This is a genomic window from Allobosea sp. BH3 (assembly GCF_025499465.1).
Classification (GTDB): Bacteria; Pseudomonadota; Alphaproteobacteria; order Rhizobiales; family Beijerinckiaceae; genus Allobosea.
The window spans coordinates 514,350-626,168 of the sequence record NZ_JAIMCA010000003.1 but is presented as its reverse complement, the minus strand read 5'-3'; the positions used below and the strand labels follow the sequence as shown (position 1 = coordinate 626,168).

The following is a 111,819-nucleotide window of genomic DNA, read 5'->3' as shown; positions in this document are numbered from 1 at the left end:
GGTGCCGGACATGCGGGTCGCGGCTGCGCACTGCCTCGGCGTCGACGGCCGCCTCGATGCGCCGGCCGAGCGCTTCCTGGATTTGGTGACGACAGCGCCGCTGAGTTTCGAGAAGCCCGATCTCGAGCGCTTTCCCGCGCTCGGCCTCGCCATCGCTGCGCTCAACCAGGGCGGCGCCATGCCGGCGATCCTCAATGCCGCCAACGAGGTCGCGGTTGCCGCCTTCCTGTCGGGCAGGCTGCGCTTCTCAGGCATCGCCGCGCTGGTCGAAGCGGTCTGCGCCGGGGTGCCGGGCGGTGCCGAGGCGCCGCGCGACCTCGCGGGAGCACTCGCCATTGACCACGATTCGAGACGTCGGGCTGCCTCGCTCTTGTCGCAAGCACGGTTCACTGTCACCTAAAGCGCTCTGCCGCGCGCCCGGTTGTCGGGACGTGCCGTGTGGCAGGAGGCCGGAGCGTCGCTTCGGCTAGAAGGAACTGGAGAGTTCGATGGAATTCGTAGCCTCGCTCTGGAATACCGGTCTGGGCTATCTGCTGCCGTTCCTGTTCGTCCTCACCATCGTCGTCTTCGTCCACGAACTCGGCCATTTCCTCGTCGGCCGCTGGTGTGGTGTCGACGTCAAGACCTTCTCGATCGGGTTCGGTCGCGAGATCTTCGGCTTCACGGACAAGCATGGAACACGCTGGCGCTTCGCGCTGATCCCGCTCGGAGGCTACGTCAAGTTCTCTGGCGATGCCGATGCCGCGAGTTCTCCGGACGATGCGGCCGTGGACCGGATGACGCCGCAGGAGCGCGCCCGTTCCTTCCCGGCGCAGTCGATCGGCGAGCGAGCAGCGATCGTCGCCGCCGGCCCGATCGCGAACTTCCTGCTCGCCATCGTGATCTTCGCCGGAATGGCGTTCTTCTTCGGCAAGCAGGTCCTCATGCCGCGCGTCGATGCGGTCGTGGCCGGCAGCGCCGCCGAGCGCGGCGGGCTCAAGGCCGGCGACGTCGTCATTTCCATCGACGGGCAGCCAATCGAATCCTTCGCCGACATGCAGCGCATTGTCTCGATCAGGCCGGAGGAGAACCTCGCGGTCACGGTCGATCGCAGCGGCAGCCAGGTGACGCTGGCCGTGGTGCCCGCGCTATCCGAGATGAAGACGCCCGTGGGCGTGCAGCGCATCGGGGTGATCGGCGTCAAGGCCTCGCCCCGGCCGGAGGACTGGAAGACCCAGCGTTTCGGCCTCGTCGATTCCATGAAGTCCGGCTTGAATGAGACCTGGTTCGTCGTCACCCGGACCTACGACTACGTCGCCAAGCTGGTGAAGGGCCGCGAATCCGTCGATCAGCTCTCCGGCCCGATTCGGATCGCCCAGGTCTCCGGCATCGTCGCCTCGAGCGGAGGGCTGCTGGGGCTGATCAACCTTGCCGCCATCCTGTCTGTCTCGATCGGCCTGATGAACCTCCTGCCCGTGCCGATGCTCGATGGCGGCCACCTCATGTTCTATCTCTACGAGGCGCTGAGGGGCCGCCCCTTGAGCCCGCGCGCGCAGGAAATCGGTTTCCGCCTGGGCCTGGGCCTCGTGCTCATGCTCATGCTGTTCGTAACCTGGAACGACATCGTTCACGTCCGCGGGCTGCTCTGAAGCCCGCTTCGCGCACATACGCCCGATCGGGCTCTTGCCTGCGCCCGCCGAGAGGGCGCGTGGCCTCTCCGCAACGACCGCCGCTAAAAATACTTTATTAACGATGATGGCGGTTTGCACCCTGCGGGAAACTTTGTAGAAGCGATTTAACTGCAATGTCGCCGTGCTGCCGTCTCAAGACGGGGGTCCCCGTTCGGGGTGGTGACCAGAGAGATGGAATAGGCGACCCGATGACGTCGACCCAAAAGAGCCCGATCAAGACGCGGCTCTCTCGATCGATCGGACTTTCGGCTTTGATTCTGGCCGTGAGTGGTGGTGTGGCTTTCGCGCAGGCTGTGGTCGTCCACGGCAACCGACGCGTCGATGCGGAGACGATCCGCTCCTATGCGGTCGGGCGGGAGAATCCGCAGGAGATTCGCGAGAGCCTGCTCTCCACGGGCCTGTTCAGCAGCGTCCAGGTCAGCCGCCGCGGCCCGCAGATCGTCGTTTCGGTCCAGGAGCAGAACAGCACGGTCAATCGCGTCGCCTTCGAGGGTAACCGCCGCGTCAAGAGCGAGCAGCTCTCCTCGATCGTGCAGTCCAAGGCCGGCGGCCCGCTGAGCCAAGAGCTCATCAACGCCGACGTCGAGCGTCTGCGCGAGGCCTATCGCCGCGCCGGCTACGGGCTGTCCTCCGTCAGTGGCCGCATCGCGCCGCTGCCGAACGGTCGCCAGGATATCGTCTTCACCATCAACGAGAGCGGCAAGACCGGCATCAAGTCGATCAACTTCAGCGGCAACGAGGTCTATTCGGCCGGCCGGCTGCGCGGGCTGATGACCTCGACCGAGTCGAATTTCCTGAGCTGGATCAAGACCTCGGATGTCTATGATCCGGATCGCATCAATTCCGACCTCGATCTGATCCGGCGCTTCTATCTGAAGAACGGCTATGCCGACTTCCAGATCGTCAACAACGCCGCGCGCTTCGACGAGACTGCCGGCGGCTGGGTCATCGACGTCCAGGTCGAGGAAGGTCCGCAGTACAAGGTCGGCAATGTCGCGGTCGATTCCGCCCTGCGCGATGTCGACGGGGCCGGGCTGCAGCGCTACGTCGCAACCTCGGCGGGCGATACCTACAATGCCGAGGCTGTCGAAAAGTCGCTCGTCGCGCTGACGACCGAGGTGGCCCGCCGCGGCCATGCCTTCGCCCAGGTCCGCCCCCGTGGCGATCGCGATGCCTCGGGCCGCCTGATCGGCATCACCTATGTCGTCGACGAGGGGCCGCGGGTCTATGTCGAGCGCATCAACGTGCGCGGCAACACCCGCACCCGGGACTTCGTCGTCCGCCGCGAGCTCGATCTCGGTGAGGGCGATGCCTACAACAAGGTCATGATCGACCGCGCCGAGCGGCGCCTCAACAACCTCGGCTTCTTCCAGAAGGTCCGTATCACCAACGAGCCCGGCTCGGCGCCGGATCGCGTGGTGGTCAACATCGACGTCGAGGACAAGGCGACCGGCTCCTTCTCGATCGCGGGCGGCTATTCGACGTCGGACGGCATCATCGGCGAGGTCTCGCTGTCGGAGGCGAACTTCCTTGGCCGCGGCCAGTTCGTTCGCATCGCGGGCACACTCGGCCAGCGCACGCAGGGTGTCGATTTCTCCTTCACCGAGCCCTATTTCCTGGGCTACCGCGTGGCGGCCGGCATCGACCTGTTCTCGAAGTTCAACGACAACTACAACACGGGTCGTTTCGAGAGCCGTGTCACCGGCGGGCAGGTTCGCTTCACCTTCCCGATCACGGAAGAGTTCTCCATCACGCCGCGCTACTCGCTCTACGTGACCGAGATCGACATTCCGAACGAGTACAGCCGGCCCTATAACGATTGTACCCTTCCGCTCCCGGGCATCACTCCGGGCACGGATGGCGCTCTCGCCCCGACCGCGATCTATAACTGCGTGACGAACGGCGAGGCGACGCTGGCGGTCAAGGAGGCGCAGGGCTCGACCCTGACCTCGCTCGTCGGCCTGAACTTCAACTACAACTCGCTCGACAGCGTGCAAAATCCGCGCAACGGCTTCATCGCCGAGCTCAAGCCGGAATTCGCAGGTGTGGGCGGTGACTCGAAGTTCCTGCGTGTCGCCGCGGATGCGCGCTACTATCGCGAGATCTTCGACGACGTCGTCGGCTTCCTCCGCGTCCAGGGCGGTCACGTCCAGGCGACCAGCGGCAACCTGCGCATGGTCGATCATTACTTCCTCGGACCGACACTGGTGCGCGGCTTCGCGCCGTCAGGCATCGGCCCGCGCGACGTCCTGAACGACCCGACGGCGAACGCGGTTGGCGGCACGACCTATTTCGGCGGTACCGTCGAAGTGCAGTTCCCGATCTGGGGTCTCCCGCGCGATCTCGGCCTGCGCGGCGCGGTCTTCGCAGACGCCGGTACGCTGTTCAACTACGACGGTGGGCAGGGCTCGGCCTATACCGGTTGCCCGACCGGCTCCGAGGCGCGTCAGTACAACGTGGCGACGGGCGGCGGACAGTATGGCCAGTCCAATGTCGGCTGTATCCGGGACAAGAACATCCTTCGTTCTTCGGTCGGCGTCAGCTTGTTGTGGCAGTCGCCGCTCGGCCCGATCCGGTTCGACTACGCCTACGCCCTCACCAAGGACGAGGGGCAGTGGGGCACCAACCCGACCACCGGCATCACCGGCAAGTACGGCGGCGACCGTCTGCAGGCCTTCCGCTTCTCGGGCGGCACTCGCTTCTGACGCGGCGGGGCTTAGATCGCCGCGCGTCCGAACGGACGCGATAACGGCGATCTAATCATTTGTTATCGCATCGGATTATCCCGAAAAGTGGGTTCCACTTTTCGGTCCGGCGCAATAGGCCCCGCTTCGGACCCAGCCATGGCAGAACCTGTTTTCTTTCCGTTGGCGACCTCGCTGGACTATGGCGAGGTCGCAAGCATTTCCGGGGCGACGTTGCCCGAGGGCGTCGAGCCGACGCTGCGGGTCGCTGGCGCAGCCGCGCTCGAAACGGCGGGGCCGGCCGACCTCGCCTATATGGACAACCCGAAATATACCGACGCGCTCGCCGCGACGAAGGCGGGGCTGTGCCTGGTATCGCCTCGCTTCGCCGATCGCGTGCCGGCCGGAACGGTGGCGCTGGTCTCTTCGGCGCCCTACCACGCCTTCGCAAAGGTGCTGGCGCGCTTCTTCCCTACGGCGCTCAAGCCTGAATCGGTCTTCGGATCGCAGGGCGTGGCGCCCGGCGCCATCGTCCACGCCACGGCCGTGCTGGAGCCGGGCGTGACGGTCGATCCCGGCGCGGTCATCGGCCCGGGCGCGGAAATCGGCGCCGGCACCGTGGTGGCGGCCCATGCCGTGATCGGCCCTCAGGTCCGGATCGGGCGCAACTGCTCGATCGGTGCGGGCAGCACCATCCAGTCGACGCTGATCGGCAACCGCGTCATTGTCCATCCCGGCGCGCGCATCGGGCAGGATGGCTTCGGCTTCGCGATGAGCCCCAAGGGGCACATGAAGGTGCCGCAGATCGGCCGCGTCATCATCCAGGACGATGTCGAGATCGGCGCCAACACCTGCATCGACCGGGGTGCCAGCCGCGATACCGTGATCGGCGAGGGCACCAAGATCGATAACCTCGTCCAGATCGGGCATAACGTCGTCATCGGGCGCCATTGCGTCATCGTCTCGCAGGTCGGCATCGCCGGTTCCTCGACGCTCGAGGATTTCGTCGTGCTGGGCGGGCAGGTCGGCCTCGCCGGGCATCTCACGATCGGCGCCGGCGCCCAGATCGCAGCGCAGAGCGGCGTCGCCGGCGATGTGCCGCGCGGCGCCCGCTATGGCGGCTATCCGGCACAGCCGGCGCTCAGCTGGGCACGCGAGGCGGCGCTGCTGAAGTCACTGGTGGCCAAGCGAGGCCGCAAGCCGGAAGCCGGTCAGGATTGAGCGGAGGCTTCTGGCTTCCTCTGCACGGGGCCTGCTCCAGAGCCTGCCACGCTTTCACGGAAGTGCGGTCCATGCCTGAACCTTCCTGGGCAGCGCTCCGGCATGCGTCCCCGGGCGAGCCCGCGGTGGCGGCGCAGTTCCGTGCGGAATAAGAACGCTCCGGACGCGAGCGAGAGATTTGTCTTGCCCGGACTGCCCTGTTTCGGGCAAACGGCGCGGAAGGATTTGGAGCTACTGCCGGTCGCCGAATGATTTCCGGACGGTGGTCGACGATACAAGAGCGGTGCGCGGCCCAGGAACGGCGCGCGGGAGAAGACAGACAATGAGCGAGGCGACGACGGCACTGGGTGTGATCGACATCCAGAAGATCATGGCCAGCATTCCCCACCGCTATCCGTTCCTGCTGGTCGACCGCGTGGTCGAGATCAACGGCGACGACTACGGCGTCGGCATCAAGAACGTCACCGTCAACGAGCCGCAGTTCACGGGCCATTTCCCGGAACGGCCCGTCTTCCCGGGCGTGCTGATGATCGAGGCGATGGCGCAGACCGCCGGCGTGCTCGTGGTCAATGCACGCGGAGCGGATGAGGCGAAGGTCGAGACCGTCCTCTTCACCACGATCGACAAGGCGAAGTTCCGCAAGCCCGTCATTCCGGGCGATACGCTGCGCTTCCACATGACCAAGGTCGCGCGCAAGCGCAACATCTGGTTCTACCGTGGCGAAGCCCGCGTAGAGGGGACTTTGGTGGCGGAGGCCGAGATCTCGGCCATGGTCATCTGAGCGGGGCCGCGACGTTGCAAGGCCAGGATACTCCGGCGATGAGCCCTTCCATCCATCCCATGTCGATCGTCGACCCCAAGGCGCAGCTCGCCGCCGGGGTGAAGATCGGGCCCTTCTGCACCGTCGGTCCCGACGTGGTGCTGGGGGAAGGCGTCGAGCTCGTCAGCCATGTCGCCCTCGCGGGCCGCACCACGATCGGCCCGCGCACGCGGATCTATCCCTTCGCCTCGATCGGCCATCCGCCGCAGGACGTGAAGTATCGGGGGGAGCCCTCGACGCTGACGATCGGCGCCGATTGCCAGATCCGCGAAGGTGTTACCATGAACCCCGGCACCGAAGGCGGGGGCATGATCACGAGCGTCGGCGATCGCTGCTTCTTCCTCGCCAATTCCCATGTCGGCCATGACAGCAGGCTCGGAAGCAACGTCATCTTTTCGAACAATGTGATGTGCGCCGGGCATGTCACGGTCGGCAATTTCGTGATCGTCGGCGGCGGGACCGGCCTGCAGCAGTTCATTCGCATCGGTGACCATGCCTTCATCGGCGGCGGCGCCGGCGTGCTCAACGATGTCATTCCCTTCGGCACCGTGCGGGACAACCCGGCGCATCTCGTTGGCCTGAACCTGATCGGCCTCAAGCGCCGGGGCTTTACGCGCGAGCAGATCCATGAGCTGCGCCGCGCCTACCGGCTGCTGTTCGCCAATGAAGGAACGCTGGCCGAGCGTGTCGAGGACGTCGCGGCGGAGTTCGCGGAGCATCCGCTGATTCACGAGATCCTCGATTTCATCAGGGAAGGCGGCGACAAGGCGATCTGCATGCCGCAGGACGCCTCCGCCGTCGAAAGGTGAGCCCGGCGGGCGCCGCGCGCGGCCCGCTCGTCCTGATCGCGGGCGGTGGCGACTATCCGGTCCAGCTTGCGCGCGCCCTGGCGGCCCATGGCGAGCGCCCCTATGTCGCCGCTCTCGACGGTGCGGCCGACCCGGCAGCCTTTGGCGATGCCGATGTCCAGAGCTATCGGCTGGGCCAGCTCGGCAGATTGCTCGAAGAGCTGCGCCGGCGCGGCATCGCCGATATCGTCATGCTGGGAGGCCTGCCCCGGCCGAGCTTCGGCGCGCTGCGGCCCGAGGCGTCGACGCTGAAATACCTTCCGCATTTCGCCAAGGCCTTCCGGGGTGGCGACGACCACCTCTTGCGCGGTGTGGTTCTCTTCTTTGAGCAGCAGGGCTTTCGTGTGCATGGGCCAGCGGAGCTCGCGCCGGAGCTGGCTGCCCCGGAAGGTCCGCTCGGCCGCCGTCAAGCGACCGCCGAACAGCGGGAGCTGCTGCAGCGTGGCTTTGCGCTGCTCGACGCCCTGTCGCCCTTCGATGTCGGGCAGGCGGCGATCCTGGCCGATCACCGCGTCGTCGCGATTGAAGCCGCCGAAGGCACCGATGCCATGATCGGGCGCGTCGCCGACCTCGTCGCGCGCGGGCGGCTGAAGATCGGCAAGGGCGACGGCGTCCTCGTGAAGCTGCCCAAGACCGGCCAGGACCTGCGGATGGACATGCCGGCCATCGGCCCGGACACGCTGCGAAACGTTGCGCAGGCCGGCCTTTCGGGCATCGGCATCAGGGCCGGGCGGGTGCTGGTCGGAGACCGGGCGGCGCTCGGGCGCCTCGCCGACCAGCTCGGTCTCTTCGTCGAAGGCTTCACCTGATGCGTCCCTTCAAGCTCGCCGTCATCGCGGGCGAGGCCTCGGGCGATGCTCTGGCGCTGCGGTTTCTGGCCGCGCTGCGCGAGAGATTGGGTGACCGCCCGCTGGAGCTGTGCGGCGTCGGGGATCACGGCCTGCCGGAGGCTGGACTCAAATCCCTGTTTCCGCAGGCCGACATCGCGGTGATGGGTTTCGGCCCGGTGATCCGGCGCCTGCCGCTGCTGCTGCGGCGGATGGAGGATGCAGCGCGCGGCATCGCGGCCTTCGAGCCCGACCTGCTGCTGACCATCGACAGCCCCGATTTCTGCCTGCGCGTGGCCAAGAAGGTCCGCGCCCGGGCACCCTCGATCCCGATCGTGCACTGGGTCTGCCCCAGCGTCTGGGCCTGGCGGTCCGGCCGGGCGCGGGCGATGGCGCCGCATGTCGACCGCATCCTGGCCCTGCTGCCCTTCGAGCCGGCTGCGCTGACGCGGCTTCACGGCCCGGAGACTGTCTATGTCGGCCACCCTCTCATGGAGCGGCTCGCCGAGATGCGGCCGGACGTGGCCGAGCAGCGCGCGCGCGACGATGCGCAGCGCCCGCAGGTTCTGGTCCTGCCCGGCAGCCGCAGCTCCGAGATCCGCCATCTGATGCCGGTCTTTGGCGAGGCTGTCGCGCGGGTCGCCGCAGCGGTCCCCGAGGCGCGTTTCATCCTGCCTGCTGTACCCCGCCTCCAATCGATGATCGCGGAGGCTGCGGCCCGCTGGCCGGTCGTTCCCGAGATCGTCGCAGGTGAGGTCGCGAAGCTCGCGGCCTTCCGGCAGGCGCGGGCCGCGCTTGCGGCTTCGGGCACGGTGACGCTGGAACTCGCGCTCTCTGCCGTCCCAACCGTCGCGGCCTATCGCGGAGCGGGGTGGGAGGCTGTCCTGGCGCGGCGCCTCATCAAGCTGCCGAGCGTGATCCTGCCCAACCTCATCCTGGGTCGGAGCGTCGTGCCGGAATTCATCCAGGAGGAGGCGACGGCCGAGGCGCTGAGCCGGCATCTGCTGGAGGCGCTGGTCGAAGGTCCGAAGCGGCAGGAACAGCTCGCCGGCTTCGCCGAAGTCGAGACGATCATGCGCTCGGCCGGGCCGAGCCCGGCGGCCAACGCCGTCGAGGCGGCGCTGGCGCTAGCGAGCTGATTTTGCACGGAGCCACCCCTCATTCCGGGGCAAGCGCGTAGCGCTTGAGCCCGGAATGACGCCGCGGTTCATCGGATTGATCCGATGCCATGGTCGCCTCGCGGATGCGCCGCGAGGCGTGAGGCGAGAGGTCCGGCCTACTCGACGACTGCGCCGGACGCCTTTGCGATCGGCGCCCATTTGGCCAGCTCGACCTTGACGTGCTCGCCGAGCTGCTCCGGCGTCGAGCCGACGATATCGGCGCTGACGTCGTTCAGCCTCTTCTTGACGGTCTCATCCTTGAGCGCCTGGTTGGCAGCCTGGTTGATCTTCTCGACGATGGCGCGGGGCATGTTCGCCGGGCCGAACAGGGCGTTCCAGGTATAGGTTTCGTAGCCGGCGAGGCCGCCTTCCGCGATCGTCGGAACGTCCGGGAAGGACGAGACGCGATCCTTGGTCGTAACGCCGATCGCCCGCAGCTGGCCGTTGCGGATAAAGCCGGCGGAGGAGGGCAGGTTGTCGAACATGATCGGCACCGCGCCGGACACGACGTCGTTCAGCGCCGGGCCGGCTCCGCGATAAGGCACATGATTCATGTCGACCTTGCCGAGCGACTTGAACAGCTCGCCCGAGAGATGCAGCGGGGTGCCGACGCCCGAAGAGGCATAGGAGTACTTGCCGGGATTGGCCTTGAGGACCTCCAGCACTTCCTGAACCGTCTTCGCCGGGAACGAAGGATTCACGACCATCACATTGGGGACGATCGCGAGCAGCGAGATCGGGGTGAAGTCCTTCACCGCGTCGAAGGTGACCGTCTTCAGGATGGCGGGGTTCAGGGCGTGGGTCGAGATGGTGCCCAGCAGCAGGGTGTAGCCGTCCGGCGCCGCGCGGGCGACGGCGGTCGAGCCGACATTGCCGCCGGCCCCGGCGCGGTTCTCGATCACGACGTTCTGGCCGAGGATCTCGCTCATCTTCTGCCCGACCAGGCGCGCGACGATGTCGGTCGAACCGCCGGCGGCGAACGGAACGACCAGCGTGATCGGGCGCGTCGGGAAGGCGGCCTGGGCCTGCGCCTGCGTGCCCGCGAGCCCGAGCGCGCCGGTCGCGAGCAAGAAGGAACGGCGGTCGAGAAAGAGCTTGTCTGTCATGGGAGTATCTCCGTTGGATGAAGCAACTTTATCTGGCTTCGCCGGGGGATCATGCCCGCCGCATGCATCAATCATCTGCAACAAAAGAAGGGCGCGGTGGAGACCACCGCGCCCTTCCATATCCAGACCCTGGCCTGTGCTCAGCGACGGCCGATCGGCGTGTAATCGCGCTGCGGCGCGCCGGTGTAGAGCTGGCGCGGACGGCCGATCCTCTGGGACGGGTCCTCGATCATCTCCTTCCACTGCGCGATCCAGCCGACCGTGCGGGCCAGCGTGAACAGCACGGTGAACATCGAGGTCGGGAAGCCCATCGCCTTCAGGGTGATGCCCGAATAGAAGTCGATGTTCGGGTACAGCTTCTTCTCAATGAAGTACTCGTCCGAGAGCGCGATCCGCTCCAGCTCGACCGCGACGTCCAGCAGCGGGTCGTCCTTGATGCCGAGCTCGTTGAGCACCTCATGCGTGGTCTTCTGCATGATCTTGGCGCGCGGATCGTAGTTCTTGTAGACGCGATGGCCGAAGCCCATCAGGCGGAACGGATCGTTCTTGTCCTTCGCCTTGGCGATGTACTTCGGGATGTTGTCGACCGAGCCGATCTCCTCGAGCATCTTGAGCGCCGCCTCGTTGGCGCCGCCATGGGCAGGCCCCCAGAGGCAGGCCGTGCCGGCCGCGATGCAGGCGAAGGGGTTCGCGCCTGAGGAGCCCGCGAGGCGCACCGTCGAGGTCGAGGCGTTCTGCTCGTGGTCGGCGTGCAGGATGAAGATGCGGTCGAGCGCGCGCGAGAGCACGGGGTTGACCTTGTACTCCTCGGCCGGGACCGCGAAGCACATGCGCAGGAAGTTCGAGGTGTAGTCCAGCGAGTTGAGCGGATACACGAAGGGCTGGCCGACCGTGTACTTGTAGGCCATCGCCGCCAGCGTCGGCACCTTCGCGATCATGCGCATCGACGCGATCATGCGCTGATGCGGATCCGAGATGTCGGTCGAGTCGTGGTAGAAGGCCGAGAGCGCGCCGATCGAGGCGACCATGATCGCCATCGGGTGGGCATCGCGGCGGAAGCCATGGAAGAAGCGGGCCATCTGCTCATGCACCATGGTGTGGCGCGTGACGCGGTAGTCGAAATCGGCCTTCTGCGCCGCCGTCGGCAGCTCGCCCTCGAGCAGCAGGTAGCAGGTCTCGAGAAAGTCGCCGTGCTCGGCGAGCTGCTCGATCGGATAGCCGCGATAGAGCAGGATGCCGGCGTCGCCGTCGATATAGGTGATCTGCGACTCGCAGCTCGCCGTCGAGGTGAAGCCGGGATCGTAGGTGAACATGCCCGTTTGGGCGTAGAGCTTGGCGATGTCGATGACGGAGGGACCGACCGATCCCGACTTGATCGCCATATCGACGGTCTTGCCGTCGACCTGGAGCTGGCTGGTGTTTCCGCTCATCGGTACCGATCCTTTCAAGGCTCGCTGCTTCCCAGTCCCTGTCTCGCCTCTCCGCGCTTGCGCGAAGCTTTTCTCATCCGAAGGCCGCGATGTGACGGGAACATGTCGGTGGGAAAGAGAAGGCAATCCATGTAGCTGATTTACAAGCAATATTCGTGCCCGTCCGCCGATGGCGAAACGAGCACTTGCGCGTCACTAGACCATTTGCCCAGCGCATTCAACCGAGCCAAAAGGCGGTCTGAATCGCGCCGGGCGCAAACGTCACGCCTGATCGGCGAGGCGGGCCAGGGTTTCCTCCCGGCCCAGCACCGCCATCACGTCGAAAAGCCCCGGCGACATCGCCCGGCCGGTCAGCGCGGCGCGCAGCGGCTGGGCCGCCTGGCCGAGCTTGAGGCCGTTCTCCTCGACATAGGCGCGCACCGCCGCCTCGAGCGGGGCGGGTGTCCAGTCGGCGACGGCGGCGAGCTTCTCGGCGATCTGCGGCAGCCGCGCGCGGGCCGCCTCATCGAGCAGGCCCTTTGCCTTCTCGTCGAGCTGAAGGGGGCGCTGCGCATAGAGATAGAAGGCGCTGTCGAGCAGCTCGACCAGCGTCTTGGCGCGTTCCTTAAGGCCGGGCATGGCGGCGAGGAGCTTCGTCTCCAGCTCCGGCGAGAGCGAAGCGTCGATCCCGCGCGCCGGCCCGATCTCCGGCAGGATCACCTTCAGCGCCGCCAGCAGATCGGCGTCGCTGGACTGGCGCATATAGAGCCCGTTCAGGTTCTCGAGCTTGGCGTAGTCGAAGCGTGCCGGGGAACGGCCGATCGAGGAGAGGTTGAACAGCGCGATCATCTCCTCGGTCGAGAAGATCTCCTGGTCGCCATGGCTCCAGCCAAGCCGCAGCAGGTAGTTTCGCAGCGCCACCGGCAGGTAGCCCATCGAACGATAGGCATCGACGCCGAGCGCGCCATGGCGCTTCGAGAGCTTGGCGCCATCCGCACCATGGATCAGCGGGATATGGGACATGCTCGGCACGGACCAGCCCAGCGCGTCGTAGATCTGGGTCTGGCGGGCGGCATTGGTCAGGTGATCGTCGCCGCGGATGACATGGGTGACGCCCATGTCGTGGTCGTCGACGACGACCGCGAGCATATAGGTCGGCGTGCCGTCCGAGCGCAGCAGCACGAGATCGTCGAGATTCTCGTTCTGCCAGACGACGCGGCCCTGCACCTCGTCCTCGACCACGGTCTCGCCGGTCTGCGGCGCCTTGAGCCGGATTACCGGCTTGAGGCCGGCCGGCGCGGTCGCTGGATCGCGGTCCCGCCAGCGCCCGTCATAACGCAGCGGCTTGCCCTCGGCGCGAGCCTTCTCGCGCATCTCATCGAGCTCGGCCGGCGTCGCATAGCAATAATAGGCCTTGCCGGCGGCGAGCATCTGCTCGGCGACCTCGCGGTGGCGGCCGGCGCGCGAGAACTGGTAGACCGTGTCGCCGTCCCAATCGAGACCGAGCCAGGAGAGCCCGTCGAGGATCGCGGCGATGGCCGCGTCGGTCGAGCGCTCGCGGTCCGTGTCCTCGATGCGCAGCAGCATCTTGCCGCCATGCCGGCGGGCATAGAGCCAGTTGAACAGCGCCGTGCGGCCGCCGCCGATATGGAGGAAGCCGGTGGGCGAGGGCGCAAAGCGCGTGACGACGGCATTGCTCATCGAGGCAACTCCGACCGGGCAGCTCAGGGCCGTCCGGCGCAAGACAGGGAAAATGGCAAGCTGTGCATGACGACGTTGCGACATGACAACCGGCGCGCGCCCTGTAACATGGCTTGGCCGGAAAGGGTAAGCGGTCAAATCGCACCTCCGGGGGGATGGGGAGCGGGCGATGCAGCCGGCACCGCCAGTGCAGGGGGAGCGGCCGAACGCGCCGCTGGCGAAGCCGCGCGGCGCCCGCGCGGTCGCCCTGCCGGCGCGCCTCTGGAACGCAGCTCCTGCGGGCTCCGATCTCGCCGCGTGGCTCCGGGACGGCAGGGCGCATTTCGCTGCAGCGCTGGCGCTGGAAGAGGAGCGCCGCCGGCCCTTCCTCTGGCTGCCCGTGGCGATGGGCATCGGCATTCTGCTCTATTTCGCCGCCGACCGTGAGCCGGCGCTCTGGGCGCCGCTCCTCGGCCTCGGCTCGAGCGTGGTGCTGGCGTTTGCGCTGCGCACGCGCCGCTTCGCCGCGATGGCTTGCTTCGCTTTCGCTGCGGCCTTTGCCGGCTTTGCGGCGGGCGTCTGGCGCACGGCCGACATTGCCGCTCCCATGCTGGAGCGACCGCGCATTGGCAAGCTCTCAGGGTTCGTCGAGAGCGTCGAGACGCGGGATACCGGCGCCCGGCTCGTGCTGCTGGTTACCGACATCACCGGGCTGCCGGAGGCGCAGCGCCCAAGGCGGGTGCGCGTCAATATCCGCGCCGGCTCCGTCGCGCCGGGGGACCATGTCGCCGCCACCGCCCGGCTGCTGCCTCCGCCGGGACCGGCGCGGGCCGGGGGCTATGATTTCGGGCGCGACGCCTTCTTCCGCGGTATCGGCGCGGTCGGCAGCGTTTCGGGCAAGATCGCGCTGGCGCCGCCGCCGCATCCGCCGCCGCTGCGGCTCACGCTCGACGCCGGCATCGACCGGGCCCGCAACGCGCTGACGCAGCGGATCGCCGAGGCCGCCGGAGGGCAGGGCGGGGCCGTCGCCGCAGCTCTCGTCACCGGCAAGCGAGGCCTCATCACGGAAGCGACCAACAACGACCTGCGCGCCGCCGGCATCTACCACATCGTCTCGATCTCCGGCCTGCATATGGTGCTGGCCGCCGGCACGATCTTCTGGCTGATGCGGGCGCTGCTGGCGCTCTCGCAGACCGTCGCGCTGAACTGGCCGGTCAAGAAGATCGCCGCCATTGCCGCCATGCTGGGTGCGATCGCCTATTGCGTCTTCTCGGGAGGGGAGGTCGCGACGGAGCGATCGCTGATCATGACACTGGTGATGCTGGGCGCGATCCTGTTCGACCGGGCGGCTCTCAGCATGCGCAACCTCGCGCTCGCGGCGATGATCGTGCTGCTGCGCGAGCCGGAGGCGCTGCTTGGCCCGAGCTTCCAGATGTCCTTCGGCGCGGTGGCGGCGCTGATCGCCTTCGCCGAGCGCTGGCAGGGCCGCAATCGCGCCAACCCGCCGCCGAGCCTTCCCTGGCCGCTCGGCACTCTTTGGACCGCCGCGCTTGGCATCGTCGTGACGACCCTGCTCGCGACCGCTGCGACGGCCCCCTTCGGCGCCTATCACTTCCAGACCTTCAACCCCTTCGGCCTGCTCGGCAATGCGATGGCGCTGCCCTTCGTCTCGCTCTTCGTCATGCCGGCGGCCGTTTTCGGCGTGCTGGCCTTTCCCTTCGGGCTGGATTGGCCGGCGTGGGCGCTCATGGGGCTTGCTTCCGATGTCGTGATCAAGGTCGCGCATTGGGTCGCGACGATCGACCATTCGACGGTGATGATCGCGGCTTTCGGCCCCGCCGTTCTGATCTGCTTCGTGCTGTCGCTGCTCTGGCTGGCGCTCTGGACCACCGCCTGGCGTTGGCTCGCGGCGCTGCCGCTGATGATCGGCGTTGCGACGGCGGGCAAGCCCGAGAAGCCGGAAATCCTGATCGAGCGCGACGGCTCGGGCCTCGCCGCGCGTGGCGCCGACGGGCGCCTCGCGGTCGCGGGCAAGCCGAGCCGCTTCGTCCTGCAGCAGTGGCTGGCCGCCGATGGCGACAGCCGCTCGCCGGACGATCCCAGTTTACGTGCCGGCATCGCCTGCGACACGCTCGCCTGCGTCGTCCGCACGGCCGAGGGGCGCAGCGTCTCCTACGCGCTCAATCGGCTCGCCATCATCGAGGACTGCCAGCGCGCCGACCTCGTCGTCACCGCCATTCCCTGGAGCGCTGCCTGCAAGGCGAAGCTGATCGATCGCACGGCGCTGATGCGAGACGGCGCAACGTCGCTCTACCGCACGCGCGGCGGCTGGAGCAGCCGAATCTCGGAGCAGCAGGGCAGCGACCGTCCATGGGATCGCCGCCGGGAAGAGCGCCGCACAACGCCCGGCGCAGGTGCAAACCCGTCACCCGCCCCCACAGCCGGTCCGCTCATCGCTTCACCGGACAGCGAGGCGGAAACCGAGCGGCTTCAGTAGCGCCGCATCAGGTTGACGAGGCGGCCCTGGATCTTGACCCGGTCGGGGCCAAGCACGCGTGTCTCATAGGCCGGATTGGCCGCCTCCAGCGCGATGGAAGAGCCGCGCCGGCGCAGCCGCTTCAGCGTCGCCTCCTCGTCGTCGATCAGCGCGACGATGATGTCGCCCGTGTTAGCCGTGTCCTGCTTGCGGATGATGACGGTGTCGCCGTCGAGAATGCCGGCCTCCACCATCGAATCGCCGCGCACTTCCAGAGCGTAGTGCTCGCCCGAGCCGAGCATGTCCGGCGGCAGCGAGACGGTGTGGCTGCGGCTCTGGATCGCGGAAATGGGCGTGCCTGCGGCGATCCGGCCCATCACCGGGATCGCGACGGAATGACGGCCATCCTCGTCGTCGGAATTGCTCGCCGGCCGGGGCTTGGGAAGCGTCGGCTGCGTGCCGAGCCCGCCCTGCACCACAGCCGGGTTGAACCGCCCGCGCGGCGTGGGGGCGCCAAGCCCGTCCGGCATCTTGATGACTTCGAGCGCGCGCGCCCGGTTGGGCAGGCGGCGGATGAAGCCGCGCTCCTCCAGCGCCATGATCAGCCGGTGGATGCCCGATTTCGAGCGCAGGTCGAGCGCATCCTTCATCTCGTCGAAGGAGGGCGGTACGCCGCTCTCGCGCAAGCGTTCCTGGATGAAGCGCAGGAGTTCGTGTTGCTTGCGTGTCAGCATGATCCCCGCCGCGGCTCAGCGCGCAGATTCGAAACAAAGCACGAACACCATACCCGTTCGCCTTGTGTTCCGCAAGCGGCTCACCTCAGGAGCATAATCCGGCAGGGATCGCCCTGCTTGGCCGGCTCGGCGAAGGCGGGCCGGATCGTCAGCGCCTGCGCGCGGGCGAGCGTACCGAGCATCGAGGAATCCTGCCGCCCGAAGGGCGTCGCCACCCAGCCCTCCGGCGTCATGACGAGTTCCGAGCGCAGATAGTCCTCGCGCTCGTCATTGGCCGGCATGTCCCGGCCGAGGATGGCGGGGATGCTGCGATCCCGGTCGGCATCCGCCATGCCGAGCAGCGCCTCGATCAGCGGCAGCACGAAGAGGTGCCCGCAAACGATTGAGGAAACGGGGTTTCCCGGCAGGCCGACCACCACCATGCGCCCCAGCCGTCCGGTCATCATCGGCTTGCCGGGGCGCATCGCGATCTTCCAGAAGCCGAGCGACATGCCGGCCCGCGTCAGCGCTTCCTGCACGAGATCGTGGGCGCCGACCGAGGCGCCGCCGAGCGTCACCAGCACATCGGCGTCCATGACCCGCGCCCGCGCGATCTTGTCCGCGAGATCGGCGTGATCGTCGCGGGCGATGCCGAGATCGATGGCCGAGCCGCCCGCCTTCTCGACCAGCGCGGCGATTGCAAAGGAGTTGGAGGCGACGATCTGGTCGCGGCCCACCGGCTCGCCGGGCGAAACGAGCTCGTCGCCGGTGGCGAGGATCGCGACCCGAGGTTTGCGCCGGACAGGCAGGACGGGATGCCCGCCCGCCGCCAGGAGCCCCAGCGCCGCGCTGTCGAGCACGCGCCCGGCCGGCAGCAGCATGTCGCCTTCGTGGAAATCCAGCCCGGCCGCGCGCAGGAACTTGCCCTTGGCGGGCGGGACGCGCACGCGGATGCGCGGGCTGCCGACGCCCTCGGCATCTTCCTGCATCAGGACGGTGTCGGCGCCCGCCGGCATCGGCGCGCCGGTGAAGATCCGCACGGCCTCGCCCGGACCGACCGCACCCTCGAAGCCGCGGCCGGCTGCAGATTCGCCGATCACAGCGAGTTCGACACCCTCGGCCATGTCGTCGCCGCGAACGGCATAGCCATCCATGGCCGAGTTGGCGAAGGGCGGCTGGGTCCTGAGTGCCTTCACATCGGCGGCGAGCACCCGCCAGGCGCATTCGGAAAGAGGTAGGGTCTCAAACGCGGTCGGCCCCGGAATGCTGTCGAGCAGGGCCTTCCGAGCGACGGGGACCGGGGTGAGAGCCATCAGCGAGATCCGGCGTTATAGTCGCCGGACTGGCCGCCGGATTTGTGCAGCAGCCGGATCTCCTCGATCCGCATCGCCCGGTCGACGGCCTTGACCATGTCGTAGACGGTCAGGCACGCGACCGAGACCGCGGTCAGCGCCTCCATCTCGACGCCGGTTTGGCCCTTCATCCGGACCTCGGCGCGCACGCGCACCCCCGGCAGCGCCTCGTCGATCTCAAGATCGACGGCGATCTTGCTGATGAGCAGCGGGTGACAGAGCGGGATCAGCTCATGGGTGCGCTTGGCCGCCATGATGCCGGCGAGGCGGGCGGTGCCGAGCACGTCGCCCTTCTTGGCATTACCGTCGCGGACGATCGCGATCGTCTCCGGCGCCATCACGACGCGGCCTTCGGCGATGGCCATGCGGGTCGTTTCGGCCTTGTCGCCGACATCGACCATATGCGCCTGACCCTGCGCGTCGAGATGGCTGAGCCTGCTCACGCGGCGCTCTCTTGCGCCCTGCCGGTCAGCAGCGTCTGCGTCGCGGCGGTGACATCGGCCTGCCGCATCAGGCTCTCCCCGACGAGGAAGCTGTTGACGCCGATCTTGTTCAGCCGCGCGATGTCGTCATGCGTGAAGATGCCGCTCTCGCTGATGACGATGCGGCCGGCCGGAATGCGCGGCGCCAGCCGCTCGGTCACCGCAAGGTCGACGTTGAAGCTGCGCAGGTCGCGGTTGTTGATGCCGACGAGCCGGCTGTCGAGCTGGAGAGCCCGGTCGAGCTCGGCGTCGTCATGGACCTCGACGAGCACGTCCATGCCGAGCTCGCCGGCCGTGTCGCTGAGCGCCTTCGCCGTTGCGTCGTCGACGCCGGCCATGATGATCAGGATGCAGTCCGCCCCCCAGGCGCGCGCCTCGAACACCTGATAGGGCTCGTAGAGGAAGTCCTTGCGCAGCGCCGGCAGGCCGGCGGCCTCGCGCGCGGCGGTCAGGAACTCTGGCTTGCCCTGGAAGGAGGGCGCGTCGGTGAGGACCGAGAGGCAGGCCGCCCCGCCGGCCGCATAGGCGCGGGCGAGCGAGGGCGGGTCGAAATCGGCCCGGATCAGGCCCTTGGACGGGCTCGCTTTCTTGATCTCGGCGATCAGGGCGGGTGTTCCGGCCGCAAGCTTGCCGGCGAGCGCATCGCCGAAGCCGCGCGGCTTGCCCGCGGTCCGTGCCAGCCGCTCGATCTCGGCCGGCGGCACCGCCAGCTTGGCCGCTGCGATTTCCTGCCGCTTATAGGCTTCGATCTTCGCGAGAATGTCGGTCATGCCGGCCTCAAGCGTTCGAGGCTTGGATCAGGGACGCCAGCGTGGCCTTGGCCTTGCCGGAGTCGAGCGCGGCCGTCGCCTGTGCGAAGCCGTCCTTCAGATCCTTCGCCTTGCCGGCGACCAGCAGGGCTGCGGCCGCGTTGAAGGCCGCAATGTCGCGGAAGGCCGTCTTCTCGCCGGCGAGCACCGCGTTCAGCGCCGCGGCGTTCTGCTCGGGCTCACCGCCGCGCAGATCCTCCGGCTTGGCCGGGGCGAGGCCGATATCGGCAGGGCTGATCGTGAAGCTCTCGATCTTGCCGTTCTCCAGCGAGACGACGCGGGTCGGGCCGGTGGTGGTGATCTCGTCGAGCCCGTCGGAGCCGTGCACGGCCCAGACGCGGCTCGAGCCAAGCGAGGCCAGCACCTTCACCATCGGCTCCAGCCAGGTCTCCGAGAAGGCGCCGATGAGCTGGCGCTTGACGCCGGCCGGGTTCGACAGCGGGCCGAGCAGGTTGAAGATGGTGCGAGTGCCAAGCTCGGTGCGGACGGGCGCGACATGGCGCATCGAGGCATGGTGCGTCGGCGCGAACATGAAGCCGACCCCGGCCTTGGCGATGCAGCGCTCCGTGCCGGCGGGATCGAGCCCGACCTTGACGCCGAGCGCGGTCAGCACGTCCGCCGCGCCCGAGCGCGAGGAGGCGGCGCGGTTGCCGTGCTTGGCGACCGGCACGCCGCAGGCTGCGGTGATGATCGAGGCTAGCGTCGAGACGTTGTAGGAGCCGGAGGAATCGCCGCCGGTGCCGACGATGTCGATCGCGTCGGCCGGCGCCTTAACCGGCAGCATCTTGCCGCGCATGGCGCCGACGGCGCCGGCGATCTCCTCGATCGTCTCGCCGCGCACGCGCAGCGCCATCAGGAAGGCGGCGGATTGCGCGTTCGTCACTTCGCCAGAAAGGATTGTGTTGAAGGCGTCGCGCGCCTCCTCGCGGGAGAGCGTCGCTCCGGTCGCGACCTTGGCGATGAAGGGCTTGAAATCGTCCATGGAAACTCTGTGAACCTGCGATTTCTTCGGGAAATCAGGCGGATGGGGCAAGGGCGGCGGCATCGTGCTCGCTGCGCCATCGCTGGGCGAGATCGAGGAAGTTCCGCAGGATCGTCTCGCCATGCTCGGAGGCGATGCTCTCCGGGTGAAACTGGACGCCATGGACCGGCAGCTCGCGATGCGAGAGCGCCATGATCAGGCCGTCATCGGTCTCGGCCTCGATATCGAAGACATCCGGGCAGGTGGCGCGGTCGACCACGAGGGAGTGGTAGCGCGTCGCCTGCAACGGGCCGTTGATGCCGCGGAAGAGCCCGCGCGACTTGTGCCGGATCGGCGAGATCTTGCCGTGCATCGGGATGGGCGCGCGCACGACGTCGCCGCCAAACGCCTGCCCCATCGCCTGCAGGCCGAGGCAGACGCCGAAGATTGGCTTCTGTCCCGCACCCTGCCGGATCACGTCGAGGCAGATCCCGGCCTCGTTCGGCGTGCAGGGGCCGGGCGAAAGCACGATCGCATCATGCCCGCCGCTCAGCGCGTCCTCGACCGAGATCGCGTCGTTACGCCAGACGTCGACCTCCGCCCCCAGACCGCCGATGAGGTGGACGAGGTTCCAGGTGAAGCTGTCGTAGTTGTCGATCAGCAGAACGCGCATGGCCGGACCCGTGAATGCGGCTTGAGGTCATGCACGTTCGGGGGGCGGGCGGTCAAGTTTTGAGCGGAGCCGAGCCGTCCTCCGCCGTCATTCTCGGGCGAAGCCCTCGGGTCCGATCTTCGAGCGGCCCAAGGATAAACTCCGCGCAGACCCGAGAATCTCTGGCAGGAAAAGGCGCTGGTTTCCGAGATGCTCGGGTCAAGCCCGAGCATGATATGCTCTTCAGCCCCGCGCGCCGCGCGGCATCCCCGCCGTGCGCGGCTGCGCCAGGCCCGGCGCGGTCTCGACGCCGAGCGTCGGCAGGGCCAGCGTGCGCTGGCCACGGAAGTCGACATGGACGACGATCAGCCCGCGCTCCTCGATATAGGTGAGGAGGCGGCGCGCCCGGCTGGGCGAATGGCTGCCATAGACCTGCGCGAGCTCGGCATCGCTGGGGCAGGGCGCGCCCTCGATGGCGGTGCGGGCGATGAAGAGGAAGAATCCCTGCAGATCCTCGGGCAGCGCGGCGGACGCCGCAACGGCGGCCTGCCAGCCGTCGCTCTCCGCGATGCTGTCGCTGACCCCGGCGCGGGCGACGGCGAGCCTGCGGCGGAATTCCTCCAGGCTCAGATTCGTCCGGCCGAGACGGCGCATCCGGCAGCGCACGGTGAAGTCCTGATAGAGCACCGCGACCTGCCGCGAGCGCGCCTCGGGGTCGGCCATCAGCTCGCGCAGAATCTCGACCATCAGCGCCTCGCGCTCGGCCGGCTCCATCTCGATCTCGGGTTCCGGATCTGGCTGCGGGGCAGGGCGGTAGTTCTCGATCTGGCGCAGCACTTCGGTTGCGGCCGGGCGCGGGCGCGGTGCGGGCCGCACCATACGCGCCATCGGCAGCGGCTCGTCCTCGCCGCGCGTGAAGATCAGCTTGCCGGCTTCCTCCGGCGCCTGCTCGGGCAGCGGCATCAGGCCCGGCGCACTGCCGCGATCGACGGAGCTGACGGTGCCGATCCTGATCGGCAGCGGCCGCTTCGACAGGGCGGGACCGAGCGCAACGAACTGCCCGCGTTCGAGGTCGCGGAACATCTCGGCCTGGCGCCGGTCCATGCCGAGCAGATCGGCGGCGCGCTGCATGTCGATGTCGAGGAAGGTCCGGCCCATCAGGAAGTTCGAGGCTTCCGCGGCGACGTTCTTGGCGAGCTTGGCGAGGCGCTGCGTGGCGATGACACCGGCGAGCCCGCGCTTGCGGCCGCGGCACATCAGGTTGGTCATGGCGCCGAGCGAGAGGCGGCGTGCTTCGTCCGAGGCTTCGCCCGCCATCACGGGCGCGAAAAGCTGCGCCTCGTCCACCACGATCAGCATTGGGAACCAGAGCGAGCGGTCGACATCGAAGAGCCCGCCCAGAAAGGCGGCCGTGGCGCGCAACTGCTCGTCGGCCTCGAGGTTCTCGAGGTTGAGCACCACCGAGACGCGATGCTGGCGCACCCGCAGCGCCACGCGCTGCAATTCGGCCTCGCCGCATTCGGCATCGACCACGACATGGCCGAACTGCTCGGCCAGCGAGACGAAATCGCCTTCGGGATCGATGATGGCCTGCTGCACGAGCGGCGCGCTCTGTTCCAGCAGGCGGCGCAGCAGATGCGATTTCCCCGAGCCGGAATTGCCCTGCACGAGCAGGCGCGTCGCCAGCAGTTCGGCGAGATCGATCACACCGGGCTCGCCGGTTCGTGTCGTTCCCATCTCGATCGCTGTCGTCATGCCGGTCGTGAATCGCCTTGGTAGGTCGTGCGCGGAGGGCACGGCCGGCGCTTCTAGCACGGAGTTTCCCGCGCTGGGCGCAGGGCCGGGCTGCATTCCACAGGCAATCGCACTGCAGCGAGCGGTGACTTGAAGCCGTCGCAATCGCCGGCTTCGCTGGAGCAGGCAAGAACGGGCGGGGGCAATGCGGTTCGGCTATTGCGAAAGACTGGACGGGGGCTTCTGGGCCGAGCCCGTCAACGCGGTGACCAATGCCGCCTTCCTCGTCGCGGCGCTCACGGCCCTGTTGCTCTGGCGACGGCGGGGCGGAGGCGACCGGACCGTGCTCGTCCTGATCCTGCTGGTCTTCGCCATCGGGATCGGCTCCTTCCTGTTCCACACCATGCCGAACGGCCGGACGGTCCTGGCCGATGTCGTGCCGATCCAGCTCTTCGCCTTCGGCTATTTCGCCTTCGCGCTGCGGCGCTATCTTAGCGCCTCCGGCCTCGTGACGGCGGCCGGGACGCTCGCCTTCTTCGGCCTCGGTCTGGCGTTGTCATGGGCCGGGCGCGCGCTCCTGCCGATGCCGGCGTCCGGCTCTGCGGGCTATGCCGCTTTTCTCCTCGGCCTCTTCGGCATCGCGGCTGCCTTGCCGGCCGCGCTCAGCCGCCAGCGCAGGCTTCTCGGGCTCGCCGGGGTCGCCTTCGCCGTTTCCCTGACGATGCGCAGCATCGATTTCGCGGTCTGCGCCGGGCTACCGCTCGGCACGCACTGGCTCTGGCACCTGCTCAATGCGCTGGTGCTCTACTGGCTGCTGCGCGCGGCGGTGCTTTCCGGCGAAGATCGCCGTCAGGCTTCCGGAAGCTGACGCCTGACGACGGCGATCTCCGCGGCGGAGCACACCTCGATGTCCACCACGGCGATGTCGGGCCGGTCGATCGCGGGATAGGTCCGTTCCGGCTCGCGCTGCACGAATACGAGGCTCGCCAGAGCCGGGTGACCGGCAAGGCGGGAATGAGCCAAAGCGGGCTCCATCGCGCCCGGCAGCACCAGATGGACGCTGCGCCCACCCTCCATGCAGGCCTGCAGGTCGCCGAGGCTGAACAGGCCGAGCGGCAGAAGCTCGACGCCGGTCAGCAGCGCCATGCCGGGCCCGCTCGCCAGCGCCGCGAGGTCCCCGCCGATCAGCGCCGTGACGATGCGCGAGGATGTCGTCGGCTTCAGCGCCCGCGAGATTTCGAGTGCCTTGCCGAGCACCGCGCGCTCCGACACCCGCGCCGGAGCATCGAAGGCGTTGGCGTCTATGACCTGAAGCTCCGGCCGCTCCAGCCTGTCGGGCAACGGGTGCAGCTCCGCGCTCCCCATGAGCGTATCGAGCGGCGCGACGCCGTCCGGCACGTCGGGGCCGAAGCCGCCGACGAAGCGCGTGCTGAAGGCGCGCATGGCGAGGTTGCGCAGCGTGAGCAAGGGCCGCTCCGGTCCGAAGCGGCTGACGCCGAGCGCCATCACCGCGCCGGAGGCTTCGATCAGCTTGAGCAGTTCCAGCTCGTTGGCGTGCAGCGGCAGCATCAACGGGGACAGGCCCGCCCTGAGGCTCGCCAGGATCGCGACGACCGCTTCCGGCCCGAGCGGCGCCAGGATCGCGACGCTGGCGCCGGGCTGGCCCTTGTTGATAGAAAGTAGCCGCGCCAACCGGTCGATGCGCTGCTCCAGTTGGAGGAAATTGACCGAGGCCGGCTGGATGTCGCTCCAGCCGCGCCGCCCCGGCGGGTCGCGCAACGCTGCGTCGTAACCGCGTCCTCGCGTCAGCGCGCCGAGCAGCGTATCGAGATCGAGCCCGTCGAGCAGGGCGGAAGCTTCGTCCTGTTCGGCCCGCATCGACTACCTCAGTTCGCCGGTGCCGGCGCGGCCGGGAGGCGCGCCAGCGTTTCGTTGGATAGGAAATAGGCCGGCTGGCGCCCCGCCATCACCACGCCGCGCGACAATGCGAGCCAGGTGTCGGGCAGGTAGTAGAGCGGCACGACGTAGAAGCCGGAGATCAGCAGCCGGTCGAGGGTGCGCGCGGCGGCGACGAAATCCTCACGCGCCCGCGCCGCCAAAAGCGCCTGCAGCGCCGCGTCGACCGCGGGCGACTTCACGCCGGCATAGTTGAGCGAGCCCTTGCGCTCGGCGTTGGCCGCGCCCCAGCGGCCGATCTGTTCGTTGCCGGGCGAGGCCGATGCCGGCCAGGTCCACTGGATCATGTCGAAATCGAAGGCGGAGAGCCGCCGCCAGTACTGCACGTCGTCGATCAACCGGACATTGGCCGTGATGCCGAGCCGGGAGAGCGATTGCGCGAAGTTCAGCGCCAGCCGCTCCTGTGGCCGGCTGGTCACGGTGATCTCGAAGGCGAAGGGCTCGCCCCCGGCACTCTTCAGCACCCCGTCCTGCAGCGCATAGCCCGCGGCCTTCAGCAGTTCGAGCGCCCTGCGCGCCTGCTCGCGGTCGCGGCCCGAGCCGTCGCTCTCCGCCGGCTTCCAGGCGCCGCTCAGAATGTCCTCGCGCACGCTGCCCGGAAACGGTGCCAGCAGCGCCTTCTCGCGCGCATCGGCCGGCACACCCAGCGCCGAAAGGCCGGAATCCGAGAAGAAGCTGCCGGCGCGGCGATAGACCCCGTAGAACAGGTTGCGGTTGACCCATTCGAAATCGAACAGCAGCCCCAGCGCCTCGCGGACGCGGATATCGGCGAAGATCGGCCGGCGCGTGTTGAAGACCAGCCCGGTCATGCCCTTCGGCGTGTCGAAATGCAGCGTATGCCGCGCGATCCGCCCGTCATGGACCGCAGGGATGTCGTAACCGCTCATCCAGCGCGTCGGGTCGCCTTCGAGCCGGACATCGTAGAGTCCGGCCTTGAACGCCTCGAACAGCGCGTTCGAGTCCCGGTAGAAGTCGTAGCGGATCTCCTCGGCATTGAAGAGGCCGCGCATCAGCGGCAGATCCTCGGCCCAGAAGTCCTTGCGCCGCTTCAGCGTCAGCGCTTCACCGGGCCGGACCTCGCTGACCAGATAGGGGCCGGAGCCGAGGGCGGGCTTGAAGCTGGTGTCGCCAAAGGTCTCGGCATTGGTGGCGTGTTTGGCGAAGATCGGCAGTGAGCCGATCACCAGCGGCAATTCGCGGTTCGATCCATCGCCGAGCTCGAACTCGACGCGCCTCGGCGAGGGGGCCGAGGCCTTGGTGATCCGCGCGAGGCTGGAGCGGTGGAAAGGCTTGCCCTTGGTCTTCAGCATCTCGACGGTGAAGAGAACGTCCTCCGCCGTCACTGGCGCGCCGTCCGAGAAGGTGGCGCGCGGGTCGATCTCGAAGGCCAGTCGCGTGCGGTCTGCGTTGAGCTCTACCTTGGAAGCAAGCAGTCCATAGGCGGTGAAGGGCTCGTCGGCCGAGCGGAAGAGCAGGCTCTGCTGCACGTATTTCGGCACGGCATCGGGCGCGACGCCGAGCACGACCAGCGGGTTCAGGCTGTCGAAAGTGCCCTGGATGCCGAAGGTGATGCGTCCGCCCCTCGGCGCGGCGGGGTCGGCATAGGGCAGATGCGCGAAGCCCGGAGGCAGCGCGGGCTCGCCATGCATGGCGATGGCATGCGTGGCCGGCGCCGAATCGGCCAGCACCGAACGGCCCGCCGGAACGGCGAGCAGCGTCATGACGAGCATGAGGCCGGCCCTGCGACGCGTCGTCGCCAAGGCCTTTCGAAGCAAATCCATCGCGCAACCTGATTCCCTGACTGAGAATAGCATGGGCTCAGCAGGGTCACGCAGCCATTCCGGCAGGAAAGCGGCGGACGGAGTCATTTCGGTTCTGTCTCCGCCCAGGGCCAAAACCGGGTTCCACTTTTCGGGCCGATGCTCTAAAGGCGGGGCAGGGTGTCATTCAAACGCCTCAATCACATCGAATGTGCGCAGGCTTGCGGTGGCCGGCGCCGGGATGCGATTGGGCCGCCGGCGGTGACGCGCGCGGCTTTGCGAAGTCGTGATCCCCCGAGATTCGACTGATAAGGAAAGACCCAGGAATGTCCGCTTCGTTTCGCCTGTCATCCTGCGCCCTGGGGCTCGTCCTCAGCGCGGCCGTCGGCCTCTCCCCCATCGCCGCCTTCGCCCAGGCGCCGGCCCAGCGCCCGGCCACTCCGGCGCGTCCGGCCACCCCTCCCGCGCAGCAGCCCGCCGCCCCGGCGCAGGGCCAGGCCGCAGCCCCCGCCGGCCCCACCGTCGTTCAGGTGAAGCCGGAGCCGTCCCAGACGAGCTGGACCAAGGTCTGCGGCAAGGACCAGGGCGCCAACAAGGAAATCTGCTACACCACCCGCGACTTCGTCTCGGACCAGGGGCAGCCGGTGCTCGCCGTCGCGGTCTATGACGTGAAGGGCGACCCGAACAAGATCGTGCGCTTCCTGATGCCGCTCGGCCTGCTGCTGCAGCCCGGCATCCGCTTCGGCGTCGACACCGCCCAGCCGACCGGCGGCCGCTATGCGATCTGCTTCCCGAACGGCTGCTTCGCCGAGGCGCAGGTCAAGGACGACATGATCAACGCCATGAAGAAGGGCACGAACATGAACGTCAGCGTCCAGAACCAGGGCGGGCGTGAGGTGTCGTTCTCCATCCCGCTGGCCGATTTCGCCAAGGGCTTCGACGGCGCGCCGATCGACCCGAAGGTTCTGGAAGAGCAGCAGAAGCAGCTCCAGGACGAGCTCGCCAAGCGCCAGGAAGAACTGCGCCAGCGTCTCGGTGCCGGCGGTGCCAACGCCGCTCCGGGCGGCGCGGCGCCTGCGCCGGGGGCTGCTCCCGCTCCCGCTCCGAAGCCCTGATCGGGCTCAACGGAACTCGGAATATAGAAAGGGCCGGTCCGCGAGGACCGGCCCTTTTCGTTTGATCTGTGGGGGAGCGCAACGCGCCGTCATGCTCGGGCCTGCCCCGAGCATCTCCTGCCGGATGGAGCTCCCGCGCCTTCTGGTCCGGAGATTCCCGATCAAGCCTGCGACTGACGCGCGCGGTCAGGTCCGGCTCAGTTCAGCTCGCCGCGGTCGATCAGATAATGGCCCTTGCGGTCGCGCCGGAAGAATTCCTTCGCGCGCGGATGCCGGACAGGCGTTCCGGACTCGTCGCTGACGAGGTTCTGCTCGGAGACATAGGCCACATATTCCGTCTCCTCGTTCTCGGCGAAGAGATGGTAGAACGGCTGGTCCTTCGACGGACGCATGTTCTCCGGGATCGCCATCCACCATTCCTCGGTGTTCGAGAAGACCGGGTCCACATCAAAGATCACCCCCCGGAAGGGGTAGATCCGGTGCTTGACCACCTGGCCGATCCTGAATTTGGCGGAACGCGACTGCATCTTTCTGTTGTGCCCGTACTCGAACGACGCCGACGCGGCGCCTGCACCTTTATTACGCTGCTGCGATTGCGTGAGGATTGCGTCGCAAATGCGTCGAGATCAATTGGGTATTTGGAGCGATCCATCACAATCCGTATCGCTGGGCGAGATCGGGGTCGCGCGCGGCGACCTGCGTGGCGAGGTCGACGATGACCTTGGCCTGCTTCCAGGTGGCGTCGTCCTGCATCTTGCCGTCGATCATCACGGCGCCCGAACCGTCAGGCATCGCCTCGATGATGCGCTGGGCGAAGGCGACCTCGGCCGGGTCCGGGCTGAACACGCGCTTGGCGATGTCGATCTGGGAGGGGTGCAGCGTCCAGGCGCCCGCGCAGCCGAGCAGGAAGGCGTTGCGGAACTGCGCCTCGCAGGCGGCCGCATCGGCGAAATCCCCGAACGGGCCGTAGAATGGCTTGATGCCGGCAGCGGCGCAGGCATCGACCATCTTGGCGAGGGTGTAGTGCCAGAGATCCTGCTGTGCGACGGCCCGCGCGCCGCCATCGGGGGAGGGGTCTGCGATCACCTTGTAGTCCGGGTGGCCGCCGCCGACGCGTGTCGTCTTCATCGCGCGCGAGGCAGCGAGATCCGCGGGGCCGAGGCTCATGCCGTGCATGCGGGGCGAGGCGGTGGCGATCGCCTCGACATTCTTCACGCCCTCGGCCGTCTCCAGGATGGCGTGGATCATGATCGGCTTCGGCAGGGTATGGCGCGCCTCGAACTGGGCGAGCAGTTGGTCGACATAGTGAATGTCCCACGGCCCCTCGACCTTGGGCACCATCACCACGTCGAGCTTGCCGCCGATCTCGGCCATGATCGCGGTGATGTCGTCGAGGAACCAGGGCGAGTTCAGCGCATTGACGCGGGTCCACAGGCCCGTCTTGCCGAAATCCACGGCCTTGCCCATCGTAATGAAGCCCTCGCGGGCCGCCTGCTTGGCGTCGACCGGGATTGCATCCTCGAGATTGCCGAGCACGATGTCGACCTGCGGTGCGAGCTCGCCCACCTTGACGCGCACCTTCTCCAGATGCGGCGGCACGAAATGGATCATGCGCTCGAGCCTGAGCGGCAGCTCGCGGAAGGGCTCCGGCGCGCCGATGGCGAGCGGGCGGAAGAACTGGCGCGGCGTCCTGGTCGTCATCGGGCGGGTCCTGTTGCAGCGCAACGAGTGTGAATCAGCCCGCCCGGCGCGTCCATGGTTCTTTCGCAGGCGGCGATGGGATGTGATGCCTAGGCTTAAATTCGCAATTATATACGTGACAAAGCAGAAAAAATGCCTAATGATTCCGGGCGACAGGCCGGCATAGAGCTACGTGAGATAGAGATCACGCCCGAGATGATCGAGGCGGGGGCCGGCGTCATCGTAGATTGCTGCGATGCGGCCCCCGGCATTGCTGAGGAGATAGCCCGCGAGGTCTTTTTGGTTATGGGAGCTCTGGAAGGTCGCAGATCCGATTTTCAACGTCCCGAACCTGATCCTCAAACGAGGAAAAGTGTTTCCTGATCTCATGTATCTGGGCAGAGACGTATGCGTATTTCACGTCGCCGCTGGTGGGACGTTTCCCCGATGCAAATAGTCCAGGTTGAAGGTAGTGACCAAGCCACCTGTTATTGTCGTCATCTCGGGGGTAAACCCTACCATGAGCAATTTCATTCCGGCGGGCGCTGAATCTAGCGGCATCCTTGAGAATTTTGTTTAGGTGGGTCTTCAATTGTGGCTCGTTCCGATTATGGAAGAAGCCTTCCCCGGCCGCCGATACCATGTCTGACCTGCCCTTGAAGCTGACTACGGAGCCGTAGGCCCGAATAGCAGGGTGAGGCGACGGCCATTCTTGAAAGCCGCCTACGAAGGCTACGAAGATGTCGGCAAAAGCCTGCTCAACGCCCTCCCAGGCATCTAGCGCCATGCCAACGGCGAGATGAATGTCTTTCCGCTCCATATCCCCAGTTGGTAGGATCGGCGGAACGTCCCAAGGGTTAGTGATGGTCATGGCTAGCAAGCCTCAATCAGAAGACGAGAAGCGCCGCGACGAGGTGTTGAAGCGGATGCTAGCGACGCCGCCGAAGCCGCATGACGATTCGAAACGGCCTCAAAAGCCCGTCAAGGAAACAAAGAAGGAATCCAACACAAAGACCGATTGACGCTCTCGACCGCAGTTTGCGAAGTTATAAGTGGCGACCGCGGCTGGACTCGAACCAGCACCTGAGGGATACGAAACCACACGCTCTTTCCAGTTGAGCTACGCGGCCACCACAGCGAGGGCCGGGTGTCGCAAGCACCCGGCCTTTTGATTCCCGCCATCGATGATGGGAACACGTGCGGAACAAAAAGCCGAGTCCGCCCCCGCGAGGCATCCACATGATTCACCGCGTTGACTGACGCTTACGTAGCAAGCGCTTCGCTTTCTGCTTAAGCGAGCGCGGCGCCACCAATCCGCCGATAGGTCAGGCGCTTGCCGTCGATGCCCTTCAAGGCATTGTCGCGGCGCTCAACGTCGCTGACGCCAAGCTTGGTGCGGTTGTTGTAGCGGAAGTCGAACTCCGCGAGGTAGCGGAACAGATGCTTCTCAGCGCAGTGCTGATAGACGCCCTTCATGCCGCGCTTGAAGACGGAGAAGAAGCCTTCGACGGTGTTGGTGTGAACCACGCCGCGGACGTATTCGTTGGCCGTGTGCTTCACCGTCTCATGGGCAGCGAACTCGGTTCCGGTCTTCGTGTAGAGCTTGCTTTCGTCGGTATGGAGGGAAGACGAGCGGCGAACGTTGGTGACGACGATCTCGCGGACGGTCGTAGCGTCCGCGCTGTTGACGTGGAAGGAACGGACGGAGCCGCCGCGTTCGACCAGGGCGACAACGGCGCGTTTGCTGCCCAAGCCAGCCTTGCCGCGCTTCGTGCGCTTGGTGACGGTTTCCTTGTCACCGAAATAGGTTTCGTCGGCTTCGATGATCTGGCCTTCGCCGCCCATCGGTTCCGGGTTCTCGTCGCGCATGGCCTCGCGGATGCGGTGAGCCATGAACCAAGCGGTCTTGTAGGTGACGCTAAGCATGCGGTGGAGCTGGTGAGCGCTCATGCCCTTCTTGCTGGCGCACATGAGGTGAACGGCCAGCATCCACTTGTTGAGCGGGATCTTGGAGCGCTCGAAGACGGTGCCGACAGTCACGGTGAACTGCTCGCGGCATTCGGCGCACTGATAGAGGCCGACGCGATGAGCCTTGCCCTTCAGCGCCGCGATGCGGGAAGGATCGGCATTGCCGCAATGCGGGCAGGTCGCGCCGTTCGGCCAGCGCTGGGCTTCCAGATGCTCGCGGGCCTTGTCGGCATCGGTGAAAATCGGGTTGTCGAGTGCGCCAGCCATTGCCTTGCTCCTATGGCTTAGGATCATAGGCCTATGATCTGCTTTGTCAAGTATATAAATGTGCTTAAATTCCTTGGACCGCGCATGGGATTTCATGCCTAGGTATAATCTCCGCCCCTGCATGCTGGGGAGGGGCGCCCGGCGGCAATGGCCTTGCTCGGAGGGTGCGAGGCGCTAGATGCTGGAGGCCAGACTGTCCGGCCCGCCGCGGTCGCCGGAACTGAAGCGTCAGGATCGATCGCAGCCCCTATGGCCGACCTCGTCAATATCTTCAATCTGGTTGCGCCGTTCTTCGGGTTGATCCTGCTTGGCTTCGCCATTGGACGCTACAAGCAACTGCCGGAGTCGGGGCTCGCCTGGCTGCAGTTCTTCCTGATCTATGTCGCGCTGCCGCCGCTGTTCTACCGGCTGATCGCCGACAAGCCACTGAGCGAGCTGGCGAACTGGCGCTTCATCGCCGGCACGACGCTCGCCACCTTCTGCGCCTTCTGCCTGTCATTCGTGCTCGGCTATCGGTTCACGAAGGGCGACATGCCCCAGTCGGTGATGCAGGGGATGGCCGGCTCCTACTCGAATATCGGCTATATGGGGCCGCCGCTGATCCTGGCCGCGCTCGGGCCGGACGCCAGCGCGGCCGTGGTGCTGGTCTTCGTCTTCGACAGCATCCTGCTGTTCTCGCTGGTGCCCTTCCTGATGGCGCTGGGTGGCGTCGAGAAGAAGAGCGTGCTCGCCACCGCCCGCGAGGTGGTCTGGCGGGTGCTGACCCACCCTTTCAACGTCGCGACGCTGCTCGGCGTGCTGGCGAGCTTCATGAAGTTCCAGCTGCCGGAGGTGGCCGACAAGATGACGCTCTGGCTGCAGCAGGCGGCTGCGCCCTGCGCGCTTTTCCTGCTCGGCGTCACCGTGGCGCTGCGCCCGCTGAAGAGCGTGCCCGCCGAGGTGCCGGCGCTGGTCGCGATCAAGCTGTTGCTGCATCCGCTGCTGGTCTGGGTGCTGCTCTCGGCCATCGGCGGCGTTCCGGCGCAATGGGTCTACACCGCGATCATCATGGCGGCGCTGCCGCCTGCGCTGAACATCTTCGTCGTCTCGACGCAGTATCGCGTCGGCGTCGAGCGCGCCTCGGCCTGCCTGCTGATCGGCACGATCGTCTCGATGATCACGCTGCCGGGCTTCCTGTGGCTGGTGAAGACGGGCAGGATCACGGCCGATCTCTTTCACTAGGGCCGGATACGCCATCCGCCTCCGAGAGCCTGAGGTGCCGATGCTGCCGCTGGACGATCTTCTGGTCCTGGATTTTTCGACGCTGCTGCCGGGGCCGCTCGCGAGCCTGTTCCTGGCCGAGGCGGGTGCCCGTATCGTCAAATTCGAGCGGCCGGGCGGGGAGGACATGCGCGGCTTCCCGCCGCGCTTCGGCGAGACCTCCGCCCCCTTCGCCGTGCTCAACCGCGGCAAGGAGAGCGTCGAGCTCGACCTCAAGGCCTCCGACGCGCTGGCGCGGCTCAAGCCCCTGATCGAGAAGGCCGACATCCTGATCGAGCAGTTCCGGCCGGGCGTGATGGAGCGGCTCGGCTTCGGCTATGAGGCGCTGAAGGCGCTCAATCCGCGCCTGATCTACTGCTCGATCAGCGGCTACGGCCAGCATGGCCCGAGGGCGCAGGAGGCCGGCCACGACATCAACTATCAGGCGCTCGGCGGGCTGCTCGGGCAATCGCTGAAGCGCGACGGCGCCGCGCCGCTGCCGCCGCCGCTCGTCGCCGACATTGCCGGCGGCACCATGCCGGCGGTCATCAACATCCTGCTGGCGCTGCGCCAGCGCGAGCGCAGCGGGCAGGGCTGCCATCTCGACATCGCCATGGCGGACGCCATGCCGACCTTCGCCTGGTACGGGCTGGCACAGGGACAGGCCACGGGCTCCTTCCCCGATGGCGGCGAGGGGCTGCTGACGGGCGCAAGCCCGCGCTACGGCCTCTATGCCACGGCCGATGGCTGGTTCCTCGCCGTCGGCGCGTTGGAGCCGAAGTTCTGGCAGGGCTTCTGCGCGGGCATCGACCTCGAGGAGCGGCTGCGCGACGACAGGCGCGATCCCGAAGCGACCCGCGCCGGGATCGCCCGGATCATTGCAGGAGAGAGCGCCGAGCACTGGCGCACCGTCATTGAGCCGCTCGACTGCTGCTGCACGGTGGTGCGCACGCTGGAGGAGGCCGTGAACGACCCCCATGTCACGGCGCGCGGCCTTCTCGATGCCCAGGTCGAGGAGCCGGGCGGCCGGCGCCTCGTCTCGACGCCACTACCGCTCGCGCCCGTCTTCAGGCAGGAGGCGGCGGACCTGCGCCGTGTCACGGCGAGCGGCGCCGATACGGGGAAGGTATTGGGAGAGAGCTGACGAACGGCTGTCATTCCGGGGCTTCGCGAAGCGAAGAACCCGGAACCCACGACCGGGTGCGGCCTGCAATGAGGTGTCGGCCGTCTCACCGGTCGTGGGTTCCGGGTTCGCGCCTGCGGCGCGCTCCGGAATGACAGGTGGTTCCGCCTCAGCCCGCCGCGCCGCCGGCCAGCCCCTGCCGCATCACCAGCCGCCGCAGCGGCCCGATCCGCGAAAGCGCCAGAAGCCCCGCCCCACGCAGCAGGTCGGCCGGCAGCAGGTCGGTGAGCAGGGTGCGGTTGAGCATGTCGACGGCTCCCGTGCGCAGCCGTACATCGGCCTGCCGCGCGCGGTCGTAATCGGCGATCACGCCTTCGCTGCCGGGATCGGAGGCGCCGGCGATGGCTTCGCTCAGCGTCGCGACATCGCGCAGGCCGAGATTGAGCCCCTGCGCGCCGATCGGCGGGAAGACATGCGCGGCTTCGCCGACGAGCGCCATGCGACCGGCGCCGAAGCGCTCCACCGAGAGGCCGCCCATCGGGATCTTGCCACGCGGCCCCGTCACCGTCAGGGCTCCGAGCAGCGACTGCACCTGAGTCTCGACCCGGCGCGCAAAGGTGGCGTCGTCGAGGCCAGCCACCGCTTCCGCCTGCTCGGGCTCGAGCAGCCAGACCAGCGAGGAGCGCCGGCCCGGCAGCGGCACGATGGTGCAGGGGCCCTGGCGCGTATGGAACTCTGTCGAGGTCTCCCGATGGTCGCGTGTGTGCTCGAAGATCGCGGTCAGCGCCACCTGCGGATAGCGCCACTCGCGCGCCTCGATGCCGGCGGCGGCCCGCACCTGCGAATTGCGCCCGTCGGCGCCCACAACGAGCCGGGCGATCAGCGGCGTGAAGCCATCGCCGGCGAGGCGAATTCCAGCGGCTTCCGGCTCGATGGAGCGGACGAAGCCCGGAATCATCCTGACGCCCGGCAGCTCAGCCGCCTTTTCGGCGAGTATCGCGGTCAGGTCGGCGTTCTCGATGTTCCAGCCGAAGGCCTCCAGCCCGATCTCGGAGGCGCGGAACTCGACAGGCGGCTGGCGGAACAGGCTGCCGCTGTCGTCGACGAGGCGCATCACCGCGAGCGGTGCGGATTTCTCGGTCAGCGCGCCCTGCAGGCCGAGCTCTTCGAGGAAGCGCCACGAGCCGTCGAGCAGGGCGACCGTGCGGCCATCGCGCGGCGTCGCGACCGGACCGAGCAGGGCGACGCTGTGTCCCTCCCGGCCGAGTGCGAGCGCGGCTGCCAGGCCCACGGCGCCCGCGCCGACGATGGCGATGTCGATCGGTTCGGCGATTGTTCCGCTCATGCTCTCTGGCTATCCGATGCGGGCTGCGTTCGCCAAGTGGTCAGGCTATGGGGCGCAAAGTCGCAAGCGCGTGTTGCGCGGGCGAGGATGCTGTGTTCGGTGGTCTTGGGTTAGGTTCGGCTATCAAGACTTAGGGAGACATTTCATGGTCAAAGCCATTCGCGCTCACAAGACGGGCGGACCGGAAGTCCTTCAGTTCGAGGACGTCACGCTGCCGCAGCCCGGTCCGGGCGAGATCCTGATGCGCAACCGCGCCATCGGTCTCAACTTCATCGACACCTATTTCCGCTCGGGCCTCTACCCGGCGCCGCAGATGCCCTTCGTGCTCGGCAACGAGAGTGCGGGCGATGTGCTCGCCGTCGGACCCAATGTCACCGCCTTCAAGCCGGGAGACCGCATCGCGGTGGTGTCCGCGCTCGGCGCATATGCCGAGGAACGCATCGTGCCGGCTACGACCGCCGTCGCGCTGCCTGATGCGATTTCCTACGAGGCCGCCGCCAGCATGATGCTGAAAGGCCTGACCGCCGAATACCTGCTGCACCGGACCTATAAGGTGAAGCCGGGCGACACCATCCTCGTCCATGCCGCCGCCGGCGCGACCGGGCTCATCCTCTGCCAATGGGGCAAGGCGCTGGGCGCGACTGTCATCGGCACCGTGGGCTCCAAGGAGAAGGGCGAACTGGCGAAGGCCAATGGCGCCGACCACGTCATCAACTATCGCGAGGAGGATTTCGCTGCCCGCGTGAAGGAGATCACCGGCGGCAAGCTCTGCGACGTGGTCTATGACGGCGTCGGCAAGGACACCTTCATGAAGTCGCTCGACACGCTCAAGCCCTTCGGCCTGATGGCGAGCTTCGGCAACGCTTCCGGCGCGGTCGAGGCCTTCAACCTCGGCATCCTGGCTGCCAAGGGCTCGCTCTACGTGACGCGCCCGACGCTCAACACCCACACCGCCAGCCACGACACCATGATCGCCATGGCGAAGAACCTGTTCGAGACGGTGGCGAGCGGCAAGGTCAAGGTTTCGATGAACGCCACCTTCCCGCTGAAGGACGCCGCCGAGGCGCACCGCCTGCTGGAATCGCGCGGCACGACTGGCTCGACGCTGCTGATCCCGTGATCGTCCAACCGCGTCATGCTCGGGCTTGACCCGAGCATCTCGGAAACTAGCGCTCTCTGGTCCTGAGCTTCTCGGGTCAAGCTAGAGAATGACGCCAAGACACCACATGCGCCCGGAACTCCGGGCGCATTTTTATTCCGGACAATGAACCCGGACGCCGCATGCCGCGACGAATGGCGGTCAGCAGGTTGCTGACGCACCATCCGAGGACGCCGTCGTGGCCAACAAATTCAGGATCGCAGGACTTCTCGCCGTCACGCTGGTTCTCACCGGCGTGGCACTGGCCCAGCAGGGCAACGGGCACTCCGCCGTCGCCGGTCGCGGCGCGGGCGTCGAGGCCCGGCTGGCGAAGCAGGAGCAACTGCGGGTTCCGCGCCCCGTCCGCACCCAGTTCGCCTCCGTCGGCAGCGAGTGCCGCGCCGACATCTGTAACGCACCGCCGAAGCCCGCCGCGACCGAGATCGTTCCGGTCGGCGAATCCTGCAGCAGCCTCGGCACGGCGCGCGACCGCAACGGCCGCCCGATCCGCCGCCTCTGCGCCTTCAACTGACGGAGCCGGGTCGGGAAGGCCACTCGAACCTCAGCCCTCATCCTGAGGAGGCCCGCAGGGCCGTCTCGAAGGATGATCCAGCTGGTTCCGGAGCCTCCTGAACCATCCTTCGAGACGCCATTTCTAACGAAATGGCTCCTCAGGATGAGGGCTCAGGCAACCGCCTCGCTCAGACCGCCGTTCCGTGCAGATCGTAGGCGTCGGCGCGCTCGATCTTCACGGTGACGATGTCGCCCGGCCGCAGCGGCCGCCGGCTCGCCACATAGACATTGCCGTCGATCTCCGGCGCGTCCCATTTCGAGCGGCCCTTGGCCACGGTCGGCCCGGCCTCGTCGATGATGACCGGGATGCGCTTGCCGACTCTGGCCCGGACGATGCGCGCCGAAATCTCGGCTTGCGCCTTCATGAACCGGTGCCAGCGAGATTCCTTCTCCTCCTCAGGAACGAGGGGCAGGCCGAGGTCGTTGGCGGGTGCGCCCTTGACCGGCTCGTATTTGAAGCAGCCGACGCGCTCCAGCTTCGCTTCCTTCAGCCAGTCGAGCAGGAACTGGACGTCCTCTTCGGTCTCGCCGGGGAAGCCGACGATGAAGGTCGAGCGGATGGCGAGATCCGGGCAGATATCGCGCCATTTGCGGATGCGGTCGAGCGTGCGGTCCTGATGCGCCGGGCGCTTCATCGCCTTCAGCACGTTCGGGGAGGCGTGCTGGAACGGGATGTCGAGATAGGGCAGCACCAGCCCTTCCTGCATCAGCGGGATGACCTCGTCGACATGCGGGTAGGGGTAGACGTAGTGGAGGCGCACCCACATGCCCATCTGTCCGAGCTCTTTGGCGAGCTCGAAGAAGCGGGTGCGGACCTCGCGGTCCTTCCACATCGAGGGGGCATATTTGATGTCGAGGCCGTAGGCGCTGGTGTCCTGCGAGATCACCAGCAGCTCCTTGACGCCGGCCTTGGCCAGCTTCTCGGCTTCGCGCAGCACATCGCCGATCGGCCGCGAGACGAGGTCTCCGCGCAGCTTGGGGATGATGCAGAAGGTGCAGCGATTGTTGCAGCCCTCTGAAATCTTGAGATAGGCGTAGTGGCGCGGCGTCAGCTTGACGCCCTGGTCCGGCACGAGATCGACGAAGGGGTCGTGCCTGGGCGGCACCGCCTGATGCACCGCCGAAACGACGCTCTCATAGGCCTGCGGACCGGTGATCGCGAGCACGTTCGGAAAAGCGTCGCGGATCTGCTCCGGCTCGGCGCCCATGCAGCCGGTGACGATGACCTTGCCGTTCTCGGCCATGGCCGAGCCGATCGCTTCCAGCGATTCCGCCTTGGCCGAGTCCAGGAAGCCGCAGGTGTTGACGATGACGAGGTCCGCACCGGCATGGCTCTTCGAAAGCTCGTAGCCCTCGGAGCGCAGCGAGGTGATGATCCGTTCTGAATCGACAAGCGCCTTGGGGCAGCCCAGCGAAACGAAGGAAATTTTCGGCGCGACGGCGTTCATCGGCTGATGGCTCGGTTCATGATGTCAGGAGGCGCCGGCAGCGCGATGTGCCAACGGCGCTTCCTTTGAACCTTTTCAGCCTGTTTGGCAATTCCATCGTCATTGCGAGCGCCGCGAAGCAATCCAGGAGGACTTGGAATTTGGCGGCCCCTGGATTGCTTCGTCGCTGTCGCTCCTCGCAATGACGTTGATACGTCAGGCCGCCTCGACGGTCGCGACGGGCCGCGCCGGATCCTGCGTCCAGTCGGTCATCGAGCCGTCGTAGAGCGCGACCTCGTCGCGGCCGAGAACCTCCGACAGCACGAACCAGTTCGAGGATGCCGTATGGCCGGTGTTGCAGTAGGAGACCACCGGTCCCTCGGGCACGGCGGCGTAAAGCTTCAGCAGTTCGGCGGGGGGCCTGAGCTTGCCACTGCCGGGCTCGAAGGCGCCGCTATAGTCCCGCGAGATCGCGCCGGGGATATGGCCGGCCCGCATCGCCTCTGCGGCCTTCTCGCGCCCCTCGAAATAGCTGGCGGCGCGCGCATCGACGAGGCTCGCCTGCTTGCTGCGCGAGGCGACGAGGGTGGCGTCCGCGGTGCTACGCAACTGCTGCTTGGCGACGACGGGGTAGGGGGCCGCGCTGTTCGGCTTCGACGGCCCGCTCTCGACCGCTCGGCCGGGATCGGCCGTCCAGCCCTTGAAGCCGCCGTCGAGCACCGCCTGCTGGCCGTGGCCGATGAACTTCAGCGTCCAATAGACCCGCGCCGCGGCGGCGAAGTCGTTCGGGGCGCTGCCGGCCGAGACGATGACCACATCGCTCTCGGGCAGGATGCCGAGCCGGCCCGCCAGCGCGGCAAGATGGGGAAGCGGCGGCAGCATGCCCGGCGCATTGCCGACCTTGGCGCGCCAGCCATCGGCGGCGTAGTCGGAATGCACGGAGCCGGGAACATGTCCGGCCTCGAACGCGTCCCGGCCGCCATCGGCGGTGGTCCGGATGTCGACGATGACGAGCTTCGGATCGCCAAGCCGTGCGGCCAGCGCCTGTGGCGTGATGAGTCCCGAGAATTCGTTTTCGCTCATGCAGCGGCCTCCTTCTGCAGTTCGTCGATCACTTCGAGGCTGTAGTCCATCTCGGCCGTCGCCCCGAGCATGATCGAAGCCGAGCAGTACTTTTCCTTCGACAATGTGACGGCGCGTTCGGCCTTCGCCTGCGACAGCCCCTTGCCGGTAATGCGGTAGGAGAGGTGGATCTTGGTGAACACCTTGGGATCGGTCGTGGCGCGCTCCGCCTCGACTTCGACCTCGCAGCCGGTGACGTTCTCGCGGCCCTTCTTGAGCATGCTGACGACGTCGAAGCCTGTGCAGCCGGCAAGCCCGATCAGCAGCATCTCCATCGGCCGGATGCCGAGATTGCGCCCGCCATATTCCGGCGCGCCGTCCATGATCATGGCGTGCCCGCTGCCGGACTCGCCCATGAAGGCCATGCCATCAACCCATTTCGCGCGTGCTTTCATCGCGATCTCCAACAGAAGCGCCGCCGGCCGGAGAGCGTCCGCCGGATTCGGCCGCGAGCCTATAGGGATCAGGCGGCCGCGAACAGGTTGCCATGGGTGATGCGCAGCCGCACCCGCTCGCCGATCGCCGGCGCGACCTGGCTCGCGAGGTCGACATCGAGCCGCCGCTTCAGCCCTTCGACCGCGATCTCGGCCCGGCGCAGAGGCCCGTTCCGTCGCAGGTGCTCGACCGTGCCGGGCAGCGCCAGCGGCGTCTCGTCGACGATGCGCAGATGCTGCGGGCGGACATAGAGCGAGGCCGGTCCGCCCTGGTTCTGGGTGATGCCGCCCAGTACCGGCCGGTCGCCGAAGAAGGCCTGCCCGCCGACGACCTTGACCGGCAGCTTGTTGGCTTCGCCGAGGAACTCGCAGACGAACGGCGTTGCGGGATGATCGTAGACGTCGTCGGCCGAGCCGACCTGCTCGATCCTGCCGTCATTGAGGATGGCGACACGGTCGGCAAGCTCCAGCGCCTCCTCCTGGTCGTGGGTGACGAAGACCGTGGTGTGGCCGGTGCGGCCGTGCAGGTCCCGCAGCCAGGCGCGCAGATCCTTGCGGACCTTCGCGTCGAGCGCGCCGAAGGGCTCGTCGAGCAGCAGCACGCGGGGCTCGATCGCGAGCGCGCGCGCCAGCGCGACACGCTGCCTTTGGCCGCCGGAGAGCTGGCTCGGATAGCGCTTTTCCAGCCCCGGCAATTGAACAAGCTCCAGCAGATCGCTGATTCGCTTGTTGATTTCCGATTCGCTCGGGCGCTCCTGGCGCGGCCTCGAGCGCAGGCCGAAGCCGATGTTCTCGGCAACGTTCATGGTCTTGAACAGCGCATAATGCTGGAAGACGAAGCCGATGCGGCGATCGCGCAAGGAAAGCTCCTGCGTGTCGGCCTCGCCGAAGAGCACCCGCCCGCGATCCGCCTGCTCCAGCCCGGCGATCAGCCGCAGCAGCGTCGTCTTGCCCGAGCCCGAGGGGCCGAGCAGGGCGACGAGTTCGCCCGGCTGGATGTCCAGGGAGACGCCGCGCAGCGCCGTGAAGCTGTCGAAGCGCTTCTCGATGGTTTCGATGGTGACGGCGACCGACATAGCGGGGTCCTTCGTCCGTGTTCGGGTTCAGTGCCGGCGGCTTGCGGCGATCTCGTCGCCGAAGCGCCATTCGAGGAAGGTCTTGAGAGCCAGCGTGATCAGAGCCAGCCCGGCCAGCAGCGAGGCCACGGCGAAGGCCGCCGCGCCCATATACTCGTTGTAGAGGATCTCGATGTGCAGAGGCATGGTGTTGGTGAGCCCCCGGATCTTGCCGGAGACCACCGCCACCGCCCCGAATTCGCCCATGGCGCGGGCGTTGCAGAGCAGCACGCCGTAGAACAGGCTCCATTTCACATTCGGCAGCGTGACGCGGAAGAAGACGCGCCAGGGCGAGGCGCCGAGCGTCAGCGCCGCCTCCTCGTCGGCTGTGCCGAGCGACTGCATGTGCGGGATCAGCTCCCGCGCCACGAAGGGGAAGGTGACGAAGACCGTCGCGAGGATCAGCCCCGGCAGGGCGAAGACGATCTTGATGTCGTGCGCCTGCAGCCAGGGCCCGAAATAGCCTTGCGCGCCGAAGAGCAGCACGAAGACGAGGCCGGAAATCACCGGCGAGACCGAGAAGGGCAGGTCGATCAGACTGATCAGCAGGTTTTTGCCTCGGAATTCGAACTTGGCGACGGCCCAGGCCGCCGCGATGCCGACGACGATGTTGAAGGGCACGGCGATCGCCGCCACGAGCAGCGTCAGCCGGATCGCCGCCAGCGCGTCGGGTTCGGTGATCGCGGCGCGATAGGCTTCCCAGCCCTTGGAACCTGCCTCGACGAAGACGGCGGCGAGCGGCAGCAGCAGGAACAGCAGCAGGAAGAGAAGCGAGACGGCGATCAGAGCGATCCGCACGCCGAGGCTTTCGCCGCGCGCACTGCTGCGGCGGGCGGGCGCGGCGGCTGCGAGGGGCAGGGCAGCGTCAGACATCGCCGAACCTCCGCCGGGCATGGGCCTGGATCAGGTTGACGGAGAGGATCAGCGCGAAGGCGATGATCAGCATCATGGTCGCGACCACGGCGGCGCCGGCATAGTCGAACTGCTCGAGCCGGATCACGATCAGCAACGGCGCGATCTCGGAGACCATCGGCACATTGCCGGCAATGAAGATCACCGAGCCATATTCCCCGACTGCGCGGGCGAAAGCGAGCACGAAGCCGGTGAGCAGGGCTGGCAGGACAGGCGGCAGCACGACCTTGAAGATCGTCCGCGCCCGGCTGGCACCGAGCAGGGCGGCGGCTTCCTCGACATCGCTCTGCAGCTCTTCCAGCACGGGCTGGACAGTCCGCACCACGAAGGGCAGGCCGATGAAGATCAAAGCCACCATCACGCCGAGCGGGGTGTAGGCGATCTGGATGTCGAAGGGCGCGAAGAGCGAGCCGACGATGCCGTTCGGTGCATAGATCGCGGCGAGCGAAATGCCGGCGACCGCCGTCGGCAGGGCGAAGGGCAGGTCCACGGCCGCATCGATCAGCCGTCGGCCCGGAAACTCGTAGCGCACCAGCACCCAGGCGAGGATCAGGCCGAAGACAGCGTTGACCAGCGCCGCGAAGAGCGCGCCGAGGAAGGAGAGCTTCAGCGCCGCGAGCGTGCGCGGCGAGGTCGCAACGGCCCAGATATCGGCCGGCCCGGCACTGGCGGCCTTGATGAAGAGCGCCGCCAGCGGGATCAGCACGATCAGCGAGAGCGCCGTCAGCGTGATGCCCAGCGCCATCCCGAAGCCGGGAAGGATGCTGGGCTCGCGCCAGCGCAAGGGCGTCGCCGCCGCCATGGCTCAGCGCGCCGGCTTGTAGAGCTGGTCGAAAGTGCCGCCATCGCCGAAATGAGTGGGCTGCGCCTTCTTCCAGCCGCCAAAGACGTCATCGATGGTGATGAGCTCGACCTTGGGGAAATTGGCGAGGTCCTTCGGGTCGGCCGCCTCGGGGTTGCGCGGGCGATAGAAATTCCTGGCGATGATCGCCTGCGCCTTCGGGGTGTAGAGGAAGTCGAGATAGGCCTGAGCCTGCTCTCGGCTCTTCTTGGCGTCGACATTGCCGTCGACGAGCGCCACCGGCGGCTCCGCCAGGATCGAGAGGCTCGGCACCACGATCTCGAACTTGTCGGCACCGAACTCCTTCAGCGCGAGGAAGGCCTCGTTCTCCCAGGACAGGAAGACGTCGCCGATGCCGCGCTGGGTGAAGGTCGTGGTCGCGCCGCGCGCGCCGGTGTCGAGCACCGGGACATTGGCGAGGAGCTTGGCGATATAGTCTCGCACCTTCGCCTCGTCCTTGCCGAAGGCCTTCTCGGCATATGCCCAGGCGGCGAGATAGTTCCAGCGTGCCCCGCCCGAGGTCTTCGGGTTCGGGGTGATGACCCGGATTCCGGGCTTCACCAGGTCGCCCCAGTCCTGGATCGCCTTCGGATTGCCCTTGCGGACGAGGAAGACGATCGTCGAGGTATAGGGCGAGGAATTGTGCGGCAGGCGGTTCTGCCAGTCGAGAGGCAGCTTCTTCGAGCGTTCGGCGACGGCGTCGATGTCGCCGGCCAGCGCCAGCGTCACCACATCGGCGGCGAGGCCGTCGATGACGGTGCGCGCCTGCGCTCCTGACCCCCCATGCGACTGGCGGATCGTGCTGATCGTCTTTGCGGGGTTCCTCGCGTTCCACTCGGCGATGAAGGCGGCGTTGATCTCGCGGTAGAGTTCGCGCGTCGGATCATAGGAGACGTTGAGAAGCTCAGTCTGGGCCTGGGCTCCCGCGGTCACGCCGAGGCCAAGGGTAAAGGCTCCCAGAACCAGTCCGGCCCGAAGGAAGCGGCGAAACAGAGGTCGCGTCATGTCAGGGCTCCGTTGCGTTCGCGGAGGCGATGAGGTCTAGCCTCGATAGCTGTGGGCAACACACAAAACGTACTGAATTTTGTTTTCTGTCTCAACGCGTTAGGGGGAATTCCCCTTTCAAACTTCGGCCTCGCAAGAGAAAACGCATCTCCGGCACCGGCGTTCCAGGATGCCGGCGACCGGCCCCGGCGGGCAGGGTGCTCGGGGGCACATCCCCCGGCGCTAACCTCAGGCCCGGCGGCGATCGGCGGCCGGGATTTCGTCGGACAGGGCCGGCCCGAAGGCATGCCCCAGCAGGACCAGGACCGGGCCGCTCGCCGGCATCTCGGCAAGCCGTTCCGGTAGTTCGGCGATCGTCGCAGCGACCCGCATCTCGTCGGGGCGCGTGGCCGCGATCACCGCGACGGCCGGTGTGCGGGGGTCGAGGCCGGCGGCCAGCGCGGATTCGCGGAAGCCGGGCAGGGTGGCCCGCGCCATGTAGATGACCGTCGACGCGGCAGGGTCGGCCATGGCGCGCCAGTCGAGATCGTCGGGCAGGGCGCCGCTGCGGCCATGGCCGGTGACGAACTGCAGGCGCCGTGCGTGGTCGCGATGGGTCAGCGACAGGCCGAGCGAGGCGGCCGCACCCTGCGCGGCGGAGATGCCGGGCACGAGCGAAACCGGGATGCCGGCGGCGCGGCAGGCCTCAATCTCCTCGCCCGCGCGGCCGAAGATGCCGGGATCGCCCCCCTTCAGCCGCACCACATGCTTGCCCTGTGCGGCAAGCGAGACGATCAGGGTATTGATCTCGCCCTGCTTTACGGAGGGGCCATAGCCGGTCTTGCCGACCAGCATGCGCCGGGCCTCGCGCCGGGCCAGCTCCAGCACGCCCGGGGAGACGAGGTCGTCATAGAGAATGATGTCGGCGCTCTGCAGCGCGCGGATGGCCTTGACCGTCAGCAGGTCGGGATCGCCCGGACCGGCTCCGACCAGTGTGACGCGGCCCTTGCCGTCGTGCTGGGTCTCGGCCTGCGCAAGCCTGGCGAACAGCTCCGCCTCGTCCTCCGGGCCGGGCTCCCGGCCTGGTTCCGCCAGCGCCTTCGCGGCGAACAGCTCCCAGAAGGCCCGCCGCAGCGCGAAGGGCAGGTTGCGGGCTTGCACGGCCGGCCGCCAGTCGGCCGCCGCCTGCGCCCAGCTCTTCAGGCCCGGCGGCAGCAGGGCCTCGATCTTGGTGCGGATCGCCTGCCCGAAGACCGGGGCCGCGCCATCGGTGGAGATCGCCACCACCAGCGGCGAGCGATTGACCAGCGCGCCGAAGGCGAAATCGCAATGCTCCGGCTTGTCGACGATGTTGACCGGCGCGCCTGCCCGCCGCGCCGCCGCGACGAAGGCGTGAATCTCCGCCTCTTCGTCGAGATCGCCGATGGCGAGCGCTGCACCCTCCAGATCCTGCGGCTCCCAGCCGCGAGCGTGGACATGCACGCGCTCATGGCCCGCAAGGCCTTCGAACCGCGCCGCCTCCGCTCCCGCGAAGACATGCAATTCGGCGCCCGCAGCGGCCAAAAGCTCGGCCTTCCAGAGCGCGCCCTCGGTCGCGCCGGCCAGCACCGCCTTGCGCTCTTCCAGCTTATGGAAGAGCGGCAGTGTTGCCAGCGGTTCGATCCGCCGCGCCGTGATCTGGGGCCGTCTCTGGTTCATCGCATCTTTTGCTGCAGCCGCTCCGCCCGCCGCATCGGGGGCCACGACGGGATGATAGGAGGAAAGCACGGAGCGGGCCAGCGCCCTCCGGCCTCCGCAGCGGTCCGCGATGTCACACCGCCTTCAGGACGGCCTCGACGATCTCCTGCACATCGAGTGCTTCCTGCAGCGTCGCCAGATGGTGTGGCTCGCCGCGCGTCAGCTTCGCCACGCCTTCGAGCTGGCGCTTCAGCGCGAGCGGGCGCGCCTGGTCCTGAGGCAGGGCATTCGGATCGCGCTCCCAGCGGCCGTCGGGCAGGCGCCGTTCGGCATGGGACCAGTCGCAGAGCCTGACCGCGCCCTTGTCGCCCTCGATCGTCCAGATGTTGTGGTCGTCCTTCGACGTCGTGCCGACGCTGCCGGTGATCGTGACGGGCAGGTGGCCCGCCGTGAGCTTCGCCTCGATGCGGCGCTCGCTCTTGCCGGCTTCCGAATAGTCCGCCTTGGCGGCGAGGCCTGCGAAAGACCCGCCGAGGCACCGCGACAGGAACAGGAAATGCGAGACGACCTCGCGTGTGAAGCCACCCTGCGCCGTCCCGTCGAGCCAGCCTGCCGCATCGGCCTGCCAGGAACGCGGCCAGTTCGCGAAGGCGACCTCGATCGATATGCGCGACGCCGTGCCGATCGCCCCGGCCGCGATCCATTCCTGCAACTTGGCGACGGCGGGCGAAGAGGCGAAGGGGAAGTTTACCGCGCCGCGCTCCTTCGCTTCCGCCACGAAGGCGCGGGCATCGGCGAGGTCGACAGCGAGAGGCTTCTCGCAGAACACGGCCTTGCCGGCAGCGAGCGCCGCGCGCGCATGCGCCAGATGCGAGGAAGGCGGCGAGGCGATGTAGATGCAGTCGCTGGCCGCGATCAGCGAAGCCGCGTCGGCCTTGCGCGGGACCTCCGGAAGAGTGTCTGCGATCCTCTCCATCGCCGCCGCGGACGGGTCCCAGATGCCGGAAACGACGAGCGCTTCGGCCGGCTGCGCGAGCGCCGCCCTCAGCATGCGCTCGCCCATGATGCCGGCGCCGATCAGGCCGAAGGAGATGGGATTGGCGGTCATGGGAATCTTTCATCAGGCAGTGGGCAGGCCGCTCGCGACATCGCAGGGCGCGGCTCGGGAGGCAAGTGCCCGGGTGTGAAAGACCTGCGCCCGCGCCGGCGGATCAGACGTGCTTCGCCCGCACACGGCCGGCGAGGTGGAGCCCGACGACGCCGAGCGCGAACAGCAACCAGAGCGGGTCCGCGCGGTTGAGGATGAAGGATTCCAGCATCCCGATATAGGTCATGAAGATCACGATCGTGGCGAACAGATCCGCCAGATGGCCATTTCCGGGGATGCGCCAGCTCGCGACATAGCTCAGGAGCGGCCGGACCATCAGCTGATAGGTCACGATCACGGCGCCGGGGATGCCGAACGCCAGCGCGGCATCGAGATAGCTCTGGTGGCCGGAACCGATGGCACGCACGTCCCACACCGCTTCCAGATTCTGCTCCAGGCTCGTCGGATTGGCAGTTCCCCAGAAGCCGACGAAGCCGTATCCGGCCCAGGGCCGCTCGGCGATGCGCTGAAACGAGAATTTCCAGATATCGTCGCGCCCGGTGAAGGTCGGGTCCGAGATCAGCGCCGAGGTGATGGCATAAAGCCGCGGAGAGGCTGCCGCGCCCAGGGTCAGCGCCGCGACGGCCGCGACCAGCCCGAAATGGATCAGCACGCTCAGGCCGGGGCGCCCTGTCCAGCGTGCGAACATGACGAGGCCGACGGATAGCGGCAGGAAGCCCATCGTCGTCTTCGAGCCGCTGTTGACGACAAAGACGATGCAAAGCGCGATGACGATGGCTCCGCGCCATTTCAGCCCGCCCCGCCAGGCATAGATGCCGAGCATGGCCACGATCGAGAAGACCGGCGCCGCGACGTTCTTGTGCGAGAGATGACCGAGCCAATCGCCGGCGTGGACACCCTCGGACCCTTCCGAGCTGTGCACGGCGAGATGCGGGGCGAAGATCAGTGCGCCATAGACCAGGGCCAGCACCGCCAGGCTGGCATTGACGGCGCCTTCCGCGAAGCTCGGTTCGTCGCGCGGCAGGATGAGGGCGCCGACCACGATGATCATGGCGACGGCTGTCAGCATCAGGCCGCGGATCGAGCCCGCCATGTCGAGGGCCTGCACGGTCGAGATCGCCGCGACCCCGAACACGACGGCCCAGCCGCCCAGCCCGATTTCGGCCAGGACGGAAGGCGGCGTCAGCCGCAGCAGCGCCGCTCCGAAGAGCAGGCCGAGCGCGAGATAGCCGATCTGGTTGATCAGATTGCTGGTCGAGCCGTCCGGCCCGGCCGCATCGGGCACGCCCGCAAACGGCTGCAGCGACAGGATCAGGATGAACAGGGCAAAGCCGGCGAGCACCGTGCCGAGCGAGGCGCTGGCCTCGCCAGTGCGAAGGCTGGCCCCGACTCCGGCGATCTGACCCTGCGCTGTCTGGCTCATGCGGCTGGTTCGGAAGAGCCCTGCCTCACGGCCGGGCGGTGGCTTGCACGGACGAAGGACGCTCCAGATAGGCCTGGGCCGCGCGCTTCGACATCCGGATGAACGGACGTTCGACCAGCATATGGAGCATGGAGGCGAAGGCAATCACCGCTGCGACCATCACGGCCGTATAGAGCGTTCCCCAGACAGGGCCTTGCAGCCCGAAGCCGTAGAACTTCTCCCCCTGCAGGGTGAAATCGCCGACTATCGGCAGGTTGGCGAGCTTTCCGGCGATCGTCCCGAGATTGATCATGCGGCTCTGCACGAAGATGTGGACCATGTAGACCGCATAGGAGAGCGTCCCCAGCCAGAGGAGCGGGCGCAGCCGCAGAAGCCGGCTGACCGCGCCGCCCTCCCGCGAGAAGACCAGGACGGCTGCGGCGAAGATCCAAGGCGCGGCGAGGCCGACGGCGGTCTTCCCCGCCAGCGCCACGAAGGCCAGGATGACGGCGAGCGTCCCGATTTCCAGCCCGGTCCAGAAGGCCGGGCTCGCCTTCGCCGGTCGCTCCGCCGGAAACACGATGCCGGCGGCGAGATAGGCCAGCGCGCCCAGCGAGAAGCCGTAGAGGCAGCGGATGAAGCCGAATTGCACGGTCGTGTCCATGTAGTCGGGCGACCAGGCCAGCAGCGCGAACGGCCCCAGGATGACGGCCGGGAGCAACACGAGCCAGTAGCGGGCCAGCAGAGTCACGACGGCGAGGCCGAACAGGACATAGGTCCAGAACTCGGAGGAGATGCTCCAGCTCGGGCTGTTCCAGCGCAAAGAAGGCTCGAAGCCGAGGCCGTTGAGCAGGAGCAGGGCGTTGGCCAGGCCGTCGACGCTGTAGGGGCCGGTGAAGGGCGCCGGCCCCGCGCCGCGCAGCAGCGGCACCAGCAGCCGCAGCAGCTCCCAGCCGACGAAGATCGCCAGCACCACGGCGTGCAGCGGGTAGATGCGGCCGAAGCGGCTGATCAGGAAGGCGCCGAAGGCGCGCCCGTTGCCGAGCCTGTTCCTGTAGCCATGGCTGATCACGAAACCGGAGAGCACGAAGAAATAATCGACGAACAGGAAGGCGTGCCGCACCAGCGGGCTTTCCGCGATCGGCCCGGCAGCCGGAAAATGCATCAGCGCGACCATCAGCGCGCAGATGCCCCGCCAGGAATCCAGCGCCTCGAACCGGGCAGGGGCCCGCGCGGCCGTTGCGCGCATGGCTGGATCGAACTGGGACATCGAACTTCCCGCCTGTTCCGCTCTGGAACGTCTGCGGGCCCTTGTTGCAGATAAGGGCTAAGCCTTCGCAAATGCCGTGCGAGGAAGCTCGGGCCCGGCCTGCCACGTTTTGAACAGTCTCCCGGATGTTTCGAAGGTTCCGTACCGTCGGCATTAAGGCTCTTGCGTAGAACCTTCGGCAAATTTTAGCGGACGATGCTAGCTTCGCGGCCTTGAAAACTGTGAAATGACCAAAAGGCGGAAGGCTATCATGGCTGCGATATCCGAGCTGGCGCGGGTGGCGACGGCGCTCGCCGTGCCCAACGGCATCCTGAAGCGCGGTGCGGCGCTGCGCGGCACGGCCTTCTTCGCGAAGGCTGCCATCCGGGCCCGCCTCGGCTCCGGCCGGCCCTTCCAGATGGTCAATGTCGGCGCCTGCGACGGCGTGCTCTTCGACGACGCCACGCCCTGGCTGAACCGCATCGCCGGCTCGCGCGCCGTCCTGGTCGAGCCGATCCCCTATAATCAGGAGCGCCTGCGCGCCAACTACCCGGACACCGAGCGCTTCGTCATCGAGAAGCTCGCCGTGACGCGCGAGCCCGGCACCATCACCGTCAAGACCTTCGACCCCGCCGCGCTCGAAAGCGGCAAGCTGCCGCCCGAATTCATCGGCTGCTCCTCGATCACCGACACGAACCTGATGTCGGGCGTCGACGTCTGGGGCGAGGCGGACGGCAACTTCGAGAAGTTCAAGGCCTTCATCAAGACGATCGAGGTGCCCTCCGACACGCTCCAGGCCGTGCTCGACCGCAACGGCATCGACCATATCGACGCCTTCCTCGTCGATTGCGAGGGCGCCGACTGGGAGGTCTTCTCCCAGCTCGACCTCGCGCGCTACCGGCCGGGCCTGATCAAGATCGAGATCGGCGCGCTGCCCGCCGCCGAGATCGGGCAGGTGATGGTGAAGCTCAAGACCGCCGGCTACGATGTCGGCCTCTATGCCGAGGACGTCTGGGCGTTTGCCTGAGGCGGGGAGGGCGCTCGCCCTTCGCCTCGTTTCGGCCCTTACGTCATGGTCGGGCTTGTCCCGACCATCCACGTCTTCTCTCATCGAACGCAGTGTTCAAGACGTGGATGCTCGCCACAAGGGCGAGCATGACGGGCAGGGCGTTGGAACCGCGGGGAACCCCGCTCCCGGGTAGGAGAGGGGCAGGGGTGAGGGACCGCCCTTGATCGCGTGAGCACCACGGGCCCGCCCCTTATTGCAATGGCAGGCCCTCATCCGGCGCTCCGCGCCACCTTCTCCCATCTGGGAGAAGGAAGAGGCGCCGTGGTTCCCGCGCCCTTCAACGCCCCCCTCACGCCCCCAACTGCCCCGTCTCGCCCTGCATCTGCGCGATCTGCCGCTCCAACGCCGCGATATCGGCGTCGCTGGGGTTCGGGTTCAACAGCGCGAAGCGGAGCACCATGCGGTCCTCCTCCGACGAAGACCGCATGCAGGCGATGAAGCAGGCGCCGTCGCTGCGGCGGCAGCTGCGCGCCCGCTTGCAGGCGGCGTCGCGGCAGCCGCGCCAGACCTCCAACGCATCGCCCAGCGCCTGCAGCATCTCGCGGCGCTGCGCCTGGGAGCGGTTGAAGTCGGCGATCTGTTCGGCGGAGAAGGGCGATATGTCGCGCGCGGCCATGATAGCTCCTGTGGGTTGGCGCGCGGCCGCCCCCGAGCGACAGGCGCGCAAAGATTCCGCCCGCGCCGGAGCGCGGCGGCTGCTGGATAGGGGCTGGCGGAGCGCCGCGAGGCGCGAGAGTGATCCGCAACCATTGAGCCAGGCTGCGGCGCGGCGGGATTGAGCCACCCGTCGCACGCCCCGTGGCGCTCCGCCTCCGGCGATTTCGGACTCCGGGCCGCGCTTATACGGCTTGGTGGCTCAGGACCTGCGGGCTTGGACGCCAGTTTCCCTCATCGGGTCGTCGCGTCGTCGCCATGCGGGTCCGTCACCGGCCGAGCCTTCCAGCGAGCTCCTCGCACAGGGATCGTAATGTCCCCAGGGCGGTGCCCCGAAGCCTCCCGAGCCTGGCTTGTGAGACCAGCCGCAGGCGCCGACCCTCCACCCAGCCATTGGCACACCTCCGGATGGCCGCCCCGTTTGGGTGATGGGCGAAGGGAGGATAAGGCGGGTGAGAAGGGGCGGGGATAAGTGTCTGGTCGGAGTCAGACGTGGAGCATGTCCGCTTTTCGCCTTTCGTCGAATTCCTCCCTTCATCTACAAAAAGGTACTGTGGAAACATGCGAATGGTGGTGACGAGGGCGCTAAGACCCGCTTAGGCTGAAAAAAACTCGAATCGCGGGGCTCTGGGGGGCATGCTAAGACCGCTTGTCAGCGAGAAAATGGCTCGCATTGCCGAGTATAAGAAGCGAAAGTCGCGCTACGATCTTCAAAGCGTTGTCGCTTCTAAGGCAGATGAATTGATCGCCGATGGTTGGGAACGAGCCCCAGGTCGGGGTCAGAAGATTCGTCTTAAACGCTCCAAAAGCTTCGATGAACTTCTGGAGAACGACTTTTGGACGGTGCTTTATCTTTTCGGCTATCCGAACTTAAACGCGGGTCGGAAGTTCACTGTCGAATTGTCACAGCACGGCGGCAAGCCGATCACCAAGCAAATCGACGTCTTGGCCTTTGATGACGAAACAGTCGTTGTTGCCGAATGCAAGGCCTGTGAGACGCGAAGCAAGCGCTCGCTCCGCAAGGACATTTCAGAATTCGAGGCCAACAAGAAAGCCATCGCGAACGCACTCAAGCATTACCTTGGTAAGGATGGTGGTCAGAAGTTTCTCTGGCTCTTCGTTACGCGAAATATCGAGTGGAGTACAACGGATAGAGGGCTCGCGGAACAACATAACATCCGCATTGTGAGTGAAAGGGATCTTCGATATTTTTCAGAGATTGCAAAGCGGCTCGGCCCCGCTGGACGATTTCAGTTTCATGCCACTTACCTTGCCGCTACCAAAGTCGATGCGCTACGAGATGTAAAGGTTCCAGCCATCCGCACAAAGGTTGGCGGCTGCCAAGCATATTTCTTCGTTGCGCCTGCCAGAAAACTTCTACCAATTTCCTATGTTAACCATCGCGATCTGCGTGATCCTGAGGCTGCCCCAAGCTATCAGCGACTAATCACACGAAATCGCCTTCAGGCTGTCGCCAATTTCATTCACGATGGGGGGTATTTCGCAAACGCAATCATTGTGAATTTCAAGAATACTGTTCGATTTGATCAAGCTGCTCCACAGACGGAAGATGGAACCACGATGGGGATGTTAACTCTCCCATCTGATTATAAGTCAGTTTGGGTGATTGACGGACAACATCGCCTTTATGGGTATGCTGAGTTGGCGGAGAGCCACCCGACGCATCGGGTGCCTGTCATTGCTTTTGAAAAGCTTGCGAGCGAAGAGGAGGGGCGCCTCTTCAAGACGATCAATAGTCAGCAGAAAATGGTTTCACCGGGTCTGCTTGATGAGTTGCGAGGTGAACAGGACCTCCACTCGGAAGATCGGCAGCGGCAAAGCCGGGCAATTGCCGCTCGCATTATTGAGCAGCTTCGTTCCGATGTCGGCGGACCTTTCGAGGACCGCTTCAAAAGTGCTGATCTACCGGACGGGCCAGAGCGCACGCTGACGATCACCTCTATCATCAACGCGATCACATCGTCTGGGTTGATCGGTCGAATGAGGTCGAAGCCGACCCGTTTTATACAAGGCCCTCTCAGTGGAGATACCCCAACGCAGACGATTAATTCTGCTGCCTCAACCCTGTCCGACTATTTCGACCTTGTTAGGCAGGCAAACATCGTTCGATGGGACGCTGGCAAGGCCGGCATGCTCTGCACGAACGTAGCAGTTGAGGCTTATATCCGGCTTCTGGGCGAGCTTTGCCCGTTCATCCATAGGGAAACCGGAAACGACCCCAGAAACCTAACGGAGACCGAGCTGCTGGGAGAGGTTGGGCGTTACTTGGAGCCGATATTGGAAGTGATAAAGACCGCCACAGACCATGCCTTTTCGCAGCGGTTCAAGGTTCCATTCGGTTCCGGTGGTCCCACGAGATATTTTCATCGCCTCGCGGACATCGTGAAGGCTAAGTTCCCAAGCTTCGCACCCGTAGGATACGATGACTTCGTGAAGGAGAGCGAAGAGGAGATTACTAAGCTTGCTGATCAGCGTGTGCGAATTATTCAGGAGCAAGTTCCTGCGTTTATCGTATCCAGGTTGAAGCGAATTTATGATGGCGAAAAATATCTTCAACAAGCGATAAAGAATAAAGATATATTGGAGGGAGCTTTTAAGAAGCAGCTCGCGGCTGAGGTTGACGATCAAGGTCCGCTGGAAACTTATATTGATTTCATTGATTTTCGTAAGATTGTCGAAACTAAGGAGAATTGGCCAAATTTTAGCGATATTTTGAGTATTAGATTGCCTGACGAGTCTCATGCAGCTCGTTATTTGAAGTGGTTTGATGAGGTTAATCGCATTCGTAGGATCCCGGCTCACCCGTTTGGTAAAAAGTACAAAGAACGAGATATCGAGGTTCTCGAAAGCGTCTTTGACAGCTTATTGAGTAGCGGCGTCATAGGCTCCAATGCGTGAACCGTTTTTGAAGTGGGCCGGTGGGAAAAGGTGGCTGGCGCGCTCCTTTTCTTGGCTCTTCCCTGCATCCTACGACCGTTATGTCGAGCCGTTCCTTGGAGGTGGCGCAATTTTCTTTGCCCAAGAGCCCAGCAACGCGCTTCTTTCTGATGCGAATGAGAAATTGGTCGCTACTTACAATGCGATCCGGGATGATTGGCAATCTGTGCTCGCGCATCTTGAAGAGTATGCCCATAAGCATTCTGATAATTTTTATTACGAAGCTCGCGCAACTCCTCAGATCAAAAGCGCTGCGGAAGCCGCGCGATTCATCTACCTAAATCGAACCTGTTGGAACGGCCTTTATAGGGTCAATCTGCGTGGAGAATTTAATGTTCCCAGAGGCACAAAAGATCGCGTGTTGATGGAAACGGATGATTTCGAATGGGTATCATCGGCGCTCCAAAAGGCTTCGATCACTACGAAAGATTTTGAAGCGACCTTGGCAGAAGCCGGGCACGGAGATTTTGTTTTTCTCGATCCGCCTTATACCGTTGCGCACAACAATAACGGTTTTCTAAAGTATAACGAGAATATCTTTTCTTGGTCGGACCAAGAGCGATTGAAGGAAGCGGCGGCAGCTGCTGCGGGCCGTGGCGCGTCAGTCTTAGTGCTCAACGCGCACCACTCATCAATCGAACAACTTTACGACGGTGTTGGCACTATGCACATCGTCAACCGACATAGTGTGATTTCTGGAAGCGCAGGCCATCGCAGGAGCGTAGAAGAGGTCGCTATACAAATCGGATATGCAACCTCAAGTCCGATAGATCTACTCAATTTGCACGATGCTCGCTACAGTGCTAGCGAACTCAAGGAAGCGTAGCGCCCATGATTAAGGCGCCGCAAGCTGTGGCCGGAAGTGGCGCGTTTGCGCCTACTCCGCCGCCTCGCGCTGCACGGCCTTCCCCTTCTTGATCGGCCGCCGGTCCAGCACCTCCTTGAGGAACCTTGCGGTATGGCCCTTGCCGATCCGCACGATGTCTTCCGGCGTGCCCTGTGCCACGACCTGGCCGCCGCCGTCGCCGCCTTCGGGGCCCATGTCGATTACCCAGTCGGCGGTCTTCACCACCTCGAGATTGTGCTCGATCACCACCACCGAATTGCCCTGGTCGACCAGCTCGTGCAGCACCTCCATGAGCTTGGCGACATCGTGGAAATGCAGGCCGGTCGTCGGCTCGTCGAGGATGTAGAGCGTGCGGCCGGTGGCGCGCTTGGAGAGCTCCTTGGAGAGCTTGACGCGCTGCGCCTCGCCGCCCGAGAGCGTCGTCGCCTGCTGGCCGACCTTGACGTAGTCGAGCCCGACGCGGTGCAGCGTCTCCATCTTGTCGCGGATCGAGGGCACGGCCTTGAACAGGACCTTGGCCTCCTCGACCGACATGTCGAGCACATCGGCGATCGACTTCTCGCGGTATTTCACTTCCAGCGTCTCGCGGTCGTAGCGCTTGCCCTTGCAGACGTCGCAGGTGACGTAGACATCCGGCAGGAAGTGCATCTCGATCTTGATGACGCCGTCGCCCTGGCAGGCCTCGCAGCGGCCGCCCTTGACGTTGAAGCTGAAGCGGCCCGGGCCGTAGCCGCGCGCCTTCGCCTCCGGCAGGCCGGCGAACCATTCGCGGATCGGCGTGAAGGCGCCGGTATAGGTCGCGGGGTTGGAGCGCGGCGTGCGGCCGATCGGCGACTGGTCGATGTCGATGACCTTGTCGAGATGCTCGATGCCCTCGATGCGGTCATGCGGGGCCGGGTGCTCGATCGAGCCGTTGAGCTTGCGCGCCACGGCCTTGTAGAGCGTGTCGATGACGAGCGTCGACTTGCCGCCGCCGGAGACGCCGGTGATGCAGGTGAACATGCCCAAGGGGATCTCGACCGTCACGTCCTTGAGGTTGTTGCCGCGCGCGCCGACGATCTTCAGCGCGCGGCCCTTCTGCGCCTTGCGACGCTTCTCGGGCACCGGCACCGACATCTCGCCGGTCAGGTATTTGCCCGTCAACGAATTGGGATCGTTGAGGATATCTTGCGGCGTGCCCTTGGCGACGATCTCGCCGCCATGGATGCCGGCGCCGGGGCCGACATCGACGACATAATCCGCGGTCAGGATCGCGTCCTCGTCATGCTCGACCACGATCACCGTGTTGCCGAGGTCTCTTAGCCGGCGCAGCGTTCCGAGCAGGCGCTCGTTGTCGCGCTGGTGCAGGCCGATCGAGGGCTCGTCCAGCACATAGAGCACGCCGGTGAGGCCCGAGCCGATCTGCGAGGCGAGACGGATGCGCTGGCTCTCGCCGCCCGACAGCGTGCGCGAGCCGCGCGCGAGCGTCAGGTATTCCAGGCCCACATCGAGCAGGAAGGTCAGCCGGTCGCGGATCTCCTTGAGGATGCGCGGGGCGATCTCGTTCTGCTTCTTCGAGAGGCGCGAGGGCAGGGCGGTGACCCATTCCAGCGCGTCCTTGACCGAGAGCTTCGAGATCTCGCCGATATGGCGCATGTCGATCTTCACCGCCAGCGCCTCGGGCTTCAGGCGATAGCCGTTGCAGGCGGCGCAGGGCGTCTCGGACATGAAGCGGCCGATCTCCTCGCGCGCCCAGTCCGACTCCGTCTCCTTCCAGCGCCGCTCCATATTGGTGATGACGCCCTCGAAGGGCTTCTTCACCTCATAGGCGCGCAGGCCGTCATTATAGGCCATGCGCACGGCTTCCGTGCCGGTGCCGAACAGGATCGCCTTGTGGGCGCTCTCCGGCAGCTCGGACCAGGGCTTGGTCATCGAGAAGCCGAAATGCTTCGCGAGCGCTTCCAGCGTCTGGCCGTAATAGGGCGAGGTCGACTTGGCCCAGGGGGCGATGGCGCCCTTCTTGAGGGTGAGCGAATGATCCGGCACGATCATGTCCGGGTCGATCCGCATCTCGTGGCCGAGGCCGTCGCAGGTCGGGCAGGCGCCGAAGGGGTTGTTGAACGAGAACAGCCGGGGCTCGATCTCGGGAATGGTGAAGCCGGAAACCGGGCAGGCGAACTTGGAGGAGAAGGTGACACGCTTCGCCTCGCCGTTCTCCTCCTTCTCGTCGGCATATTCGAAGACCGCGATGCCGTCCGTCAGCTCCAGCGCCTGCTCCAGCGAATCCGCGAGACGGGCGCCGAGATCGGGCCGGATCACGATGCGGTCCACGACGACGTCGATGTCGTGCTTGAACTTCTTGTCGAGTGGCGGCGCGTCCGGGATCTCGTAGAACTCGCCATTGACCTTGACGCGCTGGAAGCCGCGCTTCAGCCAGTCCGCCATTTCCTTGCGGAACTCGCCCTTGCGGCCGCGCACCACCGGCGCGAGCAGATAGCCGCGCGTCTTCTCCGGCAGCTCGGTGAGGCGATCCACCATCTGCGAGACGGTCTGGCTCTCGATCGGCAGCCCGGTCGCGGGCGAATAGGGAATGCCGGCGCGCGCCCACAACAGGCGCATATAGTCGTGGATTTCGGTGACGGTGCCGACCGTCGAGCGCGGGTTCTTGGAAGTCGTCTTCTGCTCGATCGAGATGGCGGGAGAAAGCCCGTCGATCTGGTCGACATCGGGCTTCTGCATCATCTCGAGGAACTGGCGGGCATAGGCCGAGAGGCTCTCGACATAGCGGCGCTGGCCTTCCGCATAGATCGTGTCGAAGGCGAGCGAGGACTTGCCCGAGCCGGAAAGCCCCGTGAATACGACGAGCTTGTCGCGCGGAATGGCGAGATCGACGTTCTTGAGGTTATGCTCGCGGGCGCCGCGCACGGTGATGGCGCGCGAATTCGGGTCGGCCACGCGATTGCGGTCGAACATGTCTTCAAGCGCAGCAGCTTGTTGTGCAGCCGACTTGGCAGCAGCGGGATCGGTCTTGCGGGCCATCGGGGCGTCCGTTGCGGTGAGGCCCTTTAGATAGGGCAAATGCCGGGCCATGCCAGCCCGGCGAGCCGGGCGACGGCAATGTCTAGCACGCAGGCGTGGCGGCGCAGGCCGCTCCCCCTCATCGTGCTGACAGCAGATGGCAGGAATACGCCGCTCCGCCCCTCGCGATCTATGGGCGCGGAGCGCTTCATCGGCGACGGATCAAGCGCGGGGCGTCCCGCGTTAAACGGCGGGTCTTCGAAACCAGGGAGAGGCGCGATGTCGATCAGAACCGTTCTGCAGGCCGGCGCGATGGCGCTCGGCATCCTGATGGCAGGGCCGCTGGCGGCCTGCGAGCTCGACCGGCCGTTGAAGATGGCCGGGCTCGATTACGACTCCGCCGCCTTCCACACCGCCGTCGCCAGCGCCATCGCCGAGCGCGGCTTCGGCTGCAAGGTCGAGCGGGTGCCGGGAGCCATCGCCCCGCTGGTCAACGGAATGGCGCGCGGCGATGTCGACATCGTCATGGAGATCTGGGCGGCGAACCCGGTCGAGGCCTGGGTCAAGGCGGCGGAGGCGGGCAGGGTGGTTCCGCTCGGCACCACCTTCCCGGACGCCAGCGAGGGCTGGTTCGTGCCGCGCTATCTCGTTTCCGGGCCGGACGCCAAGGCGCCGGAGCTGAAATCGGTCACCGACCTCAAGCGCTACAAGGACCTCTTCGCCGATCCCGAGGAGCCGTCCAAGGGCCGGTTCTACAATTGTGTCGCCGGCTGGGTCTGCGAGGGCATCAACACCAAGAAGCTTGGCGTCTATGGGCTGGCGCAGGATTTCACCAACACCCGCGGCGGCTCGCCCGAAGCGCTGGTGGCCGCCATCGAGGCCGCGCTGAAGCGCAAGCGGCCCGTGCTGTTCTATTAGTGGGGGCCGAGCTGGTTGCTGGGCGCCTATGATCTGGTGAAGCTGGAAGAGCCGCCCTTCGACGAGAAGATCTGGGCCGAGCTGAAGACGAACGACGCGCCGACCCGCGCCACGGCCTATCCGGTCAGCCGCGTCGTCATCGGCGCCAACGTCGATTTCCCGACGAAGGCGCCGCAGCTCGCCGCCTTCTTCAAGGCCTATGGCATGAGCGCGGAGATGACCTCGAAGATGCTAGCCGAGGCGCGCGAGAAGGGCATCACGCCCGAGCAGCAGGCGCTGGCCTTCCTCAAGGCACAGCCCGAGCTGTGGAAGCGCTGGCTTCCGGCGGAGGCCGCCCAGAAGGTCGCGGCAAGCCTGTGAGCGAAACCGACCGGTGAGCGAAAACTGGCTGCCCGATCTCGGCAAGGCGCTGCAGCAGGCGGTCAACCGCGCCGTCGATGCGGTCGTCACCGGCCATGGCGATAGTCTCGACGGCCTCTCCGCGCTGCTGACCGCGCCGGTGCGCTGGGTCGAGGCCGGGCTGCTCCAGCTCTCCCCGCCGGTCGGCATCGCCATCGTCGCCGGCGCTGCACTGTTGGCGCGGCCACGTCCCTTCTTCGTGCTCGGCATGGCGGCGCTACCGGCGGCCATCGCGCTGCTCGGCGTCTGGCAGGCGACGATGCAGTCGCTGGCGTTGATCGCGGTGGCGGTGCTGCTGGTCGCGATGCTCGGGCTGCCGCTCGGAATCATGGCGGCGCGCTGGCCCCGGCTCTCTCGCGTGCTGGCGCCGGTCTACGACCTGATGCAGACGATCCCGAGCTTCGTCTACCTGATCCCGGTGGCGATGGTGCTGGGGCTGGGCCGGGCGCCGGCTCTGATCGCCACGGTGATCTACGCGCTGCCGCCCTTCGCGCGCCTCACCGAACTCGGCCTGCGCGAGATCGACCGCGAGCTGGTGGCGGCCTCGCGAGCGCTGGGCCTGAGCGGCCGGCAGACGCTCTGGCTGGTCGAGCTGCCCCTGGCCCGCCCGGCGATCCTGCAGGGGCTCAACCAGGCGATCATGATGGCGCTTGCCATGGTGGTGGTCGCCTCGATGATCGGCGCTAAGGGCCTGGGCGAGATCGTGCTGCTCGGCCTCCAGCGTGCCGATCCGGGACTCGGTTTCGTCGGCGGGCTGGCGATCGTGCTGCTGGCGATCCTGCTCGACCGTATGGCTGGAGCGGTGTTGGCAAGGGGGAAGGGTCGCTAAGGGGCCGCAAGCAGAGGGCGACTCATTGCACCCGGATTTCCTCCCCTGGGCCTCGCCGGCCGCCCCAAACCTCAAAGCCGCGGCCCGAGACGACGCTGACAAACCTGCGGGCCAATGGCTCTAAACCCAGCGTTAACCTTGATAGGTCATTTCGGACCAATAGTGGCTTCGCGTGGGTAGTCCCTGCTGCGGCTGCGGTTCGAGGGTGGCAAACCATGCGGCTGATCGTTGGCACAATCATCGTCTTCGTCTGCGTTTTCGGCAGCTACGCGGCGATGGGTGGCCACCTCTTGGTCCTTTGGCAGCCATTCGAGTTTGTTATCATCCTTGGTGCAGCGATCGGTGCCTTCGTCATCGGCAATCCCGGGCCGGTGCTCAAGGCCGTGCCCGCCATGCTTGGCACGCTCATGAAGGGCTCCAAGTACAAGCAGGAAGACTATGTCGAGCTGCTGGGAATGCAGTATTCGTTGTACAAGCTTGTGAAGCAAAAGGGCGTGCTCGCGATCGAAGAGCACATCGAAAACCCGAGTGATTCGACGCTGTTCAACGCCTTCCCGACTTTTGCGGCGAACCATCATGCGGTCGAGTTCGTCTGCGACTACATGCGCATGCTGACGATGGGCTCCAACAACGTCCACGAGATCGACGCTCTCATGGACGAGGAGCTGGAGACGCACCACCAGGAGCAGGAGCGTGTCGTTTCGGCCATGCAGTCGCTCGCAGACGGAACACCGGCGCTCGGCATCGTCGCCGCCGTGCTCGGCGTGATCAAGACGATGGGGTCGATCACCGAGCCGCCGGAGGTGCTGGGACATCTGATCGGCGGCGCGCTCGTAGGCACTTTCTTCGGCGTCTTCGTCGCCTACGGCTTCTTCGGGCCCATGGCGCAGTCTCTCAAGCGCATCTACGAGGCGGAATCCAAATACTACCTTTCCCTCAAGGTAGGCCTCCTGGCTCATATCAGCGGTCAGCCGCCGGTAATGGCGGTCGAGTTTGCCCGCAAGGCTCTGATGAGCGACGTCCGCCCGACCTTCAGCGAAGTGGAACAGGCAACCGCCGATCTGCCCGCCTAGATCTGACCCAATCTCCAGTAGGGACTCGATGGACAAGCCGATCCAGCCGATCATCATCAAGAAGGTCAAGAAGGCCGCTCATGCGCACCACGGCGGCGCGTGGAAGATCGCCTATGCGGACTTCGTGACCGCCATGATGGCGTTCTTCCTGCTGATGTGGCTGATCAGCATGACGACGCAGGAGCAGAAGATCGGCCTGGCGGAATATTTCTCGCCGGAGGCTCTGAGTCCCAGCACCAGCGGCGCTGGCGCCGTTCTGATGGGCACCTCCCTGGACAAGTCGGGCAACAAGTCGTCGTCGCCCCGCGACGCGCGCGTCATCGGGCAGGAGGATGGAACGCGCCGGGCCACCTCGGGTCGCCCGGCAGCCGGCTTGCAGGCCCATCTCAGCGCCGCGGCCAGCATCCGGCAGGCGCTCCAGAACGTGCCCGAAATTACCGAGCTGTCGCGCAACATCGTGATCGAGCCGACCAAGGAGGGGTTGAACATCTCCCTCATGGACGAGTACGGCCGCGCCATGTTCCCCGAGAACTCGGTCCAGCCCTACGATCGCACCCGTCTCGTGCTGGAGGCGCTCGCGCCCGCCCTGCGCCGGCTGCCCGGCCGCCTGTCTATCACCGGCCACACGGCCGCCGCGCGCCCGGGCACGGTGCGGGCCGTCGAACCCTGGGCTCTCACCGCCGGGCGCGCGCTCGCCGTGCGCGAGATCCTGTCGGGTGCCGGGCTCCCCAACGACCGCTTCTCTTCCGTGGCGGGACGCGCCGACAGCGAGCCGGTCTTCCCCGACAATCCCGACCTCCCGGCGAACCGACGGGTGACGATCACGCTGCTCAATGGGGAGCCGCCGCTGCCGCCGGGCGTCCGTCCCTGACGACCAGGCACATCGGCAGCCTCAGAGTCCGTGTGAGATTGAGCTCAGTGGGGCCTGGCAAGGCCACGCCCTGCCGGCCGTGGCTGACGAAGAGCGTCGTGCCCTCTAAGGACGCGGGTGCGTCGGTCAGCATTTCCTTGCTGCCGATGTGGAGATGGTTGGTCAGGCCGCCCCGCACCGGGACGTTCGGCGGATCGTAGAGCGTCCTGATCCTGACGACCCAGATCATCTGCCTGCCTTCCTTTCGAGGCTTTCTTCGGCAATCGTCGATACGCATGTCGTCTCGCGCACGCGTCGCCGGCCTGAAGCGGATCAGCCTCGTGCTGACGAGCCTTGCATGGGTCTGCGCCGCGCATAGCCAACCGGGCGCCTTTGGCCCTGGCGGTGTCTACGCCAAGATCCCGATCTACGACGAGTTCGGGCGCGACCAGATTGCGATGTTCCGCGCCTGGAATCCCGATCCGGTCGGGAACCACGATGCGAAGCTGCGTGCGCTCGACCCGGTGCTCTCGGCGATCGTGAGGAGGGCGCAAGAAAGCCTTCCGGATCTGCGCTTCGTGATCGGCTCGGGCCGCAGGGACAGAGATGAGCAAGCTCAGGCGGTAGCCTGGGGATGGTCGAGAACGAGAAGTTCGGCACACCGCTCCGGACGGGCTGTCGATATCTGGCCGCTGGACGGGGAGGGGCGCGTCGTCTTCGATCCGGCCCGGCAGGTGCGGATCGCCACCGCCATGAGGAAGGCTGCCTCCGACAGCGGCGTCCGGCTTCGCTGGGGCGGCCACTTCGGGCGCTACAAGGACAATGACCGGTCGCATTTCGAGCTGGCGACGAGGCGCCAGCGCAGATGACTAGTCTGGCATAGTCCGGAAGGCTGGGCGCGATCTGCCGCCAGCGGCAAGCAAGCCCACTCAGGTCCGCAAGCCCGGCGCCTCCTGGCCGGTGCGCGCGACATATTCCGTGTAGCCGCCGCCATAGGCGTGGACGCCTTCCGGGGTCAGCTCCAGCACGCGGTTCGAGAGGGCTGCGAGGAAGTGCCGGTCGTGGCTGACGAAGAGCATCGTGCCCTCGAAGGTGGCGAGCGCCTCGACCAGCATCTCCTTGGTGGCGATGTCGAGATGGTTGGTGGGCTCGTCCAGCACGAGGAAGTTCGGCGGATCGTAGAGCATCAGCGCCATGACGAGCCGGGCCTTCTCGCCGCCGGAAAGCACGCGGCAGCGCTTCTCGACGTCGTCGCCCGAGAAGCCGAAGCAGCCGGCCAGAGCCCGTAGAGAGCCCTGGTTGGCCTGCGGGAAGGCGTCCTCCAGGGTCTCGAAGACGGTCCTGTCGCCTTCGAGAATCTCCATCGAATGCTGGGCGAAATAGCCGAGCTTGACGCCGGCGCCGAGCGTGACGATGCCGGTATCCGGCTTGGATGAGCCGGTGATCAGCCGCAGCAGCGTCGACTTGCCGGCGCCGTTGACGCCCATCACGCACCAGCGCTCGCGGCGGCGGATCTGGAAGTCGAAGCCGTCATAGATGATCTTCTCGCCATAGCGCTTGCCGACGCCCTTCAGGCCCGCCACGTCGTCGCCGGAGCGCGGCGCGGGCTGGAACTCGAACTTGACGGTCTGGCGGCGTTTCGGCGGCTCTACCCGCTCGATCTTGTCGAGCTTCTTGACCCGGCTCTGCACCTGCGCGGCATGGGAGGCGCGGGCCTTGAAGCGCTCGATGAAGGCGATCTCCTTGGCGAGCATCGCCTGCTGGCGCTCGAACTGCGCCTGCTGCTGCTTCTCGGACAGCGCGCGCTGCTGCTGGTAGAACTCGTAGTCGCCGGAATAGGTGGTGAGCGAGCCGCCGTCGATCTCGACGATCTTGCCGACGATGCGGTTCATGAAGGAGCGGTCGTGCGAGGTCATCAGCAGGGCGCCCTCATAGCCCTTGAGGAACGCCTCCAGCCAGATCAGGCTCTCGATGTCGAGATGGTTGCTCGGCTCGTCGAGCAGCATCGCGTCCGGCGCCATCAGCAGGATGCGGGCGAGCGCGACGCGCATCTTCCAGCCGCCGGAGAGCGCGCCGACATCGCCCTCGACCATCGCCGGGCTGAAGCCCAGCCCCGCCAGAACCTCGCGGGCGCGCCCGTCGAGCGCATAGCCATCGAGCTCCTCGAAGCGGCCCTGCACCTCGCCATAGCGCAGGACGATCTCCTCCATCTCGTCGGCGCGCTCGGGGTCGGCCATGGCGGCCTCCAGCGCGGCGAGCTCGGCCGCCACGGTCGAGACCGGGCCGGCGCCGTCCATCACCGCCGCGACCACGCTGATGCCGGCCATCTCGCCGACATCCTGGCTGAAATAGCCGATGGTGATGCCGCGATCGATCGAGACCTGGCCCTCGTCGGGCGCCTCCTCGCCGGTGATGAGGCGGAACAGCGTGGTCTTGCCCGCGCCGTTGGGGCCGACGAGGCCGATCTTCTCACCTTTCTGCAAGGCCGCGGAGGCCTCGATGAAGACGATCTGCTTGCCGTTCTGCTTGCTGATGTTTTCGAGCCGGATCATGGGTGTCGGGAACCGAATATGTGAACCAGAGCCCTCATCCTGAGGAGGCCCGCAGGGCCGTCTCGAAGGATGCTTCAGGAGGCCCGGGAGGCATCTGGAGCATCCTTCGAGACGCAGCCTGAAGGCTGCACCTCAGGATGAGGGCTGTGAGGGAATGGAAAGGTCTCTTAGGCCGCTTCCGCCAGATAAGCCACCGCGGCCGCCACGCCGCCGCTGCCATGCGGCACGCCCTTGGCCTGCAGCGTCATCTCGACGGCGCCGAGCGTGCCCAGCACCATCGGCGCGTTGACATGGCCCATATGGGCGATGCGGAAGGCCTTGCCGCTCAGATCGCCGATGCCGAGGCCGAGAGTTACGCCGCAGGTCTTGCGGGCATACTCCATGATCTCCGCCGTCTCGACGCCGCTGACCAGGACAGGCGTCACGGACGGCGCGCGCTGCGCCGGCTCGGGCACGTTGAAGGCGAGCGCCTGGCCCTCGGCCCAGCGCGAGACGGCGGCATGGGTCGCCCCTGCCAGCAGCTCATGGCGCTTCCACACCGCCTCCAGCCCTTCCTCGAAAATCATGTCGACCGCCGCGCGCAGGCCGAAGAGCAGATGCTCCGGCGCGGTGCCGCAATGCTTCATATAGGCGAGGGGACTCATCCGGGAGGTCCAGTCCCAGTAGAGCGTGCGCATGTTCGCGGTCTTGTGGGCGGCGAGCGCCTTCTCGTTGGCGGCCACGAAGGCGAGGCCTGGCGAGCTCATCATCCCCTTCTGAGAGGCCGACATGGCGACGTCGACGCCCCAGGCGTCCATCTCGAAGCGCATGCAGCCGACCGAGGCGACACCGTCGACCATGAACAGGGCAGGGTGCCCGGCCGCATCGAGCGCCTTGCGCACGGCCCGCACGTCGTTGAGCACGCCAGAGGCCGTGTCGATCTGCGTCATCAGCACGGCCTTGATCTCATGGCCCTTGTCGGCCCTGAGACGCGCCTCGACAGCCGCCGGATCGACCGCCGAGCGCCAGCTCCCCGGCAGCACCTCGACATCCGCACCCATGAAGGCCGCCATCTCGCCCCAGCCGACGGCGAAGCGCCCGCTGGCGAGGACGAGCACCTTGTCGCCGCGCGAGAGCACGTTGGTCAGCGCCGCCTCCCAGCCGCCATGGCCGTTGGCGGCGTAGATGAAGGTGTCGCCCTTGGTGCGGAAGACCGGCTTGAGGTCTGCGAGCAGGGAGTCGGTGAGGTTGACGATCGTCTCCGAGGCCAGCTCCTCGGCCGGGCGCATCATCGCCTGAAGCACGCGGTCTGGAATATTGGTCGGGCCAGGAATCGCCAGGAAGGCCCGGCCGTTCGCCACGGTCATCGCTAATCCTCAAGGTGGGAAAGGTCGCCTGACGCAGCCAATCGGATATATCGCGGCCGCGCGCAAGCTGTGGCGCGGCATTGCCCGCACTCCCGCCACGCATGGTGAAAGGATTGGCTGAAGCGGTGCACGTCGCCGCTGCGGGGCTTGAAACGACTTCGGGAAAAGGCCCACAAGGCCGCATCGGAGTCGTGACGACGCGGCGCCGGCCAAGTGTATGGAGCGATCATGACCGATCTTGTTCTCGCCCGCCCGTTTAGCCCGTTGCAGCCGCGAAGCCGTTCGCTCGCCTGGCAGGCCGCCGCCGTGCTCGTCGGCACGCTGCTGCTGGCTCTGTCCTCGCAGATCAAGGTGCCGATGGTGCCGGTGCCAATGACGATGCAGACCTTCGCGGTCACGCTGATCGGCGCGCTCTATGGCTGGCGCCTAGGCGCCGTGACCGTGATCGCCTGGCTGCTCGAAGGCGCCGCCGGCCTCCCGGTCTTCGCCGGCGCGACCGGAGGGCTGCGCTATATCGTTGGTCCGACCGGCGGCTACCTGATGGCCTTTCCCTTCGCCGCGGCGCTGACCGGATTCCTCGCGGAGCGCGGCTGGAACGGCCGTCGCGTCGGCCTCGCCACGCTCTCGATGTTGCTTGGCAACGGTCTCTGCCTCGTGCTCGGCACGGCTTGGCTGGCGACCTTCATCGGCGTGGAGAAGGCCATCGCCCTCGGCGCTATGCCCTTCATCCTCGGCGCGATCCTGAAGTCTGCCCTCGCGGCGGCGACGCTGAAGGCCTTCGCGCCGCGAGGCTGATCCTAAGAGAAGGAGCGGCAAGCAAGCCCGCCGCTTCTGCTCTCGCGAATCAACCGGGGAAAACCCGGTTGAAGCCTATTGAACAAAACGGGAACATGATTGATATTGACCGGGCAAGCCGATAGGGTTCGGCTCCGGTCATGTGGCCGGGTTTCGTGTTTTTAGTGCGCAGGAAGTGGAGCCTCTCATGGCTGGCAGCGTCAACAAGGTCATTCTGGTCGGCAATCTGGGGCGGGACCCCGAGGTGCGCCGGCTCGGCAGCGGCGAGCCCGTCGTCAATCTGCGGATCGCCACGTCGGAGACCTGGCGCGACAAGCAGAGCGGCGAGCGCAAGGAGCGCACCGAGTGGCACTCCGTCGTGATCTTCAACGAGAACCTGGCGAAGGTGGCGGAGCAGTATCTGAAGAAGGGCTCGAAGATCTACATCGAGGGCCAGCTTCAGACCCGGAAGTGGCAGGACCAGTCGGGCGTCGAGAAATACACGACCGAAATCGTGCTGCAGCGCTTCCGCGGCGAGCTCACCATTCTCGACAGCCGCCAGGGCGGCGGTGACGAATATAGCGAAGGCGGCGGTGGCGGCGGCTATGTCGAGGATCGCTCGGGCGGCGGCGGCTCTTCCTTCGGCCGCTCCGGTGCGATGGGCGGCGGCGGCTCGCGCCAGCCGGCCATGTCGGGCAGCGGCGGTGGAAGCGGTGGCGGCGGCGGTCGCTCCTCGTCCAGCCATCTCGACGACGATATTCCGTTCTAGGCACGACCTCCATCGCAATAGTAAAGTTATTGACCTTAAGGCGTTGTTATACAACGCCTTTTTTCTTTACAAATGGAGTTGCGCCAATCAACGCTCGTTTTAGACAGTGTGGAAAACTCACATTTGTAAAAAAAGCGCAGTAGGTCTCCCGCTTGGCGGGTTGGAAGCGGCGTTTAGGATTCGCGTGCAACGGGCCCGGCGCGTGCGCTGCTTGCCTCGGCGGATAGGAGTTGTGCATGGGCGGAGCGGCGCGCCCCTCAATAGCGCCGTAGCCGCTCCGCCTGTGTGCAACTCCGGATTAGAAGGAAATGCCCGAGGGCGTCATCAGGCGCGCGTTCCTGCGGGTGGTACAGCTAGTGTGGGAAAGCATTCTGGCCTTCGCCTTCCGCGCGCTCATCGCTCGAGATCATTCCTCGAAACTCGTCACTCGAAAGCCGCCGCCTCACCAGTAACTCGTTGCTGACCTTCAGCAAGGGCCCCCGACGGGCTTCGATGATCGCGCAGGCTCTGGCCATCTCCCCCGCAAGGGTCTTGTCGACCTTTGACCGCAAGTCGCCGGACAGTCGGAGAGCGGACATCAGATCAGCCTCGCGATCCTCCGCGATGAACGACATCCCGGCCCCGAGACCGAACGACGCCTCGAGCCGAACCGCGGCAAGGGTGGCCCGATGCAGATCGCTATCCCGGGCGCCGCCGCCCGACGATGATCGAGCGCCGAGCAACACTTCCTCCGCAGCCATGCCGCCGAGCAGTCCGCAGATATCGTCGCGAATCGTGGCGGCGGTCGACGCCCGCGGCTCAATGCCTGTCATCTGAATGAACCCCAGCGGCTGGTAGCCGTCCGCTCCCTCCGACACGTCGTACAGCTCCAGCGCCTCGAACGGGTGCCCGAAAGAGAGGAACGCGATGGCGTGACCGCACTCGTGGATCGCGGCCCGTCGCAGCAGTTCTTCCGGAATGGCGATCCGCTTCGGCAGCGACGCTTCCAGGTCCGATGACGACACGGGTCTACGCCCGCGCCTGGCGACGCGACGGGCCTCGCGAACCAGCTTCTCCAAGCCGGCGCCGCTCCACCCCTCCGTCCGCCGGACGACCTGGCTGACATCGTGATCGGCCAGGTCCCCGGCGAGATGCAACCGGATGATCCCTTCACGGGCGGCGCCATCGGGCAGCGGGATCCTGACATGCCTGTCGAGCCTTCCGGGCCTGACGAGGGCCGGGTCGAGCTTGTGAGGATGATTGCAGGCGCCGACGACGATGACGCCGTCACGCCCGTCGACGCCGTCGATGCACTCCAACAGAGCGGCCACGACCTCCGTGTTGTACTGCGCGCTGTGGCCGCGGAAATCCTCCCGCGAGCCGACGGCATCGACCTCGTCAATAAACACGATCGCGGGGGCGCGCTGCTTCGCCTCTTCGAAGGCGGCTCGCATGGCCTTCAACATGTCTCCGAGGTGCCCGCGAGCTTGCCACCTTGCGATCGAACCGACGACGAGATGAGCTCCACAGGTCGTGGCCAGGGCCATAGCAAAGGTCGTTTTCCCGACACCCGGTGGGCCGCTTAGCAGGATGCCACGGTCGACGTCGCCCCATGCGATCCTGCCGGCTTGCCAATCCTTCAGGTCGGTGGCGAGCTCGCGTGCCCAGGTTGCCGCCTCGCCGAAACCGTGGAGGGCCTCGACGCCGACTTGACCGGCCTCGGGCTTCTCCTGCTTACGCATCATGATCCGGACCATCTCGGCCGACCGTTCCACGGGCCGACCGCGTCGAACCGTCGCCGCGATCAGGTCGAGCGGCATGCCCGCGACTTCGCGCGCCAGGTTCTCGCCGATGTGCTGCTTCAGGCAGAGACGGGCCGCGGCCACAACGTGACCGACCTCGGGCGGGCCGAGGGTGATGACGGCATCCGCCACCGCGAGGCCCTTCTCATGAACGTCCGACCGGTTCCTCGCGAGCACGACGAGGCGGTCGTAATTGACCAACCCTTCGAGGGTTAGCCGTTCCTTGCGGCTCCAGTCCTTGTCAGCGATCAGATAGTTCGTCTTCTCGAAGTCGAAGCGCGACCGCGGTTCAGGCTCCGCGAAAGCGAACAGCGCAGCTTCCTTGTACTGGTCGATGTTCCCTTCCGGGGGCAGCACGACGACGATCGCGAACGAGCCATGGGAGTCTACATAGGGTCGGCAATGCCGGATCAGATCGCAGTACGCCAGGAAACGAGATACGGACCGCGTGAGCTTCCTGCGTTCCTGCTTGGCGAGGGAACCCCATTTCATGGTTGTCGACGTCCCGTCTTCGGATCGGTTAGCGGTGCGAGGATGATGGCCGACTGAATGTCGGGGTCAGGTCTGGTCATCCTCGGAGCGGCGTGGCAGCGGCCCGCGCCGCATCGGATGAGGTTCACGTGGCGCCAGTCGCGCGCCCTTGACCGGTTCGAACCCGATCTCCGCCAGGGCCTCGCCGAACGACTTCGGCTTGGTGACCAGCTCGATGAGGGCCATCAGCTCGGCCAAGGACAGGGTGACGTTCACCCCCTCGGAGGCGGAGGCATCATCCGAGTCGTGAGGGTCCTTTCCCCGGCCGAGTTCACGCAAGGCCGCCAGCGTGGCTTTGCGGTCACCGCGAAGGACGGCCGCACGAATTTGGCCCATGATATTCTTGTCCATACGATGCTTTCCCAAGGATCGGTTGCGATTACGAACACTCGGCTGACCCGCTCGGATTCAGGAACCGGATGTGTCTCGGGTCGGATCGCTTTCGATCCAGGAACTGCCCGTCGACCGGAGAACGGCCTGCGCGATCACCGCCGCTTCGTGAGCCAGTTGCCGTTCCGAGTTGACCGCCCCGTCGATGAGGAGCGGGCCGAGACCCAGGATGACGTCCGATATCCCGCGCGGGACAATGTGCCGCGCCGCGGGCAACATCGCTGCGGCAGCGCGAGCGGCCTCGCGCTTGAGCAGACGCTGATAGTCGGCCTGTCTCAGGACCGACGGCCATCCGACCGGCACGACGAAGACGTTCCTGCTACCGAAGGGTGACCGTCTCGCCGCGAGCCACGCGAAGTCCTGGGCCGATCGCTTGAGTTCGGGCCGATGTGTCGCCATCGGCAGCAGGAGGTTGCAGTGCCGGTGGCCGAGCAGCCTCGTCGGAACGTCTCTACCGGGCAGGTCGACGACGACCGGGCCGAGATCGCCATGGGCCAATGCCCGCTGAAGTATACCGGAGCCGGTCGGTCCGGCATCGCCAGGGGCCAGCGCGAGGCTCGTGAAGGGGGCGTGCTCGGGCCTCGATAGGACGGGGGCGGCGTCCTCGTCGTCCAGCACCTGGATGTGCAATGGCTTCAATCCGCGCCGGGCCAAGCCGAGAGCGAGCACCAGGCTGACACTCGTCCGCGCGATCTGATCACCCGATCCGGCAAGGGCGAAAATCTCCATCGATCGTGTCTCCGGGCACTTGTCTGGCGAGCGATTCGTCGGAGCGCCGCAGCCCGATCGAGGATTCGATATATAGCGGATGCCCATATATAGGCAAGTGAGTCCGCATATAGGCATTCAAGCCGATGGGAGGGCATTCCATCGATGCTCTGGATTTCAGGATTCGTGCGTGTCATCCCCTCCGGATGCTTGCCAGCGCTAAGCTCTTGAAAGCGGCGAGAATTGCGATGGGCGCGAGCCTGGAAACGATCGCGGCCGACGCGGCATTGCATGCCCGCACGGTAGGTAGGATCGAGGCTGCGGAATCCCGCCCATCACGCGGTGCCGTCGCGGTGCAGGCGGCGTTGGAAGCCAAGGGAATCGAATTCCTCAAAGCATCGGATGGTCGGGTGGTCGGATTTCGCATGCCTCCGGAAGCGGGCGAAAGCGGTCAAAGGCCTACGAGGCTGGCTTTCGCCGCCCTGATAAAACCCGCCAGGCTCGCTCTCCAACTCAGCCTCGATGAGGTGGCAGCTCGGGCCGGGGTCCATCCCAGAACCGTCGCGCGAGTCGAGAGCCGAGCGCCGAACGCCGAGGCCACTGTCGCCAGCGTGGCCGTCCGGGATGCCCTTCAGTCACTCGGCATCGAATTCCTGTCGCCCTCGGATGTCAGAGGAGAGGGATTTCGATTGCGGATGACGGATAACTGATCGGGTGACGCCGGTCGCGCGGCAAGGAATCGTTTATTTGACGTAAGCCTGAGGTTCGTTTCGCCGCCGCCGACCGGTGGCGACGTTTTGATTACCGTCGGTCGAAAGAGCGGCTCGCACCGCAATGGATCCTTCCCCTTGCAAGGAAGCCCTTGCCTGTTGACACTCCCACCGGGGGGGAATGACGAAATGGGCGAGATCAATCTGAGCATCCGGGAGAAGGATGCCCTCAAATCCGTCGATCGGAACGCATTGGGCAAGACGATCGACCGGGCGCTCGACGGGGAATCCCTGGCGGATTTTCACCGGATGCGACTGGCGGATTGCGGGCCTTACGTGGCGGGCAAGTTGAGCGCGTTCGAAACCGCCATCCGGAGATACCGGGACGCGAAGTCTGCCCGCAAGGTCTCCGAGACGCGCGAGAGCGCCGTTCGCGCGGGATACACCCTCTCGAACGCCTTCGCCGCCATGGTCGACCGGATGAAGACCGAGGAGCGCTTCGACGAGTTGTTTCACGTCGATGATGATAATTTCCGCCCGCATCATCATCACCCGGACATCGACATCAAGGTTTCGTTCCGCTGGCGGAAGACCGTTGACGAGGCCTGGACTTACGGGGCCATTACATTCAGCCACACCTACAGGGCACGTTCGCGATACGGCGATTCCGCTCCCAAGCGGAAGCCAAGCGCAGCGAAGCGGGAGGCGGCCTTGCAGGAGGAAATCGCCCGCGAGTGGAAGCATCTTTACAAGACGGCACTCTACACCGTTCGCGACTACTTCCAGGCCGGTGGTGACGGGAGCACGATCCCGAAGACGTTCAGGGCCGTCACCGATTCCCAGGGCTCCCTAAACAACTTCAGTGCCCGGTGGTGGCAGGAAAAGCCGAAGGATCCGGACTAGGGGCGTTTTGCGGCATTCGCGGATGTCCTGCATGGCGTCTGGATGTTCGAGACGGCGAGACGTTGGGCGGAGGCCATGAAACAGGACGCGATAGCCTTACCGCTGGCGGTGCTGACCGTCATACGCCTCGGCCGTCCTAGGTCGTGGCCGCTTTCGTCGCGGCCTATTGCGCTCAGCCCGATCGACTCCATTCTCGTACCCGTCCAACTCGGTCATCCTTTCGACAATTGAACGGAACATAAAGAGAACAAACTCTCATGCGATCAACAGCTTCATTTGCGACGCGCCCGGCCTTCCATTGCGTCAGGCTAAGCCCTGCCCGAAGCTGCGCAAAAATCGATGGACGGGTGAGAGTCACCGACAAGGGGCTCGCCGGGGGGATGGCATGGGTTTTCTATCGGACGAAGAAAAGGATGCACTCCAGATCCGGCGAATGATCTTCCATGTCGTCGGCAAGACGCTGGAGGATCCCATCCTGTTAGCGGAGATCACGCCGCCTCAACACGCCGATTTCTTCGTCGATCGGGTCAGATCCGCCCTGAGGGGGAATCTATTCGAGTTCCGCCCCCGATCGGACGCCGAACGCATGCTCCGGGAGATCAAGGGCAATGCCGATGCGTTCGCGGAGCAGAGTCAGGGATTGGCACAGGCATTCCAGGACCAGCATTCCAAGGTGACGAGCGTCGGCGTGTTCTTCGTCTTCGAACTGGGCGTCGGCGGAGCCGATCCGATCTATGCCCTGATCAAGTATGACAACGAGGACGTGGTCCGGTACATCCTCAGGAACGGGGACGAGCCGCAGGCGCCGCGACTCGAACGATTCCAGGAGACGTTCGTCCGCAAGCCCGAAGCCATGCAGAAGATCGCTTTGGTTCGCCTCGACGCCGAAACGGGCGGTCACCTGATGGTCCGGGATCGCAGCAACACCGCCCACATTTCCGATTACTTCGAGCGTTTCCTCAAGGTCCGGCGCGTCAACTCGCCTGACGAGATGAGCGGGAAGCTCGTCGAGGCGTTCAAGGCCACCTTCAAGGAACACAAAGGCGGCTTACCCGAAGAGATCCAGCGCAGCGGCGTCAACCGAATCTATGAGGTCATGCGGCAAGGGCACCGCTTCGATCCCGAGGACCTCGAACCGATTCTCACGGCCATCTTCGGCCAGGTCGCGGAGGACGCGCCGCTTCGCAGGACGCTGACACGCAACCTCAAGCAGCACGGGGTTTCCGAGGAAACCTTCGACATCAATCCCGATAGGGTGCAGAAGCCGCGCAGGCGGCGCCTTGAAACCGACGAGGGCACGCAGATTCTCTACGACGAGGATCACGCTCCCAGCGTGCGGCCGCGGCCGGATGGCCGCAAGGAGATTGTGATCGTCACCACCGGCGTGAAGAGCGACGATGTCGATAGCGACACGGGTACACGACGCCGTTGAGGCCAGTCGTGCGGTCGCCGATCTCGGGATCGGCGAGGATCCGGGTAGGCTCAGCCTAGCGGGGTCGCTGACGCGCGCCGCGCTCGATGCCTGGCAAGCCGTATCCGACGAAGCTCCCGACTGGCTGTCGTTCTCCTTCATCGACCCGGCGGACGATCGGATCCTTCCCCGGGACGCCATCGCGGGGGAGCGCGCCCGCATCACCATCACGTTCGCGTCGAACGCGAACATGCCCCATCTGTTCACCCGGGAGGGTTGGCGATCCTTCCTTCTGGAGGACGCAAGGGTGTCATCGGCAACGTCGGTTCGGCTTGCCTTCGACGCTGCGCGTTTCCGAACCCGCGCCTTCGACGTGGCCCCGTGGGAAGGGGTGCTTGCCGTCGGGCTCGCCGCTCCGCCGCCACGGGATAGCAGTCCGAGACGGCAGGTCCGGTCGCAATCGTCCGTTCTGATGGCGCCGACCCGGATCGAGCCTTGGCTGGTGGACGGGGACAATAGCCAGGGTACGGCGTGGGAGATTTGGGAAGACGTCGCCAGCGCAATGATTTCGCGATCGCTTCCTAACGAGCTCTATGTCGAAGCAGGTGAGGAGCGGGTCAGTCTAGTGGGGCAACCACCCCGGCGACTCGAACTCGGCCGATTCAGCGATGGCGATGTTCCGTTCACGGCCCTCCAAGACGCGGCGTGCTGGGTCTACACGGAGGGGACGGACGTCGAGGTGCGCCATACCTTTCTCTCGGCCGAGTTGGCACGGGAATGGCCCGCCCGCAAATCGTTCTCAAGCGGTCTTTCGGGCAAGTTGGCGTCATCGCTCGATTCCGCGCGACTGCTCTACAAGGCGCATCTCCGGGCTGGCAGCAAGGACACCCTGAAGGCCCTTGCTGATCTCCGGAAGACATTGGCCGATGACGTCCAGAAGCTCGTCCAGCAGGCGCGCGACCTGTCGAGCGCCGTGTGGCGCGATGTTGCCGTCGCCATCGGCGTCATGGCGGTGCGCTTCGGTCTCGACGCCGCCAAGACGGTGCCGTCCTCCTTCGCCTTCTCGACGATCTACCTGTTGGTAGCGGCCTATTTCATTGCGTCGTTCTGGCTCACAGTCACGATCAACCGACGCTTCCTCTCTTCGCTCGAACAGAGCCGAGCCGCGTGGCGGACCAAGCTTTATGCTTTTCTCGACGATGACGACTACCGTGAACTCGCGGGGACGCCGCTGTCCGCCGCGATCGAAGACTATCGGGTGACCGAGCGCCGCGCGCGCCGCGTTGTCTCCATTGTCGTGCTGCTGCTCGTGCTCGCGACGCTGGTCGAGGCAGGATACGTCGATCCATCCTTGGTCATGACATGGACAGGAGCAAAGCTCGTACAGATCTGGGAGGCTGGTTGCGCTCTGCTCCGATCCCTTGCCGTTGTCTGATGGCGGGCCTCGTAAGCGTGGCGGTCGGCCTGATCACCGCCCTCCATCACGTGGAGGAGATTGTCGCCCGCGGCCTTGCCGACCTCGTTGCCCTTGTTGACGAGCTGCTGCTCGACTCGCATTGAGTGCCCCGCGCCCGTGCTAAGCTCCCGGAACTGGGGCTTCGCGCCCCCGACCGCCAGAATTCGGCTGGTGGTTCGAGCGTCGCGAGCGCATGCTCTCGCTTATGGCGTAGGCCGCTTAGACCCGCGCGCCAGAAGCCAGGTGTTGAAGAAGACCACGTCCGCCGAGCATCAATCGTGATCCAAGGTTATGGTGCGCTGACCCTATGCATGCGGGTCGGGGGGAGTAGGGCGTGGCCTACGAAGAGCTGAACAGAAACAAGAAAATCCTGCGTCTGGTCGAGGTGATCAAGAATGAGTTCGACCAATCCAATTGGCTCGAACTCGGACTGCTCACCAATCGGCCCGACGCGATCCAGAACCACCCTCGGCTGCTTCGCAGTCTCGACTTCGCGGACAGCGATTACGGCGGACACGTCCTGTCCGTGGTCATGATGCTCGTTAGGGCCGATCCGAACAATCTCACCGTCATCGAGGATTACCTACAAGACAAGTTCGGCGGCGGAGAGAACGTATCCAGTACGCCGATTGTCGGCCGCCGGATCGTATTCGCGCCGACGGTGTTCCAGGTGCCCGACGCAGTCCCAGATCCGGACCTCGTGTCAGTTATGATGCCCTTCGACATGTCGTTCTCGCCGGTGCACGCGACCCTCGTGGAGGCCTCTAGATCTGCGGGCATGAACTGCCTGCGGGCTGACAACATCTGGGAGCACTCGACGATCATCCAGGACATCTTTGGTCTGATTTTCCGGTCGTTCGTCGTCGTGTGCGACTTCACCGGCCGCAACCCGAACGTGTTCTACGAAGCCGGGATCGCGCATACGCTCGGCAAGCATGTCATCCCGATCACCCAAAACGCCGAAGACATCCCGTTCGACCTGCGGCACCACCGTTTCATTCGCTATCTCAATAACAACGAGGGGATCGCGGCACTGAACCGGGACGTCGCCGCCCGACTCAACTACTTCGTCAGCGAGAGGCGCGGCTGAGTATACCAATGGCTCGGCGGGGATGGCTGCAAGCAGTTGGGCCTGACCACCGCCCTGCACCCGGAGTATGCGAACGCCTTCTACCGGTCCGTCCGGTTCGTGCACTCGGCCGCGAGCACTCATCTCGACTTGCTCTGATGATCGGCTCCGGGACGAGAACGGCCTCCGACGCTCGAGCGATGATCCGATCGACAAGGATTCGGTCCGGGGGCGAGCCGTTGGATTTGGGCGTCCCTCGCGATAAGCAATCCTCGACAGTGATGGGAGATCGGCTTGTACAACCTACTGGTCATGGGGCTAGGCTGGCCCGAGCACGAGAGCACGTTCACCGTCAGTCGTATCCTCGAGCATACCGATGCCGCCGTCGCCGCGGCTCACCGCCGGGATGGCGAAATCGATTTCGACAAGCTGATGCGCTATCCCTGCCTCTTCATGCCGGAGATCGGTGCGGATGAGGAGATCGCGAGGATCGGCCACATAACGCGGGTCACACCGCATGGTCGTGGCGAAGTCCTTATCGAGTATGCCTTCGACCAGCAGGTCCCGCCGATCGATCTCGGAGCGCTGGATCGCGTGAAGCGTGATCTCCAAATCGGGGACTTCGAGTTCACGCGCACCCATTGGGCGGTCAAGAGGGTCGACCTGTTTCGCGTCATGGTGCGCTCGCTTCCCGCGCGCCGTAATCGCCCGACGTTGTTCCAGATCAACGAGCCACCCCAGATTGACGACAACCAGATGTCAGCGATGATGCCGTTCAACCCGGCGTTCACGGAGGTTTATCGGACGATTCAGGGCGTGGGTGCGGCTGTCGGAATGCAGGTCAATCGTGCCGACGACATCTGGATCGACCACGCGATCATCCAGGACATCGTCAGGCTGATCGACCGCTCGCGGATCATCATCGCCGACTGCACGGGCAAGAACCCCAACGTGTTCTATGAGGCCGGGATCGCACACGCGCTGGGGCGTGAAGTAATCCTTATCGCCCAGCATATCGACGACATCCCCTTCGACCTTCGCCATTTGCGCGTCGTCACCTATCACAACAATGGCGAGGGCCGGGCCGACTTGCAGGCCAGGCTGGAGGCGCGCGTTCGAACGATACTCGGGCTGCCTCCGGTCTCGAGAGCCTGAAAGCGCGCTGAAGGCTCGAAGGGCGCCGCAATAGCGGAAGTGCAAACCCCATGCGGCGTTAGCCTGACCTCGGGTTCTGAAGCTCACCGCAGGTGCATGACCGGACGAGACCGGGCAGAGGCAACAGGGGCGTGCGGACGATAGCATGGAAGCGGGCGCAGCCGGTGGTCAACCTCCCGGCTCGCTATGCGGCCCGATCGAACGCCACCACCGCACCGAGGAATTCCGAGCAATTGGCCGCGGGCCACGTGACATTCCCGTTGCCGAGAAGCTTGAACTGCTCATTCGCACATACGAAGCTGCTTCGATCCGCTGCCATCAGCCAGTTCAGCACGTCCCTGAAATTGAGCTGCTCGCTGCCACCGAACTTGTCGGCCGGAACGTTGTAGAGCAACCCTTCGATGAAATACGACGGCGCCAGGCCGTCCGCGATGATCCGTCGCTCGATCATCGTGTTCCGCAGATTCTTGAAGATGCGCACGGTATGCTTGAACCATTCCCGCGTCGCCTGATGCTTCGCGGTGCAATTCAGGCTGTGCTTCTCGGGGAAGTTCTCGATCCGCGTGCCATCGGGCAAGAAGAAGCAGATGCCGTCGACGTAACGCGGTTCGCCATAGGCCGGGAACGCGTAGTAGCGCCGCAGCTTCGCGCAGACGAGCACGTCGGCGTCCCGGCGCGTGCCGTTCCCCTGGATCAGGACCGCCTTCTTTCCGACCTTCACCGAGTTCCCGTAATGCCGGACGAGCCACGCGACGACCGATGCCTTGAACTCCGTTAGCGTGTACGACCCTGGGCTACGCTGCGCGCTGTAGCGCGCCTTTTCCTCGGCGTTCAGAAAGTCCAGGTCCGTATAACGGATCGAATCCAGGCGGATCACGACATCGACGTCGCTGTCGCCATAGACGTTGGTGGTGTTCTTGTAAGAGCCCTGGAGGAAGATCTCGAAATCCTTCAGGTAGTACGGCGACCCGCTGTCATTCAGGACACCCCGCAAGGTCTCGTACGTCGCCGTGAACTGCCCGGTCGGCCCCTGATGCGACCAGGTTCCGAGCTGCGCCTCCGAAATCGCCATCGTTCCCCCTAGACCAGATAATTCCTCAACATCGCCTCGCGTGCCGCATAGGAATCCGCGCCGCGCTGGCGCAGCAGATTGAGCTTCTTGAGATCGTGCTCGAACAGATCCGTCGACATTTCGGGCTTCTCGAACGTGTCGCTGATGCGGATCGTGCCGATGTCCTTGAACAGGATGTCGCGGAGCTGATCCATCGATTGCGTGTTGATCTCCAGCGTCTTCTGGAGGAGTTGCACGCTGACCAGGTACTTCTTCGCGAGCCACATCATCAGGCCCGGTTTCGGCTCCGGATAAACGCCGACGCCGACACTCACGCATCTGATGTGCTCGCGCGGCACCTTCAGAGCGATCATCGCATCCGCGATCGCGTAGAGCGTCGGATTGTTCGCGCAATAACCGCCGTCGATGAGCTCGATGTGATCGCCTGCCGCGGTCGTGACGGTCTTTCGCTCGAAGAACGGGTAGGCCGAGCAGGATGCTTGAACGGCTTCAGCGATCGTGACGCCGAAGCCGGGCACGAAGGTGCCAACCCGACCATGTGCCTGGGCGATATTGCCCTTGAAGATCATGGGCCGCTCGATCTCCCACTTGGTGGTCACGACGCCCACGCCGGTCTTCACCGCGTCGAACTTCGCATCCCCGAAGACCTCGACCGCAAGCCTGGCGAGGGCCGCCGATTTCTCGGCAGGCGTCTTCTGCTTCATGATCGTGGGGACGTACTGCTTGTACACCACGTGGATCTCCTCGACGGAGTGCCCCAGCGCAAGCAAGGATGCGATGATGGCACCGGTGCTCGTGCCGAAGATCAGGTCGAACTTCTCGTGCAGGCGGCAGCCGACGAGTCCTTCGATCTCCCGGAGGACCCCGAGCGTGTAGAAGCCCTTGGCGCCCCCGCCATCAAGGCTGAGAATGCGGCACGGCCGTTCGGCCGAGAAGTCGGGCATGGCCAATCCCGCGAATCAGGAAAGCTGTCTCCCGAACTGTACGGCAACCGCAACCCGCAATCGTCAGTACCTTCGGATCTTGCAGGCTAAATTCGATCGGGCAGCCCCGCTTGGGGCTAAGGCGACACCGAATGCCATGGCAAACGGACACCGATTGGGATACCCGGAAAGGGCATGCCATCCGCCCATAATCGGTGCCCCGGTCCGACGGCACCCTGCAACGATCGCCGGCACGTCCGGTCGAGTGAACCGGAGACCGAAATGGCGATTAAGCCGAAGTGGGATCACATTCACCTGCGGTCCGATGACCCGGATGCAGCGGCGGGATTCTACGAGACTCACTTCGGCGCGATCCGCGTTTCCCGAGTCGAGAACGGCGATCAGCTTCGCGTGACCGTAGATCTCGTCGGGCTACCGATCTTCATTGATCGTGCCGCTGAGGGAGCCGTCACCCGGCCCGAGGGACCCGTGCGCGGCATGGACCATCTGGCGCTCACCGTCGACAAGCTCGAAGATGCGCTGTCGGAACTTTCCGGGAGCGGCGTCGAGATCATCTCGGGCCCCACCACCGTGCGGCCGGGTCTGCTAATCGCTTTCGTCCGTGCGCCCGACGGCGTCCGGATCGAGTTGCTGGAGCGCGGCGAAGTGAGGTAGCGAAAGCTGCCCGACAGCCCGGGCTGGACGCTTGGAAGACGGCGCCGGGGTCTGCTCGGTCACTGGGTGCGACGAAGCTAGGTCCGATGATGACGCGACGCCTGGATAAATCCTGGACGATCTATCGTAGCATCGAGAATGATGAGCACGATCGTTGCGTCGATTTGATCCTCAGACCGGATCGATCCCACGGGTTCGAGGAATTCCGTCGCGATGAAGACGGATGGGTCCCGGTTCATCACTACAGCGGCCTATCCTTCGCGACGGAAAGCGAGGCGCTGCAAGCGGCCGCCAAGGTGGTGCCCTGGCTTCGCGCAGTGTCGTGAGGATTGCCCCCGGCGATACATGGTCACCTTCATCCCAAAGAGGGACCCGGATCGCTGCAACGACGTTATCGTCGACACGGAGGGCGCCATGAGAACCGACATCGAACCAGAGGGCATCCCGACTGAGATGCCGCTCGCGGCGATCAAGATCGAGACACTCGAGGATTACGAAAAAGCGACCATCCGTGTCGCCGAACTTGCGGGACATTTCGAGAGCACCTCAGAGGAACGCGAACTGGCGGCGCTTGTCGATGCGATCATGAAGTGGGACCAGGCTCACGACGATGCCACGGGCTGGCGATAGGGAACCAATGGGCACCCGAGGGATTCCTTCTCGGGAAGAGGAGGTTTCCATGGCAGACGACAAGAGCAACCGCGGCCCGCAGGATCGGTCCCGCATTAGCCTCGGCGAGGACTACGAGGTTCGGTATTGGACCGACAAGCTGGGCATCTCGAAGTCCCAGCTCGAACAGGTCGTACGCAAGGTCGGGTCGTCGGCCAGCGCCGTCGAGGAAGAACTCCGGAAGCAGACCCTGAGCGCGGGCGGGGGCTAGTCCTCGTCGAGCTGGAAGACTTCCGACTGATCGGCATCCTCGCGCAGGCCCTTGTAGGAGGCGTGGCGCAGGTTGCCGTCGTCGGTCAAGCCGCGAAAGGCGATCTCGGCGGGTAGGATGGGCTGCACCCAAACCATGCCCTTCGCCTTGAGCGGGATCGCGGGCTTCTCGATTTCCAGGGACCGCAGCGTCTTCTTGAGTTCCGATGCCGTCTTGGTGGTGAAACCCGTGCCGACGCTGCCCACATGGGCCAGACCGTCGCCGCGACGAGCCGCCAGCAGCAGGCGACCGATCCCGCCCAACGCCGCCGACGATGGTTCGTAGCCCAGGATCAGGAATGTCTCCGACTGGACGCACTTGATCTTGAGCCAGTCACCGCCCCGACCGGATCGGTAGGGCGCGTCCCGGCGCTTGGCGATGATCCCTTCCAGGCCCAGCTCGCAGGCGAGCTTCAGGAAGGCGGCTCCCTCTGCGTCGAGCTCCTCGCTCATCCTGATCGAGCCATGCGGCTTGATTGCGGCCACCAACAGGTCGCGCCGCTCGTCGAGCGTAAGCGCCCGCAGGTCGCGACCGTCGAGGTAGAGCAGGTCGAAGGCATAAAGGATCGCCCCAGCGGCGGACTTCTTCCCGCCACGCCCACCCAGTGCCCGTTGCAAGGCACCGAAGTCGGATGCCCCGCGCTCATCGAGCACCACCGCCTCGCCGTCGAGGATGGCGCTGTCCAGACCCATCTCCAAGGCATCATGAGCGATCGTCGGGAAACGGCTTGTCCAGTCGTGGCCACCGCGCGTCAGGATGCGGACCTTGCCGCGTTCGATATGCACGGCCAGTCGATACCCGTCCCATTTGACCTCGAAGGCCCATTCCGGTCCGACCGGGGCCCTGGGCGACAGCAGTGCCAGGCATGGTTCGACGCGGTCCGGCATCGGATCGAACCGAAGGACAGCCTGCCGGCGGCTCGGGCGCCCTGTGACGACGGGGCTCCGTGCGATGTCCCCGCCGGTACCGGCTCGCAGCATGCGCTTGGCCATGCCGTACTCCACCCAACTGACTCAACGAAACGCCGAGTCAACGGTGGGCCGACGGTTCCGTTCCGTTATGAATTCAGCCGCGATCCAAAGCGCTTCCGGAACGCATCGGCGTTCTCCACATCAGGGAAGCTGACCCTCAATCGCTCGTGCTCGGGCTCCATCAGGATGCGAGCCTGATGAGGGATATCGCGTTCGACCAGCCACAGCCCGATGTCGAACAGGCGCTCATTCAGCGTGCCGGGATCGAGCGGCAGGTCGACCCGGTAAGGTCCCTCCGTGCCGACGCGTGTCGTGACGTTCACATGTCGTGTCGACATGGAAGAATCCTGCGACTTGGACCCTGCCTCAGCTAAATCTAATGCTCGGTCGCGCATTTTTTGAGTGCTCCCGCCCATTCCGCATAGGGCGTGTTCTTGGCCATGTGGCGGTTCAGATCAGGCGCGCCGTCGCCCCACCAGACGGGGCCACGTTCTCCCAATGCGACCTTCGCGGCATCGACGCGGTCGCGGGCGAACCGAAGGTCGCCGTTCCCGCGCTTGGCATCCTTGACGGCCCGCCGAGCATGCATGAGCTCGACGACCAGGCGGTGACGACGCTCTTCCGGGATCGCCGGGTTGGTCGAGCGCCACAGACGGCCCGCGACCATGAAGTAGCGACCGTCAGGTGTCGTCGGGTGAGCGCGCGCGTTCATGCCCGGCCCACAACGGGAATCAGCTCCAGCCGTATCGTGTACCTGGCTGAGCGCATCGTGATTTTCATGATCCATGCCTTCTTCTGGCAGGCGAGGCCTGCCGCCGCCGGGAACAGAACGCCGCGCCCGTGCGCTGGTTTCAGCCACCCAGCGCCTCCCTCCGGCGTCTGGACTTCTCGCGATCGAGGCGCCGATCAGGGCGCGCTGCCAGCCTCCAGCAGGGCGCTGACCTTCATCGGAAATCGCGCGTCGCGACCTTGATCGTGTCGATGTGCAGATCGCGCACATAGATGTCCCTTGTCTTCAGCCCCTTCGGCGGCAATCCGCGTGGATCGGGCGCAGGCGAGCCGTGATGGAACTCGTCGCCGCGGCCATGCGGAACGGGGAAGGGCGCATCGCGACCCCCGACGCTCGCCAACTCGGCCGAGAGGTCGGTCAACCGCTGCGCCACCAGATGCACGACCTCGCCCTCGCGCTGGATCCGGCCCCTGACCGCGATCATCCCCGCCGATAGGATCACGCGGCGATGGGCCTCGAACACCTTGGTCCAGACCACCAGATTGGCGATGCCGCTCTCGTCCTCCAGCGTGATGAACATCACCCCCTTCGCCGACCCCGGGCGCTGGCGCACCAGCACGATCCCCGCAGCCTCCACCCAGCGCCCGTCACGGGACTCCATCGCTTCGAGACAAGTGACCATCCGCCGCCGCCTGAGATCAGCCCGCAGGAACATGACCGGATGCTCTCGCAGCGACAGCGAGACATGACGATAATCCTCGACGACGTCGCCGCCCGCCGTCATCGGCCGCAGCAGGGGCGCCGGCTCGTCGAGCTCCGGGATGAACTCTTCGGATCGGTTCGAGACCGCGGCGAAGAGCGGCAGCGGCTCGTCGCGCAGGCCCCGGATCGCCCAGAGCGCCTCCCGCCGCCCCAACCCGAAACACGGCCGGAACCCGTCCGCCTCGGCAAGCTGGGTCAGGGTCGCGACCGGAACTCGCGCCCGACGCCAGAGATCGTCGACGGACCGGAACGGCTGGTCGGCCCGTGCCGTGACGATCGCGGCCGCATGGGCATTGGCCAATCCCTTCACCAGACGAAGCCCCAGCCGGACCGCGAAACGACCCTCGTCCGGCGTCGGCTCCAGCGTGCAATCCCAGCGCGAGGCATTCGCGCAGACCGGGCGGATCTCGACGCCGTGATCGCGCGCATCCCGCACGATCTGCGCCGGGGCGTAGAAACCCATGGGCTGACTGTTCAACAGCGCCGCGCAGAACACGTCCGGATGCCAGCACTTCAACCAGCTCGAGGCATAGGCGATCAGGGCGAAACTGGCCGCGTGGCTCTCCGGAAATCCGTAGCTGCCGAAGCCCTCGAGTTGCCGGAAGGTCCGCTCGGCGAACTCCGCCTCGTAGCCCTTCGCCACCATCCCGGAGACGAGCTTGTCCTTGAACTTCGAGACGCCGCCGGTGAACTTGAACGTCGCCATCGACTTGCGCAGCATGTCGGCCTCGCCCGGAGTGAAACCCGCGCACTCGATCGCGACCCGCATTGCCTGTTCCTGGAACAGCGGAACTCCCAGCGTCTTGCCGAGCACCCGTTCCAGCTCCGGCGTCGGGAAATGCACCGGCTCGCGTCCCTCCCTTCGCCGTAGATAGGGATGGACCATGTCGCCCTGGATCGGCCCGGGGCGCACAATCGCGACCTGGACCACCAGATCGTAGAAGGTCCGGGGCTTGAGCCGGGGCAGCATCGACATCTGCGCCCGGCTCTCGATCTGGAAGGTGCCGAGCGTGTCGGCCTTTCTGATCATCGCATAGGTGCGCGGATCCTCCGGCGGGATCGTCGCGAGCTCCAGATCGATGCCCTTGTGATCGGCCAGCAGGTCGAGGCCGCGCTTCATGCAGCTCAGCATGCCGAGCGCCAGCACATCGACCTTCATGAACTTCAGCGCATCGATGTCGTCCTTGTCCCACTCGATCACCTGGCGATCCGCCATCGCCGCGGGCTCGATGGGGACGAGATCGTCCAATCTGTCATGGGTCAGTACGAAGCCGCCGGGATGCTGCGACAGATGCCGCGGCGCTCCCTGCAACTGCCGCGCGAGATCGAGCGCCAACCGCAGCCGTCGATTGGAGAGATTGAGATTCAGCCCCTCGACCTGTTGGTCCTCGACGCCATCCTCCGACCAGGCCCAGACCTGCGAGGACAGCGCACCGATCAAATCCTCGGGCAGGCCTAGCGCCTTGCCGACATCGCGCAGCGCCCCCTTGGTCCGATACCGGATCACCGTCGAACACAGGGCCGCCCGGTCGCGGCCATAGGTCTCGAAGATCCACTGCATGACGATCTCGCGCCGCTCGTGCTCAAAATCGACATCGATGTCGGGCGGCTCCCGGCGTTCCTCAGAGACGAAACGCTCGAACAGCAGGTCGTTGCGGCCGGGGTCGATCGAGGTGATGCCGAGCACGTAGCAGACGGCCGAATTGGCCGCCGAGCCGCGGCCCTGGCAGAGGATGTCCCTCGACCTCGCGAAGCGCACGATCGCATTCACCGTCAGGAAATACGGCGCAAAGGCGAGCCTCTCGATCAAGGTAAGCTCATGGTCCAGGCTGGCGCGCACGCTGTCCGGCACGCCTTCGGGATAGCGTTCCTCCGCCCCCTCCCAGGTGAGCTTCGCCAAGGTCTCCTGCGGCGTCAGCGTCGGGTCGTCGCGCTCCTCCGGATACTGGTAGGCGAGCTCGTCGAGTGAGAACCGGCAGCGGTTGGCGATCGCAAGAGTGCGCGCCAGCGCCTCGGGATGGCGATCGAACAGCCGGTGCATCTCGTCCGGCGGCTTGAGATACCGGTCGGCATGGCGCTCGCGCCGCTCCCCCAGCGCATCGATGGTGACGTTGTGCCGGATGCAGGTCACCACGTCCTGAAGGATGCGCCGCGCCGGTTCATGGAAGAGCACGTCGTTGGTGACCACCGTCGCCACCCGCATCCGCACCGCCAGGTTGGCAAGCTCGTGCAATCGCAGCCGATCGTTAGGACGTCGCCGCAGGGTCAGCGCCAGATGGGCTTGGTCGCCGAACGCCTCACGCAGCCGCCTGAGCCGGAAGGCGCACTCCCCGTCGGCGAGGTCCGGCACCAGCACGGCGACCAGACCCTCCGCATATTCGGCGACGTCCGGCCAGTCGAGACGGCATCTGGCCTTGCCGCCACGCCTCTTGCCGATCGAGAGCAGCCGGCACAGCCGCGAATAGGCTGCCCGGTCAGTCGGATATACCAGGATCGCCGTGCCGTCCTCGAGATCGAGGCGGCAACCGACGATCAACCTGACCCCGGTGATCTTCGCCGCCTCATGCGCCCGGACGATACCCGCCAGCGAATTGCGATCGGCGATCGCCACCGCCTCGATCCCGAGTGCGGCAGCCTGCGCGAACAGCTCTTCGGCCGAGGAGGCGCCGCGCAGGAAGCTGAAATGGCTGGTGACCTGGAGTTCGGCATAGCGCGCGCTCATCCGAACACCCCGTGCAGGAACCAGCTATGCGACCCCGTCGCGGCGTCCTCGCCGTCGCCGGCACGGTAGAGCCAGAAGCGCTCGCCCGCCTCGTCCTCGACCCGAAAGTAGTCCCTGACCGCAGCGAGTTCCGCCTCGCGCTTCCACCATTCTCCGAAGACGCGCTCCGGGCCGTCGGCCCGCTTCACCCGCCGCCGGATGCCGCGCCAGGTGAACGAGACCGGCGGATGGTCGGGAAGTAGCGCCAGCGTCTCGACCGGCTCCGGACGGGGCAGCAGCCTGGCAGGCCGCGGCCAGTGATCGGGCCAGATCGCTCCGGTCTCGAGGGCCAGCGCCGGCACCCGCGCGACGCTGCGCTCCGGCACGTCGCTGGCGACCGCGGCGAAGCGATAGACCGCGCGCTCGCCGACCCGGTTGGTCAGGGTGTCGATCAGCCCCGAGATGTCCGGCTCGGCCTCCTGCATCAGCCCGCCGGCGAGCTGTCGCTCCTCCAGCGGCTCGGCTAGAACCGCTGCCAATGTCATGATCTCGATGCCGAACCCGGGTTCGATGGTCTCGATCCGGTCGCAAAGGAGCCGGGTCAGGCGCTTCGCGTCGCGCACGGGTCGCGCGAGGCAGATGCGGATCGCCTGCACCCCACCGTCGACGCGGTGGCAGGCCAGATCCAGCCGACGACCGCCGAGCCCGGCCGCCTCGAGCCGCCCGCACAGGGCCACGACCAGCTTGCCGATGTTGCGCGCGATCGTCTCGGCCGCACCGATCGGCTCGGCGAAGGCGCGCCGGACCTCGATCATGTCGGGCGGGCGGATTGCGATGATCGGCTCGGGAAGACGGCCGAGCGCCTCGTCGAGCCGGCGCCCGAGCTCAGGACCGAAACGCAACGCCAGCGGCGCGCGCGGCCGAACGGCGAGATCGCCCACCGTCGCGAAACCGAGGACGCGCAGGTCGCGTGCCAGAATGGGCGGGATCCGCAGGCATTCCAGCGGCAGCGGCCCCATCCGCGCCATCCCCTCGCCCTGGGATGCGACCAGCGTCGGTGCGGCGACATGGCGGGCGAGCGCATGCGCCGCCCCCCATGTGTCGGCGACCGCCGCCCGTGCTGCGATGCCCGACAGAGCGAGACGGCCGACGATGCCCTCGAGCATCGCCGCCTCGCCGCCATGCAGATGGTCGGCGCCGGTCGTGTCGATGACGATGCCGTCTGGCGGGTCGGTCGCGACCACCGGGGCGATGCGCGCGAGCAGCCAGGCCGCAAGGCGCACGAGCTCGTCCTCATCCGCCGCTGGGTCGGCGTCGAGCACCGAGAGCCCGGGGACGAGCGCCTGCGCCTTAGCCGCCGGCATGCCGACACGCAGGCCGGCGGCAAGCGCCACGGCGTTCGCCGCCGCAACCTGCCGCCTGCCGCCGTCGCGGCCGATCAGGACGAGCGGAACCTCAGCCGGAGGCGCCGCGTCGCCAGCCTTGCGCCGAAACCGATCGATCGACCAGCTCGGCAGGAAGACCGAGACGACCCTTGCCATCGCAGGCCTCCAGTTCGAAATCCGCACTCTCGCCCGCCCGTGCCCGGATCAGCTCGACCAGCCAGCGATGGCGACCCACGCCCGGCACCGGCAACGCCGTCGAGGGCAGGACCGAGACCCGCCAGCGCGTCATCGCCGCCGTCGGCTGCCCGAAATCCGAGGCTTCCGCCTGGCGACGCCAGCGCCTGAGCGCGATCCCCAGCGTCCCGGTGCCCTCGGCCGCCAGTTGCAGGCGCCGAGACGCCGTCATCGACAGTCGCGCCACCTCGCCGACCACGGAGCCGAGCCCGCCATGGCGAAGCCCTTCCTCCATGCAGGCCAGCACCGTTCCGTCATCCCCGGCCTCGACATGGACCACCCGGTCGGGCCCCAGACCTGCCTGCGCGATAGCCGGGGCGAAGAGATCGCTGCGCGTCAGGCACCACAGCACCTTTCCCCGCGTCCGCGCCGCGATGCCCGCCCCGAACAAGGCCGCAGCAGCCCCGTCGATCGCGCCGTCTCCGCCGCCCGCTACCTCGTGCAAGGCCCCGAGCGCCAACCCGCCGCCGGGAAGACGGGAATCGACCGCGGCGATCCCGAAGGGAAGCACGCTGCGTTCGCGCGCGGGCCGTCCCTCGATCCGTTCGATCCGGTCGCGCAAGGATTGAAGGGCGGGCTGGGGCCGCACGATGGGGATGACCTGCAATGCGTGTTATGTTCATTCTTTGTTCTAGTTTGGTTCCTCGGAGTCAAGCGCGGCGCAATGCCCCGGGGCGCGCCCGTCCGGCCCGCCCCCGATCCGGACGGGGTTTCGTGCGTTGGATCGGCTGTGGATGAAGGGAGCCAGCGATGTCAGAGCGGGAACAGAGCGTGACAGCGGCGAACGCAAGCGCTGAGCCCGCCGGGTGAGGATCGCGACCTTCAACATCAACGGCATCAACGGTCGGCTTGCCGTGCTGCTGCGTTGGCTCGCCGAGACGAAGCCCGACATCGTCTGCCTTCAGGAGCTGAAGGCGTCTCAACGGAACTTCCCGGAAGCCGCGTTGAGGAGCACCGGCTACGGAGCGGTCTGGCACGGCCAGAAGAGCTGGAACGGTGTCGCGATCCTCGCCCGCAATGCCGACCCGATTGAGACCCGCCGCGGCCTGCCCGGCGAGGGGGAGGACGACCAGAGCCGCTACATCGAGGCCGCCGTGAAGGGCGTCCTGATCGGCTGCCTCTACCTCCCGAACGGCAATCCCCCCTCGGGGCCGAAATTCGACTACAAGCTGCGTTGGCTCGAGCGCCTAAAGAGCCATGCCGACGAACTGCTGGCGCATGAAATCCCCGTCGCGTTGGTCGGCGATTTCAACGTCATCCCGACCGCGCTCGACGTCTACAAGCCCGAGCGCTGGGAAGGCGACGCTCTGTTCCGCCCCGACGTCCGCGAGGCCTATCGACACCTGGTCGAAACCGGCTGGACCGATGCCCTGCGCGAACTGCATCCGGGTGAGCGCATCTATACTTTCTGGGATTATCTCCGAAACGCTTGGGGTCGGAACGCGGGCCTGCGTCTCGACCACCTGCTGCTCAGCTCGCAACTGGCCGGCCGGCTTAAATCCGCCGGCGTCGACACCGATGTCCGCGGCTGGGAGAAGGCGAGCGACCACGCACCGGTTTGGATCGAACTTTCGAAACACGCGACCGCCGGATCGGGAAGGCCGTCGAAAGCGTAATGGCGGGTCCATGACCCCATTTTGGCTGCGATCAATCAGGATGTGCTGGACGGCAGAGGCGGGGTTAAAGAGCTATGCACGGAGCAGCTCCAGAGCGACCTTCGCGCCCCGTTAACGGCCAACCAAGCCGCTTCGGCTCATTGCTTCGCGCGGTCGTTCCATGTGTCCCGTAAGCACGAGAGCCAACGGAAACGGCCCCGGACTCCCGGGGCCGTCCTTCACCTGAACGATGCGATCAGACGACCGGCGGGCGATAGGGGCCGGCGTTCTCGTCGAAGCGGTCCCAACCCCCGGCGCGATACTCCGCCTCGCGAGACGAGCGATCGATCGGGGTAGCGCCGTCCAGGATGGCTTCAACGGTGGCCTCATGCTCCGGCTCGGTGCGGACCGAGACGACGGAGCCTCCGCGGCGAACCGTCTCGGCGTAGTATTCGGCCTCTTCCTTATCGTGGCCTTCCTTCACGAACGAGCCAACCAGGCCACCAGCGGCCGCGCCGGCGACAGCGCCTGCCGCTGTGGACGCAAGCCAGCCTGCGGCTACGACGGGGCCGATGCCCGGGATGGCCAGCAGGCCGATGCCGGCGAGCAGCCCGGCGGCGCCGCCGACGCCCGCGCCGATGCCTGCGCCCTCGGCGGCATTGGTCTCGCCGTCGCCGTTGCGACCGACGAGGCTGATGTCGCTGCTCGAAATGCCAGCAGCCTCGAGCTGGTCGACGACGGAGCGCGCGGTTTCATGGTTATCGTAGGAACGCGTGATGGTGCGGGTCATATTCGTCTCCAGGGTTCGTGGTGCGAGCGGCACGGATCAGTTGCGGGTGATGTTGCCGCGGTAATCGACCGAGACGTTCACCTGCGCGCCGGTGTGCGTGGCCGTTCCCTTCCAGATGCCGTTGTCGTCCTTCTTGAGGGCGCCGACGTTAGAGTAGCCGTTGGCTTCCAGGCGGCTCTTGGCCTGGCCTTCGGTGAAGCTGTTGGCACCCGGGAGCGGCGCGTTCTTATCAGCATCGGCATTCGGCGCAGGCGTCGGTGCCGTCGTCGACGTCTGAGCCATGGCACCGAAGGACGTGGCGGAGGCGATCAGCGTGGCGATGAGCAGCGTCTTCATGATGGTCTCCTGCAAGGCGGGCGGCACGTGCCGCGATGCACAATCCAACCGCAAAATGCCCATGAAAGTTCCAGGTGGGCGGATGCGCTCTTGGAGAAGAAGACATCGCTCGACGTCTGTCTGGGTTCCACCAGCCACTCGCCGTTGCCCCAACACCCATCACCACAGAACCAAAGCTCCCGCGGCTTTCACGCGACACCGGGACGGCGCCGGAATCTGTTGCCGCCTTCATGAAAAGCGAAACGGGCCGCCTTTCGGCAGCCCGTTCGATTTGGTCAACGTGGCCTATCACGCCTTATCGACGACTTTCTTGACGGCTTCCTTGCCCTTGCCGAGTGCCTGCTGGGCTTCGCCCTTGCGTTCCTGCGCCACGCCCTGGGCTTGAAGACCGGGCTTGTCCATCGCCTTGCCCGCGGCCTGCTTGACGTTGCCGGCGGCCTCGTTTGCCATGCCCTTGATCTTGTCCGTGGTGCTGCCCATTGCGCTTCTCCTGTTGCGGTGCCGCCTTGGGGCGGCGTCGGAGCGGAAAACGCGTCCTGGCCGGGTGAGGTTCCGCTTCAAGCCCGGTTGGCCGCCACCTCCTCGGTAACGATCTCAAATTTTTGGAGAAGGTGGGGGCCGAAGGTATGGATCATCGGGACGTCGGCCGCGTCCCGTCCCCGCGCCACCAGGATGCGACCGATGCGCGGCATGTTGTGGCGAGCGTCGAAGGCGTACCATTTGCCGCCCAGATAGGCCTCGAACCAAGCGTTGTAGTCCATCGGCGCTGGATCCGGCGGCACTCCGATGTCCCCGAGGAATCCGTTGCAATAACGGGCAGGGATATTCATGGCGCGGCACAACGCGATGGCGAGATGAGTGAAGTCCCGGCAGACGCCCACACGCTCGTTCATCGCCTGGGCCGCGGTGCGGGTATTGCGGGCGAACTGGTAGTCGAACCGGATCTGCGCATTCACGTAATTGCAGATCTGCTGGACACGATTCCAACCCGGAGCGAATGAGCCGAACAGATTCCACGCCGTGGCCGACAACTCGTCAACCTCGCAATAGCGGCTCGACAGCATGTACTCGATGACCTCGGATGGCAGGTCGTCCGGCAGGATTTCGGGTGCCTGCTTGTCCCACTGGTCGGGTATGCCTGCATCGCGAACGACCAAATCGCTGGTGAAGAGGACGCCCCCCGCGGGGACGAGAAGCCGTCGGCACCGGTTACCGAAGCCATCAGTGTATTCACGCACCCGCACTTTCGACCCGTCAGCTAGCGAGGTCACCCGGGGCCTCGGCAAGCTGAACATGTCACCGTCGCGGCTGGGGTGCGGATCGAGCAGGGTCATGCACGAGACAGGCTGCGCCGTGGTGATCTCGATCTGATAGCCGACGCGGATTTCCATGCTCTCATCTCGTCGCTGAACGTGAGAGCCCAACACCGCAGGAAAGGCGCTGTTCCTGAGGGGCTTGGTGAGATTTCAGGCATTGAGCCCAGCGCGTGTTCAATGCGAACTGCGGTTGCGGCAGAGGCCCCTCATACCAGTCGAGCGCTCCGCGTGGCCGCCGCGCGTTCGATCGACTTCGCTTTCCGCCGGGCCGCGCGCAGTTCCTCGAGCGTCGGCTGCCACCACCCCCTGGCTCGTTCCGGCATATCGGGCTCCCGTCGCGCCGGCCAGGTCCGGATGAGTTCCTCGAGGGTCGGCGAACGCCAGAAGATCCAGACATGATCCTCGGTGACGGCAGCGGCTTCAGCCCCGTCCGCCCCACCGACATCCACAAGCTCGCCATCACTGCCGGTCACCACGACGATGCCCCTCACCGTCATCACCGGTCGACCCGGGGGTGGGAGTTGCGAAGTCGGAACGGCCAGCCGCTTGCGCCGCCTCTCCGCTTCGCGTTGCTTGATGTCCGCGAACTCCGGCGAGCGCTTCAGCTCCTCACGGCGCCGTTTGCGCTCGCTGGGTTCCGCCCGCCGTGCAGCGATCTCGATGGAGAGCCAGCAAGATCTCAACGCCTCGAGAGATCGATACGGTACGCGCCAGACCTTCCCCTCGCGATCCCACGCCGCCCAAGGAACGCCGCGGAGGTTGTCGATGACGGTGCGAGAATACGGTGTCCTGACGATCACGTCTCCGTTCGCCTCAAGATAGTCGCTCTCGATCGGATCGAATGAGAATGCATCCCGGCCGCGCTCGTCGGCAAACGCGAGGGGCTCGGGCAGCTCGCGTTGAAGCCAGACCGCAACCCGGCGCTCCGCGGTTGTCCCGGGAACGAACCAGGCACAGGCATGATCGCTCCATCGTGCTGCGGGAAAACGAGCGCGGAAGCGTTCCACGAGCGCGGCATCATAGGGGAAGGCAACGATCGCGCCCGCGTCGTCATCGGCAGCTCGGATTTCGATCCGATCGGGCGGCTGAGCTGGCATCGTCGGATTCTACCGGATCGATCAGTCGAGACGAAACATGGCATCGGATCCGTTACAGATGTTGCCGAAGGAAATCCTGCGTCCTTCCGATGGCATCCGGCAATGTCGCAAGCGACAGCCCATGTCCCTCGCCGGGATAGATGCGGCTCTCGACGGTCCCGCCCTGCGACCTTATCAGGCGTTCGATCGCCGTCGCATTGGCCACCGGGACGACGCGATCGGCGTCGCCATGCAGGATCAGTGTCGGCGGGAGCCTGCGTCCCGCGCCGAGGCTCTCAGGCTCGAAGCCGAAGAAATCGACGACAGCCCGAATCCGTGATGAGCGCGAGGCGAGGGAGAGCGCAAGAGCGCCACCCAGAGAGAAGCCAACGACCGCAACGCGGTCTGCCTCGGTGCCGCGCGGAGGCTCCGCAAGGATGACCTCAAGCGTCCGCAGCCAGATCGCGTATTTGGACCGGATGTCGCCATAGCGCGCTCGACTGTCGCCGGTCGCTTCGAAATAGCGCGGCAGCAGCACTGAGTAACCCGCGTTGGCGATCGTCTGCGCCGCGAATTGATAGCGCCCTGCATTGCTCAGCCCGTCCGAGCCGTGCAGCAGGTAGACGGCCGATCCCGACGAACCGAACCTGTCGACGCCGATCCGCGTTTCCGCACTCGAACGCTTGGCCGTTCCAACCATGCAGGCGGCACCGAGCAGGGTTCGACGATCAATCCCTCTCATTCGGCCGCCTCGGACCAGCGTTCCTTCGCTTCGGCAGCCGGGACGATAAGCTTGAGGGTATCGCCCTCGACGGCCACGACGAGGCCGATATCGAGATAATGGTGCGCTCCACCGGATTCGGGATCGTTCTTCTTCAGCTTGAGGAGCTGTCCGCTCAGGCCGTCGATCGTCCCGACGTGGCCGCCGTCCGCGCCGATGACGCGTTGGCCCTCCTTGATCTGCTCGACGAACATCATGACGGACTCCCCTTGCAAAATGCTTCGTTGCGGCAACGGGAGCCGGCCGACGAAGTTCCGAGTTTCCGAAGCTTCGATGCGATTGGCGGGACCAAGGTCCCCGGGACGGTTCTCGGCTCGGTTTACGGAACCGCCACAAGACAGCGCGGTTGCCGATGCATCGGGAGTGTCGTCGATGTCGAGCAAGCTGCAAGGATACCGGGCCAAGCGCGATTTCAAGAAGACCAAGGAACCGAGCGGTGAGACCGCCGTGGCGCCTTCGAAACGGCTCCGCTTCGTGATCCAGAAGCATGACGCAACCCGGCTTCACTACGATCTGCGCCTCGAGCTCGACGGCGTCTTCAAGTCTTGGGCAGTGACGAAGGGTCCCTCCCTAGATCCCCACGACAAGCGGCTGGCCGTCGAGGTCGAGGATCATCCGCTGGCCTATGGCGACTTCGAAGGCACGATCCCCAAGGGTGAGTACGGCGGGGGCACCGTAATGCTTTGGGATCGAGGTCATTGGGAGCCAGAGGGCAAGCTAAGCCCGCAGCGTCAGCTCGAGAAAGGCGACCTCAAGTTCACGCTCGATGGGCAACGTTTGCAGGGCAGCTTCGTCCTCGTGCGGATGAAACGCGATCGGGACGGCGGCAAGCGGACCAATTGGCTCTTGATCAAGCATCGCGACGAGCACGCGTCGGACGACGAGGGCGAGAAAGTCCTGGCCGATGAGAGGTCGATTGCCTCGGGCCGCTCGATGGCTGCGATCGCCGCAGGAAACGGCAGGTCTCCGACGCCATTCCTGCTCGCGAAGGATGCTGTCGATGCGGATGCGGTCTGGGATTCGCGCGTTGGCCTCGCCGCTGCCGAACGCCGCGCGCCGGCCCGAGAGGCCAACTCGCGAAGCAAGACCGCAGCGGCGGGAACGATGCCTGATTTCCTGCCGCCCCAGCTCTGTACCTCGGTCCAGCGGCCCCCGGCCGGCGCGGAATGGGTCCATGAAATCAAGTTCGACGGCTATCGCGTTCAGGTTCGCGTCGAGGGCGGAGAGGTCACCCTAAAGACGCGTAAAGGATTGGATTGGACGAAGAAGTTCCGGGTGATCGCTGATGCTGCGCGAGGCTGGCCGGACAGCATTGTTGACGGCGAGGTGGTGGCGCTGGACGAAAGCGGCGCGCCTGATTTCGCCGCGCTCCAGGCCGCGCTGTCGGAAAGCAAGACCAACGACCTCGTGTACTTCGCCTTCGACCTGCCGTGGATCGAGGACGAGGACCTGCGCCGCCAGCCGCTCCTGGCCCGAAAGGCTCGGCTGAAGGAACTGGTAGAGCTCCATGGCGACGGCATTGTCCTGCGCTATGTCGAGCATTTCGAGAGCGGCGGCGACGCTGTTCTGAAATCAGCCTGCAAGCTCTCGCTTGAGGGCATCGTGTCAAAATCGACGGAGGCGCCCTACGTCTCGGGTCGTAGCGACACCTGGATGAAGGCGAAATGCCGGGCCGGGCATGAGGTCGTGATCGGCGGCTGGGCAACGACGGAGGGGAAATTCCGTTCGCTGCTGGTCGGCGTCAACCGGGGCTCGCACTTCGTCTATATCGGCCGGGTCGGCACCGGCTACGGCGCCGCGAAGGTCGCTTCCTTGCTGCCGCGGCTGAAGAAGCATGCGACGAAGGCATCCCCGTTCACCGGCGCTAATGCGCCGCGGCGCGCACCGGGCGTGACCTGGCTCGAACCCGTGCTCGTCGCTGAGATCGAGTTCGCAGGCTGGACCGGCGACGGCATGGTTAGGCAGGCCGCGTTCAAGGGCCTCCGCGAGGACAAGCCAGCGGCAGAGGTCGAGACCGATCTCCCGGCCTCGCCCGAGGACATCGAGCCCGCGAAGCCGACGACGGCGACGCCGCGCCGGAAGGGCGGGAGGGTAGACGTGCTCGGGGTCAGCCTCTCGCATCCGGACAAGGCGCTGTGGCCCGATGCCGAGGACGGCAGGCCCGTTTCCAAGCTGGATCTGGCGAATTACTTCTCCGCCGTCGGCGAATGGATGATCCCACACATCAAGGGCAGACCCTGCTCGCTGCTTCGAACTCCGGACGGCATCGACGGCGAGACCTTCTTCCAACGCCACGCGGGTCTCGGCACGTCCAACCTATTCGAGCTGGTCCACGTCTTCGGGGACAAGAAGCCCTATCTCCAGATCGATCGCATGGAGGCCCTGATCGCCGCTGCCCAGATCGGCGGCATCGAACTGCACCCGTGGAACTGTCAACCGGGCGATCCGGAGGTTCCTGGTCGCCTCGTCTTCGACCTCGATCCTGGGCCTGGCATCGCGTTCGACGACGTGGTCGCCGCGGCAAACGGCATGAGGGAGAGGCTGGAGGCGCTCGGGCTGAACAGCTTCTGTAAAACGACCGGCGGCAAGGGACTGCACGTCGTCACACCACTCAAGGCGGCCGGGCGCAAGAAATTGGATTGGCCGACGGCCAAGGACTTCGCCCGGCAGGTATGCGCCGAGATGGCCTCGGACGAGCCGTCCCGCTACGTGATCAACATGGCCAAGCGGCTACGGAACGGCCGAATTTTCCTCGACTATCTGCGCAACGACAGAATGTCGACGGCCGTCGCGCCGCTGTCACCTCGGGCGAGGCCAGGCGCGCATGTCTCGATGCCGGTGCCATGGACGCAGGTGAAAAAGGGCCTCGACCCGGCCCGGTTCACCCTTCGGACAGTCCCCGGCCTACTTGCGAAGAGCAAGGCCTGGGACGGCTATGCCGATGCCGGGGTGCCGCTCATTGAGGCGATCAAGCGGTTGGGTCGTGACAGCAAGGCTGCGTAGAGCGCAGGAACGAAACGTCAATGGCTGCCGTTATCGTCGCGGAGGTGCTTCATGGCTCAACGGACGTTCTGGAAGGGCTATCTCAAGCTGTCGCTGGTGACCTGTCCAGTCGCGATGATGCCGGCGCGGTCCCAAAGCGAAAAGGTCCGCTTCCATACGCTCAACCGGAGGACCGGGAACCGGATCCAGAGCCGCTTCATCGACGCCGTCACCGGCAAGCCAGTGGCGGACGAAGACGAGGTGCGTGGTTATCCTAAGGATGACGACGAGTACGTCATGATGGAGGAGGACGAACTGGATTCCGTGGCACTTGAAAGTACCCGCACCATCGACATCGAGGTGTTCGCTCCGCGCTCATCGGTTGGTTGGATCTGGTACGACGCGCCTCACTACTTGGTACCTGAAGGCAAGGTTGGTGAGGAAGCCTTCTCTGTCATCCGGGAAGCGATGAAGGCTACGAAAACCGTGGGGATTTCGCGCGTCGTCCTCTATCGCCGCGAGCGGGCCGTGCTGCTTGAGCCTCGTGACAACGGGATCGTGCTCTGGACACTGCGCTACGGCGACGAGGTGCGCGACGAAAAGCCTTACTTCGCTGGGATCAAGAAGATGGAGCCAGAGGCGGACATGAAGCCGCTGATGGAGAAGCTGATCAAGTCGCGGACCAAGGACTGGTCGCCCGACCTGGCAGAGGATCCCGTGCAGGACGAGCTCCTGTCGATCATCAAGTCCAAGGAAAAGGGAAGGAAGGCGACGCAGGCGCGTCCGGCGCCGAAGAGCGAAGGCAACGTCGTCAGCATCATGGATGCGCTGAAGAAGAGCCTCGAACCGCGGCGATCCTGATCAGCTCGCCTTGCGCCGCTCTGCCTCCTGACCCGTTTTGCCGCGAGGCTTGGCGGCGGCTTTGCGTGTCGAGGACTTTGCCGCCGCCGGCGCCTTGCCGGTACCCTTGGCGCTCTGCCGCAGCGCCTCCATCAAGTCGACGACCTTCGCAGGCGCAGGCAGCTTCTTAGGCTTGAGCTTACGACCTTCGATCTTGGCCTTGACCAACTCGGCGAGGGCGGCCTCGTAGCGATCGTCGAAAGCCTTGGGATCGAATTCGCCCGCTTTCGTCTCGATGATGTGCTTCGCGAGATCGAGCATCTCGGCCTGGATCTTCATCTTCGGCACGTCGCTAAACGCATCCTCAGCCGAGCGCACCTCGTAGTCGAAATTTAGGGTCGTACCGATCAGACCCTTGCCGTGCGACCGGATCAGGATCGAGCGCATCCGTCTGAAGATCACCGTTCGGGCCAGCGCGGCGCATTTCTGTTCCGCCATTGTCTCTCGGATTAGCTCGAACGCTTCTGATGCGATCTGGCTACTAGGTGCGATGTAATACGGGCGGTCGAGGAAGACGTCATCGATCTCGTCGCAGGGCAGGAAGGTTGAGACATCAAGCGTCTTGTCGCTTTCCGGAATAGCTGCCGCGATCTCCTCCGGTTCGAGGACAATGTAGTCGCCGTCGCCGCGATCATAACCCTTGACCTGATCGTCGTGCTCGACCGGCTTGCCCGTTACCTCATCCACGAACTGTCTTTGGACCCGATTGCCGGTCTTCCGGTTCAGAGTGTGGAACGAGATGCGCTCCGCGGTCGAAGCAGCCGTGTAGAGCGCGACGGGGCAGGTCAATTCAGCGACCTTCAAAACGCCCTTCCAGATCGCCCGCGGTGCCATGGCAGTTCCTCCGTCCGACGAGGTCAGGAACCGTGACGCACCATGATGGTTCCGCTTCCGCGCAACATGAGGAAGACCGACGTGGCACAGGATGACGCGATCATCGCCAAGGGGCTCAATGCCGGGCTGCGACGGCTCGTCGTCAGGGCACTTGTTCACTCCGCCGGCAGTGAGCGTGACGAGGGGAAAATGGACGAGCTCATGAAAGTCCTGACGGCTGAGATCGGTAGGCTCGCGTTCAAGGGCGAGACCGGTGACGGAGAGAATTCGGATCTCACCGCGGCAGTGCGAAAAGCGTTGATGATCCTCCTGAACGCCGCGCGGCGTGATGCCCAATCGGATCTGACTAGAAAGGCCGAGACGTTGCAGTGAGGGGGGTATCGCCCTCCGCGGCCCGTGATTCAGACCGCGAGTCAAAGCATTCCTGACTTGTTTCGACAAAGAGGATGCCGATCTCCCACCCATGACGAGAGAACGCATCAGGGTAATTGACCTCGAAACCGCGGGAAACGGACCACACGAAGTCTGCGAGATCGGATGGCAGGACGTCACGCGCGACGCCGACGGAAGCTGGCGCCTCGATGACGAACGGGGCGCACACCTGGTCGACCCGGGACGCGCGATTTCCGCGGATACGATGGCGATCCACCACATTAGGGATGTCGACGTGGTGGGAGCACCTTTCTGGAAGCAGATTGCGCCATCGGTATTGCGTCCGGAAGGCGGCGGCGTCATCGCGCTTGCGGCGCATCGCGCCGGTTTCGAGATGCGGTACTGCACTCCTGCGCTGAGTGGGGGAGCGCGCTGGATTTGTACCTGGAAATGCGCACTCAGGATATGGCCCCATCTCCAGCGCTTCTCGAACCAGATGCTGCGCTACCAGCGAATGCCGGACGGACTGGTACACGAGATTGGTCTTCCGGCGCAGGCGATGCCTGACGCCTATGTCACCGCCCATCATCTGAGGGATATGCTGAATGCAGCCTCTCTGGATGAGTTGCTGCGATGGAGTGGCGAGCCCGGGCTCCTGCCGCGAGTCCCGTCCGGCCCGGATCGCGGCAAGGGCTGGGATCAGGTTTCCGAGGTTGCGTTACGCGTCTTGGCGTTGGATCGCGACGTCGACCTTCGCTTCAGCGCCGAGACCGAGTTGAAACGCCGAGGAGAGTTTCCGATGCTGGAGCCATCGACACCCATTCAGCGTAGCTTGTTTTGAGTGTCGCGAGGGCTGACTGGAACGTGGTCGTCACCTGACGGTTCATCCGAGTACCCGCAGCCGAAGTTGGGTACAGAGGTCCCGGCATGAAATCCTCTCCATCCCCATCGATTGCGAGGTGGGAGCTTCCGTCCTCCACGACGCTCGGTTCATCCGTCAGGGCAAAGGGCATTGAACGCGAGCTGCGGCGTCGTCTTCCTTGGCCGATGCGCAAGTGCCTGAACGTGGAGGGAAGGCAAGTCATCCTCGAAGTAGCTGACCCCGTCGACCTTCAACCGCTTGAAAGCCGAATTGCCAGCGCAATCGAAGTCATCTCGGAAATGCCGTTGCTTCCAAGCGAGGTGGAAGACGTACTGGCAATCTGCTCTCGCGAGCGCCACAAATGGCTGGAAGACGGACGGCTGCAAAGCGCGGGGACTCGCACCGTCAAACTTCGGGGGCGCGCGCGGGCCGTGACCTTCCACGTTTTCGAGCCGCGACATATCGAGACAATCCTCGACGGCGACCTACCTGCTATTTGGCGAGAAGAAGATGCAATCAGAAGCTCCGAGAACCGCCGGCGTGCAGCGGCTAAGGCCGCTCTCGCCGGGGCTCGAAGAGCCGAGTCCCGACCGGCGCAAGCTGCGAAAGCAGTCGCGCCGGACAAGCCGCCCGATCTCCGGGGCTGGGACGAATTCGATGCCGACGGGCTGCTGCGTTGACGTCCGGCGACCGGCAGAGAGGCCAGACTTGGCGCAATTGCTGCAACCTTTCTGACCGCCCGAAGTTGCGGGATTTTGGGGCGATCACGTGCGCATACCTCTGATAGTCAAACAGGCCTCACTCGCCATCCTGGCCGGTCTTACGACGTCGTTGATCGCATCGCAGGCCTACGCATTGATGATCGGTGGTCGCGGGACCGCACATGAACACGGCAACTCAGACGCTACCGAGGGCGGCGATGCCAACGGGCCGACCGAGATCCCGCCGTCCGGCTGGCGGGATATCCTCTGGCGGACCTATAGCGAGGTCGGCAGAGACAGGGTTCTCGCTGTCGCCGCGGGAGTGACCTTCTACGGGCTGCTCGCGGTCTTTCCGGCGATCACCGCCTTCGTCTCCCTCTACGGTCTCGTGGCCGATCCGGGGACGGTCGCGGAGCAACTATCGGCAGCGGAGGGCGTGCTGCCGGGCGGCGCGATCGAAGTGGTCCGCGACCAGATCGTGAGGATCACGACAGGCAACGAGGCCAAGCTCGGGTTCGCCTTCGTCATCGGATTGGGACTGTCGGCTTGGAGCGCCAATGCGGGCGTGAAGGCCGTCTTTGATGCACTCAACGTTGCTTATGGCGAGGACGAGAAGCGAAGCTTTATTCGGCTGAACCTGACCTCTCTGACCTTCACGCTCGGCATTCTGGTCTTTGCCGTCTTGGCGATCGGGGCCGTGGCCGCCATCCCGGTGATCCTCGATCATCTCTACCTCGGAGATTTGGCGGAATGGGTTCTGTGGCTCGGCCGCTGGCCCGCGTTGGTCGTCATTCTCATGGTCGGCCTCGCAGCACTTTACCGGTTCGGACCAAGCCGTGACGACGCCAAGTGGGCGTGGGTGAGTCCTGGCGCCGGCTTCGCGAGCGTCGCCTGGCTACTCGGGTCGGTCCTATTCTCGTGGTACCTCGCCAGCTTCGAGGACTACAACAAGACCTATGGTGCGCTCGGCGCTGTGATCGCGCTCCTGATGTGGATGTGGTTATCGGCCACGATCATCCTGGTCGGCGCGGAGCTGAACTCCGAAGCGGAGCGTCAGACGCTGCGCGACACCACGAAAGGTCCCCCGCGGCCGATCGGACTGCGCGGCGCCGACGCCGCCGACAACAAGTCGGGTTCCGATGACGAGTCGGGAAAAAGCCGCTCCGCTGAACGATGAGATCCGGTCCGCCGAAAACGAGGAACCGGAGTGGCGTGCGGGCGGTTGGAACCTCATCGGGAAGCCTCGCTGGAACCTCAGGAGCGCGAGATGGCAGACGAGAATGAGTTCGGTAATTCTGGTTCACGCTCCGGAGAGAAAGCAAGCGACGTGACGTCGAATTTGAAATCTGTCGGCATCGACACCGACCGCATGACGGAGGCGGCCGGTGATCGTGCCGGAGAGTTGCAGAGAATGCTCATCGAAGAGGTGAGGGCGCAGCCTCTCAGAGCCCTGGCGTGGGCAGCGGCGGCCGGAGTGGTCATCGGCTTCTGGGCTGCGAAATAGGCCGTGGGCGCCCTGGTCGCCCAGTTCGTCTCTGGGGCGACGGCAGCGATCAAGCGCCGCGTGATCGTCTATGCCCTTTGGGCTGCCAGCGGTCTGCTCCTGGTCTTCGCCGCCGGTTACGCGCTGAACGCACTCCACGCATCGCTGATGTTCCGCTGGGGACCTATCACCGCCAGCCTCGTCGTGGCGGGAGGACTGCTGTCCTGCGCGCTCGGCCTGGCCGTCGCGGGATATCTGCTATCAAGGACGCGGCCCGAGTCGCTTTACGAACGACTGGGAGCGTCTCCGGAGCTTACGCGGATGACGAGATATCTGGCTCGGCCGAAGCGCAGACTGGCTCCGGCTGCTGCGGGCGCTCTGGCTGGCGCCGTGGCCGTCGTCACGCTGGCGTTCCTGAGGCGGTCTTCTGGATCTGGAGACTCCCGTCCGGACCAACCTACGCGCCGCCATGACATCCCTTAGCGCAGGATCGGCTCGTAGGCTGTGAGGTCGTTTCGGATCGTCGTGGCGGCGACACCGGCCTCGCCCATCGCATGGCTGATCTGGTCCAAGCCCACCACGACATCGCCGGCGGCGTAGAGCCCCCGGACATTCGTGCGCTGATGGGCATCGACCTTGATGCATCCCTCATCGGTCAGGGCGGCGCCGAGCGACGCTGCCAACCCCGAATGGATCTCGGAACCCAGGGCGGGATAAACGGTGTCGAAAGTCATCCGTCCTTGGCTGACTGCGAAGTGGATTCCGGTTTCATCGAGAATGAAGTCCGTGGGCCTTCCACGAACGATGCAGATGCCGTTCGCATGGATCCGAGCAGCATCGTCTTCGGTCAACTCGGTGCCTTCGTCGAGTATCAGCGTCAGCCGGGCGGTGTAGGACCTGAGGAAGATGCACTCCGTGACAGCTCGGGCGCCGCAGCCGATAACGGCGACGTTCAGGTCGGTCACTTCATAGCCGTCGCACACCGGGCAATAGCGAAGTCTGCCGGTGCGTAGTGCGTCGGCGTGCAGCGGCTCCGGAATCGCCGGACGTCGGTTGGTCACCCCAGTCGCCAGAAGGACCGTTCGCGCGGGACCGAATCCGTTGCAACCGCCAGCTTCGAACCCACCGGGGATGATCGCCAAGCCGTCAACGTGGGTATCGACGAAGCGGGCGCCGAATTTCAGCGCCTGGCGACGCATCCGTTCCAGCAGTTCCGTCCCCGCAATGCCTTCCGGAAACCCGGCGTGGTTGTGGGTGCAGGGAATCTGCCGTGCCCGGCTGTTCCCGTCATCGGCAACGGCGACCTTGAGATGAAAGCGGGCCAGGTAGATCGCTGCCGTCAGACCAGCAGGTCCTCCTCCGACTATCAGGCAGTGCAAGGTTTCCGGCATCGCTCGCCTTTCACGCGCGCATCCGTTTCGTGCGCCAGCTCTGCGTCCATCATTCCCGGTCTCGTCTCGTCGTCTAGGCGAGAACATCTCCGCGAGCGCGAGAGTCGAACCATGAGAAGCGCACCTGCTGGTCAGAGCCGATCGATGCGGGAGACGGAGAAGCGTTCAAGTCCGCTTGCTAGGCCGCGCTCGGTTTTCGTAGCTCGCATTGCCGAGACCGGTACCGATCGTCAGGACACCCCAATGCCGGACATCTTGCATGAACGGCATCTCGCTCAATCCCTGGATGACGGCATCGTTGTGCATCGTCACCATGGTGTCGTGCTTTCCGATCGTCGGGACCGTTTCTCGAATGTTCTCGATCAGATTGAAGCGGCTGCTTTCCCAGTTCCCCGGGAGATTCTGGGCACCGCGATCGATGGTGCCATCCGGTTGAATGATCCCCGGGCATCCAATCCCGATGAAAGGCGCCACCCGGAGGCCACCGCGCTCGGCAGCGTTGATCTGGCTTCGGATCATGTCGCCCATTCGCTCGACGGCCCGATCGCGATCGGTGGTTTCGTCGGCATGACGCCAGAGTTCGAATTCGTAGACCCTCGCCTTGCTAAGGTCGGGTGCCTTGTCCTGGCGCAGCTCAACGATTCCGACGCGGATGTTGGAACCGCCGATGTCAACGGCAACGAGACTGTCGAACGCCTCGAACATCCATGTCGGAGCGATGTGAGCATTGCCGATGAGGCCTGCTTCGTCGGGATGATTCCGGATAGGTTGGAGTTCAGTTGTCTGGCCTTGCGTGCGCAGTATGATGCCTGCTCTGGCGATCGCGAGTTCCCCAACGCGGCTCTGCCGAAATCCGCCCCCCACGACGACCCGTTCGATCTGAGCCCAGGCCTTGCCGCGGCAGAAACGCCGAACGACCGTCGCTAAAGAATCCGCGTATCGCTCGACAGCGGTATGGACCAGTGCGGCTTCCTCCGGAGCACCCTCGATGAGCAGGGCGTCGAGATCCTTCTTCTTCAGGTCTTCGCTCGGCACTTCCAGCGGATCGTCGCCGTTTTCACGCAAGACCGCGCGCACCTCCTCCAGATGCTCGAAGATCGCCGCACGCCTCGCCTTATCGCCGACGAAACCCTCCTCGTCACGAGCTTCAAGATTATAACTCGTCACCAGGACGGAGGGCAGTTGCGATGCTCCATGAGGTCCGTCGCCGGGTTTCGATTTCGAATTCTTCGCCATGTGAATCTCGCCGCTGCGAGACACTCAACCGTGCCGACGTAGCGAGGTTCCTCAGATTGAAGGGAATGCCCCGTTCCTTGTGGTGGCTCGCATGTTGCCGAGATCGAGAACGGTGGAGAGAACTGCCTAGCTTCGTGCGAACGGAGGCAAGACGTCTGGCAGAAATCACCTCCTGGCTTCCATTCCTTCGGAATCGTGGAAGAAGCAGTCGAGGAGCCGAGCCAGTTCTGCGGGGGCTTCCTCCGCCATATGATGTCCGCTCGGGATCGAGGCACCGCGAACATCGTCAGCCCAATTTTTCCAGACTGCGACGACATCACCGTAAAGGCCCGGCAGATCGTCTCGCTCCGACCAGATAGCCAGCAGTGGACACCGAATCCGGCGGTCTTGTGCAAGGTCCTCGCGATCATGCTGTGGATCAACGCTCAAGCCCGCGCGGTAATCTTCGATCATCGTGTGAATCGTGGGCGGGTCGCAGATGGCGCGAACGAAGTCCGCGAAATTCTCCTCGCCCATCGCTTCAGGCGAACCGCCGTACCACGCCAGCGGGTCGGCTCCGATCGCGCGCTCTGGCTTCTCAGGCTGGGCATAGAAAAACCAATGCCACCAGCGCTGGGCAAAATCCGCGCGACAACGGTCGAGTGCCTCCAGGATCGGAACACCGTCAAGGACCGCTAGCTTCCGAACACGTTCTGGATAATCCATCGCCATTCGGAACGCGACATACGAGCCTCTGTCATGGCCTGCGACACCAAACGTGTCGTGTCCCAGTCTGTCCATCAGCTCGACAAGGGCACGAGCTTTCGCCCGCTTCGACGAATTCGCATGGTCGGGCCGGTCAGGCGGTTTGAATGAAGCTCCGAAGCCCGGCAGATCGGGACATACGATGGTGTGCCGGGTGTGCAAATTCGCGGCGACCGCATGCCAGGTCGTGTGGGTGCGCGGGTGTCCGTGGAGAAGCAGAATCGGCGGCCCGCTTCCTCCGACACGAACCCGGATCGGTCCGTCGGCCACTTCCACCGTCTCAAGGCTGAATCCCTCGAACATGCGAAACATCCTTCCACCTTGTATAAACGGTGATGCGGGAAACCGGGTCCTTGGCTCGTCGTTTCGAGCCGGAGGCCTGAACACTCGGCAAGTGGGGAGGGAAAGACGGGCCAGGAAGGATTCGCATTAGCTGCGGCTCGGTCAGTGTTCGCCTCCCACGCAATCTGACACGCGACGGTGAGGTATGCTGTAGCGGATGGAGGAAAGTCCGGAATCTTTGCGGGGGGACCGGGGGCTGATCGCGGAGGTCGTCGTCGGCGTCCGCGGACGCGGCAACCGACTCAGGATAGAGAGCGCCTCTGTCCGCAATAGGCGCATCCGCGACATTGAAGGTGCCCAGCCTTTTTCGTGGAGGCTCACCCCTAGGCGAGGCATCCAGCGCTCGAGACCTATGCGCGCGCTAATCGCGGCGCGGGTCGGTATTCCGTTCCTCGCATCGTCGTGCCTTTTCGATCTCTTCGTCGCTATGGGACTCGACCCCAATCAAGGAATTCCGAGCGCCCTCCTGCGCACGGATGAGTTCGTCGATCTTCGCCTGAAGTGCTGCTCCATCCCGGTTTTGGGTGGCCTGGAGGATCGGCAGCAGCAAGAGGGTGACCGTGCTGATTGCCAGGCTGGCGCCTCCCAGGAAGTGATCGCTCCCGGAAGCGAAGGCCACGACCCCGGCCAGCGACAGGGCCCCAGCAATGAGCAGCATCGCAGGTCGCCCGGCGAAGCGGGCGCAGCCGGTGGAGAACGCATCGAACCACTTCATGTCATTCCCTCCGATCCAGAACACTGGAACTGGCTTGGAGCGCGGACAGTTCAGTTGGATCGCGGACGAATCCGCCGGTCCAGCGGTCGAGGTGCACCATGTCGAGTTACGATCACATCATCCACAAGGGCAGCAAGGCGTCGCTGTTCACCCGTATTGCGCAGGCGGTCGCTAGTTGGACTGGAAAACCGATCACATTCTTCGTCGCGGTTGGCCTGATCCTCGTATGGGGCGCCTCAGGTCCAGTTTTCGGTTTCAACGACACGTGGCAGCTCGTCATCAACACCTCGACGACCATCATCACCTTCCTGATGGTCTTCATCATCCAGAACAGCCAAAACCGCGACACCGCAGCGATGCAGATCAAGCTTGATGAACTGATCATCAGGCTTGAAGGCGCGCGCGAAGAGCTCCTCGATCTCGAGGAGCTGGACGAGGAAGACCTCGTCGTGATCCGGCGTGATTTCTGCAAGCGCGCTTCCAAAGCCCGTCGCGCAGCCGAAGAGGGAGACTCTTCCAAAGGTGGCTAACCACAACACCGCAATCGCTATCTTGGGAATTCGACAGTCTAGCCTGCCTTCGCCCCTTTCTGTTCGCGGTCTCGGCCGTGCCCGTTCCCCGTCGTCGCATCACCGTCGCCGGAGAGCACGACCGGGTTAGCACTCACCAATCCGTCGGGATTCGGAGAAGTGCGCGGTGAGGCGGCGTACTGACCTGCGGCATCTCGTTTTGCGGGCTTCTGGGAGGTCAGGGCGTCCGCTTGATGTTTTTCAGCTTCTTTCCCACGGTTGGGCATCAACGTCTCCAGAGATGGGTGCAGGTGCTAATCCTTGCGGAGCTTCCCGAGGTTGCCGGGCAGGCCCACGAGCGGGCGATCATCGCGTGCCATGGCGTCACCGCGCTGCTCGGGCTCGCCGTCCATTTCCGAGGCGGCTTTCATGACCGCGTCCGGTGGGGCAATATTTTCCTGTAGGTGCCACTCGACCGTATCGCGATCCATCCCCGAGCGTTCGGATAGCCGCGCTATCCAGTCCTGACCGGAAAATTTTCTCGCGAGGGCGACCGCCAGTTCACGTCCGGTAGGCGAAGATGGATGTGGCATGTCGATGCTCCCTTTCGAAGGCAACGCAACAAGGACGAAGGGGTTGCGCCGCTGGGCCGATAACCGAAGGAGGCTTGCGGACGTCAAAGAATGGAGGGCATGGCGTTCCTGCACGCTGCCATCCGGTGATCCCGAACCGAGGGCCGACGATCGAGTTCGAGGGCATTAGGCGCCCGAACACTGGGCTGCCGAACCCGGTGTTCGCGGCACGGTTTCTGACCAAGACGGCGAGCGACAAATAATTGAGTCGCAAGGATATTTTTACGGAACGGTCGCTGGCAGGGCGCGTTCGCAGAGTGGGGGGTCATCAAGGACCCACGACATGAAAGCACTCTGCTGGCACGGCAAGGGCGATATTCGCTGCGAAACGGTGCCCGATCCACAAATCCAGGATGCCGGCGATGTCGTGATCAAGGTTACGGCCTGCGCGATCTGCGGCTCCGACCTGCACGTCTATGACGGCTACACGCCGACGATGGAGGCAGGCGACGTACTTGGACACGAGACCATGGGGGAGGTCGTCGAGGTCGGGCGCGACGTCCGGAACCTCAAGGTCGGCGATCGGGTCGTCGTGCCGTTCAACATCGCCTGCGGCGACTGCTTCTTCTGCCGCAAGCAGCTCTTCTCACTCTGCGACCGCTCTAATCCGAACGCGGATCAGGCAACGAAGGCGATGGGCCAGTCGCCGTCCGGCTTATTCGGCTATTCGCATATGCTCGGCGGCTTCCCGGGCGGGCAGGCCGAATACCTGCGGGTGCCCTATGCCGATGTCGGACCGATCAAGGTCCCGAACGGCATTCCGGACGAGCAGGTGCTGTTCCTATCGGACATCTTCCCGACCGGGTACATGGCGGCGGAGAATGCGGAGATCGAGGAAGGCGACACGGTCGCGGTCTGGGGCTGCGGCCCGGTCGGCCAGTTCGCGATCCAGTCGGCCTGGATGTTCGGCGCGGGTCGCGTCATCGCGATCGACAATGTTCCTGAGCGGCTTGCGCTGGCGGCGAGCAAGGGGCGGGCTGAGACGATCAATTTCGACGATGTCGGCGTCTACGACCGCCTCATGGAGATGACCAAGGGCCGTGGCCCCGATCGCTGCATCGACGCGGTCGGCGCCGAGGCCCATGGCAGCGGTTCGTTCGATGCCGTCATCGACAAGATCAAGGCTGCGACCTACCTCGCAACCGATCGTCCGCATGCGCTCCGGGAGGCGATCATGTGCTGTCGCAAGGGCGGCACGATCTCTATGCCCGGCGTCTATTTCGGTTTCCTCGACAAGATCCCGATGGGCGCCTTCATGAACAAGGGACTGACGCTAAAGACGGGGCAGACGCATACGCACCGCTATCTCGCGCCGCTTCTCGAAAAGATCACGTCCGGCGAGATCGACCCTTCCTTCGTCATCACGCACCGGGCGGGGCTTGAGGATGGGCCCGGGCTTTATCAGACATTCCGCGACAAGGAGGACGGCTGCATCAAGGTTGTCCTTACCCCGTGAACGAGGAGAACGACATGGCAAATGGAACGGGGAAACTCGCAGTCGTCACAGGCGCTTCGAGCGGGATTGGCTTCGAGCTGGCCCAGCTTGCCTCGGCGGACGGCTACGACTTGATCATTGCGGCCGACGAAACCGACATCCACGACGCTGCGGCGAAACTGAAGGCAGAGGGCGCCAACGTTGTCTCGATCGTCGCCGATCTGAGCGACGAGGAGGGGGTCGAAGAACTCGTCGGGGAAATCGCCAAAGCGGGGCGGCCGATCGACCTGCTCTTCGCCAATGCAGGACGAGGTCTCGGGCACGGCTTCCTCGATCAGGACGACACCGAGTGGCTGCGCGTGATCGACACCAACATTGTCGGCACGCTGCTGCTGCTGAAGAAGGTCGGTCTTCAGATGCGCGACCGGGGCGAGGGGCGCATCCTCATTACCGGCTCGATCGCGGGATTCATGCCGGGGACGTTCCAGGCCGTCTACAACGGTACGAAAGCGTTCATCGATTCCTTCTCCTTCGCGCTCCGCGAGGAGTTGCGGGACACGGGCGTCACCGTCACCTGCCTCATGCCGGGCGCGACCGAGACCCGCTTCTTCGAGCGTGCGGGGTTGCTCGATACCAAGATCGGCCAGGACGAAAAGGACGATCCGGCCGACGTCGCGAAAGCAGGCTATGACGCAGTTCTCGCCGGAGAGGGCGACGTCGTCAGTGGCTGGAAAAACAAGCTCCAGTCCTCGCTTGCCAACGTGACCCCGGCCGAGACGCTCGCCAAGCAACACCGGAAGATGGCGGAGCCGGGCTCGGCTGATCGTTGACGACATGGCGTCGTGCCACTGAACACTCCGACGGGAAGGAGGATCCAGAACCCTCCTTCAACGGAACGGCCGACTGAGGAACGCCGAGCCGGCGAGGCCGAAACGCCCAGGAACATCTGACGCTTGCGATATACCGATGCGCGTTCCGATTAGGACCTTGGAACAGGACGGTCCTGAGGAGAAGGAGAACGGTGGTCGCGTGAGGTCGTGACCATCGCAGCTACCCTCGATGCCCAAAGCTGCGCAGAGGCGGCCGGGACCCGAGCAGAGTTGACGATCGGGGAGGTCGCCTCGCCGGCTTCTCATCTCCTCGATGCCGACAAGCGGCTCGATCGCGCGAATGAGAACGGCGGCACCCGGCGTCAGCCCACAGACCACGTTCAGGCACCAGTGAAGTCCGTAGGAGCGATAGACGTAGGCGTGCCCGGGCGGGCCGAACATGCTGCGGTTCCGCGAATTCGGTCCCTTCACGCTGTGCGACGCCGGATCCTCATGGTCATAGGCCTCGGTTTCGACGATCGGACCGCCCGCGCCCCTGAACAGCAGCGTCGCGCCGATCAGTTCTCGCGCCACCAGCGCCACCGGCCTTCGGTAGAAGCTGTCCGCGAGTGGCGGAAGCTCGAGCATGACATGATCGGCCATGGGGATTCATCCGGCGGCGAAGAGGGAAGCAGATCGAACCCTGCTGATAGAACTCCTGCAATATCAGGCCCCGGTCTCGGAATGATCGGCCGCCACCGGCTTGGACTCGGGCGATCCTCGCTGGCGCAAGAAGATCGACAGCACGACCAGGACGGCGGTGGACAGAAATTCGGACTGCCAGTTCTGAAAGGATTCGAACCAGAGCTGAGAGTCTGCGAGATAGCCGAGCATGGTCTTCAATTCGCGGCCGTGGACCTCCGCTTCCTGGTTCGCGGCAATGGCGCTGAACCACCAGTGCAGCGCGAAGGAGGCGATGAAAAGAACGGCGAGCGCCAAGCCCAGCGAATGCTCATAGAGCCACGCTAGCTTGGGATTGCGCGCCCGCCAGGGCAGGTCATCGTTCTCCCGCCCCGGAGCGTCGGGATCGCGGGACTCCGCCGACCCTCGCTGGAACAGCATCGCGGTCAGGACGACATAGGTCGCCATCTGAAGGAACTCGCTCTCCCAATTCTCGAAGAGGGCCGAGAGGAAAGGTCCGCTCGTCAGGTAAGCACCGAATGGGAGAGCCCGCTGCCCATGCTGGATGAGTTCTTCATTATGAGAGGCGAGGCCGGTAAGCGCCATGCCCGCGAGCGAGAACAGGAACATTCCGAGCAGTACCAGGGTCAGTCCGTTGTTGCGCATGATCGGTTTCATCGAGCTCCCCGTCTATCGCCACGCATGCAGGATCTCGGCGGTGCTCACCGCCTCGATCTGCTCGGTGAAGCGCGAAAGGTAGAGTTCCATCAGCGCGTCATGGGTCGCATCGGACGAACTGCACACCGCATCGGTCGCTAAGATGACTCGCAAGCCACGATCGACCGCCCCGAGGACGGTTGCGAGGACGCAGACATCGGTTTCGCCTCCGGTCACGATGACGGTATCGATGCCGGATCCAGCGAGGAGAGCGTCGAGATTGCCTTCGTTCCATGGCGAATAGACGTGCTTGTCGATCACCCGAGCCGGCGGCACGAAGCGCTCGAGGGCGGGGACCAGCCGGATGGCGTCGGCGCCGATCCGTTCCAGTGTCACGTCGGCCCATCGCCGATAATAGCGCGCCCATGTCCCGCGCCCGTCACCGGGGCGGGTCGCAGGGATGAAGCGTGTGAAGATGGTCCGATGGGGATGGGAACCGCATAGCTCTTCGATCGGAGAAAGCACACGCTCGAACCAGTCCACGGCCCAGGGAGACCCGACGTCGAACAGGCGCTGCATGTCCACGCACAGATGCAGGCCGTTTCCGCCGATCCCGCCGTGCTCAAGTCCTTTGGCGATCATGAGGAAGTTCTTTCCTGTCGAACGGCGATCAGCGCTTTTGCGTCGGCAGCAGCGTGCCGAGGAGTGAGCGCGCCGTATTCGCGATGACGCTCCCAGCATCGGGATCTCCCGCGGCCAAGGCGCCTGCGAGTCCGCGTGCCTGAGCGAAGGTGATGTGCGGCGGCAGTGGGGGAACGTTCGGATCGGTCACCATGTCGAGGACGAAGGGGCGATCGGACGCGAGCGCCTCGTCCCAGGCCGGCCCAACCTGTTCGGGATCCTCGACCCGCCGCCCGGAAAGTCCCATAAGCTTCGCGATCTCGGCGTAGGGCAAGTCCGGCAGCTCCTGGCTCGCCGGCCATTTCGGATCGCCGGCCTGGATCCGCTCCTCCCAGGTTACATAGGCGAGTTCGCGGTTATTCAGCACCATGATCACGAGCCGGGGATCGGCCCAACGTT

At 65.4% G+C, this 111,819-nt stretch carries 108 protein-coding genes, 1 tRNA gene and 1 pseudogene (2 of these 110 running past the window's edge); 47 read left to right on the top strand and 63 right to left on the bottom strand.

The window, feature by feature from the left end; genetic code table 11:
- From dxr to lpxB, 8 genes are all read left to right on the top strand, one after another.
- Positions 1-400, top strand: the final stretch of a protein-coding gene (gene dxr, locus BoBH3_RS11800) for a 1-deoxy-D-xylulose-5-phosphate reductoisomerase (protein WP_262330979.1). It extends 782 nt beyond the left edge of the window; 400 of the gene's 1,182 nt are visible here — the last part of the coding sequence; its start codon lies off the left edge, out of view; it ends in the stop codon at positions 398-400.
- A gap of 88 nt (positions 401-488) precedes the next feature.
- A complete protein-coding gene (gene rseP, locus BoBH3_RS11795; protein ID WP_262330978.1) occupies positions 489-1,628 on the top strand; it encodes an RIP metalloprotease RseP in 1,140 nt (379 codons plus the stop codon).
- A gap of 230 nt (positions 1,629-1,858) precedes the next feature.
- Positions 1,859-4,375, top strand: coding sequence for an outer membrane protein assembly factor BamA (bamA, locus tag BoBH3_RS11790; RefSeq protein ID WP_262330977.1), 2,517 nt, complete (start codon positions 1,859-1,861; stop codon positions 4,373-4,375).
- Positions 4,376-4,513: 138 nt separating this feature from the next.
- Positions 4,514-5,575, top strand: coding sequence for a UDP-3-O-(3-hydroxymyristoyl)glucosamine N-acyltransferase (lpxD, locus tag BoBH3_RS11785; RefSeq protein ID WP_262330976.1), 1,062 nt, complete (start codon positions 4,514-4,516; stop codon positions 5,573-5,575).
- 322 nt (positions 5,576-5,897) lie between these two features.
- Positions 5,898-6,356: a 3-hydroxyacyl-ACP dehydratase FabZ gene (fabZ, locus tag BoBH3_RS11780; protein WP_262330975.1), complete on the top strand. Its 459-nt coding sequence runs from the start codon at positions 5,898-5,900 to the stop codon at positions 6,354-6,356.
- 38 nt (positions 6,357-6,394) lie between these two features.
- The gene (gene lpxA / locus BoBH3_RS11775; RefSeq protein WP_262330974.1) at positions 6,395-7,204 is read left to right on the top strand and encodes an acyl-ACP--UDP-N-acetylglucosamine O-acyltransferase; all 810 of its coding nucleotides are present in this window, start codon (positions 6,395-6,397) and stop codon (positions 7,202-7,204) included.
- Positions 7,201-8,052, top strand: a complete 852-nt coding sequence (locus BoBH3_RS11770) for an LpxI family protein (RefSeq protein ID WP_262330973.1) — start codon at positions 7,201-7,203, stop codon at positions 8,050-8,052. Before lpxA ends, BoBH3_RS11770 begins: the two co-directional genes overlap by 4 nt.
- Positions 8,052-9,209, top strand: a complete 1,158-nt coding sequence (gene lpxB / locus BoBH3_RS11765; RefSeq protein ID WP_262330972.1) for a lipid-A-disaccharide synthase — start codon at positions 8,052-8,054, stop codon at positions 9,207-9,209. The genes BoBH3_RS11770 and lpxB overlap by 1 nt, the downstream gene beginning before the upstream one ends.
- A gap of 137 nt (positions 9,210-9,346) precedes the next feature.
- On the opposite strand, the gene BoBH3_RS11760 is transcribed toward lpxB, so the two are convergent.
- The 3 genes from BoBH3_RS11760 to gltX all read right to left on the bottom strand — a co-directional run bounded on the left by BoBH3_RS11760 (position 9,347) and on the right by gltX (position 13,446).
- Entirely contained in the window at positions 9,347-10,336 is a 990-nt protein-coding gene (locus BoBH3_RS11760; protein WP_262330971.1) for a Bug family tripartite tricarboxylate transporter substrate binding protein, read from the bottom strand.
- 140 nt (positions 10,337-10,476) lie between these two features.
- Positions 10,477-11,766, bottom strand: coding sequence for a citrate synthase (gene gltA / locus BoBH3_RS11755; protein WP_262330970.1), 1,290 nt, complete (start codon positions 11,764-11,766; stop codon positions 10,477-10,479).
- A gap of 261 nt (positions 11,767-12,027) precedes the next feature.
- Positions 12,028-13,446: a glutamate--tRNA ligase gene (gene gltX, locus BoBH3_RS11750; RefSeq protein WP_262330969.1), complete on the bottom strand. Its 1,419-nt coding sequence runs from the start codon at positions 13,444-13,446 to the stop codon at positions 12,028-12,030.
- Between the two features lie 169 nt (positions 13,447-13,615).
- On the opposite strand from gltX, the gene BoBH3_RS11745 reads away from it, so the two are divergent.
- Complete coding sequence (locus tag BoBH3_RS11745; protein ID WP_262330968.1) at positions 13,616-15,922, top strand: ComEC/Rec2 family competence protein; 2,307 nt, start codon at positions 13,616-13,618, stop codon at positions 15,920-15,922.
- Here the strand turns inward: BoBH3_RS11745 and lexA are convergent.
- From lexA to BoBH3_RS11710, 7 genes are all read right to left on the bottom strand, one after another.
- Positions 15,916-16,635, bottom strand: coding sequence for a transcriptional repressor LexA (gene lexA, locus BoBH3_RS11740; RefSeq protein WP_262330967.1), 720 nt, complete (start codon positions 16,633-16,635; stop codon positions 15,916-15,918). The genes BoBH3_RS11745 and lexA overlap by 7 nt on opposite strands.
- 80 nt (positions 16,636-16,715) lie before the next feature.
- The gene (locus BoBH3_RS11735) at positions 16,716-17,927 is read right to left on the bottom strand and encodes a molybdopterin molybdotransferase MoeA (protein ID WP_262330966.1); all 1,212 of its coding nucleotides are present in this window, start codon (positions 17,925-17,927) and stop codon (positions 16,716-16,718) included.
- Positions 17,927-18,409, bottom strand: a complete 483-nt coding sequence (gene moaC, locus BoBH3_RS11730; protein WP_262330965.1) for a cyclic pyranopterin monophosphate synthase MoaC — start codon at positions 18,407-18,409, stop codon at positions 17,927-17,929. Before moaC ends, BoBH3_RS11735 begins: the two co-directional genes overlap by 1 nt.
- On the bottom strand, positions 18,406-19,218 hold the full coding sequence (gene trpC / locus BoBH3_RS11725; protein ID WP_262330964.1) for an indole-3-glycerol phosphate synthase TrpC: 813 nt from the start codon (positions 19,216-19,218) through the stop codon (positions 18,406-18,408). The genes moaC and trpC overlap by 4 nt, the downstream gene beginning before the upstream one ends.
- Before the next feature lie 7 nt (positions 19,219-19,225).
- The gene (gene trpD, locus BoBH3_RS11720) at positions 19,226-20,239 is read right to left on the bottom strand and encodes an anthranilate phosphoribosyltransferase (protein WP_262330963.1); all 1,014 of its coding nucleotides are present in this window, start codon (positions 20,237-20,239) and stop codon (positions 19,226-19,228) included.
- Positions 20,240-20,273: 34 nt separating this feature from the next.
- Positions 20,274-20,891, bottom strand: a complete 618-nt coding sequence (locus BoBH3_RS11715) for an anthranilate synthase component II (RefSeq protein WP_262330962.1) — start codon at positions 20,889-20,891, stop codon at positions 20,274-20,276.
- Between the two features lie 222 nt (positions 20,892-21,113).
- On the bottom strand, positions 21,114-22,625 hold the full coding sequence (locus BoBH3_RS11710) for a helicase HerA domain-containing protein (protein ID WP_262330961.1): 1,512 nt from the start codon (positions 22,623-22,625) through the stop codon (positions 21,114-21,116).
- 184 nt (positions 22,626-22,809) lie between these two features.
- On the opposite strand from BoBH3_RS11710, the gene BoBH3_RS11705 reads away from it, so the two are divergent.
- The gene (locus BoBH3_RS11705) at positions 22,810-23,472 is read left to right on the top strand and encodes a ceramidase domain-containing protein (protein WP_262330960.1); all 663 of its coding nucleotides are present in this window, start codon (positions 22,810-22,812) and stop codon (positions 23,470-23,472) included.
- Here BoBH3_RS11705 and BoBH3_RS11700 read toward each other — a convergent pair.
- Positions 23,454-24,482 (bottom strand): AMP-binding protein, encoded by a 1,029-nt coding sequence (locus BoBH3_RS11700; RefSeq protein ID WP_262330959.1) that lies wholly within the window; start codon positions 24,480-24,482, stop codon positions 23,454-23,456. The two genes, BoBH3_RS11705 and BoBH3_RS11700, sit on opposite strands and share 19 nt — an antisense overlap.
- Positions 24,483-24,490: 8 nt before the next feature.
- Complete coding sequence (locus BoBH3_RS11695; RefSeq protein ID WP_262330958.1) at positions 24,491-26,320, bottom strand: extracellular solute-binding protein; 1,830 nt, start codon at positions 26,318-26,320, stop codon at positions 24,491-24,493.
- 326 nt (positions 26,321-26,646) lie between these two features.
- Between BoBH3_RS11695 and BoBH3_RS11690 the strand changes: the two genes are divergently transcribed.
- The gene (locus tag BoBH3_RS11690; RefSeq protein WP_262330957.1) at positions 26,647-27,435 is read left to right on the top strand and encodes an invasion associated locus B family protein; all 789 of its coding nucleotides are present in this window, start codon (positions 26,647-26,649) and stop codon (positions 27,433-27,435) included.
- Positions 27,436-27,632: 197 nt separating this feature from the next.
- On the opposite strand, the gene hspQ is transcribed toward BoBH3_RS11690, so the two are convergent.
- The 5 genes from hspQ to BoBH3_RS11665 all read right to left on the bottom strand — a co-directional run bounded on the left by hspQ (position 27,633) and on the right by BoBH3_RS11665 (position 31,350).
- Entirely contained in the window at positions 27,633-27,962 is a 330-nt protein-coding gene (gene hspQ / locus BoBH3_RS11685) for a heat shock protein HspQ (RefSeq protein ID WP_262330956.1), read from the bottom strand.
- A 124-nt stretch (positions 27,963-28,086) separates the two neighbouring features.
- On the bottom strand, positions 28,087-29,136 hold the full coding sequence (locus BoBH3_RS11680) for an HpcH/HpaI aldolase/citrate lyase family protein (protein ID WP_262330955.1): 1,050 nt from the start codon (positions 29,134-29,136) through the stop codon (positions 28,087-28,089).
- 283 nt (positions 29,137-29,419) lie between these two features.
- The gene (locus tag BoBH3_RS11675) at positions 29,420-29,986 is read right to left on the bottom strand and encodes a hypothetical protein (RefSeq protein WP_262330954.1); all 567 of its coding nucleotides are present in this window, start codon (positions 29,984-29,986) and stop codon (positions 29,420-29,422) included.
- 182 nt (positions 29,987-30,168) lie between these two features.
- Positions 30,169-30,245 (bottom strand) — tRNA-OTHER (locus BoBH3_RS11670).
- A gap of 160 nt (positions 30,246-30,405) precedes the next feature.
- The gene (locus BoBH3_RS11665; protein ID WP_262330953.1) at positions 30,406-31,350 is read right to left on the bottom strand and encodes an IS1595 family transposase; all 945 of its coding nucleotides are present in this window, start codon (positions 31,348-31,350) and stop codon (positions 30,406-30,408) included.
- A 249-nt stretch (positions 31,351-31,599) separates the two neighbouring features.
- Here BoBH3_RS11665 and BoBH3_RS11660 point away from each other — a divergent pair, with 249 nt between their 5' ends.
- The gene (locus tag BoBH3_RS11660; RefSeq protein WP_262330952.1) at positions 31,600-32,571 is read left to right on the top strand and encodes an AEC family transporter; all 972 of its coding nucleotides are present in this window, start codon (positions 31,600-31,602) and stop codon (positions 32,569-32,571) included.
- Positions 32,572-32,611: 40 nt separating this feature from the next.
- Positions 32,612-33,733 (top strand): CaiB/BaiF CoA transferase family protein, encoded by a 1,122-nt coding sequence (locus BoBH3_RS11655; protein ID WP_262330951.1) that lies wholly within the window; start codon positions 32,612-32,614, stop codon positions 33,731-33,733.
- A 148-nt stretch (positions 33,734-33,881) separates the two neighbouring features.
- On the opposite strand, the gene BoBH3_RS11650 is transcribed toward BoBH3_RS11655, so the two are convergent.
- Positions 33,882-35,057, bottom strand: a complete 1,176-nt coding sequence (locus tag BoBH3_RS11650; RefSeq protein WP_262330950.1) for a UbiH/UbiF family hydroxylase — start codon at positions 35,055-35,057, stop codon at positions 33,882-33,884.
- Positions 35,058-35,202: 145 nt separating this feature from the next.
- Here BoBH3_RS11650 and BoBH3_RS11645 point away from each other — a divergent pair, with 145 nt between their 5' ends.
- Positions 35,203-36,177, top strand: coding sequence for a quinone oxidoreductase family protein (locus BoBH3_RS11645; RefSeq protein ID WP_262330949.1), 975 nt, complete (start codon positions 35,203-35,205; stop codon positions 36,175-36,177).
- A gap of 217 nt (positions 36,178-36,394) precedes the next feature.
- Positions 36,395-36,727, top strand: coding sequence for a hypothetical protein (locus BoBH3_RS11640; RefSeq protein ID WP_262330948.1), 333 nt, complete (start codon positions 36,395-36,397; stop codon positions 36,725-36,727).
- 169 nt (positions 36,728-36,896) lie between these two features.
- Here the strand turns inward: BoBH3_RS11640 and rimO are convergent, their stop codons facing one another.
- The 11 genes from rimO to BoBH3_RS11585 form a co-directional block, all read right to left on the bottom strand.
- On the bottom strand, positions 36,897-38,216 hold the full coding sequence (rimO, locus tag BoBH3_RS11635) for a 30S ribosomal protein S12 methylthiotransferase RimO (RefSeq protein ID WP_262330947.1): 1,320 nt from the start codon (positions 38,214-38,216) through the stop codon (positions 36,897-36,899).
- A 195-nt stretch (positions 38,217-38,411) separates the two neighbouring features.
- On the bottom strand, positions 38,412-39,278 hold the full coding sequence (locus tag BoBH3_RS11630; RefSeq protein ID WP_262330946.1) for a sulfurtransferase: 867 nt from the start codon (positions 39,276-39,278) through the stop codon (positions 38,412-38,414).
- The gene (locus tag BoBH3_RS11625; protein WP_262330945.1) at positions 39,275-39,712 is read right to left on the bottom strand and encodes an OsmC family protein; all 438 of its coding nucleotides are present in this window, start codon (positions 39,710-39,712) and stop codon (positions 39,275-39,277) included. Before BoBH3_RS11625 ends, BoBH3_RS11630 begins: the two co-directional genes overlap by 4 nt.
- A 68-nt stretch (positions 39,713-39,780) precedes the next feature.
- The gene (locus BoBH3_RS11620) at positions 39,781-40,827 is read right to left on the bottom strand and encodes a sulfate/molybdate ABC transporter ATP-binding protein (protein WP_262330944.1); all 1,047 of its coding nucleotides are present in this window, start codon (positions 40,825-40,827) and stop codon (positions 39,781-39,783) included.
- Positions 40,828-40,854: 27 nt separating this feature from the next.
- Positions 40,855-41,739: a sulfate ABC transporter permease subunit CysW gene (gene cysW, locus BoBH3_RS11615; protein WP_262330943.1), complete on the bottom strand. Its 885-nt coding sequence runs from the start codon at positions 41,737-41,739 to the stop codon at positions 40,855-40,857.
- On the bottom strand, positions 41,732-42,580 hold the full coding sequence (gene cysT, locus BoBH3_RS11610; protein WP_262330942.1) for a sulfate ABC transporter permease subunit CysT: 849 nt from the start codon (positions 42,578-42,580) through the stop codon (positions 41,732-41,734). Before cysT ends, cysW begins: the two co-directional genes overlap by 8 nt.
- Positions 42,581-42,583: 3 nt before the next feature.
- Entirely contained in the window at positions 42,584-43,624 is a 1,041-nt protein-coding gene (locus BoBH3_RS11605) for a sulfate ABC transporter substrate-binding protein (protein ID WP_262330941.1), read from the bottom strand.
- A gap of 228 nt (positions 43,625-43,852) precedes the next feature.
- The gene (gene cysG, locus BoBH3_RS11600) at positions 43,853-45,301 is read right to left on the bottom strand and encodes a siroheme synthase CysG (RefSeq protein WP_262330940.1); all 1,449 of its coding nucleotides are present in this window, start codon (positions 45,299-45,301) and stop codon (positions 43,853-43,855) included.
- Positions 45,302-45,413: 112 nt separating this feature from the next.
- Positions 45,414-46,388 (bottom strand): Gfo/Idh/MocA family protein, encoded by a 975-nt coding sequence (locus tag BoBH3_RS11595; protein ID WP_262330939.1) that lies wholly within the window; start codon positions 46,386-46,388, stop codon positions 45,414-45,416.
- Positions 46,389-46,491: 103 nt separating this feature from the next.
- Positions 46,492-47,811, bottom strand: coding sequence for an O-antigen ligase family protein (locus tag BoBH3_RS11590; protein WP_262330938.1), 1,320 nt, complete (start codon positions 47,809-47,811; stop codon positions 46,492-46,494).
- Positions 47,812-47,836: 25 nt separating this feature from the next.
- Positions 47,837-49,060 carry an acyltransferase family protein gene (locus BoBH3_RS11585; RefSeq protein ID WP_262330937.1) on the bottom strand — a complete coding sequence of 408 codons (1,224 nt, stop codon included), beginning with the start codon at positions 49,058-49,060 and terminating at the stop codon, positions 47,837-47,839.
- A gap of 250 nt (positions 49,061-49,310) precedes the next feature.
- Between BoBH3_RS11585 and BoBH3_RS11580 the strand changes: the two genes are divergently transcribed.
- On the top strand, positions 49,311-50,066 hold the full coding sequence (locus BoBH3_RS11580) for an FkbM family methyltransferase (protein ID WP_262330936.1): 756 nt from the start codon (positions 49,311-49,313) through the stop codon (positions 50,064-50,066).
- A gap of 331 nt (positions 50,067-50,397) precedes the next feature.
- Here BoBH3_RS11580 and BoBH3_RS11575 read toward each other — a convergent pair whose 3' ends face one another.
- Complete coding sequence (locus BoBH3_RS11575; RefSeq protein WP_262330935.1) at positions 50,398-50,724, bottom strand: hypothetical protein; 327 nt, start codon at positions 50,722-50,724, stop codon at positions 50,398-50,400.
- Positions 50,725-51,425: 701 nt separating this feature from the next.
- On the opposite strand from BoBH3_RS11575, the gene BoBH3_RS11570 reads away from it, so the two are divergent.
- Both BoBH3_RS11570 and BoBH3_RS11565 read left to right on the top strand, forming a co-directional pair.
- Positions 51,426-53,681, top strand: coding sequence for a DGQHR domain-containing protein (locus BoBH3_RS11570; protein WP_262330934.1), 2,256 nt, complete (start codon positions 51,426-51,428; stop codon positions 53,679-53,681).
- Positions 53,674-54,546, top strand: a complete 873-nt coding sequence (locus tag BoBH3_RS11565) for a DNA adenine methylase (RefSeq protein ID WP_262330933.1) — start codon at positions 53,674-53,676, stop codon at positions 54,544-54,546. The genes BoBH3_RS11570 and BoBH3_RS11565 overlap by 8 nt, the downstream gene beginning before the upstream one ends.
- Before the next feature lie 51 nt (positions 54,547-54,597).
- Here the strand turns inward: BoBH3_RS11565 and uvrA are convergent, their stop codons facing one another.
- The gene (uvrA, locus tag BoBH3_RS11560) at positions 54,598-57,585 is read right to left on the bottom strand and encodes an excinuclease ABC subunit UvrA (RefSeq protein ID WP_262330932.1); all 2,988 of its coding nucleotides are present in this window, start codon (positions 57,583-57,585) and stop codon (positions 54,598-54,600) included.
- 39 nt (positions 57,586-57,624) lie between these two features.
- On the opposite strand from uvrA, the pseudogene BoBH3_RS11555 reads away from it, so the two are divergent.
- The 4 genes and pseudogenes from BoBH3_RS11555 to BoBH3_RS11540 all read left to right on the top strand — a co-directional run bounded on the left by BoBH3_RS11555 (position 57,625) and on the right by BoBH3_RS11540 (position 61,654).
- Positions 57,625-58,842, top strand: a pseudogene (locus BoBH3_RS11555) (ABC transporter substrate-binding protein).
- Positions 58,843-58,855: 13 nt separating this feature from the next.
- On the top strand, positions 58,856-59,710 hold the full coding sequence (locus tag BoBH3_RS11550) for an ABC transporter permease (protein ID WP_262330931.1): 855 nt from the start codon (positions 58,856-58,858) through the stop codon (positions 59,708-59,710).
- A 215-nt stretch (positions 59,711-59,925) separates the two neighbouring features.
- Positions 59,926-60,783, top strand: a complete 858-nt coding sequence (gene motA, locus BoBH3_RS11545) for a flagellar motor stator protein MotA (RefSeq protein ID WP_262330930.1) — start codon at positions 59,926-59,928, stop codon at positions 60,781-60,783.
- A 28-nt stretch (positions 60,784-60,811) separates the two neighbouring features.
- Positions 60,812-61,654: a flagellar motor protein MotB gene (locus BoBH3_RS11540; protein WP_262330929.1), complete on the top strand. Its 843-nt coding sequence runs from the start codon at positions 60,812-60,814 to the stop codon at positions 61,652-61,654.
- On the opposite strand, the gene BoBH3_RS11535 is transcribed toward BoBH3_RS11540, so the two are convergent.
- On the bottom strand, positions 61,614-61,883 hold the full coding sequence (locus tag BoBH3_RS11535) for a hypothetical protein (protein WP_262330928.1): 270 nt from the start codon (positions 61,881-61,883) through the stop codon (positions 61,614-61,616). The two genes, BoBH3_RS11540 and BoBH3_RS11535, sit on opposite strands and share 41 nt — an antisense overlap.
- Before the next feature lie 46 nt (positions 61,884-61,929).
- Between BoBH3_RS11535 and BoBH3_RS11530 the strand changes: the two genes are divergently transcribed.
- On the top strand, positions 61,930-62,502 hold the full coding sequence (locus BoBH3_RS11530) for a M15 family metallopeptidase (RefSeq protein ID WP_262330927.1): 573 nt from the start codon (positions 61,930-61,932) through the stop codon (positions 62,500-62,502).
- Positions 62,503-62,562: 60 nt separating this feature from the next.
- Here the strand turns inward: BoBH3_RS11530 and BoBH3_RS11525 are convergent, their stop codons facing one another.
- Positions 62,563-64,185 carry an ABC-F family ATP-binding cassette domain-containing protein gene (locus BoBH3_RS11525; RefSeq protein ID WP_262330926.1) on the bottom strand — a complete coding sequence of 541 codons (1,623 nt, stop codon included), beginning with the start codon at positions 64,183-64,185 and terminating at the stop codon, positions 62,563-62,565.
- A gap of 167 nt (positions 64,186-64,352) precedes the next feature.
- A complete protein-coding gene (locus BoBH3_RS11520; protein WP_262330925.1) occupies positions 64,353-65,531 on the bottom strand; it encodes a pyridoxal-phosphate-dependent aminotransferase family protein in 1,179 nt (392 codons plus the stop codon).
- 228 nt (positions 65,532-65,759) lie between these two features.
- On the opposite strand from BoBH3_RS11520, the gene BoBH3_RS11515 reads away from it, so the two are divergent.
- On the top strand, positions 65,760-66,326 hold the full coding sequence (locus BoBH3_RS11515) for a biotin transporter BioY (protein ID WP_262330924.1): 567 nt from the start codon (positions 65,760-65,762) through the stop codon (positions 66,324-66,326).
- Between the two features lie 187 nt (positions 66,327-66,513).
- The gene (gene ssb / locus BoBH3_RS11510) at positions 66,514-67,074 is read left to right on the top strand and encodes a single-stranded DNA-binding protein (RefSeq protein ID WP_262330923.1); all 561 of its coding nucleotides are present in this window, start codon (positions 66,514-66,516) and stop codon (positions 67,072-67,074) included.
- A gap of 353 nt (positions 67,075-67,427) precedes the next feature.
- Here ssb and BoBH3_RS11505 read toward each other — a convergent pair whose 3' ends face one another.
- The 3 genes from BoBH3_RS11505 to BoBH3_RS11495 all read right to left on the bottom strand — a co-directional run bounded on the left by BoBH3_RS11505 (position 67,428) and on the right by BoBH3_RS11495 (position 70,505).
- A complete protein-coding gene (locus BoBH3_RS11505) occupies positions 67,428-69,347 on the bottom strand; it encodes an AAA family ATPase (protein ID WP_262330922.1) in 1,920 nt (639 codons plus the stop codon).
- 66 nt (positions 69,348-69,413) lie between these two features.
- On the bottom strand, positions 69,414-69,737 hold the full coding sequence (locus BoBH3_RS11500) for a hypothetical protein (protein ID WP_262330921.1): 324 nt from the start codon (positions 69,735-69,737) through the stop codon (positions 69,414-69,416).
- Positions 69,738-69,794: 57 nt separating this feature from the next.
- Positions 69,795-70,505, bottom strand: a complete 711-nt coding sequence (locus tag BoBH3_RS11495; RefSeq protein ID WP_262330920.1) for a hypothetical protein — start codon at positions 70,503-70,505, stop codon at positions 69,795-69,797.
- A 227-nt stretch (positions 70,506-70,732) separates the two neighbouring features.
- Here BoBH3_RS11495 and BoBH3_RS11490 point away from each other — a divergent pair, with 227 nt between their 5' ends.
- The 7 genes from BoBH3_RS11490 (at position 70,733) to BoBH3_RS11460 (ending at position 77,188) form a co-directional block, all read left to right on the top strand.
- Positions 70,733-71,194 carry a helix-turn-helix domain-containing protein gene (locus BoBH3_RS11490; protein ID WP_262330919.1) on the top strand — a complete coding sequence of 154 codons (462 nt, stop codon included), beginning with the start codon at positions 70,733-70,735 and terminating at the stop codon, positions 71,192-71,194.
- A gap of 189 nt (positions 71,195-71,383) precedes the next feature.
- Positions 71,384-72,097: a hypothetical protein gene (locus tag BoBH3_RS11485; protein ID WP_262330918.1), complete on the top strand. Its 714-nt coding sequence runs from the start codon at positions 71,384-71,386 to the stop codon at positions 72,095-72,097.
- Between the two features lie 385 nt (positions 72,098-72,482).
- Positions 72,483-73,529, top strand: coding sequence for a nucleoid-associated protein (locus BoBH3_RS11480; RefSeq protein WP_262330917.1), 1,047 nt, complete (start codon positions 72,483-72,485; stop codon positions 73,527-73,529).
- Positions 73,495-74,943, top strand: a complete 1,449-nt coding sequence (locus BoBH3_RS11475; RefSeq protein WP_262330916.1) for a hypothetical protein — start codon at positions 73,495-73,497, stop codon at positions 74,941-74,943. Before BoBH3_RS11480 ends, BoBH3_RS11475 begins: the two co-directional genes overlap by 35 nt.
- Positions 74,943-75,068: a hypothetical protein gene (locus BoBH3_RS11470; protein WP_262330915.1), complete on the top strand. Its 126-nt coding sequence runs from the start codon at positions 74,943-74,945 to the stop codon at positions 75,066-75,068. Before BoBH3_RS11475 ends, BoBH3_RS11470 begins: the two co-directional genes overlap by 1 nt.
- A 230-nt stretch (positions 75,069-75,298) precedes the next feature.
- Positions 75,299-76,054: a hypothetical protein gene (locus BoBH3_RS11465; RefSeq protein ID WP_262330914.1), complete on the top strand. Its 756-nt coding sequence runs from the start codon at positions 75,299-75,301 to the stop codon at positions 76,052-76,054.
- A gap of 273 nt (positions 76,055-76,327) precedes the next feature.
- Positions 76,328-77,188: a hypothetical protein gene (locus BoBH3_RS11460; RefSeq protein WP_262330913.1), complete on the top strand. Its 861-nt coding sequence runs from the start codon at positions 76,328-76,330 to the stop codon at positions 77,186-77,188.
- A 184-nt stretch (positions 77,189-77,372) separates the two neighbouring features.
- Here the strand turns inward: BoBH3_RS11460 and BoBH3_RS11455 are convergent, their stop codons facing one another.
- Both BoBH3_RS11455 and BoBH3_RS11450 read right to left on the bottom strand, forming a co-directional pair.
- On the bottom strand, positions 77,373-78,260 hold the full coding sequence (locus BoBH3_RS11455; protein ID WP_262330912.1) for a nucleotidyltransferase domain-containing protein: 888 nt from the start codon (positions 78,258-78,260) through the stop codon (positions 77,373-77,375).
- Between the two features lie 8 nt (positions 78,261-78,268).
- Positions 78,269-79,204: a patatin-like phospholipase family protein gene (locus BoBH3_RS11450; RefSeq protein ID WP_262330911.1), complete on the bottom strand. Its 936-nt coding sequence runs from the start codon at positions 79,202-79,204 to the stop codon at positions 78,269-78,271.
- 261 nt (positions 79,205-79,465) lie between these two features.
- Between BoBH3_RS11450 and BoBH3_RS11445 the strand changes: the two genes are divergently transcribed.
- The 4 genes from BoBH3_RS11445 (at position 79,466) to BoBH3_RS11430 (ending at position 80,738) form a co-directional block, all read left to right on the top strand.
- Positions 79,466-79,858: a VOC family protein gene (locus BoBH3_RS11445; RefSeq protein ID WP_262330910.1), complete on the top strand. Its 393-nt coding sequence runs from the start codon at positions 79,466-79,468 to the stop codon at positions 79,856-79,858.
- 86 nt (positions 79,859-79,944) lie between these two features.
- Positions 79,945-80,184 (top strand): hypothetical protein, encoded by a 240-nt coding sequence (locus tag BoBH3_RS11440; RefSeq protein ID WP_262330909.1) that lies wholly within the window; start codon positions 79,945-79,947, stop codon positions 80,182-80,184.
- An 88-nt stretch (positions 80,185-80,272) separates the two neighbouring features.
- Complete coding sequence (locus tag BoBH3_RS11435; protein WP_262330908.1) at positions 80,273-80,488, top strand: hypothetical protein; 216 nt, start codon at positions 80,273-80,275, stop codon at positions 80,486-80,488.
- Between the two features lie 49 nt (positions 80,489-80,537).
- A complete protein-coding gene (locus tag BoBH3_RS11430) occupies positions 80,538-80,738 on the top strand; it encodes a DUF3606 domain-containing protein (protein WP_262330907.1) in 201 nt (66 codons plus the stop codon).
- On the opposite strand, the gene ligD (BoBH3_RS11425) is transcribed toward BoBH3_RS11430, so the two are convergent.
- The 7 genes from ligD (BoBH3_RS11425) to BoBH3_RS11395 form a co-directional block, all read right to left on the bottom strand.
- Positions 80,735-81,769, bottom strand: a complete 1,035-nt coding sequence (gene ligD / locus BoBH3_RS11425; protein ID WP_262330906.1) for a non-homologous end-joining DNA ligase — start codon at positions 81,767-81,769, stop codon at positions 80,735-80,737. The genes BoBH3_RS11430 and ligD (BoBH3_RS11425) overlap by 4 nt on opposite strands.
- A gap of 65 nt (positions 81,770-81,834) precedes the next feature.
- The gene (locus BoBH3_RS11420) at positions 81,835-82,086 is read right to left on the bottom strand and encodes a hypothetical protein (protein ID WP_262330905.1); all 252 of its coding nucleotides are present in this window, start codon (positions 82,084-82,086) and stop codon (positions 81,835-81,837) included.
- Between the two features lie 38 nt (positions 82,087-82,124).
- Positions 82,125-82,460, bottom strand: a complete 336-nt coding sequence (locus tag BoBH3_RS11415; RefSeq protein WP_262331189.1) for a hypothetical protein — start codon at positions 82,458-82,460, stop codon at positions 82,125-82,127.
- A complete protein-coding gene (locus BoBH3_RS11410; protein WP_262331188.1) occupies positions 82,457-82,576 on the bottom strand; it encodes a DUF4113 domain-containing protein in 120 nt (39 codons plus the stop codon). The genes BoBH3_RS11415 and BoBH3_RS11410 overlap by 4 nt, the downstream gene beginning before the upstream one ends.
- 116 nt (positions 82,577-82,692) lie before the next feature.
- Positions 82,693-85,962: an error-prone DNA polymerase gene (locus BoBH3_RS11405; RefSeq protein WP_262330904.1), complete on the bottom strand. Its 3,270-nt coding sequence runs from the start codon at positions 85,960-85,962 to the stop codon at positions 82,693-82,695.
- The gene (locus BoBH3_RS11400) at positions 85,959-87,482 is read right to left on the bottom strand and encodes a DNA polymerase Y family protein (RefSeq protein ID WP_262330903.1); all 1,524 of its coding nucleotides are present in this window, start codon (positions 87,480-87,482) and stop codon (positions 85,959-85,961) included. The genes BoBH3_RS11405 and BoBH3_RS11400 overlap by 4 nt, the downstream gene beginning before the upstream one ends.
- The gene (locus BoBH3_RS11395) at positions 87,397-88,149 is read right to left on the bottom strand and encodes an ImuA family protein (RefSeq protein ID WP_262330902.1); all 753 of its coding nucleotides are present in this window, start codon (positions 88,147-88,149) and stop codon (positions 87,397-87,399) included. Before BoBH3_RS11395 ends, BoBH3_RS11400 begins: the two co-directional genes overlap by 86 nt.
- A 217-nt stretch (positions 88,150-88,366) precedes the next feature.
- On the opposite strand from BoBH3_RS11395, the gene xth reads away from it, so the two are divergent.
- The gene (gene xth / locus BoBH3_RS11390; RefSeq protein WP_262330901.1) at positions 88,367-89,176 is read left to right on the top strand and encodes an exodeoxyribonuclease III; all 810 of its coding nucleotides are present in this window, start codon (positions 88,367-88,369) and stop codon (positions 89,174-89,176) included.
- A gap of 235 nt (positions 89,177-89,411) precedes the next feature.
- On the opposite strand, the gene BoBH3_RS11385 is transcribed toward xth, so the two are convergent.
- The 7 genes from BoBH3_RS11385 to BoBH3_RS11355 form a co-directional block, all read right to left on the bottom strand.
- Positions 89,412-89,945: a hypothetical protein gene (locus BoBH3_RS11385; RefSeq protein WP_262330900.1), complete on the bottom strand. Its 534-nt coding sequence runs from the start codon at positions 89,943-89,945 to the stop codon at positions 89,412-89,414.
- Between the two features lie 36 nt (positions 89,946-89,981).
- A complete protein-coding gene (locus BoBH3_RS11380; protein WP_262330899.1) occupies positions 89,982-90,281 on the bottom strand; it encodes a PepSY domain-containing protein in 300 nt (99 codons plus the stop codon).
- A 288-nt stretch (positions 90,282-90,569) separates the two neighbouring features.
- The gene (locus tag BoBH3_RS11375; RefSeq protein WP_262330898.1) at positions 90,570-90,761 is read right to left on the bottom strand and encodes a CsbD family protein; all 192 of its coding nucleotides are present in this window, start codon (positions 90,759-90,761) and stop codon (positions 90,570-90,572) included.
- 77 nt (positions 90,762-90,838) lie between these two features.
- Positions 90,839-91,672, bottom strand: coding sequence for a transglutaminase-like domain-containing protein (locus BoBH3_RS11370; protein ID WP_262330897.1), 834 nt, complete (start codon positions 91,670-91,672; stop codon positions 90,839-90,841).
- A gap of 131 nt (positions 91,673-91,803) precedes the next feature.
- Positions 91,804-92,694 carry a hypothetical protein gene (locus tag BoBH3_RS11365; protein ID WP_262330896.1) on the bottom strand — a complete coding sequence of 297 codons (891 nt, stop codon included), beginning with the start codon at positions 92,692-92,694 and terminating at the stop codon, positions 91,804-91,806.
- Between the two features lie 52 nt (positions 92,695-92,746).
- Positions 92,747-93,373, bottom strand: coding sequence for a dienelactone hydrolase family protein (locus BoBH3_RS11360; RefSeq protein ID WP_262330895.1), 627 nt, complete (start codon positions 93,371-93,373; stop codon positions 92,747-92,749).
- Positions 93,374-93,411: 38 nt separating this feature from the next.
- A complete protein-coding gene (locus tag BoBH3_RS11355) occupies positions 93,412-93,837 on the bottom strand; it encodes a DUF2171 domain-containing protein (protein WP_262330894.1) in 426 nt (141 codons plus the stop codon).
- Here BoBH3_RS11355 and ligD (BoBH3_RS11350) point away from each other — a divergent pair.
- Positions 93,827-96,457 (top strand): DNA ligase D, encoded by a 2,631-nt coding sequence (ligD, locus tag BoBH3_RS11350; protein WP_262330893.1) that lies wholly within the window; start codon positions 93,827-93,829, stop codon positions 96,455-96,457. The genes BoBH3_RS11355 and ligD (BoBH3_RS11350) overlap by 11 nt on opposite strands.
- Before the next feature lie 51 nt (positions 96,458-96,508).
- On the top strand, positions 96,509-97,297 hold the full coding sequence (gene ku, locus BoBH3_RS11345; RefSeq protein WP_262330892.1) for a non-homologous end joining protein Ku: 789 nt from the start codon (positions 96,509-96,511) through the stop codon (positions 97,295-97,297).
- On the opposite strand, the gene ku (BoBH3_RS11340) is transcribed toward ku (BoBH3_RS11345), so the two are convergent.
- Entirely contained in the window at positions 97,298-98,170 is an 873-nt protein-coding gene (gene ku, locus BoBH3_RS11340; protein WP_262330891.1) for a non-homologous end joining protein Ku, read from the bottom strand.
- A gap of 42 nt (positions 98,171-98,212) precedes the next feature.
- Between ku (BoBH3_RS11340) and BoBH3_RS11335 the strand changes: the two genes are divergently transcribed.
- The 5 genes from BoBH3_RS11335 (at position 98,213) to BoBH3_RS11315 (ending at position 101,609) form a co-directional block, all read left to right on the top strand.
- Positions 98,213-98,542: a hypothetical protein gene (locus BoBH3_RS11335; protein ID WP_262330890.1), complete on the top strand. Its 330-nt coding sequence runs from the start codon at positions 98,213-98,215 to the stop codon at positions 98,540-98,542.
- A 91-nt stretch (positions 98,543-98,633) separates the two neighbouring features.
- The gene (locus BoBH3_RS11330) at positions 98,634-99,383 is read left to right on the top strand and encodes a DNA polymerase III subunit epsilon (protein ID WP_262330889.1); all 750 of its coding nucleotides are present in this window, start codon (positions 98,634-98,636) and stop codon (positions 99,381-99,383) included.
- 86 nt (positions 99,384-99,469) lie between these two features.
- On the top strand, positions 99,470-100,084 hold the full coding sequence (locus tag BoBH3_RS11325; protein WP_262330888.1) for a hypothetical protein: 615 nt from the start codon (positions 99,470-99,472) through the stop codon (positions 100,082-100,084).
- A gap of 88 nt (positions 100,085-100,172) precedes the next feature.
- Positions 100,173-101,282 (top strand): YihY/virulence factor BrkB family protein, encoded by a 1,110-nt coding sequence (locus tag BoBH3_RS11320; RefSeq protein ID WP_262330887.1) that lies wholly within the window; start codon positions 100,173-100,175, stop codon positions 101,280-101,282.
- Positions 101,283-101,372: 90 nt separating this feature from the next.
- Positions 101,373-101,609, top strand: a complete 237-nt coding sequence (locus tag BoBH3_RS11315) for a hypothetical protein (protein WP_262330886.1) — start codon at positions 101,373-101,375, stop codon at positions 101,607-101,609.
- A gap of 458 nt (positions 101,610-102,067) precedes the next feature.
- Here the strand turns inward: BoBH3_RS11315 and BoBH3_RS11310 are convergent, their stop codons facing one another.
- From BoBH3_RS11310 to BoBH3_RS11295, 4 genes are all read right to left on the bottom strand, one after another.
- The gene (locus BoBH3_RS11310; RefSeq protein ID WP_262330885.1) at positions 102,068-102,979 is read right to left on the bottom strand and encodes an NAD(P)/FAD-dependent oxidoreductase; all 912 of its coding nucleotides are present in this window, start codon (positions 102,977-102,979) and stop codon (positions 102,068-102,070) included.
- Between the two features lie 165 nt (positions 102,980-103,144).
- The gene (locus BoBH3_RS11305) at positions 103,145-104,215 is read right to left on the bottom strand and encodes an ROK family protein (RefSeq protein WP_262330884.1); all 1,071 of its coding nucleotides are present in this window, start codon (positions 104,213-104,215) and stop codon (positions 103,145-103,147) included.
- Between the two features lie 165 nt (positions 104,216-104,380).
- Entirely contained in the window at positions 104,381-105,262 is an 882-nt protein-coding gene (locus tag BoBH3_RS11300) for an alpha/beta fold hydrolase (protein ID WP_262330883.1), read from the bottom strand.
- Between the two features lie 400 nt (positions 105,263-105,662).
- Complete coding sequence (locus BoBH3_RS11295; protein WP_262330882.1) at positions 105,663-106,016, bottom strand: low affinity iron permease family protein; 354 nt, start codon at positions 106,014-106,016, stop codon at positions 105,663-105,665.
- Between the two features lie 98 nt (positions 106,017-106,114).
- Between BoBH3_RS11295 and BoBH3_RS11290 the strand changes: the two genes are divergently transcribed.
- Positions 106,115-106,546 carry a low affinity iron permease family protein gene (locus BoBH3_RS11290; protein ID WP_262330881.1) on the top strand — a complete coding sequence of 144 codons (432 nt, stop codon included), beginning with the start codon at positions 106,115-106,117 and terminating at the stop codon, positions 106,544-106,546.
- A 293-nt stretch (positions 106,547-106,839) separates the two neighbouring features.
- Here BoBH3_RS11290 and BoBH3_RS11285 read toward each other — a convergent pair whose 3' ends face one another.
- A complete protein-coding gene (locus BoBH3_RS11285; protein ID WP_262330880.1) occupies positions 106,840-107,232 on the bottom strand; it encodes a hypothetical protein in 393 nt (130 codons plus the stop codon).
- 208 nt (positions 107,233-107,440) lie between these two features.
- Between BoBH3_RS11285 and BoBH3_RS11280 the strand changes: the two genes are divergently transcribed.
- Both BoBH3_RS11280 and BoBH3_RS11275 read left to right on the top strand, forming a co-directional pair.
- Positions 107,441-108,613, top strand: a complete 1,173-nt coding sequence (locus tag BoBH3_RS11280; protein WP_262330879.1) for a zinc-dependent alcohol dehydrogenase — start codon at positions 107,441-107,443, stop codon at positions 108,611-108,613.
- 14 nt (positions 108,614-108,627) lie between these two features.
- Positions 108,628-109,422 (top strand): SDR family NAD(P)-dependent oxidoreductase, encoded by a 795-nt coding sequence (locus tag BoBH3_RS11275; protein ID WP_262330878.1) that lies wholly within the window; start codon positions 108,628-108,630, stop codon positions 109,420-109,422.
- Positions 109,423-109,479: 57 nt separating this feature from the next.
- On the opposite strand, the gene BoBH3_RS11270 is transcribed toward BoBH3_RS11275, so the two are convergent.
- The 4 genes from BoBH3_RS11270 to BoBH3_RS11255 all read right to left on the bottom strand — a co-directional run.
- Positions 109,480-110,064, bottom strand: coding sequence for a DNA-3-methyladenine glycosylase (locus BoBH3_RS11270; RefSeq protein ID WP_262330877.1), 585 nt, complete (start codon positions 110,062-110,064; stop codon positions 109,480-109,482).
- Positions 110,065-110,127: 63 nt separating this feature from the next.
- Positions 110,128-110,760, bottom strand: coding sequence for a DUF6766 family protein (locus tag BoBH3_RS11265; RefSeq protein ID WP_262330876.1), 633 nt, complete (start codon positions 110,758-110,760; stop codon positions 110,128-110,130).
- 12 nt (positions 110,761-110,772) lie between these two features.
- A complete protein-coding gene (locus BoBH3_RS11260) occupies positions 110,773-111,381 on the bottom strand; it encodes a cysteine hydrolase family protein (protein ID WP_262330875.1) in 609 nt (202 codons plus the stop codon).
- Between the two features lie 28 nt (positions 111,382-111,409).
- Positions 111,410-111,819: the 3' end of a thiamine pyrophosphate-requiring protein gene (locus BoBH3_RS11255; protein ID WP_262330874.1), read on the bottom strand. 1,381 nt of this gene lie beyond the right edge of the window; only the last 410 of its 1,791 coding nucleotides appear in the window; the start codon falls outside the window, past its right edge; its stop codon occupies positions 111,410-111,412.

Bases quoted from the DNA above. Each gene is read 5' to 3' on its own strand.
- rseP (WP_262330978.1), top strand. From the start codon at position 489: ATGGAATTCGTAGCCTCGCTCTGGAATACCGGTCTGGGCTATCTGCTG.
- bamA (WP_262330977.1), top strand. From the start codon at position 1,859: ATGACGTCGACCCAAAAGAGCCCGATCAAGACGCGGCTCTCTCGATCG.
- lpxD (WP_262330976.1), top strand. From the start codon at position 4,514: ATGGCAGAACCTGTTTTCTTTCCGTTGGCGACCTCGCTGGACTATGGC.
- fabZ (WP_262330975.1), top strand. From the start codon at position 5,898: ATGAGCGAGGCGACGACGGCACTGGGTGTGATCGACATCCAGAAGATC.
- lpxA (WP_262330974.1), top strand. From the start codon at position 6,395: ATGAGCCCTTCCATCCATCCCATGTCGATCGTCGACCCCAAGGCGCAG.
- lpxB (WP_262330972.1), top strand. From the start codon at position 8,052: ATGCGTCCCTTCAAGCTCGCCGTCATCGCGGGCGAGGCCTCGGGCGAT.
- BoBH3_RS11760 (WP_262330971.1), bottom strand. From the start codon at position 10,336: ATGACAGACAAGCTCTTTCTCGACCGCCGTTCCTTCTTGCTCGCGACC.
- gltA (WP_262330970.1), bottom strand. From the start codon at position 11,766: ATGAGCGGAAACACCAGCCAGCTCCAGGTCGACGGCAAGACCGTCGAT.
- gltX (WP_262330969.1), bottom strand. From the start codon at position 13,446: ATGAGCAATGCCGTCGTCACGCGCTTTGCGCCCTCGCCCACCGGCTTC.
- BoBH3_RS11745 (WP_262330968.1), top strand. From the start codon at position 13,616: ATGCAGCCGGCACCGCCAGTGCAGGGGGAGCGGCCGAACGCGCCGCTG.
- lexA (WP_262330967.1), bottom strand. From the start codon at position 16,635: ATGCTGACACGCAAGCAACACGAACTCCTGCGCTTCATCCAGGAACGC.
- BoBH3_RS11735 (WP_262330966.1), bottom strand. From the start codon at position 17,927: ATGGCTCTCACCCCGGTCCCCGTCGCTCGGAAGGCCCTGCTCGACAGC.
- trpC (WP_262330964.1), bottom strand. From the start codon at position 19,218: ATGACCGACATTCTCGCGAAGATCGAAGCCTATAAGCGGCAGGAAATC.
- trpD (WP_262330963.1), bottom strand. From the start codon at position 20,239: ATGGACGATTTCAAGCCCTTCATCGCCAAGGTCGCGACCGGAGCGACG.
- BoBH3_RS11715 (WP_262330962.1), bottom strand. From the start codon at position 20,891: ATGCGCGTTCTGCTGATCGACAACTACGACAGCTTCACCTGGAACCTC.
- BoBH3_RS11710 (WP_262330961.1), bottom strand. From the start codon at position 22,625: ATGACGACAGCGATCGAGATGGGAACGACACGAACCGGCGAGCCCGGT.
- BoBH3_RS11705 (WP_262330960.1), top strand. From the start codon at position 22,810: ATGCGGTTCGGCTATTGCGAAAGACTGGACGGGGGCTTCTGGGCCGAG.
- BoBH3_RS11700 (WP_262330959.1), bottom strand. From the start codon at position 24,482: ATGCGGGCCGAACAGGACGAAGCTTCCGCCCTGCTCGACGGGCTCGAT.
- BoBH3_RS11690 (WP_262330957.1), top strand. From the start codon at position 26,647: ATGTCCGCTTCGTTTCGCCTGTCATCCTGCGCCCTGGGGCTCGTCCTC.
- hspQ (WP_262330956.1), bottom strand. From the start codon at position 27,962: ATGCAGTCGCGTTCCGCCAAATTCAGGATCGGCCAGGTGGTCAAGCAC.
- BoBH3_RS11680 (WP_262330955.1), bottom strand. From the start codon at position 29,136: ATGACGACCAGGACGCCGCGCCAGTTCTTCCGCCCGCTCGCCATCGGC.
- BoBH3_RS11675 (WP_262330954.1), bottom strand. From the start codon at position 29,986: ATGACCATCACTAACCCTTGGGACGTTCCGCCGATCCTACCAACTGGG.
- BoBH3_RS11665 (WP_262330953.1), bottom strand. From the start codon at position 31,350: ATGGCTGGCGCACTCGACAACCCGATTTTCACCGATGCCGACAAGGCC.
- BoBH3_RS11660 (WP_262330952.1), top strand. From the start codon at position 31,600: ATGGCCGACCTCGTCAATATCTTCAATCTGGTTGCGCCGTTCTTCGGG.
- BoBH3_RS11655 (WP_262330951.1), top strand. From the start codon at position 32,612: ATGCTGCCGCTGGACGATCTTCTGGTCCTGGATTTTTCGACGCTGCTG.
- BoBH3_RS11650 (WP_262330950.1), bottom strand. From the start codon at position 35,057: ATGAGCGGAACAATCGCCGAACCGATCGACATCGCCATCGTCGGCGCG.
- BoBH3_RS11645 (WP_262330949.1), top strand. From the start codon at position 35,203: ATGGTCAAAGCCATTCGCGCTCACAAGACGGGCGGACCGGAAGTCCTT.
- rimO (WP_262330947.1), bottom strand. From the start codon at position 38,216: ATGAACGCCGTCGCGCCGAAAATTTCCTTCGTTTCGCTGGGCTGCCCC.
- BoBH3_RS11630 (WP_262330946.1), bottom strand. From the start codon at position 39,278: ATGAGCGAAAACGAATTCTCGGGACTCATCACGCCACAGGCGCTGGCC.
- BoBH3_RS11625 (WP_262330945.1), bottom strand. From the start codon at position 39,712: ATGAAAGCACGCGCGAAATGGGTTGATGGCATGGCCTTCATGGGCGAG.
- BoBH3_RS11620 (WP_262330944.1), bottom strand. From the start codon at position 40,827: ATGTCGGTCGCCGTCACCATCGAAACCATCGAGAAGCGCTTCGACAGC.
- cysW (WP_262330943.1), bottom strand. From the start codon at position 41,739: ATGTCTGACGCTGCCCTGCCCCTCGCAGCCGCCGCGCCCGCCCGCCGC.
- cysT (WP_262330942.1), bottom strand. From the start codon at position 42,580: ATGGCGGCGGCGACGCCCTTGCGCTGGCGCGAGCCCAGCATCCTTCCC.
- BoBH3_RS11605 (WP_262330941.1), bottom strand. From the start codon at position 43,624: ATGACGCGACCTCTGTTTCGCCGCTTCCTTCGGGCCGGACTGGTTCTG.
- cysG (WP_262330940.1), bottom strand. From the start codon at position 45,301: ATGAACCAGAGACGGCCCCAGATCACGGCGCGGCGGATCGAACCGCTG.
- BoBH3_RS11595 (WP_262330939.1), bottom strand. From the start codon at position 46,388: ATGACCGCCAATCCCATCTCCTTCGGCCTGATCGGCGCCGGCATCATG.
- BoBH3_RS11590 (WP_262330938.1), bottom strand. From the start codon at position 47,811: ATGAGCCAGACAGCGCAGGGTCAGATCGCCGGAGTCGGGGCCAGCCTT.
- BoBH3_RS11585 (WP_262330937.1), bottom strand. From the start codon at position 49,060: ATGTCCCAGTTCGATCCAGCCATGCGCGCAACGGCCGCGCGGGCCCCT.
- BoBH3_RS11580 (WP_262330936.1), top strand. From the start codon at position 49,311: ATGGCTGCGATATCCGAGCTGGCGCGGGTGGCGACGGCGCTCGCCGTG.
- BoBH3_RS11575 (WP_262330935.1), bottom strand. From the start codon at position 50,724: ATGGCCGCGCGCGACATATCGCCCTTCTCCGCCGAACAGATCGCCGAC.
- BoBH3_RS11570 (WP_262330934.1), top strand. From the start codon at position 51,426: ATGGCTCGCATTGCCGAGTATAAGAAGCGAAAGTCGCGCTACGATCTT.
- BoBH3_RS11565 (WP_262330933.1), top strand. From the start codon at position 53,674: ATGCGTGAACCGTTTTTGAAGTGGGCCGGTGGGAAAAGGTGGCTGGCG.
- uvrA (WP_262330932.1), bottom strand. From the start codon at position 57,585: ATGGCCCGCAAGACCGATCCCGCTGCTGCCAAGTCGGCTGCACAACAA.
- motA (WP_262330930.1), top strand. From the start codon at position 59,926: ATGCGGCTGATCGTTGGCACAATCATCGTCTTCGTCTGCGTTTTCGGC.
- BoBH3_RS11540 (WP_262330929.1), top strand. From the start codon at position 60,812: ATGGACAAGCCGATCCAGCCGATCATCATCAAGAAGGTCAAGAAGGCC.
- BoBH3_RS11535 (WP_262330928.1), bottom strand. From the start codon at position 61,883: ATGATCTGGGTCGTCAGGATCAGGACGCTCTACGATCCGCCGAACGTC.
- BoBH3_RS11530 (WP_262330927.1), top strand. From the start codon at position 61,930: ATGTCGTCTCGCGCACGCGTCGCCGGCCTGAAGCGGATCAGCCTCGTG.
- BoBH3_RS11525 (WP_262330926.1), bottom strand. From the start codon at position 64,185: ATGATCCGGCTCGAAAACATCAGCAAGCAGAACGGCAAGCAGATCGTC.
- BoBH3_RS11520 (WP_262330925.1), bottom strand. From the start codon at position 65,531: ATGACCGTGGCGAACGGCCGGGCCTTCCTGGCGATTCCTGGCCCGACC.
- BoBH3_RS11515 (WP_262330924.1), top strand. From the start codon at position 65,760: ATGACCGATCTTGTTCTCGCCCGCCCGTTTAGCCCGTTGCAGCCGCGA.
- ssb (WP_262330923.1), top strand. From the start codon at position 66,514: ATGGCTGGCAGCGTCAACAAGGTCATTCTGGTCGGCAATCTGGGGCGG.
- BoBH3_RS11505 (WP_262330922.1), bottom strand. From the start codon at position 69,347: ATGAAATGGGGTTCCCTCGCCAAGCAGGAACGCAGGAAGCTCACGCGG.
- BoBH3_RS11500 (WP_262330921.1), bottom strand. From the start codon at position 69,737: ATGGACAAGAATATCATGGGCCAAATTCGTGCGGCCGTCCTTCGCGGT.
- BoBH3_RS11495 (WP_262330920.1), bottom strand. From the start codon at position 70,505: ATGGAGATTTTCGCCCTTGCCGGATCGGGTGATCAGATCGCGCGGACG.
- BoBH3_RS11490 (WP_262330919.1), top strand. From the start codon at position 70,733: ATGGGCGCGAGCCTGGAAACGATCGCGGCCGACGCGGCATTGCATGCC.
- BoBH3_RS11485 (WP_262330918.1), top strand. From the start codon at position 71,384: ATGGGCGAGATCAATCTGAGCATCCGGGAGAAGGATGCCCTCAAATCC.
- BoBH3_RS11480 (WP_262330917.1), top strand. From the start codon at position 72,483: ATGGGTTTTCTATCGGACGAAGAAAAGGATGCACTCCAGATCCGGCGA.
- BoBH3_RS11475 (WP_262330916.1), top strand. From the start codon at position 73,495: ATGTCGATAGCGACACGGGTACACGACGCCGTTGAGGCCAGTCGTGCG.
- BoBH3_RS11470 (WP_262330915.1), top strand. From the start codon at position 74,943: ATGGCGGGCCTCGTAAGCGTGGCGGTCGGCCTGATCACCGCCCTCCAT.
- BoBH3_RS11455 (WP_262330912.1), bottom strand. From the start codon at position 78,260: ATGGCGATTTCGGAGGCGCAGCTCGGAACCTGGTCGCATCAGGGGCCG.
- BoBH3_RS11450 (WP_262330911.1), bottom strand. From the start codon at position 79,204: ATGCCCGACTTCTCGGCCGAACGGCCGTGCCGCATTCTCAGCCTTGAT.
- BoBH3_RS11445 (WP_262330910.1), top strand. From the start codon at position 79,466: ATGGCGATTAAGCCGAAGTGGGATCACATTCACCTGCGGTCCGATGAC.
- BoBH3_RS11440 (WP_262330909.1), top strand. From the start codon at position 79,945: ATGATGACGCGACGCCTGGATAAATCCTGGACGATCTATCGTAGCATC.
- BoBH3_RS11435 (WP_262330908.1), top strand. From the start codon at position 80,273: ATGAGAACCGACATCGAACCAGAGGGCATCCCGACTGAGATGCCGCTC.
- BoBH3_RS11430 (WP_262330907.1), top strand. From the start codon at position 80,538: ATGGCAGACGACAAGAGCAACCGCGGCCCGCAGGATCGGTCCCGCATT.
- ligD (WP_262330906.1), bottom strand. From the start codon at position 81,769: ATGGCCAAGCGCATGCTGCGAGCCGGTACCGGCGGGGACATCGCACGG.
- BoBH3_RS11420 (WP_262330905.1), bottom strand. From the start codon at position 82,086: ATGTCGACACGACATGTGAACGTCACGACACGCGTCGGCACGGAGGGA.
- BoBH3_RS11415 (WP_262331189.1), bottom strand. From the start codon at position 82,460: ATGAACGCGCGCGCTCACCCGACGACACCTGACGGTCGCTACTTCATG.
- BoBH3_RS11405 (WP_262330904.1), bottom strand. From the start codon at position 85,962: ATGAGCGCGCGCTATGCCGAACTCCAGGTCACCAGCCATTTCAGCTTC.
- BoBH3_RS11400 (WP_262330903.1), bottom strand. From the start codon at position 87,482: ATGGCAAGGGTCGTCTCGGTCTTCCTGCCGAGCTGGTCGATCGATCGG.
- BoBH3_RS11385 (WP_262330900.1), bottom strand. From the start codon at position 89,945: ATGACCCGCACCATCACGCGTTCCTACGATAACCATGAAACCGCGCGC.
- BoBH3_RS11380 (WP_262330899.1), bottom strand. From the start codon at position 90,281: ATGAAGACGCTGCTCATCGCCACGCTGATCGCCTCCGCCACGTCCTTC.
- BoBH3_RS11375 (WP_262330898.1), bottom strand. From the start codon at position 90,761: ATGGGCAGCACCACGGACAAGATCAAGGGCATGGCAAACGAGGCCGCC.
- BoBH3_RS11370 (WP_262330897.1), bottom strand. From the start codon at position 91,672: ATGGAAATCCGCGTCGGCTATCAGATCGAGATCACCACGGCGCAGCCT.
- BoBH3_RS11365 (WP_262330896.1), bottom strand. From the start codon at position 92,694: ATGCCAGCTCAGCCGCCCGATCGGATCGAAATCCGAGCTGCCGATGAC.
- BoBH3_RS11360 (WP_262330895.1), bottom strand. From the start codon at position 93,373: ATGGTTGGAACGGCCAAGCGTTCGAGTGCGGAAACGCGGATCGGCGTC.
- ligD (WP_262330893.1), top strand. From the start codon at position 93,827: ATGTCGAGCAAGCTGCAAGGATACCGGGCCAAGCGCGATTTCAAGAAG.
- ku (WP_262330892.1), top strand. From the start codon at position 96,509: ATGGCTCAACGGACGTTCTGGAAGGGCTATCTCAAGCTGTCGCTGGTG.
- ku (WP_262330891.1), bottom strand. From the start codon at position 98,170: ATGGCACCGCGGGCGATCTGGAAGGGCGTTTTGAAGGTCGCTGAATTG.
- BoBH3_RS11335 (WP_262330890.1), top strand. From the start codon at position 98,213: ATGATGGTTCCGCTTCCGCGCAACATGAGGAAGACCGACGTGGCACAG.
- BoBH3_RS11330 (WP_262330889.1), top strand. From the start codon at position 98,634: ATGACGAGAGAACGCATCAGGGTAATTGACCTCGAAACCGCGGGAAAC.
- BoBH3_RS11325 (WP_262330888.1), top strand. From the start codon at position 99,470: ATGAAATCCTCTCCATCCCCATCGATTGCGAGGTGGGAGCTTCCGTCC.
- BoBH3_RS11315 (WP_262330886.1), top strand. From the start codon at position 101,373: ATGGCAGACGAGAATGAGTTCGGTAATTCTGGTTCACGCTCCGGAGAG.
- BoBH3_RS11310 (WP_262330885.1), bottom strand. From the start codon at position 102,979: ATGCCGGAAACCTTGCACTGCCTGATAGTCGGAGGAGGACCTGCTGGT.
- BoBH3_RS11305 (WP_262330884.1), bottom strand. From the start codon at position 104,215: ATGGCGAAGAATTCGAAATCGAAACCCGGCGACGGACCTCATGGAGCA.
- BoBH3_RS11300 (WP_262330883.1), bottom strand. From the start codon at position 105,262: ATGTTCGAGGGATTCAGCCTTGAGACGGTGGAAGTGGCCGACGGACCG.
- BoBH3_RS11295 (WP_262330882.1), bottom strand. From the start codon at position 106,016: ATGAAGTGGTTCGATGCGTTCTCCACCGGCTGCGCCCGCTTCGCCGGG.
- BoBH3_RS11290 (WP_262330881.1), top strand. From the start codon at position 106,115: ATGTCGAGTTACGATCACATCATCCACAAGGGCAGCAAGGCGTCGCTG.
- BoBH3_RS11280 (WP_262330879.1), top strand. From the start codon at position 107,441: ATGAAAGCACTCTGCTGGCACGGCAAGGGCGATATTCGCTGCGAAACG.
- BoBH3_RS11275 (WP_262330878.1), top strand. From the start codon at position 108,628: ATGGCAAATGGAACGGGGAAACTCGCAGTCGTCACAGGCGCTTCGAGC.
- BoBH3_RS11270 (WP_262330877.1), bottom strand. From the start codon at position 110,064: ATGGCCGATCATGTCATGCTCGAGCTTCCGCCACTCGCGGACAGCTTC.
- BoBH3_RS11265 (WP_262330876.1), bottom strand. From the start codon at position 110,760: ATGAAACCGATCATGCGCAACAACGGACTGACCCTGGTACTGCTCGGA.
- BoBH3_RS11260 (WP_262330875.1), bottom strand. From the start codon at position 111,381: ATGATCGCCAAAGGACTTGAGCACGGCGGGATCGGCGGAAACGGCCTG.